The organism is Rubripirellula reticaptiva (assembly GCF_007860175.1).
Lineage (GTDB): Bacteria > Planctomycetota > Planctomycetia > Pirellulales > Pirellulaceae > Rubripirellula > Rubripirellula reticaptiva.
Map to the genome: position 1 here is coordinate 519,045 of NZ_SJPX01000001.1, position 115,343 is coordinate 634,387.

At 55.5% G+C, this 115,343-nt stretch carries 97 protein-coding genes (2 of these 97 cut by a window edge); 67 read left to right on the forward strand and 30 right to left on the reverse strand.

All coding sequences use genetic code 11. The features are described from left to right. Together Poly59_RS01870 and Poly59_RS01875 are read right to left on the reverse strand one after the other, a co-directional pair. Positions 1–489: the 5' end (the start) of a DUF1559 family PulG-like putative transporter gene (locus Poly59_RS01870; RefSeq protein ID WP_146532376.1), read on the reverse strand. 657 nt of this gene lie to the left of the window's left edge; 489 of the gene's 1,146 nt are visible here — the first part of the coding sequence; it begins with the start codon at positions 487–489; its stop codon lies off the left edge, out of view. Between the two features lie 43 nt (positions 490–532). Then, the gene (locus tag Poly59_RS01875) at positions 533–2,506 is read right to left on the reverse strand and encodes a hypothetical protein (RefSeq protein ID WP_146532377.1); all 1,974 of its coding nucleotides are present in this window, start codon (positions 2,504–2,506) and stop codon (positions 533–535) included. 146 nt (positions 2,507–2,652) lie between these two features. Here Poly59_RS01875 and gcvT point away from each other — a divergent pair, with 146 nt between their 5' ends. From gcvT to Poly59_RS01935, 12 genes are all read left to right on the forward strand, one after another. Further along, on the forward strand, positions 2,653–3,777 hold the full coding sequence (gene gcvT / locus Poly59_RS01880) for a glycine cleavage system aminomethyltransferase GcvT (protein WP_146533190.1): 1,125 nt from the start codon (positions 2,653–2,655) through the stop codon (positions 3,775–3,777). A 63-nt stretch (positions 3,778–3,840) separates the two neighbouring features. Beyond that, positions 3,841–4,242: a glycine cleavage system protein GcvH gene (gcvH, locus tag Poly59_RS01885; RefSeq protein ID WP_146532378.1), complete on the forward strand. Its 402-nt coding sequence runs from the start codon at positions 3,841–3,843 to the stop codon at positions 4,240–4,242. After that, positions 4,214–5,095: a lipoate--protein ligase family protein gene (locus tag Poly59_RS01890; protein WP_146532379.1), complete on the forward strand. Its 882-nt coding sequence runs from the start codon at positions 4,214–4,216 to the stop codon at positions 5,093–5,095. Before gcvH ends, Poly59_RS01890 begins: the two co-directional genes overlap by 29 nt. Before the next feature lie 250 nt (positions 5,096–5,345). Continuing rightward, positions 5,346–6,053: an FHA domain-containing protein gene (locus Poly59_RS01895; RefSeq protein ID WP_146532380.1), complete on the forward strand. Its 708-nt coding sequence runs from the start codon at positions 5,346–5,348 to the stop codon at positions 6,051–6,053. 38 nt (positions 6,054–6,091) lie between these two features. Beyond that, on the forward strand, positions 6,092–6,694 hold the full coding sequence (locus Poly59_RS01900; protein ID WP_146532381.1) for an RNA polymerase sigma factor: 603 nt from the start codon (positions 6,092–6,094) through the stop codon (positions 6,692–6,694). Next, a complete protein-coding gene (locus Poly59_RS01905) occupies positions 6,691–7,221 on the forward strand; it encodes a hypothetical protein (protein ID WP_146532382.1) in 531 nt (176 codons plus the stop codon). The genes Poly59_RS01900 and Poly59_RS01905 overlap by 4 nt, the downstream gene beginning before the upstream one ends. Next, complete coding sequence (locus Poly59_RS01910; protein WP_246151309.1) at positions 7,218–9,569, forward strand: carboxylesterase family protein; 2,352 nt, start codon at positions 7,218–7,220, stop codon at positions 9,567–9,569. The genes Poly59_RS01905 and Poly59_RS01910 overlap by 4 nt, the downstream gene beginning before the upstream one ends. 47 nt (positions 9,570–9,616) lie before the next feature. After that, positions 9,617–10,507: a TIM barrel protein gene (locus tag Poly59_RS01915; RefSeq protein WP_246151310.1), complete on the forward strand. Its 891-nt coding sequence runs from the start codon at positions 9,617–9,619 to the stop codon at positions 10,505–10,507. A 205-nt stretch (positions 10,508–10,712) separates the two neighbouring features. After that, positions 10,713–12,980, forward strand: coding sequence for a hypothetical protein (locus Poly59_RS01920; RefSeq protein ID WP_146532383.1), 2,268 nt, complete (start codon positions 10,713–10,715; stop codon positions 12,978–12,980). Between the two features lie 142 nt (positions 12,981–13,122). Next, positions 13,123–14,547, forward strand: a complete 1,425-nt coding sequence (locus Poly59_RS01925; RefSeq protein ID WP_146532384.1) for a magnesium chelatase — start codon at positions 13,123–13,125, stop codon at positions 14,545–14,547. Positions 14,548–14,589: 42 nt separating this feature from the next. Continuing rightward, positions 14,590–16,293, forward strand: a complete 1,704-nt coding sequence (locus Poly59_RS01930; protein ID WP_146532385.1) for a vWA domain-containing protein — start codon at positions 14,590–14,592, stop codon at positions 16,291–16,293. 214 nt (positions 16,294–16,507) lie between these two features. Further along, entirely contained in the window at positions 16,508–16,999 is a 492-nt protein-coding gene (locus Poly59_RS01935) for a hypothetical protein (RefSeq protein ID WP_146532386.1), read from the forward strand. 43 nt (positions 17,000–17,042) lie between these two features. Here Poly59_RS01935 and rsgA read toward each other — a convergent pair whose 3' ends face one another. The 3 genes from rsgA to Poly59_RS01950 all read right to left on the reverse strand — a co-directional run bounded on the left by rsgA (position 17,043) and on the right by Poly59_RS01950 (position 23,223). Then, the gene (rsgA, locus tag Poly59_RS01940) at positions 17,043–18,164 is read right to left on the reverse strand and encodes a ribosome small subunit-dependent GTPase A (protein WP_146533193.1); all 1,122 of its coding nucleotides are present in this window, start codon (positions 18,162–18,164) and stop codon (positions 17,043–17,045) included. Between the two features lie 69 nt (positions 18,165–18,233). Next, complete coding sequence (ftsH, locus tag Poly59_RS01945; RefSeq protein WP_146532387.1) at positions 18,234–20,267, reverse strand: ATP-dependent zinc metalloprotease FtsH; 2,034 nt, start codon at positions 20,265–20,267, stop codon at positions 18,234–18,236. Between the two features lie 124 nt (positions 20,268–20,391). Beyond that, positions 20,392–23,223 (reverse strand): RecQ family ATP-dependent DNA helicase, encoded by a 2,832-nt coding sequence (locus Poly59_RS01950; RefSeq protein WP_146532388.1) that lies wholly within the window; start codon positions 23,221–23,223, stop codon positions 20,392–20,394. A gap of 109 nt (positions 23,224–23,332) precedes the next feature. Here Poly59_RS01950 and Poly59_RS01955 point away from each other — a divergent pair, with 109 nt between their 5' ends. Next, on the forward strand, positions 23,333–23,524 hold the full coding sequence (locus Poly59_RS01955) for a CPXCG motif-containing cysteine-rich protein (RefSeq protein ID WP_146459548.1): 192 nt from the start codon (positions 23,333–23,335) through the stop codon (positions 23,522–23,524). Between the two features lie 15 nt (positions 23,525–23,539). Here Poly59_RS01955 and Poly59_RS01960 read toward each other — a convergent pair whose 3' ends face one another. Then, entirely contained in the window at positions 23,540–24,520 is a 981-nt protein-coding gene (locus Poly59_RS01960) for a dihydrodipicolinate synthase family protein (RefSeq protein ID WP_146532389.1), read from the reverse strand. 169 nt (positions 24,521–24,689) lie between these two features. After that, positions 24,690–26,102 (reverse strand): sulfatase-like hydrolase/transferase, encoded by a 1,413-nt coding sequence (locus Poly59_RS01965; protein WP_246151312.1) that lies wholly within the window; start codon positions 26,100–26,102, stop codon positions 24,690–24,692. 187 nt (positions 26,103–26,289) lie between these two features. Here Poly59_RS01965 and Poly59_RS01970 point away from each other — a divergent pair, with 187 nt between their 5' ends. The 3 genes from Poly59_RS01970 to Poly59_RS01980 all read left to right on the forward strand — a co-directional run bounded on the left by Poly59_RS01970 (position 26,290) and on the right by Poly59_RS01980 (position 30,575). Beyond that, positions 26,290–29,268 carry a serine/threonine-protein kinase gene (locus Poly59_RS01970; RefSeq protein WP_146532390.1) on the forward strand — a complete coding sequence of 993 codons (2,979 nt, stop codon included), beginning with the start codon at positions 26,290–26,292 and terminating at the stop codon, positions 29,266–29,268. Between the two features lie 95 nt (positions 29,269–29,363). Then, positions 29,364–29,756 carry a hypothetical protein gene (locus Poly59_RS01975; protein ID WP_146532391.1) on the forward strand — a complete coding sequence of 131 codons (393 nt, stop codon included), beginning with the start codon at positions 29,364–29,366 and terminating at the stop codon, positions 29,754–29,756. A gap of 162 nt (positions 29,757–29,918) precedes the next feature. After that, the gene (locus tag Poly59_RS01980) at positions 29,919–30,575 is read left to right on the forward strand and encodes a 3-keto-disaccharide hydrolase (protein ID WP_146532392.1); all 657 of its coding nucleotides are present in this window, start codon (positions 29,919–29,921) and stop codon (positions 30,573–30,575) included. A 53-nt stretch (positions 30,576–30,628) separates the two neighbouring features. Here the strand turns inward: Poly59_RS01980 and Poly59_RS01985 are convergent, their stop codons facing one another. Then, complete coding sequence (locus Poly59_RS01985; RefSeq protein ID WP_246151313.1) at positions 30,629–31,555, reverse strand: DUF1559 domain-containing protein; 927 nt, start codon at positions 31,553–31,555, stop codon at positions 30,629–30,631. Positions 31,556–31,900: 345 nt separating this feature from the next. Beyond that, positions 31,901–32,434, reverse strand: coding sequence for a hypothetical protein (locus Poly59_RS01990; RefSeq protein WP_146532394.1), 534 nt, complete (start codon positions 32,432–32,434; stop codon positions 31,901–31,903). Here Poly59_RS01990 and Poly59_RS01995 point away from each other — a divergent pair. From Poly59_RS01995 to proS, 22 genes are all read left to right on the forward strand, one after another. Beyond that, entirely contained in the window at positions 32,433–32,663 is a 231-nt protein-coding gene (locus Poly59_RS01995; RefSeq protein ID WP_146532395.1) for a hypothetical protein, read from the forward strand. The two genes, Poly59_RS01990 and Poly59_RS01995, sit on opposite strands and share 2 nt — an antisense overlap. 127 nt (positions 32,664–32,790) lie before the next feature. Beyond that, positions 32,791–33,069 (forward strand): 50S ribosomal protein L28, encoded by a 279-nt coding sequence (rpmB, locus tag Poly59_RS02000; RefSeq protein ID WP_146532396.1) that lies wholly within the window; start codon positions 32,791–32,793, stop codon positions 33,067–33,069. 159 nt (positions 33,070–33,228) lie between these two features. Further along, positions 33,229–33,534 (forward strand): Asp-tRNA(Asn)/Glu-tRNA(Gln) amidotransferase subunit GatC, encoded by a 306-nt coding sequence (gene gatC, locus Poly59_RS02005; protein WP_246151314.1) that lies wholly within the window; start codon positions 33,229–33,231, stop codon positions 33,532–33,534. A 33-nt stretch (positions 33,535–33,567) separates the two neighbouring features. Beyond that, positions 33,568–35,187, forward strand: a complete 1,620-nt coding sequence (locus Poly59_RS02010; RefSeq protein ID WP_146533195.1) for a Na+/H+ antiporter NhaC family protein — start codon at positions 33,568–33,570, stop codon at positions 35,185–35,187. 257 nt (positions 35,188–35,444) lie between these two features. After that, positions 35,445–36,341, forward strand: coding sequence for a hypothetical protein (locus Poly59_RS02015; protein ID WP_146532398.1), 897 nt, complete (start codon positions 35,445–35,447; stop codon positions 36,339–36,341). A gap of 16 nt (positions 36,342–36,357) precedes the next feature. After that, complete coding sequence (locus Poly59_RS02020) at positions 36,358–37,128, forward strand: 2-phosphosulfolactate phosphatase (protein WP_146532399.1); 771 nt, start codon at positions 36,358–36,360, stop codon at positions 37,126–37,128. Positions 37,129–37,331: 203 nt separating this feature from the next. Beyond that, positions 37,332–40,001: a tetratricopeptide repeat protein gene (locus tag Poly59_RS02025; protein ID WP_146532400.1), complete on the forward strand. Its 2,670-nt coding sequence runs from the start codon at positions 37,332–37,334 to the stop codon at positions 39,999–40,001. A gap of 38 nt (positions 40,002–40,039) precedes the next feature. Then, entirely contained in the window at positions 40,040–40,489 is a 450-nt protein-coding gene (flgN, locus tag Poly59_RS02030) for a flagellar export chaperone FlgN (RefSeq protein WP_146532401.1), read from the forward strand. A gap of 182 nt (positions 40,490–40,671) precedes the next feature. Beyond that, complete coding sequence (locus tag Poly59_RS02035) at positions 40,672–41,106, forward strand: ATP-binding protein (RefSeq protein WP_146532402.1); 435 nt, start codon at positions 40,672–40,674, stop codon at positions 41,104–41,106. 133 nt (positions 41,107–41,239) lie between these two features. Next, positions 41,240–41,641, forward strand: a complete 402-nt coding sequence (locus tag Poly59_RS02040) for a hypothetical protein (protein ID WP_146532403.1) — start codon at positions 41,240–41,242, stop codon at positions 41,639–41,641. Positions 41,642–41,750: 109 nt separating this feature from the next. Further along, entirely contained in the window at positions 41,751–42,170 is a 420-nt protein-coding gene (gene flgC, locus Poly59_RS02045) for a flagellar basal body rod protein FlgC (RefSeq protein WP_146532404.1), read from the forward strand. Beyond that, complete coding sequence (gene fliE, locus Poly59_RS02050; RefSeq protein WP_146532405.1) at positions 42,170–42,493, forward strand: flagellar hook-basal body complex protein FliE; 324 nt, start codon at positions 42,170–42,172, stop codon at positions 42,491–42,493. The genes flgC and fliE overlap by 1 nt, the downstream gene beginning before the upstream one ends. A 48-nt stretch (positions 42,494–42,541) precedes the next feature. After that, complete coding sequence (locus tag Poly59_RS02055) at positions 42,542–44,176, forward strand: beta-cystathionase (protein WP_146532406.1); 1,635 nt, start codon at positions 42,542–42,544, stop codon at positions 44,174–44,176. A gap of 139 nt (positions 44,177–44,315) precedes the next feature. Then, positions 44,316–45,743, forward strand: a complete 1,428-nt coding sequence (locus Poly59_RS02060; RefSeq protein ID WP_146532407.1) for a FliG C-terminal domain-containing protein — start codon at positions 44,316–44,318, stop codon at positions 45,741–45,743. A 61-nt stretch (positions 45,744–45,804) separates the two neighbouring features. Continuing rightward, positions 45,805–46,491 carry a FliH/SctL family protein gene (locus tag Poly59_RS02065; protein WP_146532408.1) on the forward strand — a complete coding sequence of 229 codons (687 nt, stop codon included), beginning with the start codon at positions 45,805–45,807 and terminating at the stop codon, positions 46,489–46,491. Next, entirely contained in the window at positions 46,488–48,038 is a 1,551-nt protein-coding gene (locus Poly59_RS02070; protein WP_146532409.1) for a FliI/YscN family ATPase, read from the forward strand. The genes Poly59_RS02065 and Poly59_RS02070 overlap by 4 nt, the downstream gene beginning before the upstream one ends. A gap of 96 nt (positions 48,039–48,134) precedes the next feature. Further along, complete coding sequence (gene fliJ / locus Poly59_RS02075) at positions 48,135–48,590, forward strand: flagellar export protein FliJ (protein ID WP_146532410.1); 456 nt, start codon at positions 48,135–48,137, stop codon at positions 48,588–48,590. Further along, the gene (locus tag Poly59_RS02080; protein WP_186775964.1) at positions 48,587–49,243 is read left to right on the forward strand and encodes a hypothetical protein; all 657 of its coding nucleotides are present in this window, start codon (positions 48,587–48,589) and stop codon (positions 49,241–49,243) included. The genes fliJ and Poly59_RS02080 overlap by 4 nt, the downstream gene beginning before the upstream one ends. Positions 49,244–49,297: 54 nt before the next feature. Beyond that, positions 49,298–50,896, forward strand: coding sequence for a flagellar hook-length control protein FliK (locus tag Poly59_RS02085; RefSeq protein WP_186775965.1), 1,599 nt, complete (start codon positions 49,298–49,300; stop codon positions 50,894–50,896). A gap of 101 nt (positions 50,897–50,997) precedes the next feature. Next, positions 50,998–51,435: a flagellar hook assembly protein FlgD gene (locus Poly59_RS02090; RefSeq protein ID WP_146532412.1), complete on the forward strand. Its 438-nt coding sequence runs from the start codon at positions 50,998–51,000 to the stop codon at positions 51,433–51,435. 70 nt (positions 51,436–51,505) lie between these two features. Further along, complete coding sequence (locus tag Poly59_RS02095; protein WP_146532413.1) at positions 51,506–53,944, forward strand: flagellar hook-basal body complex protein; 2,439 nt, start codon at positions 51,506–51,508, stop codon at positions 53,942–53,944. Positions 53,945–54,288: 344 nt separating this feature from the next. Next, a complete protein-coding gene (gene proS / locus Poly59_RS02100) occupies positions 54,289–55,797 on the forward strand; it encodes a proline--tRNA ligase (protein ID WP_146532414.1) in 1,509 nt (502 codons plus the stop codon). A gap of 24 nt (positions 55,798–55,821) precedes the next feature. On the opposite strand, the gene Poly59_RS02105 is transcribed toward proS, so the two are convergent. From Poly59_RS02105 to ispF, 5 genes are all read right to left on the reverse strand, one after another. Then, positions 55,822–56,298, reverse strand: a complete 477-nt coding sequence (locus Poly59_RS02105; protein WP_246151315.1) for a thioredoxin family protein — start codon at positions 56,296–56,298, stop codon at positions 55,822–55,824. 157 nt (positions 56,299–56,455) lie between these two features. Beyond that, positions 56,456–57,079 carry a Holliday junction branch migration protein RuvA gene (gene ruvA / locus Poly59_RS02110; RefSeq protein WP_146532415.1) on the reverse strand — a complete coding sequence of 208 codons (624 nt, stop codon included), beginning with the start codon at positions 57,077–57,079 and terminating at the stop codon, positions 56,456–56,458. Between the two features lie 92 nt (positions 57,080–57,171). Beyond that, positions 57,172–57,666 carry a crossover junction endodeoxyribonuclease RuvC gene (gene ruvC / locus Poly59_RS02115; RefSeq protein ID WP_146533198.1) on the reverse strand — a complete coding sequence of 165 codons (495 nt, stop codon included), beginning with the start codon at positions 57,664–57,666 and terminating at the stop codon, positions 57,172–57,174. A gap of 32 nt (positions 57,667–57,698) precedes the next feature. Next, the gene (cysS, locus tag Poly59_RS02120) at positions 57,699–59,327 is read right to left on the reverse strand and encodes a cysteine--tRNA ligase (RefSeq protein WP_146532416.1); all 1,629 of its coding nucleotides are present in this window, start codon (positions 59,325–59,327) and stop codon (positions 57,699–57,701) included. Positions 59,328–59,613: 286 nt separating this feature from the next. Continuing rightward, positions 59,614–60,081 (reverse strand): 2-C-methyl-D-erythritol 2,4-cyclodiphosphate synthase, encoded by a 468-nt coding sequence (gene ispF, locus Poly59_RS02125; protein WP_246151316.1) that lies wholly within the window; start codon positions 60,079–60,081, stop codon positions 59,614–59,616. Between the two features lie 197 nt (positions 60,082–60,278). On the opposite strand from ispF, the gene Poly59_RS02130 reads away from it, so the two are divergent. Further along, positions 60,279–61,265, forward strand: coding sequence for an ABC transporter ATP-binding protein (locus tag Poly59_RS02130; protein ID WP_146532418.1), 987 nt, complete (start codon positions 60,279–60,281; stop codon positions 61,263–61,265). Between the two features lie 67 nt (positions 61,266–61,332). Here the strand turns inward: Poly59_RS02130 and Poly59_RS02135 are convergent, their stop codons facing one another. Further along, complete coding sequence (locus tag Poly59_RS02135; RefSeq protein WP_146532419.1) at positions 61,333–62,511, reverse strand: phosphorylase family protein; 1,179 nt, start codon at positions 62,509–62,511, stop codon at positions 61,333–61,335. 76 nt (positions 62,512–62,587) lie between these two features. On the opposite strand from Poly59_RS02135, the gene Poly59_RS02140 reads away from it, so the two are divergent. The 4 genes from Poly59_RS02140 to Poly59_RS02155 all read left to right on the forward strand — a co-directional run bounded on the left by Poly59_RS02140 (position 62,588) and on the right by Poly59_RS02155 (position 69,310). Continuing rightward, positions 62,588–63,364, forward strand: a complete 777-nt coding sequence (locus tag Poly59_RS02140; protein WP_186775966.1) for an exodeoxyribonuclease III — start codon at positions 62,588–62,590, stop codon at positions 63,362–63,364. Between the two features lie 148 nt (positions 63,365–63,512). Further along, positions 63,513–65,306, forward strand: coding sequence for an ATP-binding cassette domain-containing protein (locus tag Poly59_RS02145; RefSeq protein WP_146532421.1), 1,794 nt, complete (start codon positions 63,513–63,515; stop codon positions 65,304–65,306). Positions 65,307–65,471: 165 nt separating this feature from the next. After that, positions 65,472–67,823, forward strand: coding sequence for a PSD1 and planctomycete cytochrome C domain-containing protein (locus tag Poly59_RS02150; protein ID WP_146532422.1), 2,352 nt, complete (start codon positions 65,472–65,474; stop codon positions 67,821–67,823). A 53-nt stretch (positions 67,824–67,876) separates the two neighbouring features. Then, positions 67,877–69,310 carry a DUF1501 domain-containing protein gene (locus Poly59_RS02155; RefSeq protein ID WP_146532423.1) on the forward strand — a complete coding sequence of 478 codons (1,434 nt, stop codon included), beginning with the start codon at positions 67,877–67,879 and terminating at the stop codon, positions 69,308–69,310. Here the strand turns inward: Poly59_RS02155 and Poly59_RS02160 are convergent. The 4 genes from Poly59_RS02160 to Poly59_RS02175 all read right to left on the reverse strand — a co-directional run bounded on the left by Poly59_RS02160 (position 69,277) and on the right by Poly59_RS02175 (position 73,572). Next, positions 69,277–70,239 carry a metallophosphoesterase family protein gene (locus tag Poly59_RS02160; protein ID WP_146532424.1) on the reverse strand — a complete coding sequence of 321 codons (963 nt, stop codon included), beginning with the start codon at positions 70,237–70,239 and terminating at the stop codon, positions 69,277–69,279. The genes Poly59_RS02155 and Poly59_RS02160 overlap by 34 nt on opposite strands. A gap of 71 nt (positions 70,240–70,310) precedes the next feature. After that, a complete protein-coding gene (locus tag Poly59_RS02165; protein WP_146532425.1) occupies positions 70,311–70,649 on the reverse strand; it encodes a hypothetical protein in 339 nt (112 codons plus the stop codon). A gap of 4 nt (positions 70,650–70,653) precedes the next feature. Beyond that, entirely contained in the window at positions 70,654–72,333 is a 1,680-nt protein-coding gene (gene ilvD, locus Poly59_RS02170) for a dihydroxy-acid dehydratase (protein ID WP_146532426.1), read from the reverse strand. A 186-nt stretch (positions 72,334–72,519) separates the two neighbouring features. Further along, complete coding sequence (locus Poly59_RS02175) at positions 72,520–73,572, reverse strand: alpha/beta fold hydrolase (protein WP_246151317.1); 1,053 nt, start codon at positions 73,570–73,572, stop codon at positions 72,520–72,522. 204 nt (positions 73,573–73,776) lie between these two features. On the opposite strand from Poly59_RS02175, the gene Poly59_RS02180 reads away from it, so the two are divergent. The 8 genes from Poly59_RS02180 to Poly59_RS02215 all read left to right on the forward strand — a co-directional run bounded on the left by Poly59_RS02180 (position 73,777) and on the right by Poly59_RS02215 (position 83,197). Then, positions 73,777–74,460 (forward strand): 3-keto-disaccharide hydrolase, encoded by a 684-nt coding sequence (locus Poly59_RS02180; protein ID WP_246151318.1) that lies wholly within the window; start codon positions 73,777–73,779, stop codon positions 74,458–74,460. 50 nt (positions 74,461–74,510) lie between these two features. Then, complete coding sequence (locus Poly59_RS02185; RefSeq protein ID WP_146532428.1) at positions 74,511–75,158, forward strand: HAD family hydrolase; 648 nt, start codon at positions 74,511–74,513, stop codon at positions 75,156–75,158. A gap of 134 nt (positions 75,159–75,292) precedes the next feature. Beyond that, positions 75,293–76,894, forward strand: coding sequence for a Ppx/GppA phosphatase family protein (locus tag Poly59_RS02190; protein ID WP_146532429.1), 1,602 nt, complete (start codon positions 75,293–75,295; stop codon positions 76,892–76,894). Beyond that, a complete protein-coding gene (locus Poly59_RS02195; protein ID WP_146532430.1) occupies positions 76,891–77,781 on the forward strand; it encodes a DUF72 domain-containing protein in 891 nt (296 codons plus the stop codon). The genes Poly59_RS02190 and Poly59_RS02195 overlap by 4 nt, the downstream gene beginning before the upstream one ends. A 42-nt stretch (positions 77,782–77,823) precedes the next feature. After that, positions 77,824–79,107, forward strand: a complete 1,284-nt coding sequence (locus Poly59_RS02200; protein ID WP_146532431.1) for a protein-L-isoaspartate(D-aspartate) O-methyltransferase — start codon at positions 77,824–77,826, stop codon at positions 79,105–79,107. 197 nt (positions 79,108–79,304) lie between these two features. Then, the gene (locus tag Poly59_RS02205; RefSeq protein WP_146532432.1) at positions 79,305–80,639 is read left to right on the forward strand and encodes a TIGR03000 domain-containing protein; all 1,335 of its coding nucleotides are present in this window, start codon (positions 79,305–79,307) and stop codon (positions 80,637–80,639) included. A gap of 288 nt (positions 80,640–80,927) precedes the next feature. Continuing rightward, positions 80,928–81,722: a hypothetical protein gene (locus Poly59_RS02210; protein ID WP_146532433.1), complete on the forward strand. Its 795-nt coding sequence runs from the start codon at positions 80,928–80,930 to the stop codon at positions 81,720–81,722. Then, positions 81,719–83,197: an HTTM domain-containing protein gene (locus Poly59_RS02215; protein WP_246151319.1), complete on the forward strand. Its 1,479-nt coding sequence runs from the start codon at positions 81,719–81,721 to the stop codon at positions 83,195–83,197. The genes Poly59_RS02210 and Poly59_RS02215 overlap by 4 nt, the downstream gene beginning before the upstream one ends. 118 nt (positions 83,198–83,315) lie before the next feature. On the opposite strand, the gene gpmI is transcribed toward Poly59_RS02215, so the two are convergent. Continuing rightward, the gene (gene gpmI, locus Poly59_RS02220) at positions 83,316–84,917 is read right to left on the reverse strand and encodes a 2,3-bisphosphoglycerate-independent phosphoglycerate mutase (RefSeq protein ID WP_146532434.1); all 1,602 of its coding nucleotides are present in this window, start codon (positions 84,915–84,917) and stop codon (positions 83,316–83,318) included. A 207-nt stretch (positions 84,918–85,124) separates the two neighbouring features. On the opposite strand from gpmI, the gene Poly59_RS02225 reads away from it, so the two are divergent. The 5 genes from Poly59_RS02225 (at position 85,125) to Poly59_RS02245 (ending at position 89,319) form a co-directional block, all read left to right on the forward strand. Then, entirely contained in the window at positions 85,125–86,315 is a 1,191-nt protein-coding gene (locus tag Poly59_RS02225) for a glucose-6-phosphate isomerase (protein ID WP_146532435.1), read from the forward strand. A 34-nt stretch (positions 86,316–86,349) separates the two neighbouring features. Further along, positions 86,350–87,147: a tryptophan synthase subunit alpha gene (gene trpA / locus Poly59_RS02230; RefSeq protein ID WP_146532436.1), complete on the forward strand. Its 798-nt coding sequence runs from the start codon at positions 86,350–86,352 to the stop codon at positions 87,145–87,147. Between the two features lie 76 nt (positions 87,148–87,223). Further along, positions 87,224–87,991: a carboxylesterase family protein gene (locus Poly59_RS02235; RefSeq protein ID WP_146532437.1), complete on the forward strand. Its 768-nt coding sequence runs from the start codon at positions 87,224–87,226 to the stop codon at positions 87,989–87,991. A gap of 369 nt (positions 87,992–88,360) precedes the next feature. After that, entirely contained in the window at positions 88,361–88,774 is a 414-nt protein-coding gene (locus Poly59_RS02240; protein WP_146532438.1) for a hypothetical protein, read from the forward strand. 134 nt (positions 88,775–88,908) lie between these two features. After that, the gene (locus Poly59_RS02245) at positions 88,909–89,319 is read left to right on the forward strand and encodes a hypothetical protein (RefSeq protein ID WP_246151320.1); all 411 of its coding nucleotides are present in this window, start codon (positions 88,909–88,911) and stop codon (positions 89,317–89,319) included. An 18-nt stretch (positions 89,320–89,337) separates the two neighbouring features. Here Poly59_RS02245 and Poly59_RS02250 read toward each other — a convergent pair whose 3' ends face one another. Beyond that, entirely contained in the window at positions 89,338–89,994 is a 657-nt protein-coding gene (locus Poly59_RS02250; RefSeq protein WP_146532439.1) for a lysophospholipid acyltransferase family protein, read from the reverse strand. Further along, positions 89,994–90,968, reverse strand: a complete 975-nt coding sequence (locus Poly59_RS02255; RefSeq protein ID WP_246151321.1) for a phosphatidate cytidylyltransferase — start codon at positions 90,966–90,968, stop codon at positions 89,994–89,996. The genes Poly59_RS02250 and Poly59_RS02255 overlap by 1 nt, the downstream gene beginning before the upstream one ends. A gap of 1,050 nt (positions 90,969–92,018) precedes the next feature. Between Poly59_RS02255 and Poly59_RS30575 the strand changes: the two genes are divergently transcribed. The 3 genes from Poly59_RS30575 to Poly59_RS02270 all read left to right on the forward strand — a co-directional run bounded on the left by Poly59_RS30575 (position 92,019) and on the right by Poly59_RS02270 (position 94,387). Then, positions 92,019–92,426, forward strand: coding sequence for a dual specificity protein phosphatase family protein (locus Poly59_RS30575; RefSeq protein ID WP_390621434.1), 408 nt, complete (start codon positions 92,019–92,021; stop codon positions 92,424–92,426). A 9-nt stretch (positions 92,427–92,435) separates the two neighbouring features. Further along, complete coding sequence (locus Poly59_RS02265) at positions 92,436–93,041, forward strand: CDP-alcohol phosphatidyltransferase family protein (protein ID WP_146532441.1); 606 nt, start codon at positions 92,436–92,438, stop codon at positions 93,039–93,041. Positions 93,042–93,673: 632 nt separating this feature from the next. Further along, complete coding sequence (locus Poly59_RS02270; RefSeq protein ID WP_146532442.1) at positions 93,674–94,387, forward strand: hypothetical protein; 714 nt, start codon at positions 93,674–93,676, stop codon at positions 94,385–94,387. 384 nt (positions 94,388–94,771) lie between these two features. Here Poly59_RS02270 and Poly59_RS02275 read toward each other — a convergent pair whose 3' ends face one another. After that, positions 94,772–96,640: a WD40 repeat domain-containing protein gene (locus Poly59_RS02275; protein ID WP_186775967.1), complete on the reverse strand. Its 1,869-nt coding sequence runs from the start codon at positions 96,638–96,640 to the stop codon at positions 94,772–94,774. Positions 96,641–96,825: 185 nt separating this feature from the next. On the opposite strand from Poly59_RS02275, the gene Poly59_RS02280 reads away from it, so the two are divergent. Continuing rightward, positions 96,826–98,559 (forward strand): bifunctional alpha/beta hydrolase/class I SAM-dependent methyltransferase, encoded by a 1,734-nt coding sequence (locus Poly59_RS02280; protein WP_146532444.1) that lies wholly within the window; start codon positions 96,826–96,828, stop codon positions 98,557–98,559. Positions 98,560–98,667: 108 nt separating this feature from the next. Here the strand turns inward: Poly59_RS02280 and Poly59_RS02285 are convergent, their stop codons facing one another. Beyond that, complete coding sequence (locus tag Poly59_RS02285) at positions 98,668–100,017, reverse strand: hypothetical protein (protein WP_146532445.1); 1,350 nt, start codon at positions 100,015–100,017, stop codon at positions 98,668–98,670. Positions 100,018–100,254: 237 nt separating this feature from the next. On the opposite strand from Poly59_RS02285, the gene Poly59_RS02290 reads away from it, so the two are divergent. Continuing rightward, positions 100,255–102,057, forward strand: coding sequence for a hypothetical protein (locus tag Poly59_RS02290; RefSeq protein WP_146532446.1), 1,803 nt, complete (start codon positions 100,255–100,257; stop codon positions 102,055–102,057). 23 nt (positions 102,058–102,080) lie between these two features. Here the strand turns inward: Poly59_RS02290 and Poly59_RS02295 are convergent, their stop codons facing one another. Next, positions 102,081–103,301 (reverse strand): M56 family metallopeptidase, encoded by a 1,221-nt coding sequence (locus Poly59_RS02295; protein ID WP_146532447.1) that lies wholly within the window; start codon positions 103,299–103,301, stop codon positions 102,081–102,083. A gap of 2 nt (positions 103,302–103,303) precedes the next feature. Next, entirely contained in the window at positions 103,304–103,720 is a 417-nt protein-coding gene (locus Poly59_RS02300) for a BlaI/MecI/CopY family transcriptional regulator (protein WP_146532448.1), read from the reverse strand. A gap of 155 nt (positions 103,721–103,875) precedes the next feature. On the opposite strand from Poly59_RS02300, the gene Poly59_RS02305 reads away from it, so the two are divergent. Continuing rightward, the gene (locus Poly59_RS02305) at positions 103,876–105,999 is read left to right on the forward strand and encodes a hypothetical protein (RefSeq protein WP_146532449.1); all 2,124 of its coding nucleotides are present in this window, start codon (positions 103,876–103,878) and stop codon (positions 105,997–105,999) included. A gap of 66 nt (positions 106,000–106,065) precedes the next feature. Here the strand turns inward: Poly59_RS02305 and Poly59_RS02310 are convergent, their stop codons facing one another. Then, positions 106,066–106,851, reverse strand: a complete 786-nt coding sequence (locus tag Poly59_RS02310) for a sensor histidine kinase (protein ID WP_146532450.1) — start codon at positions 106,849–106,851, stop codon at positions 106,066–106,068. A gap of 234 nt (positions 106,852–107,085) precedes the next feature. On the opposite strand from Poly59_RS02310, the gene Poly59_RS02315 reads away from it, so the two are divergent. The 4 genes from Poly59_RS02315 (at position 107,086) to Poly59_RS02330 (ending at position 110,958) form a co-directional block, all read left to right on the forward strand. Beyond that, positions 107,086–107,385 (forward strand): hypothetical protein, encoded by a 300-nt coding sequence (locus tag Poly59_RS02315; RefSeq protein WP_146532451.1) that lies wholly within the window; start codon positions 107,086–107,088, stop codon positions 107,383–107,385. 119 nt (positions 107,386–107,504) lie between these two features. Then, entirely contained in the window at positions 107,505–108,542 is a 1,038-nt protein-coding gene (locus Poly59_RS02320) for a type II secretion system F family protein (RefSeq protein ID WP_146532452.1), read from the forward strand. Between the two features lie 523 nt (positions 108,543–109,065). Further along, on the forward strand, positions 109,066–109,974 hold the full coding sequence (locus Poly59_RS02325; protein ID WP_146532453.1) for a cation diffusion facilitator family transporter: 909 nt from the start codon (positions 109,066–109,068) through the stop codon (positions 109,972–109,974). A gap of 201 nt (positions 109,975–110,175) precedes the next feature. Beyond that, positions 110,176–110,958 carry a GAF domain-containing protein gene (locus Poly59_RS02330; protein WP_186775968.1) on the forward strand — a complete coding sequence of 261 codons (783 nt, stop codon included), beginning with the start codon at positions 110,176–110,178 and terminating at the stop codon, positions 110,956–110,958. An 80-nt stretch (positions 110,959–111,038) separates the two neighbouring features. Here Poly59_RS02330 and Poly59_RS02335 read toward each other — a convergent pair whose 3' ends face one another. Beyond that, positions 111,039–112,262 carry a site-2 protease family protein gene (locus tag Poly59_RS02335; RefSeq protein ID WP_146532455.1) on the reverse strand — a complete coding sequence of 408 codons (1,224 nt, stop codon included), beginning with the start codon at positions 112,260–112,262 and terminating at the stop codon, positions 111,039–111,041. 81 nt (positions 112,263–112,343) lie between these two features. On the opposite strand from Poly59_RS02335, the gene Poly59_RS02340 reads away from it, so the two are divergent. Then, a complete protein-coding gene (locus Poly59_RS02340) occupies positions 112,344–112,790 on the forward strand; it encodes an RbsD/FucU family protein (RefSeq protein ID WP_146532456.1) in 447 nt (148 codons plus the stop codon). Positions 112,791–112,820: 30 nt separating this feature from the next. Here the strand turns inward: Poly59_RS02340 and Poly59_RS02345 are convergent, their stop codons facing one another. Together Poly59_RS02345 and Poly59_RS02350 are read right to left on the reverse strand one after the other, a co-directional pair. Beyond that, a complete protein-coding gene (locus Poly59_RS02345) occupies positions 112,821–114,119 on the reverse strand; it encodes an outer membrane protein assembly factor BamB family protein (protein ID WP_246151322.1) in 1,299 nt (432 codons plus the stop codon). A gap of 45 nt (positions 114,120–114,164) precedes the next feature. Further along, a protein-coding gene (locus Poly59_RS02350) for a Gfo/Idh/MocA family protein (protein WP_146532457.1) crosses the window boundary here: on the reverse strand, positions 114,165–115,343 show its 3' portion. 177 nt of this gene lie beyond the right edge of the window; only the last 1,179 of its 1,356 coding nucleotides appear in the window; its start codon lies off the right edge, out of view; its stop codon occupies positions 114,165–114,167.

Here is a 115,343-nt window from a genome sequence, read left to right on the forward strand (position 1 = left end):
GTTGTTGGCGATATAGCTATTGCGGCCACCCAACCAATCGCCATCAAAGTCATCTTTGTCGCACTGGAAAATCGCCAAGTCAGGCGCCGCTTGAAGCAGGTACCCGTCGGGCGTTGTACCTTCAATTTGTTGACCAACCGCAACAACGGCGTAGCGATCTTCTGTCCACCTTTCAAATGTCGGCTGCTCATCCAGCCATGGCAACAACGACACGCCCCAGGCACCAACTTTTCGGTGACTACGAAATTCCTCGTTTGACTTTGTAGCGTCGAATTTCCCAAAGTCGTTCAGGTATCCAGGAAACTGATCATGCACGCTGGAAACCTGAATGGATGCCAGCGCGAGATTCTTTAGATTGGTCGCACACTGAGCGCGTCGTCCTCCATGACGAACATGAGCCACAGACGGAATCAGCAATCCCATCACGATTACGATGCATGTGATCACCACAAAGCACTCCACTTTAGTGATGCCGTTACGCGTTTGCATTTCTTAACCTTGGTGTCTGTGCTTCAATCCTGAACGAGCCAGTCTATCTAGCCACGTCATCGGCAAGCGACATTGCTCGCTCCAGCGGCGAGTAGTACGCGTCGACAGATTCAATGTAACGTTCGTAGCTTGCCGTTTTGGGCCGCACACTTGCAACGATTGCCGGTTCGACCCAGATCCAAACGCACAACGGAGCGACTGCAAACGCAAGCGATGTCGCGGAAAGGTGCCCAATTTCTCGCATCCAGTCTCTTCGCCAAATCATCCATGTGATCCAGCCGATGCCGAAAATCGCGATGCTTGCGACAGGTCCGTGATGAGCCAACCATTCTGCGTTTGCTCGACTAATCCACTTCGAACCAAACAACCAAGTCTCGCTATCCGGTGCGACTTGTGATTCGATGATCGCGACAAATTGGTCGGCTGTTGCGCTCGCCTTGATCGGCAATCCCAGCGATTCCCACCCGATTTGCCATTGAAACGCGAGCTGAAATGCAACCGCGACGACCGCACTTGCGATCAACAAGCTACGGATACTAAACCGAAGTCGTAACCGCGAACGCATCGCCATGCCGGCAACCATGCCGATGCCCCAAGCAAAGACGAGTGCAGTTAGCATCCAATCTTGAATCGCGCCGCTAATCTGTCGGGCGGGAACGACGCCAAGAAAAACAAAACTGACACCGATTGCGATTAGAAACATCAGTCCCAACGGAAGCGACAAGGCAAGATGCGAGGCCTGCCGTCCCATTGCAAACCAAAGCACGAGCGTGATCACTACCATCAACATCCACGGTCCTATCAAGGCGATCGATATCGCACTGACGGCCTCCGCAGCCGGATTGGATTGAACCTGGATCGCAGACGCGAACGCCACCGAAGCCGCAGTTAAGTCATTTTCCCATACGATGGCATCGGTGAGTCCTCTTTTGGTGAACTCGCTGACTTCACCTGCTTCCTTCTCCAGCCGTTCACGTTCCCGCCACGCCCAAACTCGCAGCTTGGCAACGTTTGTGTCGTAGCGAATCTCAGCACCGGACCGAGCGACTGCGACATCCGCAATTTGAGTTGCCAAGGCGACCAGTTCGGTCGGTGAAAGCGAACCTGACGGAGACGATTTCACTTCGGACATCCGCAGCAAACCACGGATCAACTGACAAACGTCCATCACCAATTCTTGCGAGACGAACCGAGACCGCAACGACTCGGTGGTTGTTGCGACCGGATGCCCAGCCAACTGATGCAAACGAACCAGTCCGTTGATCGCGGGTTCGCCGAGAATCAATTCCTGAGCCGCTGTGATCTGCCCGGCAAGCTTGATCGCTCTTTGCCAATTGGCCGCATCGGTGACGACGAATTCAAGTTCTTCGTCAAAGTCAATAGCTTGCTCTGCCATGTGTCGTGCTTCGATAATGTTATAGAGCGAGTTCCCGGCATCAACATCGCGTGCCTTGGCCAGGACTTCCTGCCAATCCTTTTCGCGCGGTGTGTCTTCATCGTTCGACATCATGGGCGGCCATAGCAGTCGTGCCCGAACACGCCACCAAATCCGATTGTCGGGATCGAGTTCGATCGCCCGGCGGATCAGTTCGGTCCCACGACCAGCCGCGTTGACATCGAAAGCTCCCCGCGAGTCTTTCATCCTCGCCATCACGTCGCCGCCATAATTCCAGACGTTGAACTGGCCACTGCCTGCAATTTCGGTGGCGACATCGGATGCAAAAAGCAAACATGGCTGACTAAGCACCGTCGCGGCGGCGGCGTGGAGTCCTGCGTCATGCGGATGCTGAGCCAACACTTCGTCGATCGCGCGATTCCAATAGTCAAGTTGGCGATCGGGGAACAGCTGTGCTGGCGTTCGGCAATCGGCGACCTTCCCTATGGTGGCCGAACGAAGCCTGTGCAGCGACATCGCGAATTCTTCCGAGCCGGTTCGTGAGAGCCTGTGCATGCGGACCACTCCGACCACGGCGACTAGAATCAGCCCGATTAGCGTCCACTGGGTTCGTCTTTGCATCCTGTGGTTGTAGCATTTTCGATTCCCTCGGATTGGGTACAAAATGGGTGGGGCTTTCGACACGTCCGGTGATCGATAGAATCCGTTTCCTGGACGAGAACGCTCTCGCCGACGGATTTTGCCTGTTACCCCAGTGTCCCGATCGCATGACCGACTCGCTCGCATCCACTCCTCTCGACGCCTGGCACCGTGCGGCTGGCGCCAAAATGGTGCCCTTTGCTGGGTACGAGATGCCGATTCAGTACTCGTCGATCGTGGCCGAACACCAGGCGTGCCGAACCGCTGCGGCGGTGTTCGATGTGTCGCATATGGGCCGGCTGAAATTCGAAGGCGACGGCAGCGAAAACCTGCTGGATCACTTGTTAACCCGCCGCGTGTCGGACATGCCGTTGGGCCGAGTTCGTTACGGATTGATTTGCGACGAAAACGGTGGCGTCCTCGATGACGTGCTTGTTTCGAACTTGGAAACACCGTCTCAAAAACGCTTTCATTTGCTGGTCGTCAATGCATCGAACCGGCAAAAGATCATCGACTGGATCACGCCTCGGATGCCCGACTTTCCGACCGTCACGATGACGGACCGGACTGAGTTGACAGCGATGATTGCCGTCCAAGGTCCTAAGGCAATGGATGTTTGCAAGCGATTGTTCAAATCGGATCCCGCGAAGCTAAAATACTATCAAGCGGTCATTACCGACCAGATGGGCAAACCTGTCATCGTTAGCCGAACCGGGTACACCGGCGAAGACGGGTTCGAGTTGGTCGTCCGAGCCGAAGAAGCTAACCGCGTCTGGGAGAACCTGATGCTGATTGGCCGCGACGAAGGATTTTTGGCTGCCGGCTTGGGCGCCCGCGACACGCTGCGGATGGAAGCCGCGATGCCGCTGTACGGCCACGAACTCGATGAGACGATCGATCCGATCACCGCTGGATTGTCATTCGCATGCAATTCAGACGGGCGCAGTTACATTGGTCGTGACGCGATTGCCAAAATCGCTGCCGACGGCCCAAGCCGCGTGCGCATCGGATTGCTGCCCGAAGGCAAACGCCCGGCACGCGAAGGACTAAGTGTGTTGACACCCGACGGACAAAGGATTGGTACGATCACTAGCGGCGGCCCTTCCCCGACACTCGGTCACCCGATCGCAATGGCCTATGTCGATGCCGCGCACGCCAAATTGGACCGATACCAAATTGATATTCGCGGCAAGATGGTCAATGCCGTTCCGACCGCTTTGCCGTTTTACAAACGTCCGACGAACAAAGTTTAATTTCCACAGCTTCGCGATCGCGAAGCTTGCCCTCTCTGATCCACCAACCCGAAACGATTCATCATGTCGCGCGACCCGTCGAAATTGTTGTACGCTGAAACTCACGAGTGGGTTGACCTGACCACGGATGCTGATCAATCAATCGCCACGATTGGCATCTCAGCATTTGCGATCGAGCAACTCAATGACTTGGTCTACATGGACCTGCCGGAAGTTGGCAAAGTGCTGACGGCGGGCGAAGAGTTTGGCGAAGTCGAATCCGTCAAAGCGGTCAGCCCGTTGTACAGCCCGATCAGTGGCGAGGTGGTGGAAGTCCACTCGGAACTGCCCGACCAGTTAGAAGAACTAAACAACGATCCGCTGAACTTTGGTTGGATTATCAAGGTGAAGTTTGATGGCGACGCCGGTCGCGACAAACTGATGGATCACGCCACGTATGAAAAACAGTGCGGCGAAGCAGGCTGATTTCGTGGACGAACCGTTGCCCCTTCACACAGGTCGAGCAAACCTAGGCCCATCGAACGCGAGCCAATCGGGACGTACTGGCCGAGTGATTCCGCTTGCCGGTCATGGCGGCGCCGAAAACATGGCGATCGATCAAGCGATGCTGGAATCCGTCGATGCGGGCGGACCGCCGACGCTTCGGCTGTACCTCTGGAACGAGCCAACGTTGTCACTTGGTTATTTTCAAAACTACGACGAGCGCAAGCAGCATGTCGAAAGCCGCGGCGTCGCCTGCGTTCGCCGTTCGTCCGGTGGCGGCGCGATCCTGCACGACCAGGAACTGACCTACAGTATCGCGTGGCCAACCACTGGCCTGCAAACCGGCGCCAACCGCCCACTCTACCGCAACAGTCACGACGCTTTGGTCGCTGCGATTTCGGATTTTGGCGTCTCTGCATCGCCCTTCTCGGCAACCGTACTCAACAAAGTTTCTGCCTGCGACAATTCGTCATACCCCGCCGCCACCTCGCGGTCTGATCCATTTCTTTGCTTCCAAAGACGGACTGACGACGACTTGATTGTTAGCGGCTACAAGATCCTGGGCAGCGCTCAACGGAAAGGCAAACGGGCCGTTCTGCAACATGGCAGCTTGCTAATCCGTGCAAGTCGATTCGCACCTCAATTGCCGGGAATTTGGGATCTTGGTGCGACCGCAGCGTCTGCGGAGGGCCTAGCCGAGGCACTGGTCGAACATCTTGCTAATCAGCTTGAAATTGACTGGACTGACGGTCAATGGACGACCGCCGAACGTGACCGTGCAGCCGAAATTTCGGAAAACCGTTTTGCGACCGAGTCCTGGCTCCACCGCCGGTAAGCTGACCGGACCTAGCCCCAGTGGGTGGAAAGATCGTGCAAAATCGATTTACGGTTGTCCTGTATTGCGTTAAATATCGCGGATCGGCATATTCGCCAAAGCGAAAGCGTTTAGAATGATGCTGTTCGTTGAGTTTTGAGAGTGCAAGGCCGTGAACGACTCTGCTGACGCACTCTCCCATTTCTTGAAATCGGCAATCGCAGGCCGATCGTGACGGAAACGTCTATACCGATGCATGAGAGGTTGATCGATGCAAGTGAAGCTGAAGGTCCTTACCGGGAGTCACGAGGGCAAGGAAATCGCCGTCTCGAGCGAGAAGTTCCTGGTCGGACGCAGTGAAGTTTGCCAGCTTCGTCCCAAGAGCGAATCCGTCAGCCGAAAACACTGCATCATTGTCCTGAAAGACAATCGTGTGCTGGTTCAGGATTTGAAAAGCCGCAACGGGACGTTCGTCAACGACAAACGTTTGCCGGTCGACAAAGCAAAAGTACTGAAGGGTGGCGACGAGCTTCGGATTGGCAAACTGCTGTTCGAAGTGGTGATTGAGCATGGACTGCAAGCGGTCAAGAAGCCCGAAGTTTCTGGTGTCGGCGACGCGGCGGCACGCACCGTCGAAGCGGGTTCACACGACAGCCGTTTCGAGGCGGTCGATGTCAACGACTGGTTAGACGAAGCGGACCAAATCGACCGCGTGCGCAAACTTTCGGACCCCGAGACTCGCCAGTTCCGTTTGGACACGGGTTCATCGGATACCGGTGGCGACAGCAAAAACGATAGCGACACCGATAACTCGGATCTGTCAGTCAGTGAGTCCACGGCATCCGAGAAGCCAAAGCGTCCCGACAAGAAGGACAAGAAGGCGCCAGGGAAATTGCCTGCTGACATGAAGAAGGCGATGACCGAAAATTCACGCGACGCCGCCGACAATGCGCTAAAGCGGTTTTTCAGCGGACGATAGTCGCTTAACTATTCACGCCATCGACATCAGGTTCGCCCGTGGATGAATCCAATGCGTTGCTTGCCGACCAGTTTGGGGACAGCGACGAAAACGCGTTTGCGAAACTGATGCGACGCCATCACGCGTTGGTGTTTCAGATATGTCTGCGAATGCTTGGACATCGCCAAGACGCCGAAGACGCCACTCAGGAAACGTTTTCACGACTCGCTCGTTATCTTGATCGATGGGACCGCCGCCGTCCGCTGGAACCTTGGCTGGTCACGATTGCAGGCAACCGATGCCGCACACTGATGGCCCGGAAACCGTATCACACGTCACTGGCTTCATCCGAAGAACCGGCGACCATCGTTTCCACACTTCAACGTGAAGCCGACTCGCTGGCCGAAGAAGTTCAGTTGGCGATCGGCCAGTTGGCCGACGATCCCCAGCGTGCGTTTCGAATGTTCCACGAACATTCAATGGACTATGCTCAAATTGCCGATCGAATGAACCGGCCGATCGGAACGATCAAGACATGGGTCCACCGGTCGCGATTGCAGTTGATCGAATCGCTAAGAGAACGCGAAGTCATCGACGTTCGCAGTCGCCAAACCACCGACCATCCGAACGGGCGCCCAACCGAATCAGAGGTCACGACATGATTGACCGTTGCGCACAATTCGAACAACGAATGCACGAGCGACTGGACCAGCGGCGTCCATTGTCCGCCGATGCAGTACTGACTTCGCATGCAGACCACTGCGCCCGGTGCCAGCAAACGCTGGACGCTTGGCGATCCATCGACCTTGCCTTGCCATCACCACGACCAGCGGCAAATTCTGCGTCCGTTCTGCGACCGCAAAGCCTCAGCACGTCGCAAACATCGAGTCTTTCACTAGCATGGATCGCATTGGCGGCGATGGTACTAGCGACCATGACCGGGCTGGCGTTCTACTCGAACCAGCCGGTGGCACCGACCGCACAGGCTTACGTGCCAGCGGTTCCCAACGAACTTCTCGAACACGCCGATCCGGTTGCTTGGTGGAACGAAGCTAGAGACCGCGACTGGATCAGCCAGACCATGCCAACGGTTCGGTCCGTGCGCGAGGGCGTCGCGCCGCTCGGACGATCGTTGATTCGAGCAGTGACAATTCTGACCACCGGTACCGGCGACGGTCAAACATCATGATGCTCAAGCACCCTCGCATCGGTCAGGTTGCAGTCGCTGCAGTGATCGCTTTGCTGATCGAGTTTGCAATTGCAAAAACAGCCCATGCCGAGCAACTGTTTCAACTGCGAAACGGAATGGTGCTACGAGGCATGATGGCCGAGATCGCGACGTTAAAGGAAGGCTTTGGTGCAGCCGCCGCAGGCCAAGCCCAAGTCCGTCCGATTTGGATCATTGACGACGGTTTAAGACGCATTTACATCCATGGCAAAGGGATGGCACAAGGCGACCCCGTAGATGTTGCCGACCCCACCCAAGCAATCGTGCTACGACAAGCCAAACCACTTGGCGGCAAGACTCCGGAAGTGTTGGGATCCATCGTAGGCGTCTCGCCATTCAATGAATTTGGTCGCCGACAACTGACCATGCGAAGTGACAGCGGCCTCGTCGATGTCATCCAGGGCATCACCGAACTGAATTCACGCTACGCAAAACTGATCGCATTGAAAGGTAAACCGGCGCTGCTTTGGGACATGCGAGTCGCTACGGCATCGATCGACTCGGCGACGCTGAAACGCATCTTCGACCGGCGCATCCCCGCCGAGGACCTAGACGGTAAACTGGAAACCGTACGTTTCTTTACCGACACACAGCGGTTCGACGATGCCAAGGACGCACTGTCGTCGATCGAGAATCTTCCCGACGACATTGATCTTGAAGCGTTGCTGATCTCGTTGACCGAGCGGCAAGCGACTCAATTGCTCGACGAAGCAAAAGTTCGCATCGATGCTGGGCAATACACCGTGGCTCGTGGCATTCTTGAAAACTTTCCCGCCGACAAGGTCGGCCGCATCACACGAATTCAAGTTCAGGATGAACTCAAAAAACTAAACGACTCGCGAGATCAAGCAGCAGCACTGGCCAAACAATTGCGCGAGCATGTCGCGAAACTGAATCCCGTTCAAGCCGCACCGCTGGGACCGATCATCGATGAAATCGCAGCCGGGCTTTCGCCCGATACGCTGGCTCGACTTAGCGATTATGTTCGGCTAGGAACGGCCGAAACCGTCGCACTGGACGATCGAGTTGCCCTGGCGATCGCGGGCTGGTTGCTGGGCAGTGGCTCGGGCGAACAAAACCTAAGCGTTGCGACAGCACTGATCAAAGTGCGCGACTTGGTCGCCGAGTTCCTGGGGTCACCGGACGCGGGGCGACGAGCGGCGATTCTAGAGCAACTGAAAACGCTCGAAGGTGCTCAGCCCGAATACGTCGACCGAATGTTGCCGTTGCTGGCGCCAACCTTGGCATGGCCCGAAGGTTCAGCCGTCGAGGGCGCCGACGGCTTCTACAACGTTGACACGCCGAAGGCTCGATACGCGATCCAGCTGCCACCCGAATACAACCCTCTGCGTTCGTACCCATGCATCGTGTCGCTGCACCAATCAGGCGGATATGCCGAAGACCAAATCGATTGGTGGGCGGGCCAGTTCGACGACCAAACAGGCACTCGGATGGGCCACGCCTCGCGGAACGGCTACATCGTGGTCGCACCGGTATGGAGTCGTCCGGAACAACGCACCTACGAATACACTCCCCAAGAACATGAACGAATCCTGGCGTCGCTACGTGATGCGATGCGACGATCGTCGATCGATTCGGATCGGGTGTTTTTGTCTGGACACGGCGAAGGCGGAACCGCCGCTTGGGACGTTGGACTTGCGCATCCCGATTTGTGGGCCGGCGTTAATCCAATCAGCGCCAATCCATCCAAGACCATTCACCACTTCGAGTTGAACGCGCGATACGTGCCGCTTTACATCGTCAAAGGCGAACGCGATGGAATTCGCGACGATGGATCGATCATGGATGACTATATGTCGTTCAACCACGACGCAATGGTCGTGATGTATCGCGGTCGAGGACGAGAACCGTTCTTCGACGAAATTCCGCACCTGTTCGAGTGGATGAATTCACCCGCTCACACGCGGCGTGACATTCCCGAAGAAATCAACGTTTCCACGATGCGAAAGGGCGACCAATTTTACTGGTGGCTCGAAATGGGGGAACTAAAACCCGATGTTCAAATCGACCCAATCTTGTGGGACCGAACGTCAAAGATTCGATCAGCGAAAGTCGATGCGTCAATTGGCGCTGGAAACCAAATTCGCATTTCCAGCGTACCGTCCGAGTCCTTCAGACTGCTGCTTCGTCCGCAACCAGGAATCGACATCTCGAAAGAGATCGTTGTCCGCTCGGGCAGTCGACCGTATCGCTTCCAATTCGACGGAACGCTCGACACCTTGCTCGAGGACGCTCGGCAACGTGCCGATCGTAAACGCGCCTTCTGGTTCCAAACCACCATTCCGTAACAAATTCAGCGAACGATTCAACTTCCCTCGTGCCAAAGCAAAATCCGATGCAACGACGTGAATTCTTGGCCCGCCCCGCCCTGCTTGCTGGTACGACCGCACTGGCATCCGCCGTGTCGGTTGCGACTGCGAACGAAACGGACTTGAACCCAACGCCCGCAAAACGCGGCGTTCGCCAATCGGTGATGGGATGGTGCTTCAAGGACATTCCGCCGGTTGAACTTGCCAAACATTGTCGCCGAATCGGGCTGGAAGCAATCGAAGGCATTCCGTCTGCTCACTATGACGCCGTCACCCAATTGGGACTGAAGATTTCGCTAACCAGCAGCCATGGTTTTTCCAACGGCCCTTTGAATCCAGACAACCATGCCGAAGTGGAAACGAAACTGCGCGAGGGCATCGATCTTGCCGTCAAATACGGCGCGCCCAACGTGATCACCTTCACTGGCATGAAAAAGGAAGGCATTTCGGACCAAGCAGCCACCAAGAATTGCCTCGCTAGCTGGAAGCGAGTCCTGCCGTATGCCGAGGCGAACGGCATCGGAATTGTGCTTGAGCATCTCAACAGCCGAGACGATTCGCACCCCATGAAAGGGCATCCCGGATACTGGGGCGATGACATCCACCACTGTGCCGATTTGGTCAAAGCGATGGATTCGCCGAACTTCCGACTGCTGTTCGATATCTACCACGTCCAAATCATGAACGGCGACCTGATCCGGAATATCAACCATTACCACGCGATTGTGGGGCATTATCACACCGCCGGAAATCCAGGCCGGGGCGAACTGGATGATTCCCAAGAAATTCAGTATCCACCGGTTATTCGTGCGATAATGGACACGGGCTATCAAGGATTCATAGCCCAGGAATTCATTCCAACGTCCAATGACCCAATCCGCTCCCTTGAACAAGCGTTCACAGTTTGTGACGTGTAAAGCGGACGTGGGTTGAGCTAAGATCGGGCGGAAGACCGTTTCCCGCAATCAACCTCGCCTCCGCAAAACCTCAATTACGAGGGAACCTAGGCTCGCTGATTGTGTCCAACTCGTACCCCTCACCCACCGCTGAAGACGATCAGAGTCCAGACGACGATCGTGACCCCTTCGGCAAATGCCGCTCGCCAAGACGACGGCCACTCCCATGCCAATCACGAACACCGAACCGAGCACCCTGAACGTCGAAGATTTTCGTCGTCTGGGCGTCCGACCGAACGAACTTCGGTTGGCGGTGATTCGACGTGCAATCGTGCGAACATCACGAAGCCTTTCCAAGCGATGTTTGCAGGCGAAATCGACCGAGGATGCGCTGCAACTGTCGCGCGTCGCGACATCGGCGTACCGTTTGATGGATCCGCGTCTGCGGACCAACATTCATCAACGGGCTCACGTCGGACGGATCTTGCCGAGCACGCTGAGCCTGGCGGGCAACACAAACTTTTTTAACCGCGCTGGCGCAGCCGATGCAAGTTTCGCGGGATCCGATCCAAGCGAATCCGATTCGTCGGCCACCGAAACGGTCGACGCGAACGAATGGATAGCGGGGATCGACTTTCCTTCGTTGGAAACGCCTGTCGCTAGAAACTCTGACACTGTCTGGCTGCAAAAGCTTGGCGATGATGACTTATTGGAATCAACTCCCCAGTCGAGACGCCTAAAACGACTGCGACGAAAACTATTGCCATCGTGGACGTGGTTCGCAATCGGCGGCTTGATTGCCAGTGTCGCGGTGGGCTTTTCGACGATGGCGCCGAAATTCGACTCCCCTTATTCGCAAGCGATAGAACAAACAACAGCGTCGCGTGTGCCTGCGAGCGTGCGTCAACCCAGCATTCTCGAACAAGAACTACCAGCGCCCAGCAATCAATCAGCAGAGCCGATCGTCGAATCGGAACGCACTGAATTCCTGCCGGATCCTTTTGCCAACCCGATCACTTACGCGGCGCCGTTGGTTTCACCGGCCGACTCGGATGACACCGAGATGCTTGCCCCATCGGTGTTCCTACCATCAAGCAACGATGGGGAACCGAAGAACAATCTGCTTGCCAACCGGGACTTGGCCTCCGTCGCCAATCCGACGCCAAACGAACCAGCGGAAGCATTCGCAACAGCGCCATTGCCGACCGCACCAGCCGAACCGACCGAGTCGCCTGACGAAGCCCGTGTTCGCGAGTTCTTAGAAAAAGTTGACGATGCCGACACCGAGGGGCCAAACAACGATTTGCACCGTATCGGCTTGGCCCTTTGCGAATCACTGCTAGCCGGTGAATCATTCGATCGATGCGACCAGATCACCGACCGCTTGATGAGCACCGATTTTAGTGGCGCGCGTTCAAGTAAACTTGCGGACGTGAATGCAGTTCGATTGGCTACCAAACAGATGCGGCGGATGCATCATTCGCTCGCTCAGTACACTCAGTCGCCACGAACGCTTCAGCAACAGATCGATTCAACGAGCATCAAGGCAGAGATTGAGCATGCAGGCGCACTTGGCCGATACGAGTGCTTGATGCTGCGTCGATGGAATTACGATTCGCTTTCTCGACTTACCGAGTCCACCGACACTCGCATCGCATCGCTGGCGCGTCAAGAACTTGCGATGCCGGTTGACGCTCCTGCTGATGAATTAGCCGACATGGCACAGCGATGGCTCAGTGCCGCAAAGCGAGCCGATGGGCGAGCATCCGAGTCGATGCAACTTCACGCGATCGATTGGATGCAGCGCGCAAGCAACGCAGCCAGTGGACTGCTGCGATTGAATCAACTGCGATTGATTGACGAACAACTCGACACTCTTCCGCTTCACCTGCGAACGCCCTTCGCACTGCTAGCGACATCACCGCTTGCGCCAACAGCGTTCCTCGAAATACAGACTCCTGCCGATCAACCCACCATCAAACAAACGCCCACTCCATCGCCCTCAACCGAATCAAGCATGAGCGGTCGGATGCTGGCGATCTTTGATGCCGAAGCCGACGCAACCGACCTTGGCGTCCAGATTGATTACCAGCTGGACGTGGCAATCAAGCCATCGATGATTCAAACCGTCCGGAAGCGTTTCAAACAGGAAATTTCAGGGTTGAAGTTTCGTTTTGTCGGCGACCTGAATCTTGACCGCGTCCAAATGGCTAAGGTATCGATCGCTGCTGGGGTCGACGCTCGCAAACAGTCGGTTTCAATCGATGGCACATGCGTGACGTTTGATCCGCTGGATTCTGCGACCGAGATCCTGCTGTCCGCGGGTGCTCATCGTGTCGTTTGGACGTTCGACAGCGAAAACTTGGCGTCCGCCATTTTCCTTGGCATCCATGATGCAGATACGGGATTACGGATCCCCATGGCACCGGCCAACGACAATGCCTTGCCGTTGCAAACCGAATTGACGGTTACCATGCTTCGCAGCGACAACTGAACCGTCTTGCGAACAATCAGCCGCTGAACCACCGAAATCGTCGCCAGGCTTTTCGGGTTGATCCATTTGATTCGTCACATCACTAGGCAACGGCCTACAATGCGGGGACATTGAATCGGAACCCAACACAGGACTTGTCGGTATGAACGCCATCGTGGCCCCACCCCAACCCCGCACTCTTGCCGAACTGACCCAAAGTGGATGGGAATCGAAGACTGTCAAACAAGAGATTCGCGATAACTTCACGCGAATGTTGGCCGCTCGCGAAGAACTTTTTCCGGGCATGATCGGTTACGAAGACACCGTGATCCCAGAAATCAACCTAGCATTGTTAGCCGGGCACGACATGCTGTTCTTGGGTGAAAAGGGACAAGGCAAGAGCCGCATGATGCGGATGTTGACGCGATTTCTAGACGAGTGGATTCCGTACATTGACCATCCCGATCTGCCCATTCACGAAGACCCCGCAAAGCCGATCTCGTCACTGGGCAAGCGATTAGTCGCAGAACATGATCCTGCCGATATAAAAATTGGCTGGTGGCATCGCAAGCAGCGGTACGCCGAACGATTGAGCCCCGGTACAAAGTTCGCCGACATCATCGGCGAGATTGATCCCGCGAAACTGACTGGTGGCGTCAGCATGAGCGCCGAGGAAGCCCTCTCCTTTGGGCTGATCCCGCGAATGCACCGCGGCATCTTTGCGATGAACGAGTTGCCGGAACTAGACGAATTGGTCCAGGTCGGCTTGTTCAACATTCTGGAAGAACGTGACGTTCAAATTCGTGGCTATCCCATTCAGTTTGACATCGACGTGATGATCCTGTTCTCGGCTAACCCGTCGACATACAACCGCAGCGGAAAGGTGATCCCGCAGTTGAAGGACCGAATCGGAACGATTGTGCAAACTCACTATCCGGCCGAGCGTGATCAAGGAATTGCAATCCTGCAGCAGGAAGTTGGCGAACAGCTCGACGGTGAATATCCGGTATCGGTACCCTACTTCATGTACCAGATCGTCGAAGAGATCACCAATCAAGCCCGGCGCAGCAAGTACATCGACCAAGCTTCCGGTGTGTCAGCGAGGTTCTCACTGGCGAACTTCCGAACGATCGTCGCCTCCGCTCGCCAACGAGGCATCGTCAACGACGAGAAACCGGCCGTGCCGCGGATTAGCGATCTTGGCCACTTATATGCCAGCTCGCTTGGCAAGCTAGAACTCGACCTGATGGGAACTCACCAGATGAGCGAACGCCAAGTCTTGGATGCCGTCGTGGCCGAAGCCATCCGGATCGTGTTTGGCGAGTACGTCGAGGAACACGGGCTTGCTGAGATCGCCGAGATTTTTCGTGGCGGCGTTCGAATTGAAGTCGGCGACATGCTGCCCAGCAGCGACTATGCCGAACGACTGAAGAGCGTTCCACCGGCGTGGGACAAAGCCTTCGAAGTCAACGCGAGTGAGAATGAAGCCGTGCGTGCTTCGTGCGTCGAGTTTGTCTTGGCGGGCTTGTACAGCATGGACAAAATCAGCCGCAGCCAACGCCACGGCAAAATCCAGTACGAAGTCTGATTGAATCCCACGCAGTTCGTTCACCGAGTGTTGGAATATCCTATGAAGTCTCGCGTCGGCGGCATCATTCACGCCTACCAGAAGTACGATCCCGCTTCGTTCCCGCCTCCCACCCAGGAACCGCCGGACTTGGTATCGCCCGCTTTCGAGCAGGCGATGATGTACGGCAACTATCGAGAACTGTCTGCCGAAGAACTCGCCCGCGCGGTCAAGCTAGATCCCAGCCAAATCGCGGGACTCGGGCCCAGCCTGGACATGCTGCGCGCAATGCTGGAAGAACGCAAACGAAGGATTCTTGAAACGTACGAAGCGAAAACGGTCCAGAAGAAGGCACGGAAAGCCTATTTCAATTCGTCAAAGAACGTACGGGTTCCCAAGAACCAAGAGAAAGCTTTTCGCCAAGCGATCACTTACGAACAGCCCTACATCATCGAACAAATTTGGTATCACGCCGACAGCGACAACAGCGAACTGGCGCGCAGCCTGATGAACATCAGCGCTCGCATGAGCGACAAGCACAACCTCGAAGAACTAGAATCGAAATATGATTTCACTGGCAACGAATCGATGTCGATTCCGAAAGCACTTCAGATCAAAGAAGAGCTCGAAAAGATTGACGAACTGTTAAGCCAGTTGGAACAGGCGTCCAAAGACGCGCAGATCGGCATCATCGATATGGAGATGTTGTCCGAGTTCGCCGACAAAGGCGATATGCAAAAGTTAGAAGAGATGCAGCAGCAGCTCGAAAACATGATGCGTGAACAAGCCGAGCGTCAAGGATTAGAAAAGGATCCTGATGGGAAGGGTGGATTTCGACTAACACCGCAGGCCTACAAAATCTTTCAAGGACGACTGCTTCAGCGGATCTTCAGCGAACTGGCACCATCGCGAACCGGCCGTCACCAGGGTGATGTCGTGGGCGAGGGTGCGGTTGAACTTCAACAAACCAAACCCTACGAGTTTGGTGATAGTGTTGCGAACATTGACGTGCCGCAAACCGTCATCAATGCGTTGCTTCGCCAAGGCGACGAGCGGCCGATTCGGTTGCGCAGCGACGACATCGAAGTCCATAAAACCCGCAACCACCCTAAGTGCGCGACCGCTGTGATCATGGACATGAGCGGTTCGATGCGATACGACGGCCAGTACGTCAATGTCAAGCGAATGGCACTCGCACTGCAGGGACTGATCACGACGGAGTACCCCGGCGACTTCTTGAAATTCATCGAGATGTACACTTTCGCGAAAATGCGAACACCCGGTGAGATCATCGAACTGATGCCCAAGCCAGTGACCATCCATGATCCATGGGTCCAGCTGCGGGCCGACATGAGTCAGCCCGATATCAGCGAAGCGATGGTGCATCCGCACTTCACCAACATCCAACACGCCTTGCAATTGGCTCGCCGCAATCTGGCAACCTGCGACACACCGAACCGACAAGTCGTATTGATTACCGATGGATTGCCTACCGCTCATTTCGAAGAAGAACAGCTCTACATGCTGTATCCGCCTCATCCGCGAACCGAAGAAGCAACGATGCGAGAGGCTGCGATGTGCAGCAAAGAAGGCATCACGATCAACATCTTCTTGATTCCCAGTTGGTCTCAAAGCCAAGAAGACGTTCAGTTTGCTCAGCGGCTTGCGCAAACGACGCAGGGCCGCGTTTTCTTCACCAGCGGAAAAGACTTGGATCGTTTCGTGCTCTGGGACTACGTCCAGAACCGCCGAGAAATCATTTCATAGCGTAAGCGGGACCAATTTCGGATGACGCGGTCAAAGACCGGCTCTGATCGAGTTCGCGATGGCGACTCAATCGATCGTAGCGCCTGTATCGGTTCTATGAATTGATTCCCACGGTGTTACAGACGTCGCGACGTGAACTTGGGATTTACGGCTACGGATGACCTAGCGTTTGCTTGAACACCCATTTCTTAGCCACCCGAAATCCCATGTCATCATGATTAATCGCACCTCTACCGGATTGGTTCTTTTTGCATCCACGCTGTTGGTCTACACGGTGGGTTGCTGCGGCCAGGGTTGCGAATCAGAACCGCAAAAGTCCTACGGCACTCTCTTGAAAGATGCCGTCGCGGCCGAACCTCGCAAAGTCGATGCATCCACCACGCTGGACAAGGTTTTCGCCGACAACAAGAAACGTCTTGAGTTCAGGTACACCGTGACCGATGCAGGCAAAGCGGCAGCGGTAAGCAATCACGGTGCGAGCTTTCAAAAAATCGTCACCAGCATGACAAGCAGTGATCCGCTAGCCAAAGAGGCCGCGTTTCGAAAGGTCACGATCGAACACATCTTTAACGATGAATCGGGCAGCCTGATTTCATCAATCGTTGCGGACGACCACTCACCGCAATCGGGAATGCCTATGGCAGCCGAAGTTCTGCGCAACAAAGTCAACACGACGGGCGTCCAAGGCAATCCATTTCTCAAGTAACCACGCCGCTTCGCCGATCCCACAGCGCCGAACTACGGGCAACTCAGTCTTCGACTAACAAGTCGTCTTCGAGCAGATGGCAATAGGCGTCGTAGCGCCGCGCATCGATGCGCGAGTCGGCGACCGCATCTTTGACCGCGCAATCGTCTTCGCTTAAGTGCAAACAATTCGGGTAACGACACGAACTGACGTACGGACGCATGTCGGGCATCAGGCCAGCGACCTCACCAGCCGAGATGTCCCACAACTGAAATTGACGAATGCCGGGTGTGTCGAAAACTGCACCGCCACCTTCAATCGGGATCAACTGCGATGCCGTCGTGGTGTGCCTGCCTTTGTCGTTGTCGGTACTAACACGACCAATGGCCAACCCCAACCCTGGCTGAACCACGTTCAACAGGCTGCTCTTTCCGACACCGCTTTGACCGGCCAGTGCTGTCTGCTTTCCTTGCAAAAGTTCACGCAGATAGTCGACGCCGGTGCCGTCTTCGGCGGATGTCATCAAAACACGAAACCCCATCGCGGCGTACGCGCCGATGATCGGCTGCATCGATGTTGGCTCGACCAAATCGACCTTATTCAGAACGATGACGGGTTCAACATCGCACTGTTTCGCCGTCAACAGAAAGCGATCAATCAGCACCGGTTTTAAGCCCGGCTGAGCGGCGCTAGCGATGATCAGCAAGTAGTCAATATTGGCGACAATGATGTGCTGTTGACCGCGACTGGTCCGGCAAATGATGCCGTGACGGTCAGCCACTCGTTCGATCATTCCGTCTTGGGGTGTGTCGGCGCGGAACCAAACAAAGTCGCCAGCGACGACGGCGGATCGGCCATCGATGCTAAGCGACTTCAAGACTTGACGAATGGCACACTCGTACATTGATCCGTCATCCGCCATGACTTTGCATTTCAGGCCGTGAGCACTGATCACGCGTCCGGAAATCAGTTCGGCCTTGGACGCCGCTTCCTCGGACTCGGTTTCGGACACGATGGTTCGCTTGCGAGTCAGGTCGCCTTTACCACTGACCCGTTCGCCACGCGACAGGTCGGCCATTTCTTTTCCGCCGGTGAAATCTCGCGTCAAATCGCCGCCGCGAACACGACCTTGGTGGTGTTTACGGAAAGCGGTTCGAGAGTTCGAGCTTTTCTTTTTCTTGGCCATGTTTTCGCGAAACAGCGAGTGCAGTCGGCAGGTTCGATCGTTCACTTCACCCGGTCGCCTGGCACCAGCCTAAGATGCCGAGTCAGCAGCACTATCGGGTTCGGGTGTTTGCGCCGCACCATCGGAATTACGGTTACGAACCTGAATCGAGAGCCCCAGAATCTCGGTCAATTCGGCTTCACCAAGCTCTTCGTGCTCAAGCAACGACCGCGTGATACTCTCCAATTCGCCGCGATGTTCGCGCAACAACTGCTCGGCCTTCTGATCGGCTTCCATCAAAATCCTTGCGACCTCTTCGTCGACCAACTCTTGAGTGCGTTCACTGAACTGGCGAGTCTGATGAATCTCGCGTCCCAAGAACGGATCCTCGTCGCTGGTCTTATAGCTAACCGGGCCGATCTTCGCACTCATGCCCCAGTGAGTGACCATTCGCCGTGCGATACTGGTGGCTCGCTCGAGATCGTTTTCGGCGCCGACGGTGGTTTCGTTGTAAACGATTTTTTCGGCCGCACGTCCACCCAGCAGAACGATCAGTTGATGATCGAGTTCACGTTTGCTGATGCTCAAGCGATCTTCGTTTGGCACGTATTGAGTCACGCCGAGAGCGCGTCCACGTGGAATGATCGTGACCTTGTGAACAACATTAGCGCCGTCCAAATGCCAGGCCGTCAATGTGTGACCGGCTTCGTGATAGGCCGTCTTTTCTTTTTCACTGTCCTGCAACACTTCTTCGCGTTTTGCGCCCATCAGAATTTTGTCGCGGGCGTTGTCAAAGTCGTCCATGTCCACGACTTTCTTATCTTGCCGAGCCGCCCACAGCGCCGCTTCATTGACCATGTTGCGAATGTCCGCACCGGTTAACCCCACCGTTCCGGCGGCCAAGCGATGAAGGTCCACGTCATCGGCTAGCGGAACATCACGAACGTGGACTTTGAAGATTGCTTCGCGGCCTTTCATTGTCGGCCGGCCCACCGTGATGTGACGGTCAAATCGACCGGGTCGCAACAAAGCTGGGTCTAAAACATCAGGACGGTTGGTTGCGGCGACGACGATCACCGCTTGATTACCGCTAAATCCGTCCATCTCGCCAAGGATTTGGTTCAGCGTTTGTTCACGTTCGTCATGACCGCCGCCGAGACCAGCGCCACGTTGGCGACCGACTGCATCGATTTCGTCGATGAAGATAATCGCAGGACTGTTCTCTTTGGCCGTTTTAAACAAGTCACGGACTCGGCTGGCACCGACACCGACGAACATCTGAATGAACTCGCTGCCGTTAACGCTATAGAACGGCACACCCGCTTCGCCAGCGACAGCCCGAGCGAGCAATGTCTTGCCGGTTCCGGGTGGTCCGTTTAGCAGCACACCTTTAGGGACCCGGCCGCCGAGTTTTTGAAATTTCTCGGGCGTCTTCAGAAATTCAACAATTTCCTGCAAGTCTGCTTTCACGCCTTCAAGGCCAGCGACTTCATCGAACGTGACCATCTTGTCAGTCGCTTCGAATCGCTTAGCCGGGCTCTTACTAAATCCGGACAAGAATCCGCCGCCCATCATGTCGCCGCGTGATCGACGCAGCATCATGAACAAGAACAACAGCACGCCTAGCGGCAGCCCCACCATCAACAGGAAATACAGAACCTGTTCCGTATTGTCCTTCGCCAAATAACCGTAATCGATGTTCGCCTTTTCCAACTGACTTTGCAGTTGGACAACCCAACCGGCGTCAGTCGATCGGTTGAAAGCGAATTTCTTCAGGTACTTTTCCGGTTCGCCATCTTCACCTTTGCGAACTTCTTCCTTGCCATCGACTTCGACCGGCGGAGCTTCGGGCCGAGTCACAAAAGTGCCAAAAACTTGCTGTTCACCGATCAGAATGTTTTCGACGTTTCCACGTTCCAGCTCATGCTGAAAGAAACTTGCCGACACCAGCGAGCGTTCTTCGCTGCGGTTGTAGAACAACATCAACACCAACGCCGCCAAGATCAACGCGATCAGCAGCGAGTTGTTGTTGCGTCGATTCGGCTGATTTTCTGGGCCCGGAGTTCCATTGACACGGTCCCGGACATTGTTTTTCGGGCTCTGGTCGTCTGACTTCTTATCCATTACTTGCCTTCGGGCCTTCTGCAATTTTATGGGTTCCAGGACAAAGCCCGGGGGTTGGTTGAGGCTGATTCACGATGAGGGTCTGCGTTCGTCACCGGATTGTAGTGTTTTGCATCAAAAGTGACTAACCGACGACCGTTCCTCCATCCGACGCCGCCCGAATCCGTTTCACCGCCGCAGGCGAATCAATCCAGGCAGGATCGACGGCATGACCAGATGACGCAGCAGCCACCAAATCATCCACCAACAACGCCAAATCACAGCGGCGAATCGCGGTGATTTGGTGAACCGTATAGCCATCACGAAACAAACGCCATGTCCAATACGCATCCGAGGGATCCACGGCCGGAGCCGCAACGGGAACGACTGGCGCCGTAGCGGGAACAATCGTGGGCTCGGCAACCGGTGCCGAGTCCAGAACAGTTTCCTCGGCTGGCAAGCTTTCGATGCACCCGACGACCAATTGCACCAAGTCATACCCGAATTGCTCGATCGTTGCTGTCCCGACACCGGCAACGCCCTCCAATTGGGCAGCCGACACGGGCGCGGCTTCTGCAATTCGTTCCAATGTCGAATTGGTCAGAATCCTAAATGCGGGAACCCCCAGCGCCGCCGCGGTCTTTCGGCGCCAGCGTTTCAATGTTTCCGCCAGTTCAGCGACCTGAGCTTCCGCCGCTTCATTGGATTCGGTCTCGACATCGTCACGGGTCACATCAGTTTCGCTTGGCTCGGATCTTTCGCTTTCTGCAGCCTGATCAATCACCTCGTCAGCCTCCGGCACCTCGTCGGTTCCAGCGGATTGAGTTTGGACGTCACCTGATTCGATCGCACGTGACGCGTGAGCCAGTTTCTTGGCTAGCGGTATCGGCATACGCACCGACGGCGGCAGCGGGATCTGACCCATCATCACCTGCGTCCCGATCGCCGCCATGTGAATCGTCGGCCGACGGTCATCGACTTCTTTCTGTTCTACCAAACCGGCTTCCGCTAACGCGTCCATCACACCAACGACGTCGGACTGTTTCAGATCCGACAACAACCCGTACGTGCTCAGTCGGTTCAGCCGCCACTGTTGCAACTTTTTGCTCTTCGATCCGCACAACATTTGTGCGACCAAGATTTTGCCGAACCGACCATGCATCCGAGTCACACCACTCAGCACGACGCGGATCCCACGCAGCAGCGCATCGGAATCGACGCCTTTCATGGGATCGGACATAGCCACGTCTTGGGCGCGTCCCGCCCTGCCGTCACCGGGGGCACATCGATCGCACGTCCCACAGTTGTCAGCGTCGGCCTCGCCAAAGTAATTTAGAATGACTCGTTGGCGACACCCGGCGGTGCGAGCGAACTGAATGACCGATTCTAGTTTTTCAGTTTCGGCCGCTTTGCGCCGAGCCAGTTCGGCAAAGTCGATGTCCAAGTCTTCGAAACGTTGATCGCGATCGGTGAAGTGGATCGCACGTCCACGAAACGGCGGACAGTAATCAAACGCCTTCAACCGCCGTAGCTCTCGCAGGGTTCGAACCAATTGATCACGTTTGACATCAGCCGCTTCCATCAAGCGTGCAGGCTTAACAAACACGTCTTCGTGCCGACGTCGCCCCACAATTTTCTCGATCGCTAACATGACCTTCCGCCGCGTCCTGGCCTCTTTGGGCAAAAAATCTAACATCGACGGCGCATCGCTATCGATCCGAAGCATCGCGTAATTCGCATTCGAATCGAGCCGCCGTAACACTCCGGATTTCGCCAACAGTGTTTCAGCCGTCCCGATCGCTTCGCTGCCGTCTTTGACGTCAATCGCTTCGCGAACTTGATCCAGCGTCAATTCGATCGGGTCTTCCTCGCGAGTCAACAAGAACTCATAGACTTTCTTGACGGTTGCTTTCGATGGATACCGGCTGTCGATAAAGAACTCTTGGATGTACCGATCGCTGTACGAGAACATCAATCGGCAATCGCTGTTTCCACCATCACGTCCTGCCCTCCCCGCCTCTTGATAGTAAGCTTCCAAACTGCCCGGCAAGTTGTAGTGAACGACAAACCGAATATCCGACTTGTCAATGCCCATGCCGAATGCGTTGGTTGCAACGATCGCCGATAGCCGGCCCGACATGAACTCTTCTTGAACTTGACGACGCTGAATGGGATCCAAGCCGGCATGGTAAACGCCGATCGGTCGGCCGGCTTTCTCGGGCAACCAGTCCGCGATTTCTTCGCAACGCTTTCGTGTCGCGGCGTAGATGATTCCCGCACCTGATTGCGATTGCAGATAGGCCAGCAGCGCGTCGTTTTTTTCTTGTTCGGTTTTCGAATGCGTCACCCCGAAACGCAGATTCGTCCGAGCGAACCCGGTCACAAAAGTCTTGGGTTCCTTCAAACCCAGGATCTCGATGACGTCATCTCGCACCACCGGGGTCGCCGTGGCGGTCAGCGCAATTGTTTGCACGTTATTCAAGTAACGCTGGCGAAATCGGCCCAAACGCGAATAGTCAGGCCGAAAGTCATGCCCCCATTCACTGACACAGTGGGCTTCGTCGACGGCCAACAAGGTCACGTTTGCTGTACGGCACGCGTCTAAAAACCGGCTGTTGCGCAGCCGCTCGGGTGCGACGTAGACCAAATCCAACTTGCCGGATGCCATTTCGTTCATGACATCGGTTTGCTCGGCCGCGGACAACGTGCTGTTGATCAATTTGGCGGCAATTCCAATTCCCTGCAGCGTGTCGACTTGGTCCTTCATCAAGGCGATCAGCGGTGAAACCACGATCGTGGTTCCCACCCGAGCCAAGCTGGGCAGTTGGTAACACAGACTCTTACCACCACCGGTCGGCATCACACACATCACATCCTTGCCTGCCGCGATCGCATCAACGACTTCGCGTTGGCCAGGACGGAATTCAGTCAAGCCGAATCGGCTCAGCAGCGTGGTCGGATCCGGTGTGTCAGCCATGACGATCGTTGCGAAACAAGAAAAAAGCGTACAATAGGCACCCTACAAGCTACGAGTATACGGCCACGATAGGGCCAGACGTAGACCGCCAACCTCGAGAACCAAACCGATGGAAAACGAAGGATCCTACATTTGCGACAGCTGCGGCGAAGAGATTGTGATTCCTCTGGATCCCGTCGAAGGTCGATCGCAAGAATACGTCGAAGACTGTCCTGTTTGCTGTAACCCCAGTGTGATCCACGTGGACTGGGTCGACGACGAACCGCGGGTTTGGGCCGAAGCGGAACAGGATCTCAACTAGAAAGCCCCATCGGCTTTACGAACCGAGTTGACGCAGAACGCGGCCGACAATTCCCTCGATCGTCTCCGGTGACATCGTTTGATCGGGTCCAATCCAGGGGGCATCGTTCACAAGGGCGTCGATTTGCCGCTGAGTGCTTCTAATGGACTCTCGCTGAGCCGGTGTGATGGGAACTCGCCCAGGCCCCAAGTCCCAGCCGCGAGAACGAGCACCGGCACGAAAGCCTTCGGGAAACTCGCCCAGCCCTATCAAGGCGTCGAAAAGCGGCAACAGTTGGTACTGCATCTTCATCGCGTCGTCGATGTTGCCAGCCTGAACACTGCGATGGATGGCGCGAGTCAATTCCGGAACGACTCCGCTCGTCGCGTTCGTACCGCCATCACAACCGACGATCAGCATCGGCACCAAACTAGCGTCCCATCCGGTCAAGAACGAGAAGTCGTCGCGCATCGGTCGAATTGCCGATATCATTCGCATCATGTTGGGCAGATCACCGGAACTGTCTTTGATGCCAACAATTCGCGGGCAATCGGACGCCAACCGAATGACCGTGGACACATCAATCGGTGATGCGAACAGCGGAATGTTGTACAGCGTCACATCAACTGAAACGTTGTCGGCAATTTCGCGAAAGTACGCATAAACACCTTCGCTGGAAAGTCGATAGTAATACGGTGCAACAATCGCGACCGCGCGAGCACCCATTGCACCGTAGGCTTCACAGGCTTCGATGGTTTCGCGAGCGTTGGCTTCGGCGGCGCCAGCCATCACCGGAACTCGGCCGGCCGCTTGTTCGATGACCACCTGAGCGATGCGTCGACGTTCGGCCGCCGTGAAGCGAACGAATTCACCGGTGCTGCCGTTGGGATACAAACCGTCGACGCCGCGATCGATCAGCCAGTCGACGTAGCCACAAAGCTTGTCTTCGTCCATTCGTCCCGATGCGTCCACGGGAGTGATATTCGGCGTGAAAATTCCGGAGATTCGTTCAGACATGGTGATTTAAAAAGAGGTCAGAAACGCTGAGTCTAACGTTGGGCAGGTGGTGGTCGGACGTGGGAAAGCAAGACTTGCGTTACGTCTACGGGCCGAGTCTCGTCGCCTAAAGTCTAATCTCATTAATTTGGCGGGCGGCAAGTTATTTGTGGTCACGCCTGCGATCCGGCTAATGATCATCTTTTTGCCACGGCACTTCACCGCCACCTTGGACGTGGCGTTGCAAACGCTCGATCATGTTCCGGAAGTCCTTAGGCAGACTCTTGGCCAAATCCTTGGATTCAGCCGGATCGGCGTTCAGATCGAACAGTTCAAACGAGTGCGTCGGAAAATTGTGGACCAGCTTGAGATTCCGGCTTAGCAAGGCCTCGATTGTCAATCCGGCATACTGAAAGCCTCCCTCACGCCGGACAAAGAAGACTTCTCGATCGGGAAGCGATGCGTCAGGGTCTTTTAGCAGCGGGACCCAGGAAACGCCGTCAACCGTTTCCTGCATCTCTGGCCGCCCAGCCAACGCCAGGATCGTTGGTAGCAGATCCATCGTCACGCAGACTTGGTCGGTTGAACTGCCAGCTTTCGTGACACCAGGAACTCGAATGCAACCGGGAATACGAATCCCGCCTTCATACATCGAACCTTTACCGTCACGAAGCGCTCCATTGTTTGCGCCGACATTGACCTGGCCTCCGTTATCGCTAATGAACGCGATGATCGTGTTTTCGAATTGCCCTGACGAACGCAGTGAATCGAGGACTCGCCCGATACCGTCATCCATGTGTTCAATCAAAGCGACCAAGGCGGCTCGTGTATCGTCGATCCCTGCTTCGCGATCCTTGACCTTTGACAACCAAGACTCGGGTGGTTGAATTGGCGTGTGCGGTGCGTTGTAAGCCAAGTACAGAAACCACGGTTGGGGCGAATCCGAATTCTTCGAGACAAAATCAGACGCCCACTGGCTGAACAAGTCGGTCGCGTGGCCCTGGGGGTCGATTTCGGCGTCGTTGCGACGCATGTAGTTGATGCCGTGACGACGATGGTTGAAATAGTCGTCCATCATGTCGCCCAAGAAGCCTTCGAATGAATCAAAGCCACGTTGCATCGGATGGTTCTCGCCGCGCAGCCCCAAGTGCCACTTGCCAATCGCCGCAGTCTGGTATCCGAGGTCACCGAGTCGCTGGGCTATGGTGGGCGTCGAAGGCGCAAAGTACCCCCAACTGTTGTTTGCATTGGTCCGAATGACGCCGGGCACGCCGACTCGATCGGGATATCGCCCTGTCAAAATCGACGCGCGTGTCGGCGAACAGACAGGACAATTCGCGTACAAACGGTTTAGTTTCAACGATTGCAGGTACAATTCGTCCAGTGCCGGCGTTTGCATGTCAGTGGAACCCAAACACCCCAGATCGGCGAACCCAAGATCATCGGCGACGATCACCAGCACATTCGGGGGTGATGACCGAGGCCCAGATACCTGCTGGGGCGATTCCAGTGGCGCCGCATCGGCAGAAGACGATTTGGCCAGCAAGATCCAGCATCCGAGCATAGCCGCAGTAATGAACAAAGTGGAGCGTCGGATCGTCATTGGCGTAGGTTCGGTCATAGCGATGGGGCGTTTTATGAGGCTAACGAGGCCACCGATCTTATCCGAACGGCTTGGCCGAGGTGCCGTTTGATTGACCGTCCTTGCCAACGAAATTAGAATAGGAGCAGGTCGCCGGCAGATCGTAACTGCTGTTTTTGCAATGAAATTTGCCTAGTCGCGAGATTCGATGACCGCCGAAGACCCCATCCAAACCGACGCTTCAACCGTCCATCGACCCAGTCGATCGGAAAAGGATCAATCAGTGCGCGGCGCGATTGATGGATCAGGGATGTCGGCGGACCTAATCGCCGAAGCCAATACGGTCATCCGTGGCTCATCCCGAGCGGCATTGTCGCCGAGTGTTTCAGATCCAATCGACCGGACGCCGGCGTCCGTGGCGAAAGTTCTGCTGGGCCAACGGCTGAACCATTTTTTGCTGGAAGCCATGATCGGTGGCGGCGGCATGGGGGCGGTCTTCAAAGCTCATGACGAGCAACTTGACCGAACCGTTGCGATCAAAGTCATTCCGTTCGTTGGCGAGGACCCCGACCTGCAGCGTCGGTTTCGCAACGAGTCGCAAAGCGCGGCAAAGCTGGATCATCCACGGATCGCAAAAGTATTTGACGCTGGTAGCCACGGTCGTTGGCATTACATCGTTTTTGAATACGTCGAAGGCACCAACATTCGCGACTGGGTCCAAACCAACGGGCCACTTTCGATCGACGAGGCTGTGTTTTATACGGTCCAGTTGGCGGACGCTTTGCAGCACGCGTCGGATCGCGGAATCGTTCACCGCGACATCAAGCCGTCGAATGTTTTGATTGCCAGCGACGGCAAGATCAAGTTGGTCGACATGGGCTTGGCTCGCAGCGACAATTTGGAAATGAGTGGTGATATGACGGCCAGCGGAGTGACGCTGGGAACGTTCGACTACATCTCGCCCGAACAGGCGCACGATCCGCGCGACGCCGACTTACGCAGCGACTTGTATTCGCTCGGTTGCACGCTGCACTTCATGCTGACAGGATCACCGCCGTATCCCGGCGGCACGATGCTGCAAAAGCTATTAAGCCACGGCAACGCGGCGCCACCGGATACTCGCTCGCTGCGCCCCGAAGTCAGCGGAAACCTGGTCTCGGTGATCCAGAAGATGCTGGCCAAAAAGCCTGGCGATCGGTACCAGAATGCGAATGACTTGATTGCCGATTTGCACGTCGTCGCAGCACGCGACGGACTGACGCGATCACGGCTAGCAGGTTCCATCGCTTCGGAAACTCCCAACGTACTGCTGGGCTGGCTTGAACGTCACCTGCCTTGGCTTGCCGCGGCGGCGTTGTTGGTTGCCACGGCAGCATGGTTGCAGTTGGAATCAGCCGCCAGCCGCGAGGACATCATCATCCCCAAGTCAGCTGGCCGGCCCAGTCGCGTCTTACCGGTACGCCCGGCGCCATCCGCGTCGGCACCGTCGAATCCATCCGATGGGCCTAGCACTGCGATCGCTGGAACTGGTGCCGGCACTGTTACTCAATCCGGAATTGTCTCGCCGCAGAGCACTGTGCTCGAACCCGGCCTGCTCGATCCCTCGTTGCCGCCTGGTCTGGCCGCCGAAACGAGTGCCGAGGCAGCGGCATTGATGATCCAGCGTTTGTCGACCGGCCAACCGCCCCGATTGACCGTCTTTCCCGTGCCAAATGAACTGACGACTTCGAATCCAGCGATGCGACCGTCGGGAACTACGGGAACCACCGGAGCGCTTGCCGAGCCCCCACCTAGCGTGCCACTGACGGCGTCTGAACAAGGAACCATCATCGATGATTTACAGAAGGCAAAATCGACCGCTTTTTCTGCACCAACGCTTGTTCGCGTTGTAGGCCCCGAACTGGATCCCGCAATCGATCGCGACAGCAGCGGTGCCGCGATTGCTCCCTCGCTTAAACGCGCATTAGAAATTGCCAAGAAGTACCAAATCACTCACGTCGAGATTGCCGTTCCGGTTTTAATCAGCGGCCCCGTCCGCATCGATGTCGACGATTTGGAAATCACGTCGTCGGTCGGCGGCGGCAGCGTCATCGTGTTCCAGTCCCCCGAAGGCGTGACAATGGAACGCGCGAGGATGTTTTCGATCGGATCGCACCCGATCGAATTCAACGACTTGCACTTTACGTGGACCGTACCAAGCGACCAAATCGATGGCGGATCGATGTTCGAAATCAACGACAACCTTAGCGTTGTGTTGACCGACTGCAGCGTCACCATCAACAACCCATCGCTGCGAGACGAAGTCTACGCGTTCGAGATCGTCACCGATCCTGACAAACTGCCGCGAATTCGTCGCGAACAGGGAACCGCACGAGACATTTTCCCGCTCGTCGACATGAAACTTTACAACGTCATTGTTCGCGGCGAGATGACAATGATGCACATGGACTATGCCGCCAAGCTTTGGCTGGACTGGGACAACGGAATGCTGGCCGTGACCGATCGAATGATCGATACCGCGGGTGCTCGGCGGCCACCGCCACCGAGTGCAGGAAACATCAATTTGTCCCTGACACGTGTGACCGCCCACGCCCCCAATGGAATCATGCGAACTCGGCTCGGTGTCAGCGGCGCCTACCCGGTTCCGACCAGCCGTTTGGCTCGCAAATGTGTCTTCATCGTCGAACCCGCATCGGCTCAGTTTGACATCGCCGGACTATCGCCGGATCAATTGGCAACTCAGTGGTTACGGATGGAAGGTTCCAGCAATGCTTACATCGCCGACAACTCGCTGAGCGGTCCTATGCTGCGTTTATCGACCACAGACGGCCAAACCGAAACCACACGAATGAGCCAACTGTCCACCAATCCGCCTTCGTGGGCCGACGAAAACCAGCCCCGATGGTCGGTCAATTGGGTTGCACCGAGACTAACGGATAAACCAATGAACCGACGGCAACCGGCCGATTACCGTCAAGCGGAAACCTCGTCTGCGCCCGGATTTAGTGAGAGACAACTACCAACTTTGCCGGTCCTCGAAGACAATTCGTCTCGATTGTCCTCAGCAACGTTTTCCGCCCCATCAGTCGATCTGCACAATACCGACGACATCTTAAATCGAGACGTCGATTTGACTTTTGACAAGTCATCAGACTTAATGGGTGGCTGGCCAACACTGTCACGATAGATTTGTCATTACAAATTTTAGTGTAATGCAGCGACCAGATTGACCCCACCTTCACTTTCCCACCTACACGACACCGCAACCTTTGGAGCAAATGCATGAAACGACTGGCAATGATTTTTGGATGTTTGGTGCTGTTTGCATCACCGACTTTCGCAACGAGTGAGTTCAGCAAACAGTGGAAGAACGAGTATCTTGGCGATGATGCTGACGAGGACTTCAAGAAGGTTGGCCGGAAAGCTGGCTGCTATGTTTGCCACGTGAAGGGCGAAGATAAAAAGAAAGTCCGGAACGAATACGGGCAAGCATTGATGGAGTTCTTGAAGGCAGAAGACTTCCCGAAAGAATACGTCAAAGAGCATCCCGAAGAAGCCAAGGCAAAAATCCTTGAAGGCATCAAGAAAGGGAACGAAAAAAAGAGCAGCGACGGCAAGACGTTTGGCGAAAAGATTAAAGCCAACGAATTGCCCGCAACCGATTCAAAACTGTAGTTCCTAAGCATCCCGAGCACTGAACCCGAACTCGGATAGACTATCCGCTCCCCGTGCACTCGGTGAGCGGATTTTTTTTGCGCTAATAGTGCAAGTGATTTTCTCTCCATCGCGCATTCGCTTTCGCACGTTTCCCTCCCTCCTACGCCCCGAGCCTCAATCATGACCTTACGTTTTTTGACTGCCGCACTTTCCTTGATCGCAACTGTGGCTTTCGTATCCACCAGCGCGATCGCAGAATCACCAACCGAGACTAAGACTGACTTCGTTTCACTGTTCGATGGGAAATCATTTGACGGATGGAAGAAAGCCGAAGAACACCCAGAGAGTTGGAAGATCGAGGAAGGAAAGCTGTATTGTGATGGCGAGCGATGCCACTTGTTCTACGTCGGCAAAGAAGCGCCGTGGAAAAACTTTCACTTCAGCGCCGAAGTCATGACGACACCAGGCAGCAACGCAGGCATCTATTTCCACACCAAGTATCAAGCCGAGGGATGGCCCAAGGCGGGCTTTGAATGCCAAGTCAACGTTTCACACAAAGACCCCAAAAAGACCAGCAGCTTGTACTCCGTCGTCAATGTTGCCGATCCAGGCGTCAAAGATAATGAATGGTATTTGCAAGAAATCATTGTCAACGGCAACAACGTTGTATTGAAGGTGAATGGCAAAACGATGGTCGATTACACCGAGCCCGAAGGGCAAAAAGCCGCCACCCCCGACTTCGAACGATTGCTGGGTGAAGGCACTTTCGCGCTGCAAGCACACGACCCCGAAAGCAAGGTTTACTTTCGCAATCTTAAAGTCAAACGACTGCCTTAGTCGCCTGAAATCGGCGTTTGCCAAGAACGACCAGTCGCGCTCACTGCGGAAACTTACTGCAGTGCCGACTGGTCATAGACCTCACGGTCGGCTCTCGACCCGATCGCGTTCCGAATCGATTCATCCAAGCTTTCGCTTGCGAACTGGACCGATCCATCGCACATCAACATGTGCGCGCCGCCAGTGTGAAAACTGCTGACCGACATTTCGAGCTGTTCCTTGGGAACATCCCGCAAGTTGATTCCGTACTTCAACGACATCAACGCTTCGGAAAAGTCAGTTCCTCGGGCACGATCGAAATCGGGATGATAGAGCGAGAAGTGGTCACAAATTCCACACTCGTGCAAATCGATGTAGCGAGTCTCTGAGACCAGCACGGTATGACTTAGCCCGTCCAGGATTCCATTGAACCGAATCGCAGGTGGCCACGGCGGCTGACTTGGATCCGACACGCAATCCGTCACGCGCAGGACACCGTTACCGGCTTCCATTCCGCGATATCCCGACGCCGAATACGTGTCGCGCTGAACATCGCTACCGGCATTCCCCAGATAGCTGTTGAGTGCACGTCCGGTCAGCAAATCGATCTCTTCGCCAAAATGGCTTGGGCCCGGTTGGCTAGGACATCGGTAGGTCGGAATTGCCGCTCGCGCCAACTCTCGCAAGCGATCGCTTTCGGGTGAATTGGACGTTGCCGTGCCATCGTCACCCTGCGGGGTCCGTTCCCACAGCGCGGTCTGTTCAATGAACGGCAAAATATCAGTCGTCCAGCTTTGTCCCCAGCCGCCTTTGGCGCCCCAAGGCATCGCTCGGTACGTCGATTCATAGTTGTGGATCGCCAAACCGATTTGCCGCAGATGGTTTTGACATTGGACGCGACGAGCTGCCTCGCGGGCTGCTTGAACAGCAGGCAGCAAGAGGGCGACTAAGATTCCGATGATTGCGATCACCACCAACAACTCGATCAACGTGAATGCCAAACGGCAATTCGTTGGATGGGAATTCGCGAATCGCGAATTCTTCAATCGAAGACAATGAGGGTTCCGCACCTGAAAAATACCTGCAGCAACTGAAACCTTCGAATCCGTAATCGAAGACTCAGTGTCATGGGTTTCCGCTGAACCGTTTGCACAGGGCCAATCCGCAGGAATCAATGCCCATGGATAAACACTCAGTGAAGCCGTTTCGGCGCTCGCGATCGGGTTCCACTCGAATCGCCTACTCCTACAGTTTTAATGCTTGTATCCCCCGAGGGAACCTTTTCCGCGAAAAATCGACAAAAACCTTTGCCGTTGGCTCGAGTCATGTCGGCAAGCCACGGGAACTTATAGACCTAGCATTGTGTTGAAAATCGACTGCATCGCCGGATTGGTGCCCTTGCGAACCGTCAGCCGGTCGCCCGGTTGAAGTGAATAGTCGCACTCTGCCTTGATCGAGCTTCCATCTCGATTCATGCGGCATTCCAAAGGAATTCCTGCGATCGAGTCCGATGAATGCCGGTACAGAGTGGCATTGATGAAGCCCATCTTCTTCTTGACGCCGGTTTGCTCTAACAGCGTGCTGACATAGACACTGCGGCCGTCGGTCGGCAGCGGCAGAATCCGAGTCGACGGATTTTCGCCCGGGACATGCAAAATTATGCTGTCGTTGGCGATCGCTTGTTTAACGGCGAAATAGACCCTTTCCGATTCCGATTCCGGCATCTGCGGTACGCCCTCGAGCCCCGTGTAGTCACCCAATTCGCCGGCTGGGTGGGAAAACGGGCTAGCTGGCAACTTGATCGACGTACACCCCGTCGTCATCGCCAAACAGGCAAACGCCACCGCAATCGCAGCGGAGTACTTCGAATTCGAAATCATGGCAAAAAGTTCGTGGTTGGGGACCTGTGCCGGCAACGCCGCTTCGGCAAGCCTGGCAAACTTTGCCGACAACCGGCAACAGGAGTTTCGTTCGGCATTCCATGCCACAAACGTGAAGCTTTCCGGCAATTCGATCCGAAAAACGCGAAAAAAGTCTAAAGGACAGCGCAAAAAGGCGATGAAACAACCAATTACCAGCGGCAAACCGGCGATTTCGGGGACCAACTGACCAAACTGGGCAAGAAGCCTGCGGAATCATCCTTCTCCAATAACGATCCAGTCGCTATAGTGCCGGGCTTCGCTGAAAGAACATCAGATAAACCATCGATCATCCATAGCAATCCAAGAGAAACGTCATGGCACGGCAATGTGAAGCGTGCGGCAAAAAAGTCCAAATGGGCAACCGCATCGAGACTCGCGGTAAGGCAAAGTATTTGGGCGGTGTCGGTACCAAAGTTACCGGTATCACTCGTCGTAAGTTTGTCCCCAACCTGCAACGCGTCCATGTGACGACCCCCAAGGGCGAGAACAAGACCCTGCGTGTCTGTGTGCAATGCATCCGCAGTGGTGTGGTTCGCAAGACCGTCAAAACCAAGCCATTTGACGTTGGAAATTCCAGCGCAAAGGCAAAGTAAGTGTGTCGGTTGTCTTGGGCGGTGATCGCAGCGCGATGTACCATCCTTGACAGAGACCCTTTCAGTTGACTGGTCGCTGATTTCAGTCCAGCTAAGTTTGCAAAGCTGGGCGTATGGAAATCGGCGGCGTTTCCTGCGCCTATTCCATGGACCAACTGCGTGTCACTTACTGACGAAGATGTCCGAAAACTTGCTCTTTTGGCCCGGTTGGACTTGTCCGATGCCGAGGTACAAAAGGTGCGTCCCCAGCTCGATGGGATCCTCGGATTTGTTCAGAAACTGTCAGAACTGGACACCGATGGCGTCGAGCCGATGACGACAGCACTTGATGTCGACAATCGATGGCGAGAAGATACGCCCGTTGCCGGCCTGACTCACCAACAGGCACTTGCCAATTCGCCATCTCATGACGACGAGTGTTTTTTGGTACCACCCGTTCTCGGCTCGGCCGGTGCACGGAAATAGTCGCCCGGGTCGCTCAGCGAAGGTGTGAACACCATGCCAGCCGGGCCTGAATCGCTGTTACCGCCATTGGTCGCGATCACACTGGCGATCGCTTCTCGGCGAGTCATTTTGCCACTCGCGGCCGGCGTTTTTGTCGGCGCGGTCCTGCTCGCTCGGCGAATTCCTGACCATGCTTGGTGGGATTCTATCTTCGTGTTCTTTACCGCGATGCAACGGTCGGTTCTTGCGACATCGCATCTGCAGGCACTCGCGTTTAGCCTACTGCTTGGCGGCATGGTCGGCGTGCTGGAGAAAGGCGGTGGCATGCGGTCGCTGATCCAGCGACTGTCCAAACGTGTCCGCACTCGATGCGGTGCGCAGACCATGGTCGCAGCATCGGGCTTGGCGATTTTCTTTGACGATTATTCCAACACGCTTTTGGTCGGCGGAACGATGCGGACCACCGTCGATCGGTTTGGTGTGTCACGCGAGAAACTGGCCTACCTAGTCGACTCGACCGCCGCACCCGTTGCTGGACTGTCCGTCGTCAGCACGTGGGCAGCGATCGAGATCAGTTACATGGCCGAGGGGCTCAGCGCCGCTGGCGTCACCGATTCGGCGGCGGCATTCGAGATGTTCATCCAGTCGATTCCGTATCGGTTCTATCCCTGGTTGGCGATCGTGATGGTGTTCATGGTTTCGCTTTCCGGGCGCGACTTCGGCCCGATGCGGCGGTTCGAATCCGAATCGCACAACAAACGATCTGAACAAAGTAACGCTGAATCAAACGAAAATGATGACACGAACCCAGCAGCCAGTCGCTGGCTATGGTTGGCGGCCGTGCTGCCGGTGATGGCGTGCTTGAGCGCGGTCGGGATCGTTCTGTTGATCACGGGATACGCCGGCATGCCGACGCCCAAAGACGGCGACGGGCCGCTGCGATTGGCCGGCCAATTGCTCGGCAACGGTGATTCGTACTTGGCCCTGATCGTGGGCGGTGGTGCCGGATTGCTAGTGGCAATCCGCAGCCACTTGGCGCTTGGCGGATGCGACATCAACACGGCGCTACGAGCCGCTTTGGCCGGTGCTATCCAAATGCTACCAGCCATGTTGATCCTGTGGTTCGCGTGGGCACTCTCGGGCATGACTGAACCCGACCAACTCGACACCGGTGGCTACTTGGCAGGCGTTTTGTCGGATCGGCTGGACCCACGCATGCTGCCAACGGTGGTATTCCTCCTAGCCGGCGCAGTCGCGTTTTCGACTGGGACTAGCTGGGGCACGATGGGAATCCTAACTCCGCTTTCGATTTCGCTGGCTCTAAAACTCGACCCTAGCGGCGATCCAGCCGGCGCGATCGCGCTGACGACCTGCGGCGCGGTACTGGCCGGTGCAATTTTTGGTGACCACTGCTCACCGATCTCCGACACGACCGTCCTATCAAGCCGAGCCAGCGGCTGTGACCATCTCTCGCACGTTCGAACGCAAATGCCATACGCCATCGCAGTCGCGATCGTTTGCATCGTTACCGGCACATTGCCAGCCGCGGTCGGAGTATCGCCATGGATTTGCCTGGCCGTTTCGTCGATCATCTTAGCAGCGGTGCTGTTTCGATTCGGCCAATCACCCATCGTTGCTAGCAAAGCAGAGCTTGAAACGATTGCACCGGATTGAAATCCCTACAAGTGGCGATGCGTCAAACAAGCTCTACCAAGTCGATCAAGAACAACTTTCGATCAAAAAAGACGTCGTGGGTTAACAACCGTGCAAAGGACTTTGCCGAGGTGAAACCTACCGTGAAACCAACAAGTCAAATCCATGCGGTCAAACGCGGCGGAAGTGGCATCGATCTTGCACCGTAATTCACCAGCGATTACGGAAACAGCTAGGCACCGTTGCTGGTGGCGGAAATTGAAATCAAAGGATGAACCATGAAACGAAAACTCACGACCAATCTCGCAGCCGCTTTCTTGGCGATGCCGTTGGCGACGGTATTCATGGCTACCAATGCATCATCCCAAAATTTTGACACGCCCCAAACTCGACTGCGTCCGATTGGTGCACCTAGCGCCGTGGACCAGTACCGATCACCCGCCGCGACAGAAGTTCGAACGGCCGGTGCATTCCAAGAAACGGCTTACAGCTCGCAGGTACGACAAACCGCGATGCAGCTGTCATTTCCGGCGACAGGAGAAAACGGTGCCGTGACGGCACCACCATCCACTTCGCCATCCACAATGACGCCGCCTAGTTATTCGGCGCCGCCTGCGACTTTCACACCGCCCGCCACATCGACGCCTCTGCCTCCGGCACGGATCGCACCGCCACCAAGTTCGCTGCCACGTTCGTCATCGCCGCCTTCAAATCTGCCGATGTCCTCCCTGCCGTCTTCGACATTGCCACCACAGACATTGTCACAGCAAGGAATCTCATCCAGCAGTGACTTGGTCCCGATCGCACAACCGAGTCTTGGCAACGCTGGTTACGCAACGATGTATAACTGCAGCAACGTATCAGGCCCCAGTACTTATTCGGCGGCCAGCGGAATTGGATGCGGGCAAGTTGGCTATCAAGCCCCCGTCGGATACCAGGCTCCCACCGGTTACGCGCCACCCAACAACACATACGCGCCTGGAACCATTCCGCCGCCTGGCGTGATTGCCGCGCCGATCGCGGTTCCGCCAGCGACCGCTGCACCGGTCGGCCCGCTGTTGACATTTGGACAATCCGCGAACCCTGTCCAAGTCGGCCCTGGCCTACTGGGACAACCCAAGGCTTACGTGCCCGGCCAAGGTCTGCGAAACTGGTTGCGTTACTTCACGCCTTAGTCTCCAGCAGTTACCGATGCGACTAATCACGTCACTGATCCCCAGCCAAACCGGTACCGGAACGGCGATCGCTTCTGACAAAATCGATGTGGCCGTCGTCATCGATGTGCTACGTGCCACGTCGGTCGCAACCGTTGCGATGGCGGCCGGCGCAACCGAGATTGTGACGTGTCGCGAGATATCCGATGCAAGGTCACGAGCGCTGCCAGGTGCAGTCGATCCTGAATCAACGGCCCCATCGCTATTGTGTGGCGAACGAGAATGTCGGCCGATCGATGGTTTTCAGTTTGGCAACTCACCGGCCGAGTACACCCCCGCGCTAGTCGCCGGCAAGCGGCTGATCTTGACCACAACCAACGGAACGCGAGCCGTTGAAGTGGCGTCCGCCGCTGACTCGATCATGTTGGCAAGCTTCTTGAATTTGTCCGCCGTGATTGACGCAATCATGGATGCAGATACCGTCCACGTCGTCTGCGCCGGCACCAACGGCGACGTGACCGGTGAAGACGTCATGCTTGCCGGGGCGATCATCGACCGCTGCCAAGCCCGTCTCGGATCAGCACTCGAATTGGACGACGCATCAGCAATCGCAAAAGCATGGTGGCACGCTCGTCAGCCCACCCCTAGTCCAGCATCGCTGGCAGCCGCCTTTTCCGAAACCGCCGGCGGCCGAAATCTGATCCGAGTCGGCTACGAAGCCGACCTTGCCCGCTGCGCTGCGATCGACACCGTCCCCGTCGTTCCCGTACGAACACGGAAATCCCCGACGGGTTTTACCGCCCGCTGATCAACTGAAATTCAGTTTTGCAAAAGACGCTTTCACCGAACCGCTGGTCGTCGAAACGCTGCAATTGCTCATCAACAGTCGCGACCGAGCCGATTAATCCTCGCAGTTTGATAGCAATTCACAGCGTCTCGGACGACAATTCAAGCTTGCTGAATTTTTCTAGTTTCTGCTAAAGATCGGGTTTCACGGACACCCAAACGATCATGGCAGAGACCTCCAAACCTAGCGGAACAGCGGCGAAAGCGGCCAACCCGGCCGATAAGCTCACTACGTTGTTGATGCTTGCTGCTGCGCTGACGGCGATTGGCGGCTTTGCCATTCTGTTTTCGTTGTGGTGGCGTTCAAGCGTAACTGACTCGTACGAGGTTCTGCGCGTCGCGGCGCAGGAATTCGTGGCTGGCCGCCCCATCATTGCTGGTGAACTAGCTGAAACCGTCCACTTCGAAGGCGAGCCGGATCAACCGCCCGGTGATACCGAGGAAATGTTGCCGCCCGAAGGTGAAGAGCCACCGGAACTGGAACCTGCCCCGATCGAAGGCGAAGAATTGTCGCCCGAAGCCAAAGCGGCGTTCGAAGAAGCAGAAAAACTGCAAGAGTGGATTCGCTTGCGAGACTTTCTGGTCGGTGCTGGCAAGGTTGCAAAAGCACAAGAAGAAACCGACTTTCGCCAGCGGCGACGTCAATTACTCGAAGCCGTCCGACCACTCGAAGCGTCTCGCCAAAACGGTTTTCCCGCTGGTCGACAAACCGAAGGTCACCAAATGCTCGGTGACGCTTTTTATCAACTTGGACGATATCCCGACGCGGCAATCGAACTGCTCGCCGCTGCCGAACTCGATCCCGGGCTACGGCGGTCGTTGCTTTCGAAAATCGCGGACTCTCAACTGCGATCTCGTGGTACATCAGCGCAACCTGCACTGGCAACTATCGAAGAACTGCTACGCGACAGTTCCCTAGCACCGAAACAAGCTTGGGAAGCGGAACTGATTCGCATTCGCTCGTTGATCGAATTGAAACGCTTTGGCGATGCACAAGATGCAATTGATATCTTACTGGCCAAACCGGTCACTTCCGACGTTGCGAGCCAAGGTGAAGAAGCCGACTATCGCGACGAGGCACGACTGCTTAGTGCAATCATTGGTGTCCAAAAGGCGATCGACCAATACGGAGCGATGCCGGCTGACACAATGGAAGATCGCAGCGATGCCATGGTCGACCTGCGACCAACAGACGAAGTCTTGGGCTCACTTCAGCGTGAAGCCGCGCCAAAAACATCAGCAATGGCCAGGCTGTGGCTTGCTCGCAGCCAATTGGTTCAAGGACGGTTGGACGAAGGCTTAAGCGGCCTGACCTCGGTCCGGGGACAACGCCCCTTTGGTGCCGAAGCGATCCTAGGCGGATTGGAAGAAGTCGAGTTACTCGCTCGCCAAGGCAAAGGCGACGAAGCGTTGCAGACGACGCGTTTCATGATGCGTGAGATCGGTGACCCGAGCGGCTTTGATACTGACGCGGTCACGTTCACAGATTTCCAGCGCCGCATGTTTGCCGCAACCGAAGACCTTCGCCGAGCAGGTGATTTTGAGAACGCGATCGATATGGCAAGATCCTTGCCGCCGGTTTTTGAAAAAGCTGACTCGCTGATGCAGGAGGCGATCGGCTACAGCGAGTGGGCTGAAAAAACCATGAGCGATGGCAGATCACCATCCGGCGATATCAGTCGCAGCGCATCGATCCTAGCCCGTTCACGCTATCGTGCGTCCGGCGACGCGTTCGCGCAAGCCGCCCAGCTGCGCTTCGATACCAACCAATATGTTTCGACTCAGTGGTCGGCGATCGAAGCCTATCAAAAAGGTCGACACTTTCGCCGCAGCATTCGGCTGCTTGAACCCTACCTTCGATATGAAAACCGTCGTCGCCAGCCGCGAGGTTTGGTCGCCTATGGTCGAGCACTCTTAGCCGAAGGCGATGAGGAAAAAGCCATCGAAGCGGTCGAAGCTTGCATCATTGAATACCCACGCGATCCGCTGCGGTATGACGCTCGACTGATCGCTGCCCAGGCACATGCCGAACTTCAAGAACTGGATCTTGCACGCAAGTATCTGGAAGACAATCTTCGCGACGGTGAACTGACACCCCAAAGTCCGGCTTGGCGTGAATCGCTGATGAAGCTTGGCGAAATGCGATTCGAACAGGCGTATCAAAACCATTTGGCGGCTGAGCAGGCAGCCCCCGAAGAGCAACTTGAGTTGATGCGTTTGAATCAACCGATCCTAGAGGAAGCAATTCGATACCTTGAGCAAACCGTTGATCGATACCAACTTCCCGATGCCATCGGCGCTGCCTACAACGCCGCTCGTGCTCACTCGCTTGCCGCTGACTGGCCACGAATCGAAGCCGAATCGCCCGAAATTCTTGAAGCCGCCAAACGCTCGCTTCGTACCCAAGCGGACCAAGAACTGCAAATCGGTTTGGACGGATTCATCAACTTGCGACAATACCTACTTTCTCGCGAAGAAGAATCACGATTGCCGCGGGACCAAGAAGCGATCCTACGCAACTGTTTCCTTGCCGAAGCAGAGTCGCTGCGTCGAATGACGCACTTGGAAGACGCCGCAACGGCTTATCGAGCTGCTGAACTTCGCTACCTGAACGAACCAACCGCGCTCGAAGCCATCCTGGGTCGCGCCGGGTGCCTGCGGGAACTCGGCCGCGACCAAGAATCCAAACTTCTCATTCGGCAAGCATCCGTCGTGCTCGGCCGAATCCCCGCCGAATGGGACGACCGGTTCGCAGAAACGACCCGGTTCGATCGCAACGGTTGGGAACAATACCTGACATGGATGAATAGCCGCCCCGAAACAAGCGGCGCTTGATTGCATCCAACCACCCTTCAATGATTTGAGAGCCACTTATGAACGCAGACGAACTGACTGCTATTATCGATCGTCGCTTTGAAACGCTGTCACATCTATTGGAACTGAGCCTGCGCCAGGTCCAAGCGATCGATGAAAGCCGCATGAGTGATCTGATGCGGATTCTGTCCGACAAACAACCGCCGATCAACGAATTGATCCAAATCGGCAAACAACTGGCATCCGCGGTCGGCGAAGACCCCGCAAATCGCCAATGGGCATCGGATGAAGATCGCAGGCGTTGTCGCGAGCGACAAAGTCAATGCGAATTGATGCATGACGAATTGCTTGCGATCGAAGCCGACTGCGAGGGCCGATTGACGGCAAGCAGAGCATCGGCGCAAGAGAAACTACAACGCTTTGACAACGGACGAGTCGCAGCTAATAGCTACGCACAAGCACAAACGACACGTCCATCCGGCGGAAGCTTGGATTTGTCCAGCGACTGAGTGCGACAGTCTATTTTGGAACAAATGAAGAAAACTTCTCAAGTCTTTCTCCATTCGATCTTGCGTCGCATTGTCTCTGGTGGGTATCAGCGAAGATGAATTTCAGTGAGGCCACGGATTCGGCCCGCTTTATCATCACTTGACGACTGAAAATCCGTCACCGAAGGAATCGGAGACCTATCATGACAAATCATTGGATCGACCCAAAGACGAGCCATTCTTTAGCCGTTTTGGTGGAATCGGTAACCGTGCCCTTGTTAATCAAACACGATGGCCCTGTTTGCCTTGAACTTGACATCGACGTCAAAATGCGTGTCCCTGCCGATGCAAGTCGATTGGTGGACCTGATCAAATCACTGGTCGGACAATCGCTTGCCGAAATGTCCGACGGCGGCGACCTGACGATCACGGCTTGCGAGACCACAAACGGTGTCGAGGTAGAAATCGCCGACACGGGCTGTGACGTCCAACGTCGCGCCAAAAGTCGCCCGTTAGCCGCAGCCGCGATCGGCGCAACCATGCAGTGGAAGAACTGCCCGCAAGGTGGCGGATCCGTCACCGTGACATTCCCGCCCAAAGCAGCCCAATCGCATTCCCAACATCGACGCGCGGCTTAGCTTCGCTAGGCCTTGGCACGACCGGCCTTGGCTGTTCAAAGTCGAGGTAGCGAAACTCGCAGTGAGTTTCGGGAAAGGATTGAATCGACGAAAGTCTTGACGACTTCCGCTACGCCTGAATGGGAGACGAACGATGCAAGGAATATTTGGCGGAACGCCAATCGCGGCGCTCGAACACACGCTAACGTTTGCCCAACGACGCCACGAACTGTTGGCTGGCAACGTGTCCAATATGGATGTGCCGGGATACCGATCGCGAGATTTGGATATCAATGAATTCCATAACGCGCTCGCCGAATCGATCGACAACGCCGCTCGCCCGGTGTCGCATACGTCTGGCCCTTACACACGCGACGACCTGTACAGCGGACCTCGTAAAGCAACCGAACAAGTGGTTTTCCATGACGGCAGTGACGTGTCGCTTGAACGTCAAGTCACCGAAATGGCAAAAAACCAACACCTTCACGGACTCGCCATCACCACAATGCGAAGCCAATTCGCACTCCTTCGCGCCGCCATCACTGAACGAGCCTAAATAGAAAACCAAGTAAAGAACGGCGTGTGAAAGAACAAGCCATTTTTTGGACACACCCAATTTCGTCGATCAAGCACCGATTCCAAAACGTCAAACACCGGAAACTTCCATGTTAAAAGCACTCGACATCAGCACATCGGCATTGATTGCCCAGCGGACTCGATTGAATGCCGTTTCTGGAAACATTGCCAACATGTCGTCGCTGACCGATGAAACCGGCAAGCCAAATCCTTACAAAGCACGCGAAGTGGTCTTTCAAACCGACGACAGCATTTCGCTGTCAGGCGCTTCGGGCGTGAAAGTAGCGGAGATCAAATCGAACAACGCTGAACCTCTACACCGATGGCAGCCCAACCATCCGTTGGCGATTCAAGATGGCGAATGGAAAGGATACGTCGCCTATCCCAACATCGACCTGACGACCGAAATGGTCAACGCGATGGAATCGACTCGAGCCTACGAAGCCAACGTCGGTGTAATGGAAATTACCAAAAACCTTAGCCGTGAAACATTGACCATCCTCGCCTAATGCGTCCCCTTTCCGGAATCCAACCGCCCCAGCGACCTCAGTCGCCTTTTGGTCCGCTTGAAAAAAGCGGGATGCCAAGCGGTGTATCCGGTGCAAAGGGCCCCGACTCGTTTGCATCGCTGCTGGGTGACCAAGTCAAGAACGTCAACACCATGCAAATCGACGCCAACGACATGGTGCACACCATGCTGACCGGCGGCGAAGTCAACGAAGCCGAAGTGTTGACGGCCGTACAAAAGGCAGACTTGGCCTTCCGCATGCTGTTGCAAGTCCGCAACAAGTTGATCGAAGCCTATCGAGAAGTGCAACAAATCCAAATCTAAGTTCGAAATTTCGACGCCTGATTCCTGACGATTGAACCTAACGCTCCCATGAATTTTTTCAAACAGTCGACCGACCAAGCACGCGAAGCTTTTGTATCGATGCCGATGCAGTCGCGAATCATTTCGGTCATGCTGGTGGCTTTGATTGCGATCGGCTTGGCGTTCCTGATCAAAGGCGACTCATCATCGAGCGGTGAATACTTGTTCGGCGGACGCGCCTTTACCGATCAAGAACTCGCCGCCATGGAAATGTCATTCAGCCGCGAAGGTCTGAATGAATGGAAACGAGATGGCACGCGGATGCGAATTCCGGCCGCCTCCAAGGACGTCTACTTAGCTGCGATGGAACAGTCGACGACGTTGCCAATGTCGCTTAACAGCAACGTGCAAGAAGCCATCAAGGCGACGACCGTTTTCGATTCAAGCGAACTGCACGGCGCCCGAGTGGATGCTGCCAAAGAAGCCGACCTGGGCCGCTCGATCGCCCAAATGGCGGACATCAAATCGGCGAGCGTGGTTCACGACGTTGGACAGCGTCAAGGACTCGGACGTCACGCTGCTCAATCCGCCAGTATTTTTGTCCAACCCGAAGGCAGCTCCCCACTGCCGAAACATCGCATCCAAGCGATTCAAGAACTCGTCCGCGGTGCATACGCCGGAATGAAAACCGACGAAATCGTGGTCACCGATGCCAATGCGATTTCATCATCAGCGATGTCCGATGACGATGATCCGATGCTGCGCAAGCAACGGGAAGCCGAAGCGTGGATCGAGAAAAAGGTGCGAAACCTGTTGGTCGGATTCCCCGCGCAGATCGCGGTATCGGCTGAGGTTGACCCGACGATGGATGCGGAAAAGACGACTCTCAGTTATGACGCCGAACCGACCAATCTGTCCAACAAGCAACGCAAAACCGAAACCACCAACACTCGGCAACCGCCCGGCGGCGTTCCCGGCGTGGTCCCCAACGCGATCGGCAACCGAGCGACCAGTTTGGCGGACACGGTCGAAACGTTGAAATCCAAAGACGACGAACGCGAAACCATTGGCGTGGCAGGACAACAGTTTGAAAACTCGCGAATGGCTTCGCTGCAAGTCAAACGAGTTCGTGTCTCGGTCGGCCTGCCGCGAAGTTATTACAACAAGCTTCACGCACAAACGTACTTGCAAGAGAATCCCGACACGCCGGTCGACGACGTGCCTGCGATGTCGGCTACTGCGTTTGAGAAGCTTCGAAGTGAAACAGCCACAAAAATCCAGACGGCCGTCACTCCATTGTTGCCCGAGGTTGCCGCTGGTGCGGACCGGTTTCCACTAGTGGAAGTGTTTGACTACTTCGATCTGCCCGGACCGCCACCACCTGAGGCGGAAACCGCCAAGATCGCTTTGGCTTGGCTTGCCGAGTCCTGGCAAACGATCGCATTGGTCATGTTGGGTCTGCTAGCACTATTGGTCGCTCGGTCAGCTGCCAGCGGCAGCGGTGATTCGACGCCTGCGGAATTCCGCGAAGGCTTCGGTCTGGAATTACCCGCGCCTCCACCCGAGATGGTTGAAACCGAGGAAGAAGGCGACACCATGACGATCACAGGCAGTTCGTTAAAAGACGAACTACTAGCGCTCGTTGACGGAAACCCCGAAGTCGCTGCCAACGTGATTCGCGGCTGGGTTGGCGAGGCCGCGTAAAGTGACAAGTCGAATTTATCAACGATGCAAAAAAGACAGACTTTTCGTTTCGGTCTTTCCATTTTCGCTCAAGTTTGCTTAGAAGAGAGTCCCGGGAAGTCCGGTTGAACGATCATGCACTTGAGAGGACCCTTGTTCGATGGCAGGCTCAGCAAACACCGATGCAGCGAACCGTGACGCAGCGATGCGCCGAATCGCGATCGTGTTGACCAGTTTGCCGGCTCCGGTTGCTGCGAAACTATTGGGCACGATTGACCAAGACTCAAAACAAGTCATCCGACGCACGATGGCAACACTGTCCGATGTCGATCCGCTGGAACGCCACCGTGCTCTGCAAGCCTTTAAAACATCCGTCCAGCAACCCGCTCACCAACTAGCCAGCGATCGCTATTCCAACGACACCTTTCTGAATCAGAGCGATCCTTCTTACGCTCAAGCAAGTCGATTCTCCGATCGCAACGGTGGATCACCATCAGTGCTAAAGAGCCAAAGTCCGATCCACGATCGCCCTGCCGACCCGACCTCGCCGCTGGCGTTCTTATGCGATGTTGAGGATGACGACTTGATTGAGTTGCTGTCCGGCGAACACGCTCAAGCAGTTGCGTTAGTGCTGGCATCCGTCGCACCGAGCCAAGCGGCTAGGATTTTGCCGCGATTGGAACCAACGCTTCGCTCATCCGCCCTGAGCCGGCTCGGTCGCCTCAGTGATATCCCAGAAACCGCTAGCGCGGAAGTCGCCCAACACTTTCGCAATCAACTAAGCCAACGGACGCGGACGTCGGCATCCGCCAATAACGGCAGCGGAAGACGTGCGCTCGATGCGATCCTGTCCGTCATGCCGAAACCCGAACAATCCGACCATGATTCGCGAAACTGGCAGCCCACTCATCACGGCAATGGCGAAATGCATGCCGACCCGTCTGAACGACAAGCGGCTCACACTCGAACGGCACAGTCCCAATCCACCCTTCCACCGCTGGTTCATTCACGAGCCGATGGACCGCATGCTGTACCGCCGCTGCATGCTGCCGAACCGCGGGCCTCCGAGTCTCGCAGCGCATCGGATCGCAATTCCGTCGACGAATTCTATCGGCAAACAGACCGAGCCAACGACGAATTCCACCGCCTGCGAGTTGCGCCTCAAACTGTATCTCAAATCCCATCGCATGCTGACGACACCGCGAACGGGGTTACTCCGAACAACTCGGCCCACGAAAAGAAAATTGATTCAGCTCATCAACCTACACAATTAAATCCGTTGGACTCGACCGATGCGATTCACTCGCATTTGGTTGCAATGAAACCCAAAGATCTTTGCACGGCACTGGGCCGCGTCGAAACTCGCGATGCGATGCTGACTCTTTGTGGGCTTCCCAACGCAAAGGCCGAAGCTGTCCTGGCTGTCTTGCCAAAAGATCAAGCGAAGGTGGTTCGCGTTCAGATGAACTCGCTTCAATCCATGAATCTGCGGGAAATTGATAAAGCGAAAGAACGTGTCGCCATCGCGTCTGGGTCGGGCAGCGCCGTGCCGGCCAATCAGGCGAGCGTTTCCGCAGCCGCGGCGTAAGCGTTCCTCCAAACCAAACCCGCCCCCCTCGCATTCGTAGATAACCAAGGCTGCATCCGTCATGGCAAACGTGCTGAAATCCGATTCGTTCACTGAAAAGTCGGCGGCCGCTCGCAGCGTTTCTGGACTGGCCGGGTTCAATCTGAATGACTTGGCCGACGAAGGAAGGTCGCGTTTGGATCAATGCCGAACCCAGGTTCGTCAAATGATCGACGAAGCGACAAAGCAAGGCGAACAGATCCAAAAAAAAGCCGCAGAGGATGGATACCAAGAAGGCTTGAAGCGTGCCGCGGTCGACGCTGAAACAAAACTTCAAAACGCAGCCGAGCTGCGGGCGAAAGAAGCCGTCCAAGTGCTCAGCCAAGCCGTTCAACAGATGCACCAAGAATACGAAAGCTGGATGCAGCAGTACAGCCAAACACTCAACAGCATCGCCCTAGCGGCTGCCCAGCGAATCGTCCGCAAAAAACTAGACAATGAACCGGAGATCCTGGTCAGGTGGGCCGAAGAGGCTTTGACCAGTACACGCTCGGCGACTCGTTTGACACTTGCGGTTCACCCTGAAACGATCGCCCAACTCGGCGAAGCGCTCGACCTGATGCTGGTTTCACCGGGACTGCCTGAACAAACTCATGTCGAACCCGACGAAACACTACCTCGAGATTCCGTGGTGGTGCGTCAACTTGGTGGTGACATCGATGCCGGCCTCGAAATGCAACTGAAACGGTTGGAGACGATGCTGTCATGACCTCTTCCATGCTGCCAAAATTCAAACTGAAACTACCATCACTGCCTGATCGGGACTCGACATCCGAGATGATTGCCAAGGCGATGGTTCATGAAGTCCGCGGCCGAGTCGCGGCGGTGATCGGCGAAACATTGGAAATCGAAGGCATGACCGCACCCATCGGTGCGATTTGCGAATTAACGATGACCGACGGCACAACGTTGCGAGGCCGAGTGATCGGATTTCGTGGCGTGCGACCGGTTCTGGCTCCGATGGAACGCCTGTCCGCGGTTTCGGCTGGGGACCCCGTCCGCCTGATTGATCGATCGGCAAAACTTCGCGTCGGCCCGTCATTGTGCGGGCGAGTGATTGACGCGTTTGGTGATCCCATCGACGGACGTCCATTGCCACCCGATTTGGTGGCCGTCGACGCCGATCGCAGTCCACCGGATTCGTTAGACCGACCGCCAATCGATACGATTCTGCAGACCGGTGTTCGCGTGATCGACACGATGCTGACTTGTGGGCAAGGACAACGTATCGGAATTTTTGCCGGTTCGGGCGTTGGAAAAAGCACGCTGCTCGGGATGTTGGCCCGCGGTAGCAAAGCCGACAAAATCGTGATCGGCATGATTGGCGAGCGGGGTCGTGAAGTCCAAGAATTCATCAACCGCAGTTTGGGCGAAGCCGGTTTAGCGCGCAGCGTCGTGGTGGTTGCAACTAGCGATCGGCCGGCGGCGCAGCGCGTCTCGGCAGCATGGACCGCGACCGCGATTGCCGAAGCGTTTCGCGACAAAGGCGAGAACGTCTTGCTACTGCTCGACTCGGTCACTCGATTCGCAATGGCCCAGCGAGAACTCGGCTTAGCCGCGGGCGAACCGCCGACGACCCGAGGATACCCGCCGAGCGTTTTTAACATGTTGCCTCGACTAGTCGAACGGACCGGACGCACGACCAAGGGATCAATCACCGCGTTTTATACCGTGTTGGTCGAAGGCGACGACAACAACGAACCGATCGCCGACACACTGCGTGGATTGTTGGATGGCCACATCATGCTAAGCCGAGCTTTGACGGCCCAAGCACAATGGCCGCCAATCGATGTACTTGAAAGTCTAAGCCGTCTGCAAGCGCACCTGATCGATGCTGATATGTCGGCTACCGTTTCGGCAGCTCGGCGTCACTTGGCGGTCTATCGGCAAAACGCTGACTTGATCTCGATTGGTGCTTACCGATCGGGAAGTGACCATAACATCGACGCCGCGATTGCGATGCGCGAACCGTTGAAGATGTTGCTAACCCAACAAGCTGATGAAATTGCACCTCTAGATCAATCCCAACGTCAACTGACACAGTTGATGCAAATGCCGATCGGTGCATTGAACGCCGCGATGGCTGGCCAAAACATCGCAAACAAAAATCCCTCGTCGGCAACTGCCCCGGCGCCGACGGCTCAAACAACCGGCGGCCAGACACCCGGATCACCAGCGTCTGAATCACAAACACCTAGACCGGTTCAGCCAAGGACTCCTTCGCAAACGGCCAAAGACCAACGGATCCTGAGCTAAACTTCATTGACAGCGCGGTCGTGTTGTCTCACCAGCAGGTGATGAAAGCAATCTCTTCTTCAAAGATTTCCGTCAAACGTTTTCGATCTTAAAACCATGGCATTCAATTTTCGCTTTCAATCGATCCTCGATCTGCGTTGTCGGCAACGCGACGAAGCCGGTGCGGCGGTTGGACAGGCGAATCAAGCAATTGCACGAATCGACGAACAAACCGAACAAGTCGAGGCGCAGCGATTGGAACTGCGAACCCAAAACAATCCCAATCGTATTGGTCATGTTTCGGTCGAAGGACTTTTGTCGGTCGGACGTTATGAAATGCAACTCCAAGCTGACCTTGCTCAGCTTGCCGCTACGCGAGCCGAGTTGGTTCGTGAACTCGATCGACGTCAGTTAGCCCTGATCGAAGCCGAAGCCGAGGTCAAGCGATTTGAAAAGCTAAGCTCGAATGAGCGAGTGTCTCATCAAACCAAAATGAACGTTCGCGAACAGGCTGACGCGGACGAACGAAGCACCCAAGCCTACATCCTTGCTCGACGGGTACCGAACTCATGATGTCAAAACTAGCCAAAGCCTTTGTTGGATTCAGTGTCGCGACGATCATTACCCAAATGATTTTGTTCGCATACATCGCATCCCGTGGTCACATGAACGGCGACACCTTCACGAAAGTGATTGCCCTGGCCAACGGGATCGACATCTCGGGAAATCGGTTGCAACAGATTCTCAAGCAAAGTGAAGATCGCGAACAACCGGACTTTGACGAAATTCTCGAGGCACGCAAACTGCAAGGCTATGACAGCGAAGTTCGGATCAAGAGCCAATTGGCATTCCGTGACGAGGTCAGTACCGAACTGGCTGCGTTGAAAACCGAACGGAACCGTTTTGACGAGCGACTGACATCGTTTCGTCGCGAACTTGAGGAAATCCAGCAAGGAGCTCAACAAAAAGGGCTCCAGGATGTCCAACGTACGCTTCAGACACTTGATCCGGCTCAGGCAAAAGAGCAGCTTCTGATCATGTATGACGATGAAAGAATTGATAACGTCGTAACAATCATTCAAGCCATGTCCTCAGAAAAACGAAAAGACATACTGGCAGAGTTTGTCGGTAACGGTGACAAAGACAAGCTCGCCGATATTCTTCGCCGCATCGGTGACGGAGAACCAACCACATCGTTGATTGATAAGACTGCCGAGGGCATCTAGTCACGACCATCGATCATGTGGCGTTATTCACGGAGTCCTGGGGGGGAAGCCGACATGAGCGAGTTAGAGTCCAAGCGTGCGTCGCTATCGACGGCACAGCCGATTTCGACGGCTGCGCTACAAAAATTGAAATCCATTTCCGGCAATGGATCCGTTTTTGCTTCGGCCGACGGCCTCGTCGATGCTTTCTCGGAGGTGTTCGCTCGCATGGCCGCTGCGACGCCGCAAGCCACCCCGTCCGCCTCGCAGTCATCAACCGATAGCGCAGCGGCGTCGGATTCGAAATCAACTTCCGACGCCGAGTCAAACAACGTCGAGAACGTTGAAAACGATTCCGATTCAGCCGATGCCCCCGTTGAGGTTGTGGCAGCCAATCAAGGTTCCGAGTCTCTGTTCGAGACCGTTCAAACCAATGTCGACCGGCCAAATTCGGATCAGGGCCAATCGAACGGCGAAGAAGAAACCAGCGACGACCTTTCAGATTCCGTTGCAATTGCCGCTGCGGTCGGCGCAAACCAAGAAGCCGTGAAACCCAACAACGATCCATCGATCGGATCGGAAACCGAACCTCAATCGGCCGATGACCAGAACATTTTGCACCCACAAAAGTTAGAGAAAACGGGCAAGCCATCGGACAACACCGGAGATGTCGCGCCTCCAATCGACTCCGTTGGCGATGACAATCCAGCAGCCCCCCGCACCGAACCGGGGGTAACGAGCGAACAGACCTCAACAGAAATGATGGTTGGCGGAACCACTGACGTCGAAGCAGACACGGGTGATTCACCACGCCACCAGCGAAAAGGTCACCGCGACAACCAACACGCCACCGACCCATCGGCCAAGGTAAACTCGAACGTTCAAACCGACGAACAAATCGGAAAAAACACAGGATCCATTGCGATCCCGGAATCGATTTTGGCCGAATCAGCAGCCGCTAATGTGATCGGCGGCACGACGGAATCACAATCTGAAAAACTGCTGCAGTCGATCCAGCAAACCGTCACGGCGGCTGCCGCTGCGACCGCGACTCCCAATGCCACGACCGCCAACGGCACAGTGCCTGCGGTTCGCGGTGGCGGTTCCACTGATGCTTCGGCGACGTTCCGTGTGGATTCGATGACTGCGCCGGCCGGTGCAAAAGCGGAAGCCGCCGCGAAGTCCAAAGCTGCAGCGTCGAGCGAGTCTTCCAACACGGATATTCTGACTCGCATCAAATTGATCCAGCGCGTTAGCAAAGCATTCCAGCACTTAGGTCCTGAGGGGGGTGTCGTCCGCTTGCGACTGGCCCCCGCTGAACTCGGCACGGTGAGAGTTGAAATGCGAATTCAACAAAAGAAAGTCGAAGCCCGTGTGGTCACCAATACTGAAGCCGCTAGCGCAGCGCTGAAAGAACACTTGCCGGAACTTCGGGCTCGGTTGGAATCGTTCGGCATGAGCGTAGAAAGCATCGAAGTTGAAACCGACACGTCGTTTGACCAGAACGATTCATCGGCATTCACCGATCAAGAATCGTCTTGGGGCCAACAACCTCGCCGATCACCCGATCGTCCGCAGCGACCATCAAGAGTTTCACCGACCGTTTCACAGCCTGTGTCGGCACCTGTCGCAGTCGGCACGGCGATTTCTGGTGGCGTCGACGTTCGACTGTGATGACTTGATTGGTCTCGCGTTGAAAGCGGATCGCGGCTTAAAAGACACTCAGGCGTTTGCCTTTTGAGATTCATTACTCTCGCATTCATGTCGGTCTTCAAATGTCACAAATCGGACAAACGAGCGCTGCAGCCTTTACGGCATCTGAAACCGCATCCCAAGCATCGGCGCAAGCTGACCCCTACGGCGACGTTGATTTCATGAAGTTGCTGATCAACGAAATGCAGAACCAGGATCCGCTAGACCCGATGAAAAACAGCGAAATGGTTCAGCAGATCAGCCAAATTCGCGAAATTGGTGCGACAGACGCTTTAACATCAACACTGGGCAACTTGGCGTCGAGCCAAGAACTGGTGACCGCTAGTTCACTGATCGGACAGAGCGTTACGGGCCTCGCCGACGATGCTTCGCCTGTCGACGGGTTGGTCGATCGCATCACTGTCGAAACAGACTCAGAAAACGAATCACGATTGATCAAAGTACACGTGGGTGGAAAGACGATGAGCATTAAGAACATCCGAGAAATTCAGCCTGGGTAAACTGTAATGTTTGCCATCGCAGCGTCTCTCGGTTGAAACGATCAATACGTCAACGGGGAGACCGAAGTCGATGGGACTGACATCAGCACTGACCACTGCGCTAACCGGACTTGCGGCCGCAGAAACTCAGATCGACGTGATCGGCAATAATCTCGCCAACTCGCAAACGGTCGGGTTCAAGTCTTCGGACGTTGTGTTTGCGACGCAGTTCCTACAAACGCTGTCACTTGGTGCCGGTCCGACCGCCAACAACGGCGGTACCAACCCGCGCCAGGTCGGATTGGGTGTTCAGGTCGCTGAGATCGCGGCTAATCACAACCAAGGCACGATTGAAATCAGCAGCAGTTCGTCGGACTTGGCGATCCAAGGTGACGGATTCTTTGTCGTCGAAGGTGCCGACGGCGAGCGATTGTATACACGGAACGGCATCTTCAAACTCAACAGCGACGCCGAACTGGTCAACAGCACTGGGCAACGCTTGCTTGGCTATGGAATCGACGATCAGTTTCGACTGCAGGAAACCGAACTGGTGCCGTTGTCGGTTCCGCTTGGTACCGAGAGCGTCGCCAAAGCGACCGAGAACGTTACCTTCGAAGGGACGCTGACACCCGAAGGCGATCTCGCGGACGTTTCAGAAGTGATTCAATCGATCAAGCTCGGCGACGACAGCACACCCCGCCCCGATGCATCCGAGACACTCATTGGCGTGTCACCCTTGTCCGACCCTGCGGGGATCACCGTGGGCACCGGAGGCGTGGGGACGCTTGCGGCGGGGACGTATCAGTATCGTGTTGCATTGGTCGATTCGTCTGGCAATGAATCCACGATCAGCGCATCAATTTCTGCGACTGTAGGAACCGGCGGCGCGGTGTCGCTCGACGACCTTCCCGCCGAATCGACCGGCGATTTTCCGACCGTCAATATTTACAGGACTGGGCCGAACGGCAGTGACTTTTTCCTGCTCGATTCTGCCGCCGCCGGCGGATCTTTCACAGACAACGGATCATCGCCCCTTTCGGCCACAGCGGTCAATGACGCCACGTTGACGGGCAACTACACGTACATGGTCACGTACAGCCGACCAGGCGAAAAAGAAAGTCGCCCCAGCCCGCTGCTTGGTCCTCAGAACGTCGTGAACGGCCGAGTCACTCTGTCCAATTTTCCGACGCCACCGACACCTGAAACGGGCGACTCGTTTCCAGCCTACACCGAAGTGAAAATCTATCGGAACTTGGCCGGTGACCAAAACAACTTTTACTTGGTGGATACCGTCGATCCCGGTACCGTCTACACCGACAGCAAATCGGACGCCGACATCGCCGACTTGACGAACCCAGCCAACAAGCTGGTCGACCTCAATGGCCCCACGATCAACAGCAGCACGTTGTTGACGGGCGTGCTAAAGCGGGATGGCTTTACCTACCAGAACGCTTTCCAGCTCGGCACGATGACCTATTCGGGTCGCAAGGGCGGACGGGCTTTGGGCGCGCAAACCTTTGAGATCACCGAAACGTCAACGGTCCAAGACTTCATCGAATTCGTCGAAGCCGCATCAGGTATCCAAAGCTTGCAAGTCGATTCGCAGAACCCAATTCTGGCATCGAAGAATCTGATCGCCGGCGAAAGCGGTACGCTGAATCCCGGTGGTTACATTCAAGACGGGGCGCTTCGATTCGTTAGCAACACCGGTGAACTCAATGCATTGGAAATCGACCTAGCCGCGTTTCAAATTCGCACGACCGACGGCAGCGTCGTGACGCCAAACCTGGGCTTCGGAACCGCTCAGGAAGCCGTCGGACAAAGCGCAGCTAGCGACTTCATTGTCTATGACTCGCTTGGTGTACCGATCAATGTCCGCGTCACCGTAGCACTTGAATCTCGCACCAACGAACAAACCATCTATCGATGGTACGCCGACAGCCCGCAAAACAATGCGTCAGGTCTTGAAGACGGTGTTTCTGTGGGAACGGGACTCTTGTATTTTGACGGTAACGGCAGCTTCGTCACTTCTACCAACAACACGATCGCAATTGGTCGCGATGAAATCCCCAGCCTTTCGCCTTTGCAATTCGACCTCGACTTTGACCTAGTGTCCGGCTTGGCAACCCAAGAAGCGTCGCTCGCAGCAACACGGCAAGATGGTAGCGAACCCGGTGTGCTGAACAGTTTTGTGGTGGGTGAAGACGGGAACATTCGAGGCGTTTTCAGCAACGGTATCACACGAGACCTCGGCCAACTTCAACTGGCTCGGTTTGCCAACCCTGTTGGTCTGGAAGCACGCGGTTTGAACCTGTACGCCAAGGGCGTCAACACGGGTCTGCCCGTACAAGGTTCGCCCGGCGAAAATGGCATCGGTAGCGTTATCGGTGGTGCACTCGAACTGTCCAATACTGACATCGGTAAAGACCTGATCGAGTTGGTACTAGCCAGTACCCAGTACCGCGGAAACAGCCGAGTGATTACCACCAGCCAGCAGTTGCTCGACGAACTGCTGAACCTGCGTCGATAGCCGCTGACAGACTAACCGCCGCCGGCAAATCGGCCCGACTCATGGCAGCGTTTCGCCGAGTCTGCCCGTAACCATCTCATGCCAATACGACATCATCCGACGCGATGGTTTTTGCGCTGAGATGATAGAGATCTTATGTCCAGGAACTATCCTGAACGACGCAGCCCTTGATCTTATAAAAAGGGGCCTGTTGAATGAAACCGAAGTGGGCTATGCACCAAATCCTGGTTTGGGCAAACTCACCGAGAATCTTCATGCGTTTAAGCAGCAATGCCATCGCCCATGCTTGACTTGCTGCGCTCTATCAACCCTTCGTTTCTCCCTCGACGGCCCGAGTTTTCGCGATGTCCAAAGCCCCCAAAACTGCGATCCAGCCCACCCGCAGCGAAAACTATCCCGAGTGGTATCAACAGGTCATCAAAGCCTCTGACCTCGCAGAAACATCGCCGGTTCGCGGTTGCATGGTGATCAAGCCCTGGGGTTATCGGCTTTGGGAAAACATGCAGCGAGCCCTTGATGACATGTTTAAGGCAACCGGGCACCAGAACGCCTACTTCCCGTTGCTGATCCCGATGAGCTTCTTAGAAAAGGAAGCCGAACACGTCGAGGGATTCGCTAAAGAGTGTGCCGTTGTCACTCACCACCGACTCGAACCTGACCCAGCGGGTGGACTTCGCCCGGCTGGCAAGTTGGACGAACCGCTGATCATTCGACCAACTAGCGAAACGATTATCGGCGCGACGTACGCCAAGTGGGTTCAAAGCTATCGCGACCTACCGATCCTGATCAATCAGTGGGCCAACGTGTTTCGCTGGGAAATGCGAACTCGCATGTTCTTGCGAACCGCCGAGTTCCTGTGGCAAGAAGGACACACCGTTCACGCCACCGCTGACGAAGCCATCGAAGAAACCCAGCGAATGGTCGATGTCTACAAGGACTTTGCCGAAAACTGGATGGCAATGCCAGTTGTGGTCGGTTCCAAGACGCCCCACGAGCGATTCCCGGGCGCTGTCGAAACGCTATCGATCGAAGCGATGATGCAGGACCACAAAGCTCTACAGGCTGGCACCAGCCACTTCCTCGGCCAAAACTTTGCCAAAGCCCAAGACATCTCGTTCCAAGCCGAAAACGGCGATCGTGAATTTGCTTGGACGACGTCATGGGGCGTGTCGACTCGTTTGATCGGCGCCCTGATCATGACCCACAGCGATGATGACGGCTTTGTGTTGCCGCCGCGTTTAGCACCCGCCCAAATCGTGATCCTGCCGATCTATCGTGACGATGAACAACGCGCCGAAGTCTTGGCGTACGTCGAATCGCTGAAAACCGAGCTGGCGTCGCAAACTTATGCGGGCGCACCGGTCCGCGTCGAGATCGACGACCGCGATGTGCGGGGCGGCGAAAAGAAATGGCACCATGTCAAACGAGGCGTTCCGATTCGTTTGGAAGTCGGACCAAAAGACATGGCAAACGATTCGGTCTTCTTTGCCCGTCGTGATCAACCCAAAGCCGTGGGCATCGAACGTGCCACGTTGGTGTCAACGATCGGCGACATCTTGGCCGAAATGCAACAAGCGTTGTTCGATGCAGCACTGAAGATGCAAAAGGACAACTCGCGCGTGATCACAAGCGAAGCGGACTTCCGCGCGTTCTTCAAATCGGACGACGAAGACGCGATCGATGGCGGTTTCGCATACTGCCACTTCGCCAGCGAAGACGAAGTCGAACCGCTGCTAAAAGAACTGAAGGTCACAATCCGCTGCGTTCCACGCGACGGCAATACCGTTCCGGGAACCTGTTTCTTGACAGGCAAACCAGCCGAAAAGCAAGCGATCTTCGCAAAGGCTTATTGATCGGCTGGGTCGTGAAGCAGCCGACTAGCGATTAAGCACGCGACCTTTGATGTCCCTTAGCAGCGACTTGATCGCAAGCGCCGGTTGGTAACCCGTTCGGTGCGCAACGATCTTGCCCTGTGGTACGCCAATCAACGTTGTCGGATAAGTCGTGACCTTGATGCGGTCAAGCGTCGCTGAATTCTCTTGCTGAGATAGTTGAATTGCGACAAAGCCGTTTGCCAGATCTTGCTGCACGTCTTGGTCACACCATGTGTCACGCTTCATTGCATCGCAATACGTGCAGCGTTCGGTTGTGATGTAGATCACCATCGGAACATTGCGGCGACGTGATTCTTCCCACCCGGATTCCAACGATCTGTGCCAACTGACCAACGGCGGTGCAGCCGTCGATTGCTGGAACGACGGATCACCGATCCGAGGCATTTCAGCCGACAACGGGGCCTGTCCTCGACAGACCGCCAAGATTCCCAATCCCACCAATACCATGATTCGTTTCACGGCGTTTCTCCGGCAAGCGCATTACAAGTTTCGCAACCCAATGACTTCACCTTTGTGAAGCAAGGGCAGCAAGCTAGGCACTAGGCCATACCGAATCAAGCGCCCCCACAGGACTAGTGAACACAAAGCCACATTCCCCGATTGAGGCAACCTAAGGTCAATGCCCACGCTGATAGATAGCAGTTAATAGCGATTCAGTGTCCTTAAACTTCTTGCCGCTCGCGATCGTGTCATCAATCAACTTGCGGGCATCCGACTCGCTGTGCCCGAGCGAAATCAACGCATCAAACGTTTCTGCGGTGATTTGCGAGCCACCTTCGATCGCTTCGCCCGCCGCATCGCGATCAACCATCAGGGCAAAGCGGGGCATTTTCCGCCGTAGCTTGGCAATGATCCGCTCGCTCGTCGCAGGCCCCACGCCTGGCAAAGCTGACAATTGTTTTGCGTCTTGCTGCTCAATAATGGTGGCCAATTCTTTGACCGGACGGACCATTGCACGCAGTGCTTTCTTGACACCGACACCGTCGACGCTGCAGAACAAGTCAAAGAATTGACGTTCGGGTTCGGTCAAAAAACCGATCAGCCGCGGCGTCATGCGACCACCTTGCAGACCGCCTTCGATGTAGTCGAGCGTAAAGAAACGGACGTCCTCGCCAACCTTGTTTTGCAGTTGCCGCCGTGTGTAATCGGCAACCAACACTTCGTATTCGAATGGCTTCGCCTCAATCGCAACAGACGTTTCGCCGACACGATTTAGCTTTCCAGAAATGGCAATGATCAAGGTATCGTTCCTAGGTGGTTTCGATGCTCGTTGAACGCGACAGCCGAAGACAACGACTAACGTTTTGATTCACAAGACAACTGCGTGGTGATTCACATGCTGGTCAGTTTTTCCATCATCGAACCTTGTCCGAGATGGTGGCCGCAAATGGCAATCGCCAGCGCGTCGGCGACGTCCGGCGGCTCAGGAACAGTCGCTAATTGCAAGTGAGCTTTGACCGCCAACTGCATTTGCGACTTTGAGGCGCGTCCGTTGCCGGTCATCACCTTCTTCACTCGCGTCGGTTCGAAGTGTGCGACTTCAATCCCACACTTTGCCGCCGCCAAACAGATCACGCCACGGGCATGCCCCATCAAGATCGCTGTTCGAGGACGCTCGTAATGTGAAAACAATTGCTCTAGCGCCATCGTTGTCGGATGGTGCATTTCAATCACTTCCAACACCCCCGAATAGATCTCGTCGAGACGCGATTCGATACTCGCCTTGGCCTTGCTGCGCACGATGCCGGCTTCGATCAACCGCGGCTTCATACCATCAAATTCGATCACCCCATAACCGGTCGTGTTCAATCCAGGGTCGATCCCCAAGATTCGACGCTGCGGTTTGGCGGCGTCACGGCTCACGAAGCTCGTTCCCAGCTCGTGCCTTCTTTCTTGTCCAGCAATGCCACCCCCAACGAAGCCAAGCGGTCGCGAATGGCGTCGCCGGCCGCATAGTCTTTGCGTTCACGAGCCTCTTTGCGAAGCTCAATCAGCAATCGAACCACGTCGTCCAACAGTTGTGTGTCGGCTTCGTTGCCACCACCGGCTGCGATCGGCGGTTTGGCAAACAGGCCTAATGTGCCCGCTAATTCACGAATCACGGTCACCGCTTGCACAAGCGACAGAGTCGCCGCACCACAGGGGTCTGACTTTTCAGTCAGTTTGTTTGCGTCGATGTGCCGGTTCAAAATCCGCAGCGCATCGAACAGCGCACTAATCGCTGCACCGGTGTTGAAGTCGTCGTCCATGCCCGCCAAAAACTTTTCGCGGATGCCATGGATCTCGGTCAATAGCGAATCACCGGCCGGGTCGAAGTTACCGGCTGCGCGTGTCGACGCGGGCTTAAGTTCATAGAACGAAACGTCCTTGATTGCTGATGTGATTTCGTCAAAGCGAGCAAAGAACCGATAAAACGCTTCCAACGAAGTGCCCGCTTCTTCCAGACCGTCTTCGCCGTAGACGATCGTTGAACGGTAGTGTGTGCGAAGCAAGAAAAAGCGGATGCGTTCGCCCGTGTGATGACGAATCAACGTGGACAAACCGCCGGCGCCTTTGCTGCGACTGATCTTTCCGGCGGCGGCTTCTTCGGCAGATTCCTCGGCCTGGTTTTCGCGGTCGCTCTTGCCGCCAACTTTGCCCTTCTCGCCCGCTCGCATCAGCCCGTTGTGCATCCAATACTTCACCATCGGCGCACCGTGACAGCAACTGCTTTGGGCGCGTTCGTTTTCATGGTGGGGGAACATCAAGTCCAACCCGCCACCGTGAATGTCAAACGTGTCGCCAAGGATTTCGTGGCTCATGGCCGAGCATTCGATGTGCCAGCCCGGGCGACCCCGTCCCCACGGGCTGTCCCACGCCACTTCGTCTTCGCTTTTCGCGGATTTCCAAAGTGCAAAGTCACCAGGCGAACGTTTCTTGGCCGCCGCACCGCCGCCCTCGCCCTGCTGAGCGTCGACCGATCGGTTAGACAGTTGCCCGTAATTGGGGTCCTTCATCACATCGAAGAACACGTCGCCATCAACGGCATAGGCGTGATCTTTCTGTTCCAGCGTTTGAATGAAGCTGATGATCTGCGGCATGTGATCGGTCGCCCGTGGCAGGTAATCGATCTGGTTGACGCCCAATTCCTTCAAATTCGACAAGTAATCCGCCGTCATTTCGACCGCGATCTGGCTCATCGGAATACCGCGTTCCTTACTCTTGTTGATCAACTTGTCGTCAACGTCCGTGATATTGACCACCAGCGTTACTTCGTACCCACAGTACGTCAGATAGCGTTTGACAGTGTCAAAAATGACCGGCCCAACCATGTGACCGATATGCGATTCGGCGTAGACCGTCGGACCGCACAGATAGATGCCAACCTTGGGGGCCCGCAGCGGAATGAAGGGCTCTTTGGTCTTCGACAGCGTGTTGTAGACACGAATTTCAGGCTTATTGGTGCTAGCGGCAGGCATTTTGGTTGGGGCTGCGGATGCAGTGCTCATGGGTGACGGTCGCGGCAAGATGACATCAGGAGGGTCAAACCGCGGATTATAGGGAACTTGTCCCGATCGGTAGAGACCGTTTTTTCAAGACCATCGGTTCGCAGATTCCTCTTAAAACGTGCTCTCAAGTCCCGTAAACTTGAATTAGCAAAGCAGCTAAAGCACCATGAATCAACCAAAACAAGCCTGGTTCAGGAGTCTGATGGAGCGGACGGTCGCCGCTATGGGCTTCCCAGCCATGACCGCGTAATGAGTGAGTTTGACGCTGGTAAAACGCGCCACTCAATCAGCTCGCCCGGCGGCACAACAGCACGACCACTCGGGCGGCGATCGCAGCTGAGCTGCCGATGTCGCCGATGCCTTCGCCGGTCTTGGCTTTGATGCCAATTTGATCGATCGCGATGTCCATTGCCTGGGCAAGTTGCGTTCGCATCGTGTCGATGTGGGGTGCCATCTTCGGACGCTCGGCCAGGATGACGCAGTCCAGATTGACGATTTCCATCCCTCGGCGGTGAACTCGATGAATCGCTTCGGTCAAAAAATCGATGCTGTCGCGGCCACGGTTCTCGGGATCGTCGTCGGGAAATAGTCGACCGATATCCTGTTCGGCGATTGCACCGAGCAACGAGTCCGTAATCGCATGCATCAGCACATCGGCATCGCTATGCCCGATCGCGTGAACTTCGGCCGGTATGTCGATTCCGCCAATGCGAAGCGGGCCACCATTGCCGAGTCGATGTGAATCGTAGCCCAAGCCGATGCGGAGCGATGAATAGGTGTCGGGATTCAGGGTCAGTCATCCGGTTGGAGCAACGAAGTTGGAGCAAAGAAACAGTGCCGTCCGTTCCCAAAGTCTAACATTCCCCCTAAGTTTGCGTAACAAAGCGTGCGTTTTTGATTCGTCTTTTCAAACCTGACGCCTGACACCTGAAACCTGACGCCTACCTCGCCATGTCCATCATCGAAGTCCGAAATCTGACCAAGTCGTACAGCGTCTTCAAGAAGAAAGAAGGCCTTGGCGGCAGCATCAAGGGGCTTTTCCAACGCGAATACAAGGAAGTCGAAGCCGTCAAAGGAATCGACTTGAACGTCGAACAAGGCGAGTTTGTTGCCTTCTTGGGCCCCAATGGCGCCGGCAAGACAACGACTCTGAAATTGCTGTCGGGTGTCATCAATCCCACCTCGGGATCCGCGACGGTGATGGGTTTTGTGCCGTGGCAACGAAAGAACGAATACCGTCGCCAGTTCGCGTTGGTGATGGGGCAAAAGAACCAATTGTGGTGGGACTTGCCCGCCAACGAATCCTATCGATTGCACCAACAAATCTATGGCGTCCCGACTGACCAGTTCAATGCGACACTGGACGAACTGACGGATTTGTTGGACGTCCGTCGCTTGCTGGACCAACCGGTACGCGAACTATCGCTCGGCGAGCGGATGAAGATGGAGTTGATCGCGGCACTGCTGCACAGCCCCGAAGTTCTGTTCCTTGACGAGCCTACGATCGGCTTGGACGTGATCGCCCAGCACAACATTCAACAGTTCCTGCGGTTCTATCAAGAGAAACGCAAGATCACGATCCTGTTGACCAGTCATTACATGAAGGACATCGCCGCACTGTGCAAGCGAGTTGTCATCATCGCTGGCGGCCGGATTGAATACGACGGATCGCTGTCAGGCATCATCGACCAATTCAGCGGATTCAAAATCATCACGCTGCAGTTCGCCGAAGGCAACCAACCCGACTTGACCGGTTATGGCGAAGTCTTAGACGAAACTTGGCCAAAGGCAAAAATCCGAATCGCCCGCGCCGATGTTCCGCGAGTACTGGCGAACATCCTGCGAGACAATGCGATCGAGGACGTCGCGGTTGAAGACCTGCCGCTTGAAGACGTCATCGCCAAATTATTTCAAGACGTGGCGGACGTCAGCAAGTAGTCATTCGACTCCAAAATTCTTGACGCGATTTGCTCGACGCGAAACAGCACCAACGTCAAATCCGATTTCAACCAATATCGCCGCCCAACAGTGCCTCGCCGGGCGCGCGGATATCGGTATTGGGTAGCCCACCGGGGAACTCTTCTTTGATTGATGCGATCGCCGTGACCGCGATTTCGATGTGTTGTTTTTTGCTGTCGTGGTAAAACGCTTTCGCTTCACCGGGCAATTTTGGCTGACCATGCAGCGGCTTGTCCGACACGCACAACAACGTCGCACTGGGGATGCGATAACGAAAACCGTTGGCCGCAACGGTGGCTGATTCCATGTCGACGGCAATGGAACGACTCACTCGCAAGTGCTCCATCGTCCTGCGCAGCGTCAGTTCCCAGTTCCGATCGTCTGTCGTGTAAACCGTACCAATTCGATACGGCAAACCCGAATCATCCAACACCGACGCCAAAGCTCGGTTGAGCTGAAAGCTAGGCATGATCGGCACCGACGGCGGCAGCAGTTCATCCAGAATGTGATCGCCGCGCATGTAGCCCGACGCTAATACAAAATCGCCAACCTCTTGGTGATTGCGGACGCCGGCACAGTGGCCGACCATCAGCATCGCGTCGGGACGCAGCACCGCCAAATGGTCCGTCAAGTTCTTTGCATTCGACGGACCAACGCCGATATTGACAATGCTGATACCAAGATTGTCAGCTTCGACATGGTGCAGTGTCGGCATTTGAACGTCGACGCGGGCAGACGATACGGCCCCAGGAAACCGCTCGGCAAATGCTTCCATGTGCATTTGATAGTTGGTTAACAAGACGTAACGCTGAAAATCTTCGGCCCGTGTTCCGGTGTAATGTTCAAGTCGCGCGATCGACAACTCGGACCGTTCGGGACCGAACAGAAAGACCTTTTTTCGAGTCAAGTCGAAATCAGTTTCGTCAAGCAAATCCAACAGGGTCGGCGAACTCAGGTCGACGCGTTTGCGAGACTCGGTAATCGTGATCTCAGCACCACGGCGAGCAAGCTTGAACAATTCGCGGCGCAGGTACCATCGATACGCACTGGGCCGGGCGATCTTTCCGGACAAGGTCGGGTTGTGCTTGGACCAATGACGGAACACGGTGACCTTCGAGTAAAAACCGTTATCAAACGTTTTTTCCATCCGCTGACACGCCAAGTCAATTTGGGCTATCAGGTCAACATCCGTACGCGTCGAATCAATTTTCAAAGGTGTGTCCATGGCCGCATTGTGGCGGATCGGCTAAGGTCTGAAAACAGTAGAACCGTTTCACGTTTTCCGGGTTGGTCGATTGGTGATGAAGTTAATTTCTTGGAACGTCAACGGCATTCGCGCCGCGATGGACAAAGGGTTTCGCCAGTACGTGGAAACGGACCAGCCCGATGTCGTGTGCTTGCAAGAAGTGAAGGCCCAACGGGAACAAGTTGATCTTGGTTGGGCCGATGACTTGGGTTACTACCAGATCTGGAACCCTGCGCAGAAAAAGGGTTACAGCGGCACATCGATTTGGTGCAAAACCAAACCCAAAAAGGAAGTCCTTGGCATCGGCATTGACGACCATGACACCGAAGGCCGAGTGATCACGGCGACGTTTGAGGATTTCCATCTCGTGACCGTCTACACGCCCAACGCTCAACGCGGATTGGCGCGGTTGGATTATCGCCAGCAGTGGGACGCTGATTTTTTAAGCTATGTGCAAAATCTAAATCGACGAAAGCCTGTGATCTTTTGTGGCGACGTCAACTGCGCCCATCAAGAGATCGATTTAGCCAACCCCAAAGCGAATCGCAAGAACGCGGGTTTCTCGGACGAAGAACGGCAGGGCTTGGACCGAATCGTCGAGGCCGGATTTGTAGACTCGTTCCGCCACTTTGACTCCAGCCCAGGCCAGTACAGTTGGTGGACCTATCGCAGCGGCGCCCGCGAGCGGAACATTGGATGGCGACTGGATTATTTCTGGGTCGCCAAGAAACTGATGCCGCGCGTCACCGGCGCAACGATCCGCCAAGACATCCACGGATCGGACCACTGCCCCGTGGAATTGACCATCGGCGATGCGACGGTATCTGCCTAGAAACGCTGTCTTTTGGTGCTTTGCCGCGGCAGCTTTGCCAGACAATCTTGTTGGCCAGTCGGGCGTACTCTGGCCGAAAACGCCTTTTCGTGTTAAACCGCGCTCTTTAATCACCGCTACCAACGCACCCTATCGCACGTATTGACCCATGCCTCTCGTTTCGCTCGACGATCTTTCCATCGGTTTTCGCGGTCCCCTGCTACTCGACGGCGTCTCGGCGGTAATTGAACGAGGCGAAAAAATCGGCCTGCTAGGACGCAACGGTGCCGGCAAAACGACGCTGCTTCGCATGTTTGACGGTGAAGTCGTGCCCGATCACGGAGCGATCACGTTTGCGCCGCATTCCAAAGTCGCTCGCTTGACGCAAGATGTGCCCACGGGCTGGAGCGGCACCGTCACGTCGATCGTGACCGAGGGACAACAGGGGTATGACGATCCGGAAACTCAGTGGCAAGTCGATCACGCGGTCGAGTCGACGCTTTCGAAAATGGAACTCGACGGCGACGCCCTGTTCGAAAAACTTTCCAGTGGCATGAAACGCCGCGTCCTATTGGCTCGCGCGATCGCGATGGAGCCCGATGTACTATTGCTTGACGAACCCACCAACCACTTGGACATCGAGTCGATTCTGTGGCTGGAAAACTTTCTGAAACGGTTCCGCCAAACATTGGTCTTCATCACGCACGACCGTTCGTTTTTGCAAAGTTTGGCAACACGGATCTGGGAAATCGACCGTGGCCGCATGTTCGACTGGTCATGTGACTACACGACATTCTTGCAGCGGAAAGAAGCGGCGCTAGCGGCCGAAGAGAAACAGAACGCTCTATTCGACAAAAAGCTGGCCCAAGAAGAAGTCTGGATTCGCCAGGGCATCAAGGCTCGCCGAACCCGCAACGAAGGACGTGTTCGCGCGCTGAAGCAACTACGTCTGCAACGCGGTGACCGGCAGTCGATCGAAGGCAAAGCGAAATTGAACTTGCAAGAAGCCGCTCGCAGCGGTGCCTTGGTGGCAGACATCAAAGAGATCTCGTTCAGCTATGGCGATCGCGTCATCCTCAGCGATTTTTCAACGACCCTGATGCGCGGCGATCGTGTCGGCATCATGGGCCCCAACGGTGCTGGAAAAACGACACTGTTGAAACTGTTGCTTGGACAGTTGGAACCGGACTCCGGTACCGTCAAGCTTGGCACGAACCTACAAGTTTCTTACTTTGACCAGCTTCGCGACACGCTCGACCCCGAACTAACGGTTCAAGAAAACGTCGGCGATGGTAGCGACAAGGTTCTGATCGGTGACAAATCAAAACACATCGTCGGCTACCTGACTGACTTTCTTTTCACTCCCGATCGAGCGCGGACAAAAGTGAAGTACTTGTCGGGCGGGGAACGCAACCGGGCACTACTCGCCAAGCTGATGACGAAACCAGCCAACGTGATCGTGCTCGACGAACCGACGAATGACCTGGACAGCGAAACGTTGGATTTGCTCGAAGAACAACTGATCGATTTCAAAGGCACTGTTTTGATGGTCAGCCATGACCGGACGTTCCTGAATAATGTCGTCACTAGCACGATCGTCTACGAAGAAGGCGGCGTGAAGGAATACGACGGAGGTTACGACGACTGGAAAGCTGCGTTGGCACGTCGCGAGCAAGCGGAAAAGGAGAATCCACCGGCAAAGCCGAAAGCCAAACCCAACGCTTCGGCACCTAAGCCGCCCGCCGCGAAGAAACTTTCTTTCAAAGACAAGCACGAACTCGAAAAGATGCCCCAGCGAATAGAGAAGTTGGAATCGGCAATCGCGGCGATCAACAACACGATGGCGGACCCGGCTTATTACCAAAAAGGCGGCCCACACATCACGCAAGATGCGGCCAAACTGAAAGACTTGCAAACGGAACTGACCGCTCTTTACGCACGCTGGGAAGAACTGGAGTCCTAGGCCTGGCCCTCGCTGATCCGATCGACGCTGGAAAAATTGATACTGCGAAAACTGATACTGGGGGAGATTCACCGCAAGCGATCCGATTCATCGGCATTTTGATGAGCTACAATGGGGGTCCCGCCAAATCCCACGCACCACCCTCCTTCCCCATCGAGCCTGCTGATGCATCGGCACTGGTACCTCGTGTGTTTACTTGCCGCTTCGAGCGCATCGATTTTTGCGGACGACTCGCTCGACTTCAATCGCGACATTCGGCCATTGCTGTCCGAAAACTGCTTGATTTGCCACGGTCCTGACGAAGAAGAACGGGCTGCCGGCCTGCGGCTTGATACCGCCGAAGGTTCTCGCGAAGACTTAGGAGGTTACGCGGCCATTGTGCCCGGCGACGCCGATGCGAGCGAACTGCTGGTGCGATTGACGACCAATGACGAAGACCTGCGGATGCCGCCGGAAGGCAAAGGACGCAAGTTTACCGGCGAGGAAATCGACCGCATTCGGAGCTGGATCGAACAGGGCGGCGACTACGCAGGGCACTGGTCCTACGAACCTCTGCACCGCCCTGCCCTGCCCTCCCCTTCTGATGCGTGGATTTCGGATTGGGCCAAAAATCCGATCGACGATTTCATCGGCCAGCGACTCGTTTCCGAAGGCCTATCACCCTCGCCCGCTGCTGATCGTCTGACATTAGCGCGCCGTGTCTCGATCGATTTGACGGGGCTTCCGCCGGCCTGGACCGAAGCGAAACAGTTTGCCGGCGATGATCGCGAAGATGCTTACGAAGCGTACGTGGACCGGCTGCTAGCGAAACCAAGCTTTGGCGAGCGTTGGGCGCGAACATGGCTCGACTTGGCTCGCTATGCCGATTCAGCCGGCTACGCCGACGACCCACCGCGAACGATCTGGGCGTACCGCGACTACGTGATCGAGTCGCTGAACCAGAATAAACCGTTCGACCAATTCACGATCGAACAGATCGCCGGCGACTTGCTCGACGAGCCCACGGACGAACAACTGATCGCGACCGCTTTCCATCGAAACACCACGACCAACAACGAAGGCGGAACCAACGACGAAGAGTTTCGAAACGTCGCCATCGTTGACCGAGTCAACACGACCATGGCAGTGTGGATGGGAACCACCATGGCGTGCGCCCAGTGCCACACTCACAAGTTTGACCCGATCACCCATCACGACTATTTCAGCTTCTTTGCGTTCTTCAACAACACCGAAGACAACGACCAGCGAGACGAGCGTCCGACTATCGAATTTTGGACTGACGCAGAACGCCAGACAAAGCATTCGCTGCAAGCCAAAGTTGATGACCTGAAAAACGAACTCGGCGAGATCGAAAAATCCGACGATGCCTACGAGGCCAAGAACAAACAACTCGCAGCCGCTAAAAAGAAACTCAATCAATTCAAACCCGCCAAGACCGTACCGGTGATGCGATCGGTGGCGGGCGACAAACTCCGAAAAACACACATCCAAATCCGCGGCAATTACACCAGCCTGGGCGACGAAGTCAGCGCGGCGACGCCGGCCGCATTTCCATCGCTGCCCGATGATGCACCGCGCGACCGCCTGACGCTGGCCCGATGGTTGGTCGCGGACAACAATCCGCTAACGCCGCGAGTGATCGCTAACCGTCACTGGGAAGAAATCTTCGGCACCGGTATCGTCTCCACGAGCGAAGAATTCGGGTCCCAGGGCGAGCTACCTTCGCACCCTGAATTACTAGACTGGTTGGCCGCTGAACTACGCGACAGCGGCTGGGATCTAAAGCATTTGCTACGCCTGCTAGTCACATCGGCGACCTATCGGCAATCCTCGGTTACAACGCCTGCGATGGTCGATCTAGATCCCGCCAACCGATGGCTGGCCCGAGGACCAAGATTCCGTGCATCGGCTGAAGTCGTTCGCGACCAAGCTCTCTTTGCGGCCGGAATTCTGTCGGACAAGATGTTTGGACCACCGGTCAATCCGCCTCAGCCAAACCTTGGCTTGAAAGCTGCCTTTGGTGGCAACACGGACTGGACGACGAGCGACGGCGACGACCGATATCGCCGTGGAATCTACACGATGTGGCGTCGCTCGAGCCCCTATCCTTCGATGGCCCAATTTGATGCCCCCAGTCGCGAAACTTGCACAGTACGGCGAATCCGCACGAACACTCCGCTGCAAGCACTGGTGACCCTCAACGACCCTGTTTATGTCGAAGCCGCGCAAGCTTTGGCACGATTGACCGTCGCATCGACGACATCCAACGAAGACCGTATCACGCTCGCGTTCGAACGTTGCTTGACTCGGCCGCCACACGAAGCCGAAATCGCGCGCCTTTGCGAATTGGTAGGGAAAGTACAATCGCACTATCAAGACCGCCCCGATGAAGCGAATGCAATGGCGACGCAGCCTCTTGGCGAGTTGCCTGTCGACGCGGACGCTGGCGAGTTAGCGGCTTGGACCGTTGCGTGCAATGTAATCCTGAACCTCGATGAAATGCTGATGAAGCCGTAGACCTTAAGCGAGAAAACACGCAGCCCATCTGCCCCACAGCATCCCAAACCACCATGAACATTCACCAACAGACACGGCGACATTTCTTCCAGCACTCCACGGCTGGTTTAGGCGCGATCGCGCTGTCGAATCTGCTGCGCAGCGATGCCGGCGCCGCTCGTCCAGCCGACAACCCGCTGGCGATTCAGCCCAGCCACTTTCCCGCCAAAGCCAAGCGGGTGATCTATTTGCACATGACGGGTTCACCGCCCAACTTGGACTTGTTCGACCACAAGCCTGAACTCACCAAACGCGACGACCAAGATTGCCCCGACGAGTTTCTCGCCGGCCGCGAATTTGCGTTCACCTCGGGCACGCCCAAGCTGATGGGCTCGCCACGAAAGTGGTCCCAGCACGGTGAATCGGGGATGTGGATGTCCGACGCGATTCCCCATTTCCACGGCATCGCCGACGAAATGTGTGTCGTCCACTCGATGTTCACCGACCAATTCAACCACGCGCCAGCCGAGTTATTGGTCTATACCGGATCGCCGCGGACGGGACGCCCGTCGATGGGATCGTGGGTGACTTACGGGCTGGGCAGCGAGAACTCGGACTTGCCCGGCTTTGTGGTTTTGATCAGCAGCGGGACTCAGCCCAACGGTGGCAACAACTCGTTCGGCAGCGGATTCCTGCCGTCGGTTTACCAGGGCGTGCAATGCCGATCCAAAGGCGACCCGGTTTTGTACTCATCCGATCCAGCGGGCATGACCCGCGATCTGCGCCGAGCCAGCCTGAATGCGCTAGGCGACCTAAACCGCATGCAAGCCCAACAACTGGGTCACCCTGAAACAATGACTCGAATCTCACAGTACGAGTTGGCGTTTCGCATGCAGGCATCGGTTCCCGAAGTGATGAACATCGCCGACGAATCGAAAGAAACGCTGGCAGCCTATGGCGCCGTGCCGGGTGATTCGAGTCTGGCGAACAACTGCCTGTTGGCACGCCGACTGGTTGAATCGGGAGTCCGTTTTGTGCAACTGTTCGATTGGGGATGGGACTTCCACGGCACCGGCGCGGCCACCGGGTTGACTGATGGACTGACCAAGAAATGTGCGTCGATGGACAAACCGGTTGCTGCACTGATCCAAGACTTAAAAGCACGCGGCCTGCTTGAAGATACTCTGGTCGTCTGGGGCGGCGAATTCGGACGGACGCCGTTTCGCGAAGGACGCACCGCCAAAAGCAACGTCCTGGGCCGCGACCACTATCCTGATGCGTTCACGATGTGGATGGCCGGTGGTGGTGTAAAGGCGGGATTCGAATACGGCAAGTCGGATGAACTAGGATTCAGCGTCGCCGAAAACCCCGTCCATGTGCATGACTTGCAAGCCACGATTTTGCACCTGTTGGGGATGAACCATGAACAATTGACCTACCGATTCCAAGGCCGCGACTTTCGACTGACCGACGTTCACGGCAACGTTGTGCCCGCCTTGCTGGCGTAGGCCAATTGAAGCTGTTCGCCGTGTTGCGGGTGCAAAGTGTCAACCGAAACCAACTGAAACTGAACCGCAGCCGGACTCAGTCTAAGTCGCGTCCATCCGCTCGGCCGCGCGGGATTAAACACGTATGCCGACGGCGGTTGATTCACCAAGTGAGTACCGCCAGGCGTTGTTGTCAGCTTCCAATCGTGCGTGTGACCGTAAACGTAGGCTTTCACATTGGAATGACGATCCATCGTGTCGAACAATGCAGCCGTGTCGGCCAGTCCCGTCAGCAACTTACCTGGCTCGACAGGCGAGACCTGAGGATTGTGGTGCCCGACGATGATCGCCAGCTTGCCAGACCGTGCGGCCAAGGCAGCGTTAAGCCAATCGAGTTGCGCCGACCCCAGTTCGCCGGTGACGTGATCGACCTGCTGTAGCGAATCGACCAGGAACAGATTCGCGTGCGACGTCTCAATGACCGTGACGTGCTTTCCCTCGACAAGAGTCTCGCCGGCTTTCCCACCCGACATCGCGTCATAGAAATTCCCTCGGTCGTCGTGATTGCCCATCGTCGCATGCACCGACATACCGGCCGCCAGCAATCGATCCACGCATCGTTTAAAGTTCGCGTAGTCGCCGGGCTTACCTTTCAGGTAGGCGCAATCACCGTTGATGATTGCACCGACGGGCCGCACCGTTTCGGCCAGGACCGAGTCGATCACTCGGTTGAAATTGTCGAACATATTGACACCGCGAGAAACCGCGGAAGCGTCTTCCGAGATATGGGTGTCAGCAATCAGCGCCCAAAAATTGGGATCCGACTCGACACCTGATTCGGCAGCTTGCGATTCGAAAGGCCCCAACAACGTCATCGCGGCCACCGCACCAACCGAAGCCGTGGCAGTCAACATTTGACGTCGCGTGGACGGGATCAGATGAAACGACATACTTGGATTCCGGTGTCAAAGGGAAAGAGATTCACAGTGTTCGCTTTATCCGCAATCGGAACGGTCGCCCCCTACTCTTCTTCGCTCACGCGTTTAACTGGTTCGGCGACATTCTCCTTAGCAGCCTTCTTGGCCTCGCGCCGCGCCATGTGCTCGGCAGCTAAGTCTTCCATGGACTTAACGTCGTCGGGTTCCGTTTTTCCAAACCGATCGAAGTACAGTTTTTCGATGTACTTGTTCAGCGGTAAACGCCCCGGCATATTCGGATCGGGCTTAGCCGGTTGACGAATGCGTTTGACATCCATCCCCATTTCACGCGCCATCTGCACGTGAGTATGCGACAAACCGAATTTCTTGCGAACTGCGATCCAGGGTTTGAACTTATTGGGAATACGGTTTGGATTTGCCATCAGATCATTCGTCCGTAACGCAGCCTTCGCTGGCACTTTTGACGGTCTTGATGTACTTGTACAGCGTCCCGCGAGTCGCCTTCAGTGGAGGTGCCGTCCAAGCAGATTTACGTTTGGCCATTTCCGCGTCGCTGACATCAACGTCCAGACGGTTGGTTTCTGCATTGATCGTGCAGATGTCACCATCATGCAACAATCCAATTGGACCACCTTCTTGTGCTTCGGGCGTGATGTGCCCGACGATGAAACCGTGACTGCCGCCACTGAAACGGCCGTCCGTCAACATCGCCACATCGCTGCCTAGTCCAGCGCCCATGATAGCACTGGTAGGAGTCAACATCTCAGGCATGCCTGGGCCGCCCTTGGGCCCTTCGTAACGAATCACGATGACATCGCCTTTTTGAATTTTCTTGTCCTCGAGGGCATGCAGCATGTCTTCTTCGCTGTCAAAGCAACGTGCTGGGCCGGTGAAGATGAGTCCTTCCTTGCCAGTGATTTTGGCGACCGCACCTTCGGGAGCGAGCGAGCCCTTTAGGATGCGGATGTGGCCGCTCGATTTGATCGGTTTTTCCACCGGCATCACAATCGTTTGCCCTTCCTTCAGGCCCGGCAAATCGGCAACGTTCTCGGCCAATGTCTTGCCCGTGCACGTCATGCACGAACCGTCCATCAATCCCTTTTCAAGCAGATACTTCATCACCGCGGGTGTGCCTCCGATTGAATGAAGATCTTCTTGGACAAACTTTCCGCTTGGCTTCAGGTCGGCCAAGAACGGGATTCGGTCGCTGACGGATTGAAAGTCATCTAGCGTCAACGGAACGTCGACCGACCGAGCCATCGCGATCAAGTGCAGCACGGCGTTGGTGCTGCCGCCAAGTGCCATGACGGTCACCATTGCATTTTCGAATGCGGCGCGAGTCATGATGTCGCGTGGCTTGATGTCTTTCTTTAACAGTTCAAGAATCGCCGCACCGGCACGCTTGCATTCGTCCTTCTTGTCCGGATCGACGGCGGGGATACTAGCCGAATACGGCAGCGACATGCCCAACGCTTCAATAGCGGTCGCCATCGTGTTGGCCGTGTACATGCCACCGCAGGCCCCAGCGCCGGGGCAACTCTTGCGAATGATTTCCGCGCGTTCTTCTTCGGTGATCGTCCCGGCGACGTACTCGCCGTAGGCCTGGAACGCCGAGACAATATCAAGCTTCTTGCCGCCACAAATACCGGGCTTGATCGTTCCGCCGTAGACCATGATTGCGGGCCGATTCAAACGCCCCATCGCGATCAAACATCCGGGCATGTTCTTGTCACAACCCGGCAGCGCAATGAGCGCGTCATACCACTGGGCCGCCATGATGGTTTCGATCGAGTCGGCGATCAGGTCACGAGACTGCAGACTGTAGCTCATCCCGTCGGTGCCCATCGAGATACCGTCCGACACGCCGATTGTGTTGAACCGCATGCCGACCATGCCAACATCGGTGACCGCTTTCTTGACATCCGCGGCCAGATCCAACAGGTGCATGTTGCACGAGTTGCCTTCGTACCAAACGCTTCCGATTCCGACCTGAGGCTTGTTCATGTCCTCGGACGTCAGCCCGGTGGCGTACAGCATCGCCTGGGACGCACCCTGTGACTTAGGCTGCGTGATTTTACTGCTGTATTGATTGAGCGGATGGTTCATCAGAGGGGATTCTGGATCGGGTGCGATGGACGGACATACAGAATATGATGGGAACAGACAGATCCGGCAAGGAACCGCTATTTGTCTGCAACTTTACTTACCGCCAAGATTATGTCGACCGACATTCCCAAAGGTGGGACGAGACTTGCTCAGCGAGTAGTCGAGCAGCAATCGAACAGTATCAGATCAGTACTTGACGTGTTCTTTCAAGCATCCGTCGTCGATTGGCGTGACTTCGCCGACTTCTCCGACCGGATGAGTGAACAGATAACGCCAGACAGGTTCATACAAGAAATTGCCGTCAGCATCCTTGGGCGACGAGTTTCCGGGCTGGACCGACGAGTGAGCTCGATTAGCGTCTTTGCCAACGTCGGCTGATGAAATCAGTCGACGAGTATTGCCATAGGGAGCGGCCGAGTTATCGACGTTAACGATCGGTCCGGATTCATTCATCCCCAGTAATTCCCATGATCGACAGTAATGGTCACCGGTCCAGCCACCGTCGAGCACGTGGCTGAAACCAAAGAAGCGATTGGCGGACGTCGCCGATTCAATCGATTGCCAATCCTGATCTTGGTCACGAGGTCCGCACAGCATCACGACCCGGTCGACTCGTTGGTGTTTGGCAAACCGAGCCGCCGTGGTGCTGCCGTGTGAACTGCCGGCGACGATGACTTTGTCCCAGCGAAGATGGTCGCCATCATCAGTCAAGAACTGATTCCAATTCCCCGCTTCGTTCTTGATTGCCAACCATTTAACAAACTGAAACGCTCGCTCGGCCGCCCCGTCGGGACGAGCCAAATCCAATTCATCGCTGAAGTCTTCGCCAGTCGCGGCTTCCAATCGCACGTTTCCTCGTGCCATCGCGCTGGCCGGTTTGGGCTGACAGAGCTTGCCGAACCAGCGGTTCGCATAGCTGACCTGGATCGCGTGCAGTCCATAACTGTTGACGCGTTCGAACAACCGTTCGTTGTGCCCCATCAACCAAATCACCAACTTGCCCTGCGACTCGACTCGCGTATCAACCGCCGCATGCTGTACGTCTTGAGGCTTTCCGTCTTTCTCGAACACAAAGTCGATGGCAGGATACTCTCGTGTTCGAGCATCGATCTCGCTCGCTCGTGCCTGCAACTGAAACCGCTGCGGCCTAGGCTCATTTTCCGCCGCTATCGAGACATCAGCGGTCAAGACCGAAAAAAACAGAAATGCAAACGCAAGCCATTTTGTTGAAGTGTTCATCATCAAATCAGGAGGGAGTATGGGGTGGGGAATCCGAGAGCCGTTATCGTATCCGATTGAGCAAATCGAGAAGCTGCTGTGGCAACCAGTTTTGAATCCAAGCTGTTTTGAATCTTATGATCAACTACACTCGGCCAGCCACGGCCAGGACTTCGTCCTCGCCCGTGTTTACGAATTAGCCTGTCAAGTTTGGAGCCGCGTGTGATGAAACGACTTGTTTGGATGGCCACTGTCGCATTATTGTTTGCCCTGCCCTGCCCTACCCCTGCTCAGAATCCAGCGACCACGCCGATTGAGGATTTCCAGTCTGAATCGTTGCCTTTGTTTGACGGACATTCGCTGGCGGGATGGGAAGGCAACGCTTATTGGTTTCGAATTGAACCAGACGCGGTCAATGGAAACGCAATCGTAGCGGGCCGATTGGACGAGAAGATTCCGCATAACGAATTCCTGTGCACGACTCAGAATTACGACAACTTTGAGCTTCGCTATGACGTCAAACTGGTCGGCGAAGGCAAAAACGCGGGCGTCCAGTTTCGGTCTAAACGAGTCAGCGGCAGCACCGAGGTGTCGGGCTACCAAGCGGACGCGGGCGAAGCCTGGAAGCGTCCGGTTTGGGGCGCTCTGTACGACGAATCACGCCGCAAGAAAATGCTAGCTGAAGGCGACAAGGATGCTGTTGTCAAATTAGTCAAGAAAGACGACTGGAATTCGTTGCGAGTGATTTGCCGCGACAAGCATATCGAAATTTACTTGAACGGCGAAAAGACAATCGACTACACCGAAGATGACGAATCAATTCCGACGTTCGGTTTGATCGGACTGCAAATCCACAGCGGGCCGCCCACCGAAGCCTGGTACCGCAACATTCGAGTGCGACAACTCTAGGCGTTTCTTCATCCTGCGACGCCCTTCGTTCGAACAATCATGAGACCGTGATGAAACCCGAGACCGACATTCGATTTGTCTACTTTGACCTTGGCAACATTCTGCTGTCGTTCGACATCGGCGTCGCGCATGCGAACTTGGCGAAACTGTTCGGAGTCTCAGAAACCGACGCTAAAGCTGCGGTCTATGACAGCGGACTAGAAGACCGTTTCGAACACGGCGAATTCACTCCCGACGAATTTGCGGCACAGGTTTGCAAAGCGATCGGAGCCACCGGCAACCCGCCGCCTGCGGGCGAAGTACTCGATGCGATCAGCGACATGTTCACGCCAATTGCGCCGATGACCGGCATCATGGACAAAGTCAAGAAAAGCGGTCGAGGCGTCGGGATTTTATCGAACACCTGCGACGCGCATTGGGACTGGGTCATTCGGCAAAACTATGATGTGATGAATGCTGACCTGGACGTGACCATCCTGAGTTACGAAGTCGGCGCAATGAAGCCAGCCTCGCGGATCTATGAAGAATCCGAAAAGCTCGCCGGTGTTTTACCGAGCCAGATCTTGTTCATTGACGACAAGCAAGAAAACGTGGACGCGGCTGTTGCTCGCGGGTGGCAGGCGAGACAGTGCTTCGGGGGCGAGGAAGCGATTCGCGTGCTGGGCAATTTCGGGCTGTGGGCGACAGACGATCAGTAAAAGGGAGCTTACGGACGGCGAAACAGCCCGTTTTGCGATGCCGGCTCGACTGCCCGTCCTACCTGCCGAGGCCTTGGGGATGCAGGTATGATGAGGACGCTGGCGGTCTTTCCTGTCTCGAATTTCGCGTAAACATGTCCCAATCGATAGCTTCCCAAAATAGCGAGATCGCGAGTCCGGCGACCACCGATGGATCTCCTCGACCGGTCGCTGTGATCGATATCGGAGCCACCAGCATCCGAATGGCGATCGCCGAAATCCACCCCAACGGCGAAGTCCGAACGCTGGACACACTGGTTCAATCGGTTGAACTAGGCCGTGAAGCATTCGACACGCGACGACTTTCACGCCGCAGCATCGAAAAATCAGCGTCCGTGATGCGACGGTATAAGCGAGTTTTGCGAGAATACGGCATCACATCGCCCACCGATGTTCGCGTCGTCGCAACCTCGGCGGTCCGCGAAGCAGTCAACCGACTCGCGTTTTCCGACCGAATCTTTGTGGCGACCGGATTCAATGTCGAGTCAATCGACGAAGCCGAAGTCAACCGGATCACATACATGGGTGTGATGCCCCATCTGCGATCCAATCCTGAGTTAGCCGACGGCAAATCAATCGTGGTCGAAGTCGGTGGCGGCAACACGGAAATGCTGATTGTTCGCGGTGGCAATGTGCTGCACAGTCAATCGTATCGGTTGGGTTCGCTGCGGTTACTTAGAACACTTGAAGGTGTGCGTGCCAGTATCGCGCGGCGGCGTTCGATGTTGGAAAGCCATATCCGCCGGACCGTTCTGCAGATCACCGATGCAGTCAAAAACGACACCTCAATTCATCTGGTCGCACTGGGCGGCGACATGCGTTTCGCGGGCCATCAATTGCTAGACGACTGGGACGGCAATGGGCTAGCCAAAGTGCCGATGGGCAAGCTTGAAAAGCTGACCGAAAAACTTCTAACGCTCAACGAAGAGTCGATCGTCAAACGGTACAATGCCAATTTTATCGAAGCCGAATTAGTTGGCCCGGCGCTTCTGTCCTACACTTTGCTCGCCAAACATTTTGAACTTCCGTACGTTTACGTTTGCGACACAAACTTACGTGACGGGTTGCTTCACGACATGGCGGTCGGCGGCACGTGGACGGCTGATTTCCGCAACCAAACCGTGCGATCTGCAATCTCGCTAGGCCGCAAGTTTGATTTCGATGAAACCCATGCGCGCAACGTCGCCGAACTTTCACGGAAACTGTTCGACCAGCTGCAAGAAGAACACGGTCTGGACAGCCGACATGAAGTGCTGCTGTTCGTGGCAGCATTGCTTCACGAAATTGGAATGATGATCAATGTGCGCAGCAACCATAAGCACGCGCTCTACTTGATCCGGTACAGCGATCTGTTTGGGTTATCGCGCGACGAGTTATTATTGGTTGGATTGGTCGCTCGTTATCATCGTCGCGCAAATCCACAGCCCTCACACGAAGCTTACGGGACGCTGCCTCAACATTCGCGAGTCGTTGTTTCAAAGCTGGCGGCGATCCTTCGACTGGCGATCTCGCTTGACGATACTCGCAGCGGCCGAGTTCGCGAAATCCAATGCGTCATTGAAGCAAAACGACTGGTAATCAGCGTTCCCGGGCTGGATGACGTTTCACTGGAACAAATCGCGATGCGAGAAAACTCGGGACTGTTCCGCGACATCTTTGGATTGCCCGTGATGCTGCGAGCCGGAAGGTTGGAATGAGTCGGCCCGAGTCCGATTTGCCGTTCTTTTTAGGGTGCCCCGTCTGGAACTGTCCCCATTGGGCAGGGCAGATATACCCGCCGCGAACACCACGATCCGATTGGCTGAACTGGTACACGCGGACCTTCAATACGGTCGAAGGGAACAGCACATTCTACGCACTGCCAACGATCGAGACGTCTAAGCGTTGGGCCGACGAAGCCGCAAACGGTTTTCGTTTTTCATTCAAATTTCCACGCACCGTTTCGCACGAATTGGCGCTCCACAAAACCGATCGTGAAGCGGCTGCTTTCTTCGATTGCCTGCGGCCGTTGGCGGACGCGGATCGGCTGGGGCCAACCTTCTTACAACTCGGGCCCTCTTTTGGGCCCGATCGGTTCGACGTGCTGGAACGCTTCCTGCGTCGGTTACCGACCGAGTGGTCATGGGCGTTGGAACTGCGCCACGCCGATTGGTTTGATGAATCCGTTCATGAACGTCGCGTCGATGATTTGCTCCGCTCGATGCAGATCGACAAGGTCTTGTTTGATAGCCGACCGCTCTATCAATCACCTCCCGACGATCACATCGAAGCGGTCTCGCAAACTCGCAAACCGAGGACGCCGATTCGTCAAACCGTGACGGGACGTTCGCCGATGCTGCGGATCGTCGGACGAAATCGCCCCGCGATGGCGGACGCCTTCTTTGATGAGTGGGCGCCAACGGTTGCACAATGGATACGCGATGGGCTTTGTCCGTATGTGTTCACGCATGCCCCCGACGATACGCGAGCCCCCGAGCTCGCCCGTCGTTTCGCAGCTAGGATGGCGATCGAGATGCCAGAGTTAACCTTTGACATTGCGTCGCCTCCGATGCCCCCCCGTCAAATGTCATTACTGGATGAATGATGCGTTTGCCATCAAACTCGTGCGAATCGATCCAAGGTCATTATGAAGTTCCTAGCAATCAGTCAGAAGGTGTTGATCATGACCGGAATCATTCTGCCAGGCCTCATTTTGCCTGGCGACGCATCGGCCGCTGATCCGTACGCGGCGGTTCGAAACAAATTGGTCGATCAACGAATCGCCAACGCCGGTGTGACGAACTCGAGAGTGCTCGATTCGATACGATCAACTCCTCGGCACGAATTTGTGCCTAGCAGCCAACTGCCGCGAGCGTATTTCGATATGGCGCTTCCAATCGGCAGTTCGCAAACGATCAGCAGCCCGTTCATCGTCGCGTCAATGACCGAGGCGCTTGATCCACAGCCCACCGACAAAGTGCTCGAGATTGGAACCGGCAGCGGTTACCAAGCCGCCGTGCTGAGCCCGCTTGTCGAACACGTCTATTCGATCGAGATCGTGGACGAACTTGGACGGCAAGCCGAACGGACGTTGACTAGGTTGGGTTATCCGAACGTGTCTACTCGCATCGGTGACGGATTTCTAGGCTGGCCCGATGCGTCGCCCTTCGACAAAATCATCGTCACGTGCAGCCCTGAATCAGTGCCCAAACCTTTGGTCGAACAACTGCGCGAAGGCGGACAAATGATCATTCCCGTCGGCGAACGTTACCAACAAACGCTGTATCGCATGACCAAAACGGGTGGGGAACTCGTTCGCGAACCACTGCAGCCGACCCTCTTTGTTCCGATGACCGGCGCGGCAGAAGATAGCCGGCAACTGAAACCTGACCCGGCCCACCCGCAAGTCATCAACGGCAACTTCGAATTGGCGGCTGAGGGTGCCCAGAAAGATCTCGAAGACTACATCCCCGGCTGGTATTACGGCCGACAAGTTGCCCGCGTCGAGATGTCCGCGCCGGCAAATTCCCAGGTCAATTCACAAGCTGCTCCCGACAATGAAGGCGGAAAGGCGTTCGCTCGCTTCACCAACGAAACACCCGGCCTAAGTTCGCACCTGCTGCAGGGAATCGCGATCGACGGCCAAGAAGTCACCATGATTCGGTTGAGTGGAAGGTGCCGCACCGAAAATGTCGCGATTGGCCCAGCCAAAGAAGCCCTGCCGGCGGTCGCAATCAGTTTTTACGACAAATTACGGCAAGACCTAGGCACCTTTTCAATCGGCCCCTTCCGAGGATCCCGGTCCTGGCGCTCCAGCAGCCGGCTGGTCCGCGTGCCTCCGCAAACCAAGGAAGCGATTCTGCGGATCGGCTTGTTCGGCGCAACGGGCACCGCAGACTTTGACGATGTCCAGATCGAAAAGATCGACTAAGCCAAGAACCCAAACGACCAGGCCCTCGCAGGCACCCCACTCATCCGAAACCTCCCCAGCCCTAAAATCCGCCAAGGCAGCTTGCCTATAACATCCAGTTCGTTATCCTTTGATTCGGCACCGGTCTCGACCACGGGGGGGACGGAGTGCCCTGGCGTACCCCATCAATAAGAAACAGCAGGAGAATTGGTGCGAATATGAAGTGTTCACAAATTTTATCGGTCGCTGCGGCGGCCGCGATCACTCTCGGATCAACAACGGCGGTTGACGCTGGCGGATCCTGGGGCGGATCATCAGGCGGTGGGTACGCATCGTCTGGCGGCGGATCAGCAAGTTCGGGTGGAGGCCACATGGGCTTGTTCGCTCGCATCAAGGCCCGCCACGCATCCAATGGATCGTCCGGTGGATCTTCGGGCGGTTCGTCCGGTGGATCAGCGAGTTCCTACTCCGTTTCCTACTCGGGTTCCAGCAGCGGCGGATCATCCGGTGGAATCAGTGCTGGCTCGTCCGGTGGAATCAGCGCTGGCTCGTCCGGTGGCAGCAGCGGTGGCGGCCGCGTGGGACCGATTCGACGCCTGATCGCCAAACTGCATGCTCGCAAAGCAGCCCACAGCAGTGGATCATCGGGTGGATCGTCCGGCGGCGTGACATACGCAAGCTACTCGGGATCATCTTCTGGTGGATCATCGGGCGGCAGCAGCGGCGGCCAATCGTCGTACAGCGCCTATGCCAGCCCAGTCGTTCATTCAGTTTCGTTGGGCGAATCTGCATACGAGTCGTCGACGATCCAGTCGTCGTACGAATCGTACACTCCCATGAGTGAAACGATTATCGATAGCGGCAGCTACATGGGTGAGACAATCATCGACGGTGGCAGCACCTTTGATTCGGCTCCGATCGAAGGATCGTCGATCCAAAGTGCACCGATCAGCACCGACACGATCATCGATTCGGTTCGCTACGAATCGGCCAAGCCTGCGATTGAATCCGATTCGGCTGTCTTGACCGTTGCCGTTCCTGGTGATGCAGTCGTGACCGTCAACGGACATCCAACCAAAAGCGATGGAAACGTTCGCCAGTTCATGTCGCGTGGCTTGAAAGAAGGCTTCGTTTACACCTACGTCGTCAACGTGACCTACGAAGTCGCTGGCGAAGAGAAGACGGACACCAAGTCCGTCAAACTGCGTCCTGGTGACGCCGAAACGGTCGAGTTCGACATCCCAGAAACCGCAGCAGCGAACGAAAACGACATCGCAGCAGCTCAGCAAGATGTCATCACCGTCGTCAAGTTGCACGTGCCAGTCAACGCCGAAGTATCGTTGGCCGGAAACGCAACTAACGGCGAAGGCACGCTTCGAACGTTCCGCACGAAGCAACTGAAGGCTGGCGAACAGTGGACCAACTACACGGTCCGCGTCACCACCGAAGTTGCCGGCCAAAAGGTCAGCAAAGAACGAACTGTCAATGTTGAAGCCGGATCAACCACCGAGTTGACCTTCGACTTCAACGACGATTCCATCGCTAGTCGCTAAACAGTACAGCGAGACAAGTTCATCGATGAAGCCGCGTTCCTGCTAGGAACGCGGCTTTTTTCGTGGAAAATCGCAAGAACTCAAAGCCGAGAGAATTTAATCGATTGTGATGACGATTCGACCAGTAACTGTTTTTCTGACATTTCACAAGGATCGACACAGCGAGCAAGCATCCCGACTGTACAACGCAAAGCATCGAAGTACGCTGATGATGAGGGTCAGCGCCCCTGATCCATTCGGCCCGACCCGACTCATCCGACCCATCCGATTCGACCCATTCGATTCTCCATGACGCCTCGCCCGTCGATCGCTCTGACGCCCCGAAGTCGTTTCTTTCTGAGCGTACTTTTGATTGGGCACCTGTTAGCCATCTTTTTACCGCCGCTTTCATTCCAAGCTCGCGGGTCGCTCGGAATGTCGCCGATCATCGACTCGGCAATCGCGCCATTTCACGGATATAGCCAAGCGATTTACGCGGATCGCGGATACGCATTCTTTGCCCCCGACCCGGGCCCCAGCCACTTGTTCCAAGCGGCGATCACGTCGAAGGACGGCACTCGCATCGAGCGAATGTTCCCCAATCTTGACGACCAACGTCCTCGGTTGATGTACCACCGGCATTTCATGCTGGCCGAATTTCTGAACGAGATTTACTATCCGCCTGGGCCACCACCAGGCCTGGCCGAACTTGATCGTGAAGAAGCCGAAAACTGGGTCCTTAACCGAGCCCGCTACGAGCACATTCGCCAGTCGATAGTCGACCATCTGAAGAAACAGTACCCAGGCCAAGATGTCGCCATTCGGCGAATCGAACACTTGATCCCCGACCTGATCGGTTACCGCGAATCGCCCGTTCCAATCGACGATCCCGGATCCTATCGCGTGATGCTGGACACCCCAATTGAATTGCCAGGCCAAAACCAAGTCGGTGATTTGGTCGCGCCCAACCGGCCACCCGAAACGATTCCAGCACCAACAGGATCCGAACAAACAGACTCACTCGAGGACGACAAAGCGGAGAAAACAAACGAAGGGAAGTCTGACGACAAATCCGACGCGACCACGGACGAGGTAGCCTCGTGAATGATTCTTCGACTAGCGCCAAGACGCCAACATCCGAACACTTGTCGCCGCTCGGCACTTTGATTGCCGCTTCGAAGTCTTGGGCGACCAGCGTCATCACAGCCTGGGATCGCTTCTGGTTCACACCACGGTTGCCACACATGCTGGCAGTGCTGCGGATTTTCACCGGCATGATGCTGCTGTATTCGCACCTGGTTCTTGCCAGTGACCTGCTGTCCTTTGTTGGCAAAGATGCGTGGATCAATGACGTCGTGGCTCGCGGACTGCACGACGGCGCTTTCGGAAATTCAGATTGGGGGCGAACCTATGTTTGGTACCTGAACAACCCGCTGGTGATCTGGCTGCACCATGCGTTGACGATCGCCGTGACGGCTTGCTTTGCGGTCGGCCTGCTGACTCGGTTTACCGCGCCGATCGCTTGGCTACTGCAATTGATGCTGTTGCATCGGCTGACGGGCACCCTGTTCGGACTCGACCAAATCGTGACCTACTCGGTCATGTACTTGATGCTGTCGCCCTGCGGTAGTTGGCTTAGCGTCGACGCTTGGATCCGCGATCGGCTTGGCGATCGGGTTGAATCCGACCGCCGATTAGCGTGGCTGTTTCCACAACCAACGCCGTCGGTGGCTGCCAATATCGCCACCCGATTACTGCAACTGCACCTGTGCATTATCTATCTGTTTGGTGGACTGGCCAAGGCACGAGGCACCTCGTGGTGGGATGGCACGGCGATGTGGTATTCCGCTGGGAACTTCGAATACCAATCGCTAGACCTGACTTGGATCAGCAAGTTTCCGCGCATCGCTTCTTCGCTGTCTCACCTCACACTGTTTTGGGAAGTCACCTACGCCGCGCTCGTTTGGCCTCGCCTGACACGTCCGTTGGTGATCGCTACCGCCATCGCCGTCCACGGAGGCATCGCGATCTTTATGGGCATGATCACGTTCGGCAGCATGATGATTGCCGCCAATATGATCTTTGTCCAGCCAGAATTCTTGCTGCGTCTGATCGGTCGCCCGCTACGCGAAGACGTGTTGGAATCACGAGATAAAGAAAGTATCGCTGACGATCAGGAAGAATGGCACGACGCTGAAATCGACACCGACGACATGGCGTGGGACGACGACGACGACCTAGTCCTGGAAGTTGACAATTCCAGCAAATCATCGATCGGCCTGGGATCGTCTATCGGTGTGGACTACGGCAGCGCCGTGTCCGGGATCGATGACTCGAGCATTGGTACGGATCACCGTGAAAGTACTGCCAACACCGAGGCCAGTTTGGACGCGAAAGCGGCGAAACTGGATCGAACCGAAAAGAAACTTCGTGCGGCGGCGAAAAAGTTGCAGGACAAATCGCAACGAGTCAAAGGACTCGAAGCGAATTTCCGCGAACGTGTCAGACGTTTGAAAGAGCGAGAAGCCAAGATCAAGAAGCTGGTGGAACGTCGCCGAAAATCCAAGGGCGACGAATGATTTTGCACTCGTACTAGGACCCACGACGAATCACATCCGACAAACACGAATTTGATAGGGTCAAATTCGTGTCCGTTCGTATGATTCGCGGTCGATGCCGAAGCCAATTCCGGTCAGCTTACAGATCAACCAGCGATTCGCCGGTCATCTCATCAGGCTTGGGCAATCCCATCAACGCCAGCACAGTCGGCGCGATATCCGCCAAACGCCCACCTTCGTGAAGCTTCTTGCCTTCGAGGCCTGGCTCGACCACGATTAGCGGCACATCAAACGTGGTGTGAGCAGTATGCGGCCCGCCCGTTTCGGGATCGACCATTTGTTCACAGTTGCCGTGGTCGGCCGTCACAATCAGCGAACCGCCTTTGGCTAGCGTCGCATCGACGACCTTGCCGACGCAAGCGTCAACGGTCTCGACAGCTTTGATTGCCGCAGCCAACACACCGGTATGTCCGACCATGTCGCCGTTAGCAAAGTTAACGACGATCATATCAGCCTCGCCCTTTTCGATTTCCGCCAGGACCTTTGACGCGACTTCTTCCGCTGACATTTCAGGTTTTTGGTCGTACGTCGAAACGTCGCGAGGCGACTGTGCCATACCGCGATCTTCTTCCCCGAATGGTTCATCACGATAATCGTTGAAAAAGAACGTCACATGCGGATACTTTTCAGTCTCGGCACAGCGGAACTGATGCAGCCCAAGCGAACTGATGTACTCTCCCAAAATGTGAGGCATCTTGGCTGGCTTTTCAAAGATGACTTCGACCGGCAAACCGGTTTCGTAGCCCGCCATTGTGGCGAAATACAGGTTATCGATTTTGGCCCCGCGATCGAAACCACCGCCTTCGATCTTGGACCACGGGCCATCGTCGTAAACGAATGCTTTGGTCAATTCACGAGGCCGATCACCGCGGTAGTTCATGAAGATGACCGCATCGCCTGGTTTGATCAGCGACGGGCCGCTTGCGCTTTCGATGGTCGTCGCTTCGACAAACTCGTCACCGGTCACCGACTTAGTCGTGGGATTCTTGTAGTAGTGTTCAATCGCCTCGGCGGCCGATTTGGCCGTTCGACCAGACCCCTTGGTCAACAAGTCATAAGCTTTTTGAACGCGGTCCCAGCGGAAGTCACGGTCCATGGCAAAGAAGCGACCGATGACACTTGCCACATGGCCGGCACCGATTTCTTCGCACTTTTTTTCCAAGTCGCCGACGAACTTGACGCCGCTGGTCGGCGAAGTATCACGACCATCGGTGATCGCATGGATCGCCAAACCTTCGCGGCCAAGTCCAGCGTCTTTGGCGACTTGAATGAACGCATATGCATGCTGAACGTCGCTATGAACACGTCCGTCCGACATCAATCCGATCAAGTGCAACGTTCCGCCGCTTGCCTTGACGTGGTCGACGGCACCCTTGATGACCGAATTGGTGAAGAAAGCCCCGCTGCGGATCGCACGGGTGATCCGCATCACTTCTTGGTCGACAATTCGGCCAGCACCGATATTTTGGTGGCCTACCTCGCTGTTGCCCATCACGCCCGCCGGCAACCCGACGTCCTCGCCGGACGTTTTGACCAGCACGTTGGGGTACGTGCTCATCAGCCGGTCAGAAACAGGCGTCGAGGCTTGGACAATAGCGTTGGTGGCATCGGCATCACGGTTGGGGTTCTCGCCCCATCCATCACGAACGATCAAAACGACTGGTTTTCGGCGAATTTGCACTGTTATTTGCTCCTGGTTGCCCCGCCATTTTGTGACGGTATTTGACGTGAGGCTTTGACGGTGGGACGCGGGGACGGGTGTTTTAGGTTTAGGCTATCCGACTTCACCCGACTTCGGAACTCCCGCTACGTCACGGCGTCACGATGGATTAGGCTTGCGGTTCGCCGCTGAAAATCTTCCCGCCTGATCCCGCTTGAAATTCACCTGATGAGCCTCCTTCGATTCGACGCCACCGGAAGTATCAGTGCCGAATTTGGGATCACTCAGTCACAAATCGACTCGCTGTCCGGACCACTGATCGAACTTCGCGATCAGTTTGAACAATTCGACGAAACCAATTTTTTCCGGCGGCCAGAAAACCAGCACGCGGCCTATTTGGCAGATCGTGAAGCGTCCGAACTTGGAAAAATCTTCACCGTCGCTAATGGGCTGCACGATCATTTTGACGCCGTCGTTGTATTGGGATCCGACGAAGTCACGATCGGCGCTCGGGCGATGCGAGACGCCTGCTGCGATCCCTACCACAACGAGTTGACGCGTGCCGCCCGCGGCAGCAAGCCTCGGATGTACTTTGGCGGCGATCGATTCGACAACGACGCCACCGCGTCACTGATTCACCGCATGACCGAAGGCGGCTACGGCGACTCATTGGCCGAAACCCGCTGGGCAATCATCGCAATGGACCCAAGCGGCAATAACCCCGCGACGACCGTTGCTTTTGAACGTTTTCGGATGGCCTTGAAAGACTCACTGGGCGCGGACGTACGCAATTGGCTACCCCGGTTGGTGATCCCAGTCACAGCAGCGGAAGGCGAGCTAGCGAGGCAAGCTGATGAGATGGGATGCGAGGTCGTCTTCACGGACCCCCAAGAAGTATTCGGTCACGTCCTTTCCCCCTTTGGCTTGCTGCCCGCGGCGATGCTGGGACTCGATTGCATCAAGTTGCTCGAAGGAGCGGTGGCGATGAACGAACACTTCAACAGCGCCGACTATGCTGAAAACGTGGTCCTGCAGTCGATCGCGGTTGGGGAATTGATGGCCCAACATCGTGGCAATCCAGTCCGAGTACTTCAGCCGTGCACCCGCACTTTAGCGTCGGCCCAGCGCTGGCATGATCAACTGAGGAAGACGAACCACCTTGACGGCCAACATCACGGTAAAATGATCAATCACATCGCCGTCGACCATGATCGCCACGATCCAGTGGCGGTCGGCAATCAAACGATCCCCGGCCTTGCTGAATCGGCACAACACGTTACCAACGTGCGACTAGCTGCCCAGCAATGCCCGACGACAACCACTCACTTTCCAACGATCGACACTTACGTGCTCGGCCAATGGTTTCAAATGTCCATGATCGCCGCTGTGCTGGACGCGAAACTCAAAACACTGTCCTAAGACAATTTCTCTAACGCCTAACCTCTATTTCTCCATGTCCGCAGTCGACCAACTTTTCGTCAATCTCCGCAAGCAGGGCCGCAAGGCGTTGATGCCTTTCATCACCGCTGGTGATCCCGATATCGAAACCACAGCCGCGATCCTGCGAGCGGTTGGACCGGCAGGCGCGGACTTGTGCGAAGTCGGTGTCCCCTACAGTGACCCGATCGCCGATGGTCCCGTGATCCAAGCGTCGTACCAACGGGCGTTGGACAAGAAATTCAAGCTTGGCCAAATCTTTGACATGGGACAACAAATCGCGGGCGACATCCAAACGCCACTGGTGACGATGGTTAGCTACGCAATCATCTATCGAGTGGGGCTTGCCAAGTATGTCGACCAAGCCAAGGCAGCCGGATACGCCGGAGCGATCGTGCCAGATCTGTTGGTCGAAGAAGCAGCCGAACTTTCGAAGATCTGCAAGGCAGCCGACTTCAGCTTAATCCAACTGGTGACGCCGACCACGCCACGTGCACGGCAAGTCGCGATCGCAAATTCATCGTCGGGTTTTCTGTACTACGTATCAGTCACGGGCATCACCGGCGAACGAACCGCACTGCCAGATGACTTGGTCGACAACGTCGGTTGGCTGCGAGAGCAAACCGAATTGCCAATTTGCATTGGGTTTGGAATCAGCGGTCCCGAAACAGCGGCCAAACTGGCGCCCGTCGCCGACGGCTTAATCGTCGGATCCGCAATCGTCAAACGAATGGCAGCAGCACCGGACCAAGCAAGCGCCGTCACCGCTGTGGCTAATTTTGTCAAAGAACTGCGCACGGCGATTGACAACTAGTCCGTCGCCAGACAATTCATCGCATGCTTTTCAAACGGCCCCTCGCCGCGGTCACCGTAAAACGATTCGCACAGTCATGAAACTCTTACTCTCACTACTCGTAGCCTTGCTTGCGAGTCACGTAGGGAACCAGGATTCAGCGGCCCAGGGTTTCGCGAAGACCCCCTATCAAGATCTGATTCAGGGCAGGTTCATGCACGCGGAAGAGCCGCTGGCCGAGAACGGGCTTCCGCTTTGGATTCACGGCGACAAGAAAATCGCCACCGGCAGAAAACTTTACCCGTTGCTCGTCGTCCTTCACGGGCGGCGCAACAATGCCAAGCCAGGCGAAGAATTCACTCCCCAAGCGATCGCCAAACCGTGGACGACGGCAACAAAACAACAACAGAATCCATGCTTCGTGGTCCAGCCCTACTATCCGCCGAAGGGCGGCTGGGAAAAAATCCCTGAACAACTCGATGCTACCGTTGCTCACCTGATGAAGCATCTTCCGATCGACCCGCAGCGAGTCTACTTGATGGGGTTTTCAAACGGTGCACAGGGCACCTTTCAAACACTCGCTCGCGATCCCGATCGTTACGCCGCCGCCATCACCGTTTCAGGCCCGGTCGATCCCAAAAGTGTGGTCGGAAAAATCAAAGCTCCGATCCGAGGCTGGGTCGGTGAAAACGACCATGATCTGAATAAGAACAAACGTTGCATTGCTCTGGCAAAAGAACTGAAAGACTCCGGCGTCGACATCGAAATGGTCGTCGTGAAGGGCGCCGGCCACGCTTGCCACGGCGTACCGACGGGTGACCCCAAAGTACACCAGTGGCTGTTTTCACAGAAGCGAACCAAGTGAAATGTCAATGCGCGGCGTCTGCGGCTTTGAATTACTCGATCGACTCGTTGAATTGATTCACGAACAGGGCTAGCTGACTCGCCGAGCCAATTCAGCGGCGTGGCCGCGAAAAACCGAGCTCTCTGCAAGGCGTCGCGAGCCCACAAACGCCACAACCGGAACAACCGGAACAACCGGTTCTCTTACGCAGGCGATAACGCCTTTCTATCCGACAAAGCTTCCGAATTGGCTCAAGTTTGCCTAACCGACGTGCTAGGTTTTTTTGCAAGCCTATCTCAAGTCGGGCCTGTCGAGCTGCCGGGGGGCGGATTCGACGCTGAAGGGTCCGTTTTGCCAAACCAACATCCACCGCACGGGATTTTAAATAGCATGGCCGTTTCGAGCTCCACAACCGATCAGACTGCTTCGACTGAAGACAAAAATATCATCACTCTTGATCGCCGCGGCAAGGATCGACGTGACGCAAAAGCCGAAGCTGTTGATACCGGTGTGATCAAGAGTCCCCGTCGCAAACAACAACGTCGACGTCACATCGACCCGACCACCTGCGAACGAGACTACAGCGGCCAAGAAATCGAGTTCATGAAAGCCATGGACGATTACAAACGAGACTCGGGACGCATGTTCCCAACTTGCAGCGAAGTGCTGGAAGTCATCCGTAGCCTCGGCTACTGCCAACTGACCGACGACCAAGCTGACCAGCTTGGATTAGTTGCCGACCCCGCTTTCGAAGCGCAATCCAGTGAAGAATCGCTTGACGACGATTTCGACGACGAAGCCTAATCTGAATGTTCACCAGTCAGCGTAAACACTGACTATTGACACTGCACGAAATAGCGAACAGCCTGGACTCTTGTGGCGCGTATCAAAATCGCGACTAGGTTCCGGGCTGTTCTCGTTTTTAAAGGCAAGCGACTTTGCCAAACTTCATCCGAATCGCCGCTCGCACGATCGCCTATTCGTGGGCGTCGCCCAACACGATCTTGGGCATCACGATCGGATTGCTGTTAGGCGGCAGGTTTCAGTGTGTCGATGGAGTCATTGAAATTCATGGCCGAGGCGTCGCCAACGTACTGGGGCGACTGCTCGTGCCCGCGATGGCGATGACTCTCGGTCACGTCGTGCTCGGCCGTGATCCGATTTCCCTGAATGTCACTCGCAATCACGAACGCGTGCATGTCCGGCAATACGAGCGATGGGGAATCGCATTCGTACCAGCCTACTTGGCATGCTGGTTGGTGCTATCCCTTCGCGGCCGCGACGGGTATCGTGATAACCCGTTCGAGATCGAAGCATATGCGGTCGATAGTCTGACAACCACAAAGTAGTGACCACCATAAAACAGATCACCAGCTTTCAACAGGCAGCTCGGCCTTCAACTGCTGCATCGCGCCGGTCAACTGATCCATCAGCTCCTTCTTCCCGAGGCCCTGTTCCAGTGGCGTGCCCACAAACATGTCGCAAAAGAACGGGACAAGAATCGCTTCCCCCTTGGGCAGTGCCTTGCCCAGCCCATGCATGAACACCGGAGTGATCGGAACGTCTGGATGTCGCTTGGCCAAGTGAGCGATACCGCTTTGGAACTCCGTCATCTGTTCCGGCTCGCCGCGGCTCCCTTCGGGAAACAACAACACGATCGCGCCCGCACGCAGCGCCTCGGAAATCGGCTCGAGCGGATGCTTGCCGTCCTCGCGACGCGCCTTCGTGCGATCAATCGGAATGATGCCAACAATGCGAGTCGAAAACCAACGGCGCAGCGGGCGAGTTAAAAAATAGTCCGCTGCCGCAACCGGACGCACGCGGGCAAGCCGATGAAGCCCAAGCACGTTCATCAGCGCGAACGTATCCAAGTGGCTGTTGTGATTGGCAACGATGATCGCCGGCCCCGTCTCGGGCAACTGCGCAACGCGTCGGACGTTCGTGCCCAACACGATCATCATCAGCGGACGGACCACCAATGCAAAGAATGCATAACGCAGCGGTCGATTGACTGTATTTTCCATCAACCGTACATGTAGTAAACGAAGTGAAAGAATAACGGTGCCGTAAACACCAACGAATCAACTCGGTCAAGAACGCCGCCGTGACCGGGCAATGTCGCGCCAAAGTCTTTGATCTTCAAGTCTCGCTTGAGTGCCGACATACACAAATCGCCCGCAAAGCCAGCCAGTCCGATCACGACTCCCGCCGCCAACGAACTCGGCCGATCCATCAACGTCAATCGAGGCCCGACGATCGCCGCAACGACGACCGTGGTCGCCACACCGCCAACCAACCCAGCCCAAGTTTTGCCCGGGCTTACCAGCGGAGCGACCTTGGCACCGCCGATCGACTTGCCCCAAAGATACTGAAAAATATCGTTCAGTTCTGTCATCAGAATCAGAAACACCAACAGCCCTGGCCCAGGACTCGTCTCGGCAATCGCCGACGGAAACTCAGCCGCCACGCGAGCCGTTTCGCCAGGCGACACGACCAGCAAGAACGCGGCGTGTGACAGGCTGAACACGGTGATCATCAACGCCCAGTGCAACGAACCGGCCGCACGCAAGAATCCATCGGTTTGTCCGATCATCCACATTCTCGTAGGCAGCCAAACGAACATCATCACCGGAATGAACACGATGAACATGCCGTACCAACCGCGTGCGGCAAGCCAATATTGAATCGGGACGGAAAGATAAGCGTAAAACAGCACCCGCCGATCGGCGCGGCGTGTCGGCGTCATCGACAGGAATTCCTTGAGCGCCAAGAAACTGACGAACCCAAAGAAGCCGATCGCCGCGGTCGTCGACCACATCAACGACAACGAGAAAATTCCAACGATCGCCCACCACGTCCGTACGCGGCACCGCAGTTCGTGAAAATCACGATCCGGCTTCCATCGCTTCAACCCGATCGTAATCGCGCTGGACACCGCCAACGCCGAAAACAGGCAAAGGAGCGTTGTGCGAACTTCGGGAGCGAGGTGATTCATCATGGCGTTGTCTTTGTAAGAGTCTCAAAAGATAGAGCCTCCGACGGCAAAAATCTGCGCCGCGCTGCAAGATAGTCAGGCTCTTAACCTAGACACCGCCAATTTGGGCTTCACAGCAGCACGATTTGAAGACATCCGCCGATGAACCAAGACGAATCGCTCATCGACGACTCAATCTCTCCTGATCGCGTTTCGTTGACCGATGCCGCGAAAGTCGCGTTTGTGACGTCGGCTCTGTTCTTGGTGCTCTACGGTGGCGCGTCGTATGTGACCAGCCTCAAGACCGACGTCAGCACCTGGTACTACCAATGGGAACGGTGGATTCCCTTCGTACCAATCATGATCGTGCCCTACATGTCGATCGATCTGTTTTTTGTAGCGGCCCCGTTTCTGTGCCGCGACCGAAAAGAACTGAAAGTCTTGGCCCTTCGATTTTCAGCCGTCGTGATCGCCGCCGCCACCTGTTTTCTGTTATTCCCGCTGCAGTTGGCCGTGGAGCGCCCCATCGCGTCAGGATTCTTCGGCGACATCTACAACTGGTTCACCGCCATGGACCGGCCTTACAACCTGTGTCCGTCGATGCACATCGCACTTCGAACCGTGCTGGCCGTTCACTTTGATAAACACAGTCCCAACCGAATAACGCGAGTTGCTTCACACTTCTGGTTCTTTCTGATCGGCTGTTCGACCCTGCTCCTTTACCAGCACCATGTCATCGATGTGGTCGGCGGCTTTGTGTTGGCAGTTTTAGTGATGTACTTCATCGACGGCCGAACCTGGAAAACACCACACACAGGCGGACGCCGATTCGCGATTGGCTACGCGATACTGGCGATCGGATTTGCATTGCCCGTCATTTTTGTACCGTCTTTTAGTTGGTTGATGCTGTGGCCTGCGGTTGCCTGCGCGATCGTTGCGACGGGTTACGGATGGCTAGGACCGTCGGTGTATCGCCGCGAAGCGGGCCAGATCAGTTGGCCGGCAAAGCTAGTGCTCGGACCGGTGCTGGCGGCGCAGTGGTTGTCGTGGAAATACTACGCACGCCAGTCGGCGATGATCGACCATGTCGCTGATGGCGTTTGGATCGGTCGACATCTTGCCGAGGCCGAAGCCAGTAATATCGTCGGTAAAAAAGTGTCAGCCGTGATCGATGTATGCAATGCATTCGACGAACCAGCATCGCTTAATGGGATCACGCGACTCGAGCTCCCGATCCTGGACCTAACCGCGCCTTCGCAGTCGCAACTCGACCAAGCCGTCGACTTCATCTCGCAACACCATCACACCGGAGTGCTGGTACATTGCAAGGCAGGATACTCACGCAGCGTTGCCATCGTCGCCGCGTGGTTGATCCAAACCGAACGAACAACATCGGCCGACGAAGCGTTCGACATGATCCGAACGGCACGCCCGGCCGTTGTGATTCGTCCCGAGATACGCCGACTCTTTCAATCGAGCTGATCGACTATCATGCCCAGCGTCTACGACTTAAAACCCAAGTTTCAAAACCTACTACGGCCAATCTGCACACGCATGGCAACAGCCGGCGTGACAGCGAATCAGGTCACGATCGGCGCGGTCGCATTGTCGTTCATTGGCGGCGCATTGATCGCAGCCTATCCAGACAGATGGTGGGCACTGGCAGCGATGCCGATCCTCTTACTGGTCCGCATGGCACTCAACGCGATCGATGGCATGTTGGCTCGCGAATTTGGAATGAAAAGCCGCTTAGGCGCCGTACTGAATGAACTAGGCGACGTGATCAGCGACGTGGCGCTTTACCTGCCAATGGCACTAGTCCCAAACGTTCCGATGTGGGGCATCGTCGCCTTCGTGTTACAAGCCGTGATTATTGAATTCGCCGGAGTCATCGCCATCCAAATCGGCAGCCCCCGAGGCTACGCCGGTCCGATGGGAAAAAGCGACCGAGCGTTCTGGATGGGTACACTAGCAACGCTACTCGCACTCGACAGGATCAGCCCCGCCGGCACCACCATTTACTTGTCAGTCTTGACGCTGCTCGGCGTCGGTACGGTGATCCGACGAGCACGGATCGCACTGAATCAAGTTGCCTAACTGGGTGTCCGCCCAGACCAACGAAAACAACCAATTCATCGCGTTGAATCAAAACAGTGAAATTGTTGTCCGCTCGATCGTTAGCATTCCTAAATTTGTCTACCGTCCCCTGGAATGATCGCGGATTGGCTTCCAACGATTTTTCCTCGTGACAAACCGTCACAGCAGAAAACGGGAAAACCGTTTCTGCTGTTGACCGTCGATTCGCGGTCGCTCGACTTGTTGAGCCGCGGATATTCTCAGCAGATTCGCTCATCCGCGAGGCAACCGTTGCCCGTTTCGGTTCGCTTCCTCTACAAGACTCTCCGGCGTCCCAGCAGCACGTTTGCACATGCGTCCGAGCCGTTCCAACACATCGCACCAGCCGCAAACGTCCAACCCGATAAGTATCGCCAGCAGTGTGACTATGAAAATCGATCAGCCCATCATGGAGTGATTATTCGATAGCGAGGTTAAGTCGCGGGTTGGGCTTGGGCTCCGTTGCAAACGCTGCCATCGAGGCATTTGCAATGCTCAATTGCCCTTCAAAACCCTGACTTTGGTGACCGCACGCAAGGGGGTGGTTACAATCTCCGTCGTGAACGATTTCTACCTCCAATCACCGATGCCAAATGAATGTCACAAGAACAAACATGATTCGAGTTGCAATGCTGATCAGCTTCGCGGTGTTCCAAGAGGCCGCAGCGGCCGAATTGAACCACTTGCAACCGATTCTGGCGAAGCCGGGCAAGGTGGTACTGGATATGGATTTCGAAACCGACTTTGTTGTCGACAAGAACCATAAGTCCTTTGTCTGCGGCCAAGGAACTACCTGGAAAGCAAAGCAAGGGATGCTGGTCGGGACGGAGTCTTCGCCCGAATACCAAGCAAAGAAAAAGGCTCAAGGGAATGGGCATCTCGGAACGGCACCCCGACTGCAAATTCGAGACTCGCCGCGCGATGTGATCTTGAAGTACTCGTTCAAAATCGTCGGGGGCAAAGGAACCAAGCTGCTGCCGATGATCGAAGCGGGACACCATTTACGAAGAATCTATTTCGGTTCGGATGGCAGCCAAATTTTGGTCGATCACGAGAAGAAGGCGATCGCCAAAAGTGACTTCGTTCTACAGCAAGACCAGTGGTACCACGTCATGATCGAAATCAAAGGAGACGAATTCTTGGTCCGGTTCCAAGACGGCCCCACCATCTACGCAAGCGATCCAGGCGTCGGTGCCGACTTCGCCAATTACACGATTGGAATCACGGCGACGGACAAAGGTACGATTTACATCGACAATCTTGCGATGTGGGATGTTGCGGACATTCGTCCCAGCTGGGCATCAGTGAAAGCGAATCTCGCCCCGTAACCGCAGGGCAATTCGCCTCAATCTAACCTTTGCCCAATATCTCATCGACGATCCACTCCTCTTCCGATTTGGCGGCTACTTCCTAGTCAGAGTCGTTCGTTTTCGATTGATCTTTGATCACGACAATGGTCATCAAAAATGAGCGAAACAAGGGTCGAAACAAGGGGCCCGCGGCAATAATTGACTCTGATGCTTATTTCGGTTGCGTGTGCTTCTTCCGCGAACGTCCAATCGACCGCATCGTGAACGACAGTCCGTAGCGTTCCGCAGTTTCGTCGACAGCAAGAACTACCCTCGTAAACTTTTCGTCACCACGGGTCGGAACCGCCATCCGGGAGATGGCATAAGCTAGAAACACTCACCCGCGATTTGGATGAGCCGTGATTATTTGACGCCATCGATCGACACAGAGCTTTTCCCGAGGCCGTTCTGAAACTTTTTGCTCAGGAACCGACGGGGTAATTGCATCGTTTGGAATAGATTGGCCGGAGGTTGTTCAAGTTGCTTGGCCGCCCGCTGTAAACCTCCAGCAATGTGATAGTTGAGATTCCCCGCTTGGTTGGCGGACCATAGCTCTTCGCCTCGATGGACGACGGTCACACGGGCTCCGAACGGACGGTAAGTGATCGATTCGGTTTTTCCAGTACCAAAATTGATGTAGTGATCGGTTCGCTCAGCTGCTCGGACCACTTCGGCTTTCAAGAGTGCTTCAGCACTGATGTCCTGACGATATCCGCTGGACTCAAGAGCCTTGGTTAAATTGGCTTTGAATGCATCCACATCGCCTCGGACATCATCTTTTATTTCGACTTCAATTCGAAGCGAATCCCCTGCTTGAATTGCAACCAAGGCATTTTGATCGACGGCAGCACTGAGTTGCGTCACATCTTGGTGTGGAATCCTAACGAATGACAACCAATCATCGTTGATTATCGGAATCCATCCACTTTCCGGCGCCCCCATCCATTCGTTGACATCCGCAGGAAGTTGATACTTCCAGACGAGCATATTTTTGCGCAGATCCATTAGATATCCGCCGGGTGTGACCAGCACCGCAGGGGCTGTCCACAGACTCTCGCCACCGAAGGGAGCCAGGTCAACGTTCGCCTGATGATCAAGAACAACCCTGCCGTCGTTGATTCGGGTAATCACCATACGGTTCTCGCCGTACACCGCAAGCATTTTTCCGTCGGGAGAAAAGCAAGGCTGCATCGTCTCTTTGCCGAGATTTGGAATGCTACCTGCGCAGCGTCCCGTGGATGCCTCAACAACAAACAGGCGTCCGTTGGCTGCGATTGCCAACCATCGACCTCCCTGCGAAACAGCGGGCTCAAAAAAGGCAGGCACAGGGCAATGCCAGCAAAGGCGACCATCGCGACCGTCAAAGACCCGAAGCGTGTTTTCGTAGACACACACGACGGAACCATCAGGCAACAAACGACGATAGTGGCAGTACAAAGGACGAACTTTTTGCTTGGGAAGCGACCACGCTGAGGCAACTCGGGGTTGTCCAGTCGACAGTCCCGTAATCACGCAGAGTCCCTTGTCGTGGTCGGTTTCGTCACGAATCAGGCCAAGTGCTACGCCATGCTGAGGTAAAGTATCGGCGATCCGCACGGTATGGTTTTTGATGCGGACGAGTCGATAATCAGACGGCCGGTCGGTCGAAACAAAGATGTCGGTCGAGTGGTCTGAGGCGACACTGTAAACCACCGTTCCCGTGGAGATGTCCAGGACGTAAGGCAGATCAGGATCAGCGTCAAAGGGCACCTTATTGATCCGCCGCTTGCCGGCTTGGAAACCACTCCAGTCAAGCACTGTCGGACTCGAAACATCGACCGATGGAAGTTGCTCATTGGTCAACGCGATCTCTTCCCCTTCGCCAGGTTCGGCAAGGGTCGGCATCGTAAGTTCAATCGGTTCCGACTTCGAAGCCGGAGGAACAGGCTTGAATACTGAATTCATCTCGGCCGGCGTCAGTCTAACGCAGGCTTCCCGTTTTACTTGGCGTCGGCTTTTCCGATCGTCGACGCTGACGTCGACAATCAGCAGTCTTCCGTTGGTCGTAGCTTGGATGACTGGTCCCTGGTAAGTGTTGCCCCGAAGTTCGAAACGAACGTAATCACCAACTTGAATCTCGTTGATTTCCGAATCTTGGGATTGAACTAACTGCGCGATCAGTGCAATCAACAGGCACGACAAAAGCAATCGTCGAATCAAAACACGAACGTCGCTTTCCGATTGAAGAATCATAAAATGTCGCATGGGTTCAAATGATGCGGTGAGATCTGCACGGTGGTCGTGAGCGTTGGTCACCGTCCGAATCCGAATGTAAAATTCTAACCAAATTTGAAATCGCGTGAATACGATCGGGTTCGATGGGCTCTTTCTAGTTGACCTGAAACTTTTTAGTCATTCGATCACCCAGAGAGCCCATCATGCGAGCGGTAACGGAATCTTCATTTTTGGCGAGCGATGGTCAAGAAATTTTCTATCGCTATTGGAAACCTGATTCACCATCCGATCAGGCCGTGATGATGTTCCACCGTGGCCACGAGCATTCGGGGCGATGGCAAAACTTTGTCGACACCAGTGAGTTGGACGATTGTTGGTTCTTTGCTTGGGACGCGAGGGGGCACGGACGGACCGCCGGCGAGCGTGGTGCGGCGGAGAGTTTTTCGCGCATGGTGAAGGACGCTGACGAGTTCGCCAAACACATCGAAAAAATGCACAAGATCCCACTGAATCAAATGGCTGTCGTCGGCCAGAGTGTCGGTGCGGTGCTGGCGGCGACATGGATTCATGACTACGCGGCTCCGGTGCGATCACTTGTTTTGGCAACGCCGGCGTTTCGGATCAAATTATACATTCCGCTGGCGATCCCGGCCTTGCGTTTGTGGAATCACATTCGGCCGGGCGGTTTTATCAAGAGCTATGTCCGCCCAGGAATGTTGACTCATGACACTGACCAAGCCAAAGCGTACGCCGACGACCCGCTAGTTTCGCCTCAGATTGCAACCAACATTCTGTTAGATCTGTACGACGCGTCGACTCGTTTGGTGAACGACGCTAGTGCCATCCACACGCCGACGCTGATGTTCGTATCGGGCAAAGACTATGTCGTTCGCCAGGACGTGCAGCATCAGTTCTTTAATCGGTTGTCGTCGACGGATAAGCAAATTGAGGTACTCGACGACTTCTACCACAGCACATTCTGGGAAGCCGGTCGCGGCGACGTGATTCGCCGCAGTGGCGATTTCATTCGCGAACGCTTCGTAACGCCAACCGCTGAGTTGCCAAGCGAAACGGCAGCGAAGGGATCGCTTTCCACGTACGAACAACTAAAACAGCCGCCATCGGCTATCAGCCGCGCGTGGTTCGGACTGCAAAGTCTTTCCTTAGGAACGGCCGGTCGGCTCAGTCGAGGAGTTCGGATTGGGTGGCGAGACGGTTTTGATTCGGGACAATCGCTCGATCATGTCTATCGCAACCGGGCTGAGGGCACCACGCCGATCGGCCGGTTGATCGATCGAGGATACCTCGATTCGATTGGTTGGCAGGGAATCCGCCAACGCAAAGTCAACATGGAACGTTTACTCGATGAAGCGATCGCGCAGCAGATCGATCGCTTTGGTGAGATCACGATCCTGGATATTGCGGCGGGCCCAGGCCGATACGTTCTAGAGACACTCAAACGCAACGAATCTTTACCCATTCGGGCGATCCTTTGCGATCGCGACCCCGGTGGAATCGCCGAAGGAAAAGTGATCGCCGCCGAGTTGGGACTATCTGATCGCGTCGAGTTTCGGCAAAGTGATGCGTTTGATCCGGCGAAGATCGGTGACGCCGTCGGTGATCGGTCGGTTCATATCGCGATTGTTTCGGGGCTGTACGAATTGTTCCCCGACAACCAGCCCGTCCAACGATCGTTAGCGGGTGTCGCCGATGTTTTGGTCGAGGGCGGGCGATTGCTATACACCGACCAGCCTTGGCATCCTCAACAAGAAATGATCGCACGAGTGCTGCCCAACCGCGACGGCGATCCGTGGGTGATGCGTTGCCGAAGCCAAGCGGAAATGGATGCGTTGGTCCGCGAGGCAGGGTTTGGTCGTGATCAAATGCTGGTTGATCGCTGGGGAATCTTCAGCGTCGCCACGGCAGTGAAATGCTAAACCGAATTTCGTCGCTGATTCCCATCAACCGTGCCGAACTCTCCCTACTCGTGATCATGCAAACTCGACACACGTCGCACGAAAGTCACAAGAGTGGTAACCACGGATCTACGCAGCCCGCTGTTCTCGATTTTCTGCCAATCCCATTTCTTGCAATGTGTTCTGGCCGTTGTGTCGTTTCGCGATCACACGTGCATGCTCGATCGATCGGCCTTGAATTTCAGTTCGACGTTTGACGAACTGACGCATTAATTCGGGAATCTCACTTCGGTCTTGGTAAATAAATCCGATCGATCGATGACCACCGGCCAATCGAACTTGATCCGCCAACCAGCAACGATCCGGAACGATGACGGGAATACCACGAGCAAGCATTTCCAACAGCACTCCGCTGCAACGGGCAACGTACCGCTTCGGATCGTACAGAAACAAACCCAAGTCTGCGGTGTCGAGCCATCGGTGGTAGTCCGTGGTCGATAGATTCGAGGTCATGATTTCCAACGGACCATTCGAATCGGCATTCGATATCGCGTTTCGGTAACTGCGATGCAGCGATGACGGGACCATCGTTTCCCATTTTTGAGCCGGCATTTGCATCGACAACCGAATCCGGCCAGACTTCAAAAGTGTCTTTTCGATCCCAGTGATCAACTCGGAAATTGCATCACTCCCCTTCTCTGCCCTCGGCAAACCGGCCAAGACGGCTTTGACCGGGAAGTGAATCGACGGGGTATCAATTAGACGTTGACGAGTCGGATATGAGATTGCGTTGACACTAGTACCGCATTCCGTTTCGCGAAGTTGCGCCGCAAGTGCGGTTGTCGTCGCATGCAGGCAAACACGATGCGGCGCCATGCCTTTGATCGCTGATTGCAATTGACGACCGATCAACTTCAAACGTTCGCGGCGGTTCGGTGTATCGTTTTCATAGAGCGCAAAGTGGAAGATCACGTCGATACGCATCGGTGGAATCGGCGACCGCTTCAAAGCCGCCGCCAGCGCCAGTAATACAAAGTCGTCACCCGTATTGATCAACAACGAATCCGAAGACGTCGGACGCACTTGCGTCATCAAGTTGCAAAAGCCATTGGCCCACTGCGAGACCATTTTCGTGGGCCGTTTTGCCGGCGGGTTCATCCAATCGAGTGCGAACGCCTTCGCTCGATCGACGACAGATCCACTGTTTGGTCGGCCATCGAAATCGCGAGATTGCGTTGACTTGCCATCAACTCCCAACGACCAGCGAACCATCCGCCGAGTTTGGAAGGTCGGCAACACATTCCAAGACTGGGGAACCGAACTCAACGCGTCAAAGCTTTCGTGCGTCGCCATCACGCACCGATAACCCAGCGACTCGGCGCCAGTCATCAGCAATGTTGCCAGTTCAAAGAAATGGCCACCGACATTGCGAATATTATCATCGACCAGAATCAGTCGCGACGATTTCGAGGCACTCACGGGATCCATCCTTTCGAGCGGGCTGCGTTGATCGTTCCCATGAAGCGAGAAGACCGCGTCACAATAGCGGGGAAAGGGTGTCCAAACCAAGGTCATCAGGATGCCCCAAGATTGACATTGCCACAAAAATCAGGTTTTCGCTAAAGTCCCAAGCAATGGACCGATTCCGGAGGAGAGTGCAAGGATTGCATGGCCGCCGGAGTCCGCTACGAATGACAGTTTTTTTGCGAGGCATGGATGCACGCCGCTCGATACCGTTGGACGATTCTGCTTGTCGGAGTCACCACCGCGATGACCTTGGGTTGTCGGGGATCGAAGCCGTTTGGACGTTTCGGCCAAGTCACCAATGAACCGCAATCCGAACAATTTGACGTTGATTCTCCACGCCAAAGATTGGCCTCGGTCAAGCCGCGTTCTGAGACCGAAGTCACAGTGACAATCCAGGACGATAACTCGCCGCGAACAGACCGATTCGTTGACGATCCGGGCGCTCCGCCGATGCGGACCGTCTCCAAAACCTCCGTCTCCAAAACCTCCGTATCCGACACCATCGTCGACCAGCCTAGAACGGCCAGTACAAAACAACGTTTGACGACTGAACTTGGCGACAAGTTGACTCTACCAACGTCCAGTTCGATCGATGCGCTTGCCAATTCAAATTTGTCCGAGCGCCCAAAATCGGCGGTCAAGCAAACTTCGGCAACCGAAAATGTGACGAAGCCGAAAAACCAGAAACAACCATCGCCTTCGGTTGCGACGGAACATTCTGAACTGATGGCAGCGTTCAGCGACTATCCGCCGGAGGTCCAACGCGAAGCCTTGCGGCGATTAGTCGCTGCCACAGCCAGTTCAGCGGAACAGACTTCCCAGCCTGCATCGCTAGCTTCGGCACTTCACCGAAACCTCGACAACCTTCCCGAACTGCCAGCCGCCAGCGACGTCCGTCCGGACGAAACGACGGTCCGATTGGCCTCGGCCGAACAGCGTGATCGTCGACGAACCGACACTCAGCAACGGATCGAAACCAAACGAGCCATTTCCGATTCACGTTCTGCGGTCGCATCACTGACCGACGAACCGGTCCAGGTAGAACGAAGTGTTGCGTCGAACTCGGTCACCGATCTCGACGTCAACGATTTGGAACCCGTCACGATTCAAACCATCTCGGACATCGATGACGATCAAACAGCGATTCAGACCGTTTCGGCTGCCCGAACATCGGATAGCGGATCGATGGTGTCGCGCGCAGTCGGAGACCTCGACTCGACGATCCCATCCAAGTCAGAACTGAGTAAAGCAACCGTCATTGGTAACACGGATACCAGTGACACGGCTGCGGACGACACTCAATCGCTTTACGCATCGCTATTGAAGCAGATGGCAAAGGCTCCGGCCGGCGAGAGTGAATCGGCACGAGCGAGTCGTATGATCAAGATGCGGCACCTGCTGGTATTGTCCGGCAATCTCGATGCCGCGGTTGAACAAATTGAAGGCATGTCGGAACCAGAACAAGAATTCTTGCGGCACCAGTTGCTTGGACTGTGGACGATGGTCGACCCCGACGGACACCCGGTTCCAAGTCGCCGGATCACAACAGCGTTACCGCAACTGCGCGAAGCGACCAAATTTGCTGCCGCGGCAACGGACTCGCTAGAAGTTCGTTCGCTCGCATTCTGTACCGAGATCGAATCGTACGGTCAAATTAAAACATTCAGCGGCAACCGTTTTGACAGCGGCCAACAAGTCATTCTGTACTGCGAAATTGAAAACTTTTCGGCCAACAAGAACGCCGATGGCTACGAAACGAACTTGCAAGGCAGCTATGACATCTACAACACAAAGAATGAAAAAGTTATCAGCCAGTTGTTGCCCGCCGACAAACAGGTCTCAGCAAACTACTTGCGTGACTATTTCATTGCGTACCAAATGCACTTGCCAGCCCAACTTGGCAAGGGAACGTATCGTTTGCAATTGACGATGGAAGATGTCAACGGCAAGAAGTACGGCCAATCGAGCATCCCGTTCGAAATTGCAAAATAGCACGCGTTACTTTTCATTTTCGACTACTGAACCAACGGTCGACGCACCGGTTCGGGCACGACCTTCGATCCAGCTCGCAGCACAGATGGTGTTTCGATTTCTTCGGGGATTTTGATTTCGACGCCTGAACTCGGCCGTTTGACAACCACGACCGGATAGAACGGCAACATCGCCAACATCAATGAAATAATTACTATGCCTGATCTGCCGATCTGAATCGTCGCCGTTGGCTTTAAGATTTGGCGCAGACGGTGTTGTAGCTTTGGCAGATGTCCAACACCACTGGCGATCGGACGAGCTTCGATTTCGGCATGATGTTTCTCGACAGGTTCGCACAGAAAGTCAAGCGTTCGCAGGATCGCTTCGGCATAGACTCGCGGTGACCGATCTGATCCGATCGAGGCTGCCATGTCACAGCAACGTTCTTCGCAGTCTTCGATTTGCAACTTTGCAATCCACACCAACGGATGCCACCACATCGCGGTTAACGTGGTGACTTCGATAAAGCGAACGATCCAATCTTGTCGACGAAAGTGCTCCCATTCGTGCAGCAACAAAACAGCGCGGGCGTCTTCGTCCAGACTGGACCACAGCCGCTTCGGGAAGACGATCCGAACTTCACCACCAAAACGCCGAAACAAGGGCGATACCAACATCGGCGAAACCACAGCATCGACCAACCAAACCGGTGGCGGCGTTTTCTTGCCTGGCGGACACAAAGCAGCCAACTGACGTGTACCTGTGATGTCGAATCGCCCCCGACGTTCGATCAAACGATGAACTCGCCGCGAGGCACGCAAAATCCATAGCAGCATGACCAAACTGCCGGCCAACCAAACGCCCGCCCAAACAACAAGCGGCGTGAAGGTTGTTTCGGGACCGTCGACGGCCAAAGCACCAAGTGCAGACCCTAGCGCACCGAACCGCTGCAGATCGTCTCCATCGACAATCGAAGCAGCGTCGTGTGAATGAAGGGACAACGAACGGAACCAGGTTGCGTTGACGCCGATGCCAAGCGGCGCGACGGGCGGCGACACCAACTTGATCAACACCAATACCCAAAGCAGGTGTGAAAGCGCCGGTCGTTTCGCATATCGGTCCACCAGAATGGCTGCGATCGCAATTCCAATCGCGACCAATGTGTTACCAACCAACCAGCCAACAAGATTCGAGTCACCGGAAAACGCGGCCTTCACGACCGGGTCGATCAAATTCCAATCGCCAAGTAAGTGAGTGCCAGCCATCTCTATTGCTCACTTGGATTAGAAGGCTTCGCTGCTCCATCGCCTGACGCTTCGTCCAACATCGATTGCAACTTTGAACGGTCCGACCGGGACAGAATCGAGCTTTTGACCAAGTGAGTCAAAAGTGGCCCTAACGATCCTTCGCACAACTCATCGGCGGTATTCTGCAATCGGCGGCTGATCAGATCGGCTCGGTCGATCGATGCTCGAAATAAACGTGGCCAAACCGTCGGGTCTCGCGACACGCAATCTTTCGATTCCAACCGTCCTAGAAGTTTCTGGACAGTCGCGGTGGTCGAAGTTGTCGCCTCGCCGTACAAGGTTGTCGAAATTACCTTGACGCTGAGCGGTCCTTCCGCCCAAAGTTGTTCTAGAATCGCCAGTTCGGCTTCGGTGACGTCCTGCGCCTTGCGTGCCATGGGTGTCTTTCGTTGAACCTCCGGTTGGAACCGGACTTTATCAGCTAGAATCGGTGTAGACATTATGTCTTGGCGGGATCCTTCGGTGCAAGTCTTCGAATCATGATTCGAAGCACCGATTTTATGCCGGACGCTTTAGCCAACGAGATTTTCCCTTGTCTTTTCAACCCTATGCCGTCCAATGCCCCACCTGTGGCAGCCGACTTCGCGTCACCGATCCGGCGGTGATTGGGACGATCGCGGCGTGCCCCAAGTGCCAATCGATGGTACAGATCGACTCGCCCGCGGCCGATACGTTTGATTCCGGTTCGGCTGGTACCGATTCTCCGGCGGCCGGCCGCGATACCACCCCAACGGTTCCTCCTTCGCAGCCAGCTCAATTGCGTGTCGGCGCGTCGTCGATCGATAGCGAGGCGATTACCGAAGAAGCCGTCCGACCGGGCGAGCTAGATTCGCCCCTTGCCGGCAATCACGACAGCTCCATCAAGCGTGATTTTTCGGGCGACGAGAACTTTGCACCACCGGTCGAGCCGCCTGGTACAGCCCTTCCTGTGGAATGGGAGAGCGATCGAACGCGGCAAACTCGTCAAATCGCCTTGGTCGCGTTATTGTCCATTTCGGCGTTATTAGTCGCCGGACTTGCCTTCGCTTGGTTCGCCCATTCGTATCGCAACCGATCGGTCGCTGACACGTCTGATCCTGGCACCGAACTGGCCCAATCGGATACGACAACGGATCCGATTGTTGGACCAGAACCCAACCTGGACGATCCTCTGGATCCCAAGGAACCTGTTGTTGAAACTGAATCGCAAGCCGGCACCACTGATCAACCACTCACTGATCAACCACTCACTGATCCCAACTCGGACGTTCCAGTCGAACCTGAACTCGCGTCTTCCAACGCACCGCCGTCAATCATTCCGACCGATTTGATGCCCACGTCGCCGATCGATAGCGCACCGATTGGAAACGATCCCGTGCCAATTAAACCAATCATTGCCGGCGATCGAAACAAAGACCCCACGAAACAGGAAACGGATCCCGATGCGAGCCAACTGATGGACTTGCCGCCCGGGCTAGCCCAATACATTCCATTCTTGGCTTCCAACGGCCCCGCCGATAACGCGACCCTGAAGGCGCCGCCGACACTTGACGAAGTCGAAATTGACGAAGCGACGGAGGACGATCTTGATCCACTCGATCGGTATGAACCTCGAAAATTGAACTTGAAATCCGACATGGCAATTCCGTTGCCGTTTCGGTCCAACGGCTACCCGCTAGCTGACATGATATTAGTGATCAGCCAAATCACTGGCGTCCCGATCCAAATTGACTGGGTCTCGTTTGATTTGGTGGGCATCGATGTGGCAACGCAAATCAAACCACCCAAGTCCGCAGGCTCGGCTCGGCAAGTGCTCGACGAAATCGCTATCCAAGTCGGAGGAACGATTCGCGAAGAAGAAACACTACTGCATTTCACCATTGCTGATGAACCGTTCAACGAGGCCCTAACCAAAATCACCAACGTCGATGATTTTGGAGACGGAGCCCAGTCGGCACGAGAAGTTTTGGCAGACTTCTTGCGTCCAGAACCTGAACCGCTTGAAGCAAACGAAGTTACCGAGAGCAACGATGGGGCTGAGAACGAAATTGAGCCCGATGCCGAGGCGGTGGACCCGACCAAACTTCGCCAATCGCAACAACTCGCCGCGATCGCAACCGAGACGTTGCGACGGATGCGCGGTGTGACACCGAAAGTCGCTGACGATCGCCTGAGTCATTGGGCTCGAACGTCGGTCGACCAACCTTCGGATTGGCCAATCATCCAAGATGGCGAACCCGGCGTGCAACCTGACACGCCGGTGTCGATCGCTGGGTTTTTGCGACGAGCGGCACGGAATAACCAGGCATCCTGTCTGGTCAATTGGTATGACGCCAATCGCCGCCGCGCGATGCCCGAACGACAACTATTGCCCGACACCAGCGACGGATTATCTGCGATGCTAAAGCAAGCACTCGAACCGATGGGGCTGCACGTTCGCCAAGTCGATGCAAGGCACTGGTGGGTTGGCAGCGACGCTTCCTACGATCGATTATCGGTGATCGTGGCCAGTCGTCCGCTTGGCGAGAAACGAATCGTGTTCGTTCAACAAGTCCAACGCATCATGGCGGGATCCAACCGCAATGATTTTCGCATGACGATCGATGACGAATCCGATCGGGCGATCATGATGTTGCCACGGTACGTTGTTCGACAACTTGCCAAGGTTGCGAAGTAGATGCGGCACCCATTCACCGCGTGAACAACGTTGATCGACTAGCGATCTCTTCAACTAGTCATCTCTTCAGGCAGCCGACTTGGCTTGGGAGGCGATGGGCAATCGGATGATGAACGCGGTGCCGACGCCGACGGTGCTTTCGACGCGGATTCGACCTTGGTGCGCGTCGACAATGTCCTTGCACGCGGCGAGTCCCAAACCTGTACCACCCTTGCCCGATTCATCGGGGCCCGACTTGGTGCTATAGAACGATTCAAAGATGCGCGGCAGTGATTCTTTTGGAATGCCGCTTCCCGAATCTCGCACCGTCAACTCGACCCATCCGCTTTCTTGGCTAGGCGCTAACCGAACCAAGATCGTACCGCCTTCGGTGATCGCTTGCCGGGCGTTGATCAACAAGTTCAGCAACACTCGTCCGATCTGATTTCCGCTAGCAGTGACCATCGGCGTCGACGGATCAATTTCGGTTTCGATCGCGATGCGATAGTTTCGCATTTCACGCTCGAGCAAGATCAACGAGCTTTCGATGATTTCAACCAAGTTGGTCGGCTCGAACGATTCGCTGCGGTTCTTGGCCTGCGCCAAAATGGTATTGGTGATCTTCGCCGCTCGTTCCGACGCTTCCAAAATCTTGTTGAGCGCCTTATCCCGGCTCGCATCATCGCGATTTCGGATGCCCAGCTTGGCGTAGTTGATCACTGTCATCAACACGTTGTTGAATTCGTGAGTCGCGGTGCCCGTCAATTCGCCAAGCGCTGCCATCGATTGCAGATTTCGCATCTCGTTCTTCAAATGCTGGACTTGCAATTGAAGGTCGGCCGTTTGATTTGATGCTTGGGTATTCGAAGACATATCGATTCAGATTGACTGTCAGAGAAAGGCGGTTGCGAGATAACACGAAGGACGGACGTCCGCCAAATGAAGAATTCACCAACTGGTCAACTCAACGTCCGATGATTGACCTATCGTCGATGCCCGGCAGTTTGCTACACCGTTTGGTAGCCTTCCCGCACAGATTGCCAACACAACGATTGAATCGATTTTGCGGCCCCCCAACTTCTCGGCTTCTTCCATTCGGCGATTCCCATGATCCAAGACGACAATGTTGTGATCCGGCTCAAGAAACGGCTGGCCCATGCACGAAAGGCCGGATTCAAAGTCCGAATCGAGGTTTTGGACGACGAACAGCCCGGTTGGTGCCAGGTGGGTTCTTCCCGAATTCTGTTCCTAAATATTGCGCAAACCGCGGCCGAGCAATTGGCACAACTTGAGGAAACGCTGCAAGATTTCGCTGAATTGGCAAAGCTTTCCAGCGCCAATCGAGGCTCGGTTGGCGGGGTGACTGGCGGTCTAGCCGAAAAGGCCCCCTCGGACCAAGCAGCGTGAAACTTAGGGCTAGGCTTCTTTCCCTGCACCGGTCCGCGTGACCACAATGGGACACGCCCCCGCGTTCGGGCGATCTTGACGACCAGCTCCGAGGCAACCCAGACGTGTTTTCGAAACGGATGAAACTCTCGACTTCGGCAAAATTCTGTCACCGATTCGGAACCGGACTGAAGGCTGGCGCCGACATCATTCGTCTTCTCGATAGCGAAGCTTCTCACGGATCCAACAACGAACGGCATGCGATGCGTTTGTTGTCCCAGGGCGCCCGCGAAGGCGAACACCTCAGCCGCGTGATGGAAGCAAACCCGGCTTACTTTCCTCGCCTGATGACGGCGATGACCAAAGTCGGTGAAGCCACCGGTCGATTGGAAAGAACGCTTTTGATGTTAAGCGATCACTTCCAACATCAAATCACGACACGCCGAATGTTTATCGCGTCGATCACGATGCCAGCGATCCAGCTAGTTCTCGGCATTGGCGTGATCTCGATCCTGATCTATTTGATGGGAATCTTGACACCCGCCGGTGGTGGACAGATGACTGACATTCTTGGTTTTGGACTGCGTGGCGGCGAAGGAGTCCTTTGGTTTTGGCTGTACGTCGCCATCTTCTTTGGCGCGATTGCCATGTTCTTTGGTGCGTTCATTTACAACGTGGGCGGAGTCCAGAATTTGGCGCCGCTGTTGTACATGATCCCCAAGATCGGGCCGGCGATTCAAACGATCACGATTTCGCGTTTCTGCTGGACGATGGCTCTGTCGCTCGACGCCGGGCTCGATCCAATCCGAGCGATCCACTTGTCGCTCGACAGCACCGATAGTGACTATTACCGCAGCGCCGCCAAAGATGCCGAGGCAGCAATCCGCGCCGGCGCGACGTTGGCGGGGGCGATGGAAGCGACAAGCCTTTTCCCTCGCGACTTCATCGCTCGAGTTGAAATCGCCGAGCACTCCGGCACTGATGCGGAATCCATGACGTATCTGGCAAACGAGTACGACGAGCGAGCTCGGTCGGCAATTCGCTTCCTGGCCGGATTCGCAGCACTGCTGATTCGGCTGGCAATCATGGTGATATTCATCTTCTTTATCTTCCGAATCGCGAAAGTGTATTTGGGTGCGCTTAGCGGCGCTTCGGAGCCGATTCTGCCGCGTCGATAGTCCCTCGCGAGAAGCTTTGCGGATTAGGAAAAGCTCCACGAACAGAAGACATGACCGGATTGTGGCGATCGCTACCTCGAAATATTCGTCTCTCTCATTGCATTCGTCGCTTGTCCGCTATTCGTACGGACCGATTGAGCCGATCTTTTCGATAACAACCCCAGTGATTGCGGCCTGTCCTTTTCTTGGAGCACTTTCGATGTCGTCCAGTTATCCTCTGAAACCTATCAACGCGAACCACGATCGTTCCGATGATTTCGGTTCCAGCAGGCGGCACCGAAATCAAGGCGTCCCTTCGCCTCAAATTGTCCGACAAGCATCGGCAATCATTTGGATCGCCGTCGCGTGGACCGTGGGTATGCTTGTATTTGAATTAACCTCGGATGTCGAATCGTCGACGCGGACATGGATCGTGCACCCATCCCCGGCAACATCCGCCGAGGCGATGTTTGAACGTTCCAAGTTGCAATCGTCCGCGGTGCCATCGATCCGGCACAACTTCTAACTCACCCTTCAACTGACAATGCACCAGTGCGACCACCACCATCCTGCGCCGAAAGACTTTGGTTGGGCGTTCGCGGTCGGTATCACACTGAACATCACCTTTGTGGCTGTCGAAGCCGCTTTTGGATGGTGGTCTGATTCGCTGGCCTTGATGGCCGATGCCGGGCACAACCTTAGCGACGTGTTGGGGTTGTTGATGGCTTGGGCTGGATACGCCCTGGCCAAATTACCGACCAGCCAGAAACGCACATACGGTTGGCGTGGATCAACCATCTTGGCTGCATTGTTCAACTCGCTGCTGTTGATGATCGCCGTCGGTGGAATCGTTTGGGAAGCCGTTTCGCGGTTCTCGGCACCGCCACACATTCAAGGGCCAGTCGTGATCGTTGTCGCGATCGTGGGTGTCGTCATTAATTCGGCGACCGCAATGTTATTCATGCGAGGCAGCGAGCATGATCTGAATCTACGAGGCGCCTATCTGCACATGGCTGCCGATGCGCTGCTGTCGCTGGGTGTTGCCATCGCCGGCGGGATCATCTTGTGGACAAACTGGTGGTGGGTCGATCCCGTGACAAGTCTGATCATCGCAGCAGTCATCTTCGTTGCCACTTGGAGCTTGATGGCCGAGTCGTTCCGACTGGCGATGCACGCAGTTCCTGCGAACATCGATTCGCAGCAAGTCGAATCGTATCTTGCTGGTTTGCCAGGCGTGACATCCGTACATGACCTACATATCTGGGCGATGAGCACCACCGAAATCGCATTGACCGCTCACCTAGTGCGTCCCAATCACGACAACGACGACGCCCTGCTTAACGAAGCAAGCGAGACGTTGCACCACGATTTCAAGATCAATCATATGACGATCCAGATTGAACGCAGCGTCGCTGACGCCGACTGTGGCCAATGGGAAGAAGGCACACTGTAAAAGCCTGGTTGCGAACTACGGCTGCCGAGTTTGGCTTATCAAATTCAGTGTTACCAATCCGTGCTCAGACACACGATCACTGCGTAAAAAAACCGACAATACTACGGATGATTCTTTGCACCGCTGACTCAATTGCGACCTAGCCTTTTCATGACAAGATCCCTTCGTTGAAAAACAACTCTACTCATTCGGGGCAAAAAGGTGAGTACTGCAATCCAACAACCGACACAATCGTCAATACTCGACGTTCTCTTTTCACTCTCAAGCAAAATTGTCCAAGGTGCAACGCTTGAAGAGTCACTTGAGTTCATATTTGACAACTTTGCCAAGGTCGTGCCTTACGACCGAATTGGTTTTGCCGAAGTCAACGTCGAAAAGCAAACGGTTCATACACGCTGGGCCAAGTCGCATGGCAGGACGCGGCTCGGCTTAGGATTCTCGGCACCACTGCGTGGATCTTCATTGTCAATCGTACTTCAGCGCCGTCAACCTCGGGTGCTAAACGACCTGGCGACGTACCTCGAACATCGCCCGAACTCTCACTCGACCCGGCTAATCGTGCAAGAAGGAGTCCGATCGTCGATGACATGCCCCTTGTTCGTCAATGATCAACCTTTCGGTTTCTTGTTCTTCAGCAGCTTTGAAGTCGACGCCTATGACGATCTGCACGTAAAGATCTTGAAAGAGGTCGGCAATCAACTCGCGATGCTATTGATGGCGTCGAAGGTAGTGCCCGTCGCAGAAACACTCCCCATTGCGCGACCGGCGGCAACCCCGATACAACGACTTCCCCAAGCTATTCGACCGACGACAACGATGCTATCGAGCCTGCGACCAGGAATGATTCTTGACGCCCCGATCACCCTGAACGACGGACGACTGCTGTTGTCGTCAGGCGTCGAACTGACCCAGCAATCGATCAACCGACTGATAACGCTTCACACGCAAGGCTTCATGTCGGTCAACGCGATCAAGATCCGATAGACACACCAAAGCTCAATTGCCTTGCCAGTGGTGAAGTTTGTCCGCGGTATGCGTTTCCCAAAAATGGTGCCAACCGTCCGTCAACTCAGCACGTCCAATTGCCGTACGGGAACGTCTTCAATGTGTCCGGTGGTTGGTGATAAACCACGTCGGGCAAGCATCGTGTCCAAGTCCAACATTCCGACTAGCTGCCCGCTGGAATCCACCACAGGAATCTGGCGAACCGACTTCCCGGACTTTGCGAGAGCCGCCGAAAGGTCATCGTCAGCTCGCAGCAAGTCCACCGACTCGTTGTAGTCGATCAATTGTCCAGCTGTGATAGAAGTGTCTTTTCCAGCAGCCAATGCACTTGTCACGTCATCAAGACGAAGTGTGCCAACGACCGTTCCAACAATCGATGAAATTGGCAGGACGGATTGCGGCGTCATCCGCCATTGGCGTGCGATCTCGCCCAGCGGCGTGTCCATCGGCAAGACGCGATTGGATTGCACCATAACGTCGCCGACTTTCAGCCCCCGAACTTTTTCCATCAAGCTGACTTGGCGAAACTCGGTGATGCCCGCGTATCCAATGAAGATCGCGATCAGAATCGGAATGGGGCTGAACACGTCGGCGTTCAACGCGACCCAAATCATTACCGCGGCACACGCCAAGCCAACTTTCGAAGCAATCGAAGTCGCTAGCGAATAGTCCATCACCATTGCTAGCAGACTGCGAAAGACGCGGCCACCATCCATTGGAAACGCCGGGATCATGTTGAACAAAACCAAGATCACGTTAACCAGCATCATTAAAACCGCAAAACCAACCCATGATGGCTGTTCAAAAATTTGCATTGCCATTTCATCAGTTTGGGCAGCCACTTCATTACCCGTGAACATCGCCGTCACGAATTCGGAAATCACCGCGATGGTTTCTGAACTTGCCAGCACCGCAAACCCGATCAGCAATAAGATCACGATGACCACGTTGACCGCTGGCCCGGCGACCGCCACGATCAATTCCTGCCAAGGAATCCTTGGCATCCGCCGCAGACGGGCCACGCCACCAATCGGCAACAGGGTGATGTCAGCAGTGCCGATCCCGAAGCACCGCGCCGCCATCGCATGCCCATACTCGTGCAGAGTCACACAAAAGAAAACGCCAAACAATTGGGCAATTGCAAAGGCTACACCCACGGCTCCGAGTGGCAAGGAACGCATCGCCACAAACAAAATGGCCAAAGAAAAGGACCAATGGACATACAGTCCGATTCCCAGGAATGTGCCCAATTTCAAACGGCGAGCTAATAAGCTTTCGGGCAACGAGCCACTCCGTCACAAGGTTGTTGGATATAATGCCGCCCATCCTATCCAAATTGCACGCTTCATCCGAGTGCCAACCGAATGCTTCGCCATAAGTTAATCCACCCCCAAATCAGTTCAATCCTGGCATCCGCCGGACACCACAGCAGCGTTCTAATCGCTGACGGGAACTACCCTGCAGCCAGCAAACGAGGGCCACGCGCCGAGTTGATCAGTCTAAACCTGATGCCCGGCGTTCCCACCTGCAACCAGGTCTTGGAAGCTCTGCTGTCAGCGGTTCCCGTCGAAGCCATCCAAACCATGCAGACCGAGGCGAGCGGCCCGTACGCACTGGACGGCGATCCACCCGTCTGGGACGACTATCGCCAAACGATCAAGAACGAAGGCCTAGATGTCAAACTGGAACCTATCGACAAATGGGCATTTTATGATGCCGTCGGCACCCCCGATCACGTTCTGACCATCCAAACAGCCGACCAGCAACGATACGCCAACATTCTGTTGACCATTGGCGTTCGTATGGACTGAGTGCGTGATCGTCAACGCAGCGGATAAACCCTAGGGTATAAGCGACGCGCACATCAGTTCATTGTCGTTCCGTGCGTAGATGTGGCCGTTGGCGATCGCGGGATGCGACCACGTCACGCCGCCCCGCTTGGGCAACTGCTTTCGCGTCGGCGCCAACAGTTTGGTTCGCGAATGTTCCTGAAAGCCCGTCGGTGACAACGTCGCAAAGATCAACTCTCCCTGATCGTTTTGCATGATTTCGCGATCACCGTCTTGGATGGTGTGGATCGTCGCCCAGCGGGCCTTGGGCACAGCGGTTGTGTCTTCCCAAATTCGGTCGCCCGATGCGATGTCCAGGCATCGCAGTTGTCCGTAGCTGTCGGCGCCATAGATGAATTCGCCCTTGATCAACGGGTTACTAATCATGCAGTGAAGTGCGTCGGTGTTGATTTCATCGATCCCGACGCGGTGCCAAACTTTCGCGGCCGTCAATTCATCCTTTGAAAAACGAATCAACATCGAACCGTCATAGAACGACGACACGAACAGCCGATCATTGGCCACGACCGGTGTGGGAACGCCGATGGGCATGTTGCGAGATCGCATCTCAACTCGCCAATGAACCTTGCCCGACCTCGGATCCAAACCGCTGATGCTGGCGCCGGTCCAAACGACGGCGACGTCTTGATCGGCTTGCCGAATTAGAATCGGAGAACTGTAACCGGCCGGTTCATCGATCGACCGCCAACGTTCTTTCCCGGTCGCCAAATCAAACGCCACCACGCAAGCATCGCCAGCGCCCGCGACGACTTGAATCACCAAGTCGTCGTAGACCAATGGAGCCGCGGTGATGCCCCAAATTGGCATGCGAACGGCGTACTCGTCTCGCAAACCATGTTGCCACTTGATCGTTCCGTTGGTCGCATCGAAACAGATCAATTGACCGGCGGCGCCGACCGAAATTGCCAAGTCACCGTGGATCGTCACCGATGCGCGCGGGCCGGCACGATAGCCGATGTCACCATAGGCCGCCGGGTACGCGTGCTTCCAGAGTTCTTCACCCGTTTCGGCGCTAAAACACAAGACTCGTTCAATTTCACCGTCTTCGTCTTCGAGTCCTCGGTCAGTCACGAACACGCGGCCGTCGGCAACGGTCGGTCCGCTGTAACCGGCGCCGATTTTGACGGTCCACTTTCGCGGCAGGTGATCGTCGGGCAGCGACGTCATCAAGCCAGGCTCGTTGATCCGCCCGTCGCGATCGATACCGCGCCACTGAGGCCAATCATCGGCAACCGCGGTTGTGATCAATGCGATGCAAGCGATAAAAGAACGCGTAACGTTAGCGATCAAAAGACGACTCGATCATGTTGAAGGTGAGCGAACAGAATCACAATCTCAAACGGTTGCTGGATGGATGTACGGTTTTCGATACTCGCGCCGGAGCATGGAGCTAGCTTCGGCGTCACCGACAGCCGTGTGAGTTGCTGGGTCGAACTCGATCGATCGGCCCAACGCCGACGACACATTTGCCATGATGCACGACGCGCTGCTGATGTGGCCTTGTTCGATGTCGGCGATCGGATTGCTACGAGAATCGATCGCAGCCAAGAAGTCACGCATGTGCCCGCGAATTGCCGATGCGACATGCAGTTCCAAGTTCCACTTTTCTTTGTCGCTGGCATCGGTCGGGTATTTGTCCAGCTCGATCAATGCCTCGCCCTGAAGCTTTTGGCCGCCGCCTCGGGGAATAAAATCGAATCGATTGACGCTCAACTTAAGCGTCCCCTTCGTACCGTAAATGATTCCCGCCCACGGATACTGCGGGTCCGGCGCGTCACCCCAACTGCGGTGTGTCCAAACGACATCCAAGTCATCGAAGTCAAAGGTCGCCGTTTGCGTATCGGAAATGTTGGCCTTCGATTTCGTGTCCACCAAAATACCGCCACTGCTGGCGATGTGCTTTGGCCAACCCAGTCCCAATTGCCAGCGGACCATGTCTAACATGTGAACGCACATGTCACCAACGATACCGTTGCCGTATTCCATGAACGCTCGCCACGAACGCGGATGAACCAATTCGTTGTAGGGACGCATCGGTGCTGGACCAGTCCAAGCGTCATAGTCCAGATTCTTCGGCGGCGCCGAATCGGGCGGATTCTTATTGGACCGCATGTGGTAATAGCAACACACTTCGGCGTGCGCGATGTCACCGAGCAATCCTGCCTCGACGACCTGATTCTTTGCATCGATCAAATGAGGCGTACTGCGCCGCTGGGTTCCGACTTGGACGACGCGACCGGTTCGCCGAGCGGCATCCAACATCGCTTTGCTTTCCAGCACATCGCATCCGGTCGGCTTCTGAACATAAACGTCCGCGCCGGCTTCGACTGCGGCAATCATTGGCAACGCGTGCCAGTGATCGGGTGTCGCGATCAAGACGATGTCCAAGTCCTTTTCGGCCAGCATATTTTGATAGTTGGCGTAGGTTCGCGGCCTCGTCTTGGATGCTTGCCGCGAAGCGATCAAATCCGCTGCTTGGTTAAGCATGTCCGTGTCGACATCGCACAGCGAAAC

Excerpts from the sequence above, each read along its gene's own strand:
- rsgA (WP_146533193.1), bottom strand. The coding sequence starts at position 18,164 with ATGGCCAAGAAAAAGAAAAGCTCGAACTCTCGAACCGCTTTCCGTAAA.
- Poly59_RS02280 (WP_146532444.1), top strand. The coding sequence starts at position 96,826 with ATGCGAGCGGTAACGGAATCTTCATTTTTGGCGAGCGATGGTCAAGAA.
- Poly59_RS02055 (WP_146532406.1), top strand. The coding sequence starts at position 42,542 with ATGAATTTTTTCAAACAGTCGACCGACCAAGCACGCGAAGCTTTTGTA.
- Poly59_RS01915 (WP_246151310.1), top strand. The coding sequence starts at position 9,617 with ATGCAACGACGTGAATTCTTGGCCCGCCCCGCCCTGCTTGCTGGTACG.
- Poly59_RS02165 (WP_146532425.1), bottom strand. The coding sequence starts at position 70,649 with ATGGCAAATCCAAACCGTATTCCCAATAAGTTCAAACCCTGGATCGCA.
- Poly59_RS30575 (WP_390621434.1), top strand. The coding sequence starts at position 92,019 with ATGATCGACCATGTCGCTGATGGCGTTTGGATCGGTCGACATCTTGCC.
- Poly59_RS02250 (WP_146532439.1), bottom strand. The coding sequence starts at position 89,994 with ATGGAAAATACAGTCAATCGACCGCTGCGTTATGCATTCTTTGCATTG.
- Poly59_RS01990 (WP_146532394.1), bottom strand. The coding sequence starts at position 32,434 with ATGATTTCGAATTCGAAGTACTCCGCTGCGATTGCGGTGGCGTTTGCC.
- Poly59_RS01890 (WP_146532379.1), top strand. The coding sequence starts at position 4,214 with ATGAAAAACAGTGCGGCGAAGCAGGCTGATTTCGTGGACGAACCGTTG.
- Poly59_RS02240 (WP_146532438.1), top strand. The coding sequence starts at position 88,361 with ATGGCCGTTTCGAGCTCCACAACCGATCAGACTGCTTCGACTGAAGAC.
- Poly59_RS02210 (WP_146532433.1), top strand. The coding sequence starts at position 80,928 with ATGACGCCTCGCCCGTCGATCGCTCTGACGCCCCGAAGTCGTTTCTTT.
- Poly59_RS01960 (WP_146532389.1), bottom strand. The coding sequence starts at position 24,520 with ATGTCTGAACGAATCTCCGGAATTTTCACGCCGAATATCACTCCCGTG.
- Poly59_RS02235 (WP_146532437.1), top strand. The coding sequence starts at position 87,224 with ATGAAACTCTTACTCTCACTACTCGTAGCCTTGCTTGCGAGTCACGTA.
- Poly59_RS02340 (WP_146532456.1), top strand. The coding sequence starts at position 112,344 with ATGCTTCGCCATAAGTTAATCCACCCCCAAATCAGTTCAATCCTGGCA.
- Poly59_RS02300 (WP_146532448.1), bottom strand. The coding sequence starts at position 103,720 with ATGGCACGCAAGGCGCAGGACGTCACCGAAGCCGAACTGGCGATTCTA.
- Poly59_RS02290 (WP_146532446.1), top strand. The coding sequence starts at position 100,255 with ATGCACGCCGCTCGATACCGTTGGACGATTCTGCTTGTCGGAGTCACC.
- Poly59_RS02175 (WP_246151317.1), bottom strand. The coding sequence starts at position 73,572 with ATGAACACTTCAACAAAATGGCTTGCGTTTGCATTTCTGTTTTTTTCG.
- Poly59_RS01965 (WP_246151312.1), bottom strand. The coding sequence starts at position 26,102 with ATGACGATCCGACGCTCCACTTTGTTCATTACTGCGGCTATGCTCGGA.
- Poly59_RS02035 (WP_146532402.1), top strand. The coding sequence starts at position 40,672 with ATGACAAATCATTGGATCGACCCAAAGACGAGCCATTCTTTAGCCGTT.
- ilvD (WP_146532426.1), bottom strand. The coding sequence starts at position 72,333 with ATGAACCATCCGCTCAATCAATACAGCAGTAAAATCACGCAGCCTAAG.
- Poly59_RS02095 (WP_146532413.1), top strand. The coding sequence starts at position 51,506 with ATGGGACTGACATCAGCACTGACCACTGCGCTAACCGGACTTGCGGCC.
- trpA (WP_146532436.1), top strand. The coding sequence starts at position 86,350 with ATGTCCGCAGTCGACCAACTTTTCGTCAATCTCCGCAAGCAGGGCCGC.
- Poly59_RS02315 (WP_146532451.1), top strand. The coding sequence starts at position 107,086 with ATGATCCAAGACGACAATGTTGTGATCCGGCTCAAGAAACGGCTGGCC.
- Poly59_RS02085 (WP_186775965.1), top strand. The coding sequence starts at position 49,298 with ATGAGCGAGTTAGAGTCCAAGCGTGCGTCGCTATCGACGGCACAGCCG.
- proS (WP_146532414.1), top strand. The coding sequence starts at position 54,289 with ATGTCCAAAGCCCCCAAAACTGCGATCCAGCCCACCCGCAGCGAAAAC.
- Poly59_RS01930 (WP_146532385.1), top strand. The coding sequence starts at position 14,590 with ATGAAGTCTCGCGTCGGCGGCATCATTCACGCCTACCAGAAGTACGAT.
- Poly59_RS01920 (WP_146532383.1), top strand. The coding sequence starts at position 10,713 with ATGCCAATCACGAACACCGAACCGAGCACCCTGAACGTCGAAGATTTT.
- Poly59_RS02090 (WP_146532412.1), top strand. The coding sequence starts at position 50,998 with ATGTCACAAATCGGACAAACGAGCGCTGCAGCCTTTACGGCATCTGAA.
- Poly59_RS02015 (WP_146532398.1), top strand. The coding sequence starts at position 35,445 with ATGAAACGAAAACTCACGACCAATCTCGCAGCCGCTTTCTTGGCGATG.
- Poly59_RS01995 (WP_146532395.1), top strand. The coding sequence starts at position 32,433 with ATGGCAAAAAGTTCGTGGTTGGGGACCTGTGCCGGCAACGCCGCTTCG.
- Poly59_RS02180 (WP_246151318.1), top strand. The coding sequence starts at position 73,777 with ATGAAACGACTTGTTTGGATGGCCACTGTCGCATTATTGTTTGCCCTG.
- Poly59_RS01970 (WP_146532390.1), top strand. The coding sequence starts at position 26,290 with ATGACCGCCGAAGACCCCATCCAAACCGACGCTTCAACCGTCCATCGA.
- Poly59_RS02155 (WP_146532423.1), top strand. The coding sequence starts at position 67,877 with ATGAACATTCACCAACAGACACGGCGACATTTCTTCCAGCACTCCACG.
- Poly59_RS02150 (WP_146532422.1), top strand. The coding sequence starts at position 65,472 with ATGCATCGGCACTGGTACCTCGTGTGTTTACTTGCCGCTTCGAGCGCA.
- Poly59_RS02130 (WP_146532418.1), top strand. The coding sequence starts at position 60,279 with ATGTCCATCATCGAAGTCCGAAATCTGACCAAGTCGTACAGCGTCTTC.
- Poly59_RS02145 (WP_146532421.1), top strand. The coding sequence starts at position 63,513 with ATGCCTCTCGTTTCGCTCGACGATCTTTCCATCGGTTTTCGCGGTCCC.
- Poly59_RS02320 (WP_146532452.1), top strand. The coding sequence starts at position 107,505 with ATGAAACTCTCGACTTCGGCAAAATTCTGTCACCGATTCGGAACCGGA.
- Poly59_RS01950 (WP_146532388.1), bottom strand. The coding sequence starts at position 23,223 with ATGGCTGACACACCGGATCCGACCACGCTGCTGAGCCGATTCGGCTTG.
- Poly59_RS02310 (WP_146532450.1), bottom strand. The coding sequence starts at position 106,851 with ATGTCTTCGAATACCCAAGCATCAAATCAAACGGCCGACCTTCAATTG.
- ftsH (WP_146532387.1), bottom strand. The coding sequence starts at position 20,267 with ATGGATAAGAAGTCAGACGACCAGAGCCCGAAAAACAATGTCCGGGAC.
- Poly59_RS02060 (WP_146532407.1), top strand. The coding sequence starts at position 44,316 with ATGGCAGGCTCAGCAAACACCGATGCAGCGAACCGTGACGCAGCGATG.
- gcvT (WP_146533190.1), top strand. The coding sequence starts at position 2,653 with ATGACCGACTCGCTCGCATCCACTCCTCTCGACGCCTGGCACCGTGCG.
- Poly59_RS02200 (WP_146532431.1), top strand. The coding sequence starts at position 77,824 with ATGAAGTTCCTAGCAATCAGTCAGAAGGTGTTGATCATGACCGGAATC.
- Poly59_RS02325 (WP_146532453.1), top strand. The coding sequence starts at position 109,066 with ATGCACCAGTGCGACCACCACCATCCTGCGCCGAAAGACTTTGGTTGG.
- Poly59_RS02140 (WP_186775966.1), top strand. The coding sequence starts at position 62,588 with ATGAAGTTAATTTCTTGGAACGTCAACGGCATTCGCGCCGCGATGGAC.
- Poly59_RS02020 (WP_146532399.1), top strand. The coding sequence starts at position 36,358 with ATGCGACTAATCACGTCACTGATCCCCAGCCAAACCGGTACCGGAACG.
- Poly59_RS02205 (WP_146532432.1), top strand. The coding sequence starts at position 79,305 with ATGAAGTGTTCACAAATTTTATCGGTCGCTGCGGCGGCCGCGATCACT.
- Poly59_RS01935 (WP_146532386.1), top strand. The coding sequence starts at position 16,508 with ATGATTAATCGCACCTCTACCGGATTGGTTCTTTTTGCATCCACGCTG.
- Poly59_RS02295 (WP_146532447.1), bottom strand. The coding sequence starts at position 103,301 with ATGGCTGGCACTCACTTACTTGGCGATTGGAATTTGATCGACCCGGTC.
- Poly59_RS02185 (WP_146532428.1), top strand. The coding sequence starts at position 74,511 with ATGAAACCCGAGACCGACATTCGATTTGTCTACTTTGACCTTGGCAAC.
- rpmB (WP_146532396.1), top strand. The coding sequence starts at position 32,791 with ATGGCACGGCAATGTGAAGCGTGCGGCAAAAAAGTCCAAATGGGCAAC.
- Poly59_RS02265 (WP_146532441.1), top strand. The coding sequence starts at position 92,436 with ATGCCCAGCGTCTACGACTTAAAACCCAAGTTTCAAAACCTACTACGG.
- Poly59_RS01905 (WP_146532382.1), top strand. The coding sequence starts at position 6,691 with ATGATTGACCGTTGCGCACAATTCGAACAACGAATGCACGAGCGACTG.
- Poly59_RS02080 (WP_186775964.1), top strand. The coding sequence starts at position 48,587 with ATGATGTCAAAACTAGCCAAAGCCTTTGTTGGATTCAGTGTCGCGACG.
- fliE (WP_146532405.1), top strand. The coding sequence starts at position 42,170 with ATGCGTCCCCTTTCCGGAATCCAACCGCCCCAGCGACCTCAGTCGCCT.
- Poly59_RS01955 (WP_146459548.1), top strand. The coding sequence starts at position 23,333 with ATGGAAAACGAAGGATCCTACATTTGCGACAGCTGCGGCGAAGAGATT.
- Poly59_RS02255 (WP_246151321.1), bottom strand. The coding sequence starts at position 90,968 with ATGATGAATCACCTCGCTCCCGAAGTTCGCACAACGCTCCTTTGCCTG.
- Poly59_RS02040 (WP_146532403.1), top strand. The coding sequence starts at position 41,240 with ATGCAAGGAATATTTGGCGGAACGCCAATCGCGGCGCTCGAACACACG.
- flgN (WP_146532401.1), top strand. The coding sequence starts at position 40,040 with ATGAACGCAGACGAACTGACTGCTATTATCGATCGTCGCTTTGAAACG.
- Poly59_RS01975 (WP_146532391.1), top strand. The coding sequence starts at position 29,364 with ATGAAACGACTGGCAATGATTTTTGGATGTTTGGTGCTGTTTGCATCA.
- Poly59_RS01910 (WP_246151309.1), top strand. The coding sequence starts at position 7,218 with ATGATGCTCAAGCACCCTCGCATCGGTCAGGTTGCAGTCGCTGCAGTG.
- Poly59_RS02070 (WP_146532409.1), top strand. The coding sequence starts at position 46,488 with ATGACCTCTTCCATGCTGCCAAAATTCAAACTGAAACTACCATCACTG.
- fliJ (WP_146532410.1), top strand. The coding sequence starts at position 48,135 with ATGGCATTCAATTTTCGCTTTCAATCGATCCTCGATCTGCGTTGTCGG.
- Poly59_RS02160 (WP_146532424.1), bottom strand. The coding sequence starts at position 70,239 with ATGTCGTTTCATCTGATCCCGTCCACGCGACGTCAAATGTTGACTGCC.
- gcvH (WP_146532378.1), top strand. The coding sequence starts at position 3,841 with ATGTCGCGCGACCCGTCGAAATTGTTGTACGCTGAAACTCACGAGTGG.
- Poly59_RS02010 (WP_146533195.1), top strand. The coding sequence starts at position 33,568 with ATGCCAGCCGGGCCTGAATCGCTGTTACCGCCATTGGTCGCGATCACA.
- Poly59_RS02195 (WP_146532430.1), top strand. The coding sequence starts at position 76,891 with ATGAGTCGGCCCGAGTCCGATTTGCCGTTCTTTTTAGGGTGCCCCGTC.
- Poly59_RS02025 (WP_146532400.1), top strand. The coding sequence starts at position 37,332 with ATGGCAGAGACCTCCAAACCTAGCGGAACAGCGGCGAAAGCGGCCAAC.
- Poly59_RS01895 (WP_146532380.1), top strand. The coding sequence starts at position 5,346 with ATGCAAGTGAAGCTGAAGGTCCTTACCGGGAGTCACGAGGGCAAGGAA.
- Poly59_RS02275 (WP_186775967.1), bottom strand. The coding sequence starts at position 96,640 with ATGATTCTTCAATCGGAAAGCGACGTTCGTGTTTTGATTCGACGATTG.
- Poly59_RS02270 (WP_146532442.1), top strand. The coding sequence starts at position 93,674 with ATGATTCGAGTTGCAATGCTGATCAGCTTCGCGGTGTTCCAAGAGGCC.
- Poly59_RS01925 (WP_146532384.1), top strand. The coding sequence starts at position 13,123 with ATGAACGCCATCGTGGCCCCACCCCAACCCCGCACTCTTGCCGAACTG.
- Poly59_RS02135 (WP_146532419.1), bottom strand. The coding sequence starts at position 62,511 with ATGGACACACCTTTGAAAATTGATTCGACGCGTACGGATGTTGACCTG.
- cysS (WP_146532416.1), bottom strand. The coding sequence starts at position 59,327 with ATGAGCACTGCATCCGCAGCCCCAACCAAAATGCCTGCCGCTAGCACC.
- Poly59_RS01980 (WP_146532392.1), top strand. The coding sequence starts at position 29,919 with ATGACCTTACGTTTTTTGACTGCCGCACTTTCCTTGATCGCAACTGTG.
- Poly59_RS02225 (WP_146532435.1), top strand. The coding sequence starts at position 85,125 with ATGAGCCTCCTTCGATTCGACGCCACCGGAAGTATCAGTGCCGAATTT.
- flgC (WP_146532404.1), top strand. The coding sequence starts at position 41,751 with ATGTTAAAAGCACTCGACATCAGCACATCGGCATTGATTGCCCAGCGG.
- Poly59_RS02065 (WP_146532408.1), top strand. The coding sequence starts at position 45,805 with ATGGCAAACGTGCTGAAATCCGATTCGTTCACTGAAAAGTCGGCGGCC.
- Poly59_RS01875 (WP_146532377.1), bottom strand. The coding sequence starts at position 2,506 with ATGCAAAGACGAACCCAGTGGACGCTAATCGGGCTGATTCTAGTCGCC.
- Poly59_RS02190 (WP_146532429.1), top strand. The coding sequence starts at position 75,293 with ATGTCCCAATCGATAGCTTCCCAAAATAGCGAGATCGCGAGTCCGGCG.